Origin of the sequence: Bacillus sp. DWP3-1, assembly GCF_049896565.1 — a bacterium.
Taxonomy (GTDB): domain Bacteria; phylum Bacillota; class Bacilli; order Bacillales; family Bacillaceae; genus Bacillus.
The window spans coordinates 1-113,647 of sequence record NZ_JAFCUN010000001.1 but is presented as its reverse complement, the minus strand read 5'-3'; the positions used below and the strand labels follow the sequence as shown (position 1 = coordinate 113,647).

The following is a 113,647-nucleotide window of genomic DNA, read 5'->3' as shown; positions in this document are numbered from 1 at the left end:
CTTATGAAGGCAAAAAAAATAAGCTGGGCTTCAGCTCATTTTTTCGCGGCATGAATCACTTCATTTAAGCGCTTTAATACAACACGTCGTGTAAATATTCCTTCAAAGACTTGCTCCTCATTTTCTACACAAACAAATCCATTATTCGTCACAGCGTGAACGCCTTTTAGCACAGGGTCCGTTGTTTTAAGTCTTGGAATATCAGTCAGCATGACCTCTTCTACCTTCAGTTGGTCCAGCTTTTCGAATTCAATTCGTTCTAAACCAAAGATCTTATCCATGATCATATTCGTTCCAATTAACCCATGCAGATGATAAGAAGGATCTAAAACCGGGATGGCTGTATATCCTGTTTTTGTTAGTACCAATAAGGCATGCTCAAGGTTATTTCCAATTTGAACATGTGCCACTTTATCTGCATCAATCATATGCTCGGCTATTGTTGACTCAAGCAATTGAGTTGGTTCTATCTCTATCATGTTTCTTCGACCCCTTTTCTCTCGATCATCAATCATACATTCCCCTTTACCATTAAGCATAAACTAAAACGAAATTTGTCGAAAGATTTTTTCTGCATAAAAAAGATACTCAGCTCCCGAGTATCTAATAGAATGTTAAATCAATATTAATTCTCAAACCTTACTCTGTCATACAATGTGATCAATTGCTTATACGTATTGTCATCGACATTTTTTGTTCCACATTCTATATCATTGATCTCACTGCTTAGTAATTCGACAGCATATTCCTGATTCAGCAATACGTTTAATAATAGCTTTTTCTCTTCTTCATTAAAACGATTTTCGATGACGCTCATCCAACATCAGGCCCCCTGTTTCATATATGCTTTTATATTGATTAGCAGGCTTTTGAATGTCTGCTTCCTCTCTATACAGCTAGAATAAGGAACTAGAATCGAATCGTCAACCGCACGTTTCGACAAGGTTTGGAGAAAAATGACGGAATTTATTTTGTGTATCGATTGGCATAGCAAAATGCTGCGTATGAGTCGGGTTTTATTTTAGCTTCAATTCCCATAGCTGTGATCATTCCGGTCATTTCCTGGATCAGCTCTTTCGTACTTCCTTTTTTTCCAATATCTAGATGGGCTTCAAACCGGAGGTCTGCCCCTTCCTCAGCAAACGGAAGAAGCAAATCCATCAGTTCTGTTAAAGGTCCCTCAAGGATGTCTGCACATACCTTTTGGCTAAACGCTGTCTCTAATGAAATTTTTTCTCTAAGACTTTGCACAGGCCTGCTGATCACTTGTTGTGTGAGGCAGCCCCAAGCCCCTTTGCCAATCCGGTGGAGATGAACTGCAGTCATAAATCTTGTGACATTTTGATTGACCTGAGAGTCCGTACCAATTGATAACACATAGGCGGATCTAGGGTCTTTTCGAATAAAGTCTTTCATTCTCATGACGACATCAGAAAACGCTAAATAATCTTCAGAAAGATTGTAGTAAAAAGAATCACTCACAGAAAGGAACTCCTTTTTAATGGTCTCTTATCCGAAATATGCGCTGATTGATCATCTTCCATTTGTACACAGCCAATAATGACACATGTATATTGCCGCAAATAAACGAAGGAATCCTTAGAAAAAACATTTCATACGATTCAGCTTAGGATTGTAGAAGCTCAAAAATCTCAATCGAAATCATATCAATGTTGTCAAATGGGAAAGTATTTGGCTTATCCCCTTGTTGAAAAACAGTCAATTCAAACGTTTGATTCTTTTCGAAATACTTAACACTACAGATTTTCTCACCGTTCACTTCGAAATAACGCTGTGCCGGTTCGTTTGCAGCTTCTGCTGTCTCTTGAAGACTTTGCAGCCTTGTAATGATACCCATTAATTGTGACATTCTAAAAAAAGACTCCTTTCAAAAAAACAACTCAAGATGAACCCGTATTGATTATACACAAGTCCTACAAAGCATCATACCATAAAGTGTTCTCAGATGATATTTTTCCTCTTGAATTCAAAAAAAGAAAATGAATCTGTTTTTTTAGTTTGAGTCTTTTTTCTGATCTCATGCGCCATGTTTTTTATAAACCCGCAGATCTCATCAGCCGTTTGGCAATTTCGTCAAAATCCTCTTTGGAAATGCCTGGGGCAAACTCTTCCGGTAATTCTCTATAATCTGGCACAGGTGCTCCTTGAGGCGTACCCTCAATCACTGTGAGCGGCTTTCCATCAATCGGATGGTTGCCTTTCCAAATCTTATTAATGTCCTTGTAATCCGTATCACTAAATGTGTACAGCTTTGTATGGACATTTTGGTCTTCAAATTTCCTCGCTGAATCAAAGTATTTGTTGTCGAGGTTTGGGATCGGCAACATCTTTCCTAGATCTACACCCGTGGCTACCTCAAGCGCCTTTGCATATGCCACAACATGCACTCCGCCCCTGACGAGTAAATAACCGATCATCTCTCTTGCTGTAGGATGATCTGTCATTTCATATACGCGCATTTTGTGTGTACGAGCTCCGCATTCAAGGAAGAAGTTATGAAGGAGGTCAAGAATCAGGTTGCCGCTTGAGAACACATTCTCCCCGGTCCAAGGTTTTGCCATGGAATCAAACGGATAGCCTGTTTGAGCCGTTTGAATAAAATGCTGTGTATTTCGTTTATCGACAGCCGCTTTCATCGGTGTCGTATCTGGATCTCCGCCATGGGTGGTCCCTGTAATCATAAGATTCACAGCTGTGGTCACAAGTTCTACATGACCGAATTCTTCAGCCGTAATACTGGATACGAGGTCATAAAACGGTTTGAGTTTTCGTTTTCCTCTAAAGTTAAAGGATTGAAACATGTAATTATTTAATGTGGACATTTCACCGAATTTTCCGCCGAGTAATTCTTGCACAGCAGCAGCACCATTTGCATCTGGGTGATCTGGTCTTGGCAAATCAATCAGCAGCCGCTTGTCGCGTTTGATCATGACGTTCCCTCCTACCGTCTAACTATCATCACTTAAGATGTATGGAGGGATTGGGATGTCCTATGCATGAGGGGAAGATGAAAAGCACAAAAAAAACTTGGCGGGGGTAGCGCCAAGTTTTTTGGATCTTGATCTGATAGAGGGGTTGGGGAACAGAGAGTAGCTTCTCTCTATAACTAAATGATAATGATTATCAGTTTCATTGTCAACCATTTTTTATTTCTTTTTTCTATTTAAAAAAACAGCCTAAACGGCTGCTTTTAAATTAATCCATCTTGCTCATATAAATAGGCATACGGAAGGTCTATAAACAAATACATGTCTCCCTCTAACGGATAAGAAAACGTACGTATCCTCTCACCGGTTTCTAAATCGCTGTAAATATCACTGAAAAATCCTTTCCCGCTCATTCTCATTTGGAGAATATTCGCTAGGAAATAAGGGCGCCAGCTCCAGTTTTTCTCGATATATTCAGGCTGAAACAGCCATTCTTTTTCTTTTTTAAACACATTACCAGTGATTTGAAAGCCTTCTTCATTACACATATAAATCCGAAAGCTGCAATCCGTTAATTCTAATGCCAGCTTTTGTATGAGTTCATCATTTGTGCTGCATGATTTTTTTAATGTCGTGACCGCTTGATGAATTCGCTTATAAAATGTTTCAGAATGTTCGTAGACAGTTTGAAGTTTCTTTTTCTCATGGGCAATAAATTGCTGGAATTCTTCTCTCAGCTGATCTTTTCGTTTATTGCGGTCGATTAATTCCGCCACCGGCTCGTGAAGATAGAACCCTTGAAAGTATCTGCCGCCATTTCTCCAAGCATATTGCAGCTGAAAATTTGCTTCAATGTCTTCATAAATTAAAGCCGCCCCTATTTTTCTCGCAAGCAATGAAATGCTGTACAAGACATATTCATAGGAAGGAGAAGGAGCCGATGCCCTTAATGCGTGTAAATCTATTTTTAATAGATCGGGTGAGAGCAAGGCAATCCGGTCAAGATTGCTGCTTTCTTTTCCAATATTTGAGATGGCGATTTTAATACCATATGTACGAAAATACGTTATCGTATGGTAAAGCTGTTCAATATCGCCGCTAAACGTATGCTCTGTAAATTCGATAACAAACCGATTAAGCTGAATGCCCCTTGCTTCATATTCCTTCAAAAGTTCTAAAAAGCTTTCACCATGATCAAGCATCAGGATATTGGCATCATGATTAATAAAAATGAGCAAATCATCATCTGCTGTTGTGAAAAGATCGAGTGCTTGCGTCAGTACTTTATGATCTACTTCCACTTTATATTCGTCAGGAATAGATGAATCCGTAAAGAAGGAGCCTAGGCTAACTGTTTCAGACTCAAGCTTCATTCTTCCTAAAATCTCATAGCCTATCACTTTTTGCTCTTCCGCACTGAATATGGCTTGATAGTGCGGGAAAACATCTTCAATATTCGCTAAAATATCCAATGGATCGACCATTTTCATCACCTGCTTCTCTCTTTGTGTGATTATAACACATCAAAAGCAGGTCTTACATCGTCATTCAAAATGGGGATTGGTTGAGCCATTGACCCCCATCCATCGTGATACAATCTCCATTTATATATGAGGCTTGCTCAGATAATAAAAAGCTCGCAAGCTCTGCAATTTCCTCTGGTGTGCCCAGTCTGCAAAGAGGAACACTATCTAATGTTCTTTGCGCTGCCTCTTCCGATTCCCACAGTTTATCCGCACCGCCTGTTCTCTCGATTGGTCCTGGTGCGATGGCATTGACGCGAATTCGATATTGCTTTCCCCATTCCACTGCAAGCGTTCGAGTGAGAGATAAAACACCTGCCTTTGCTGCCGCTGAATGCGCCACACCTACACCAGCACCCCATGCATAGGTAGCCACCATATTGATCATACTTCCCCTTTTCTTTTGACGAATCCAGTAATTGCCCACTGCATGACTGCAAAAAAATGTTCCATTTAATACAATATCTATGACAGCCTTCCAGCCGTTAGGAGACAGTTTTTCTGCTGGAACCAAAAAGTTTCCTGCAGCATTGTTAATCAGAGCGTCCACATCACCAAATGTATCTACCGCAAACTTGACCATTTGATCGGCATCCTCTGGATTTCGCACATCCATTTGGAAGTAAGCGATCGAGCCGCCATTCTGCTTTATTTCATTTGCCGCCTTTTCTAACGTTTCTTCCGTTCTTCCAGTAATCACGACATTCCAGCCTCCGTGTGCCAAATGGGCAGCCATCGCCTTCCCCATTCCGCTTGATCCCCCTGTGACAATCACTGTTTGTTTCGTCATTTGTTCTCCCCCTCTGTGGTTTTGAATGACTATTCATTCATTATTTTCTATCATATCATGATTGACCCTAGATGCACCATATGGGAGATTCATCAAATATGATGCTATACTTAATTTTATTTATAAAGGAGTCTTATATGAAGCAACTTTCTCGGAGACAGTTTTTAAAAGGAGCAGCTGGCGCGAGCATTCTCGGTTTTTTAGCTACAACATGTGGATACGGATATGCCAGATACATCGAACCACGCATGATCGATACCGTGTCACTGACCATTCAGGATGCTCAACTTCCAGCTTCATTTGACCAGTTTAAAATCGCTCAATTTAGTGATGTTCATTTAAGTGATACATTTCCTGCGAAAGAATTAGAATCCGTCGTCCAGCAAATCAACGCTGAGTCTCCAGACCTCATTGTGTTCACAGGTGACCTCGTTGATTTTCAAGCATCGATTGAAGAGCATGAAAAAGCGAAAGCATATTTGACCAAGCTCCATGCCCCGTTTGGTAAGCTCGCAATATGCGGAAATCATGACTACGGACCATTTGGCGTTGATCTTTATGAGAAAACGATGAAAGCTTGCGGTTTTACAATATGTAAAAATGATGTGTTTCAATTAGAAAAAGAAGGGGCGCATATTCAGATTGCTACATTGGATGACCTGATGATGAGTGTGCCGGATTATGACCTGATTAAGCGGGAAGTATCCTCTGATTTATTTACGTTACTGCTCGTACATGAGCCTGATGCAGCATTGGAGTTAAATACAACTCCCATTAACTTGCAGCTTTCTGGACATACCCATGGCGGACAGGTGCAGCTTCCTTTCTATGGCCCCATTCTCACAGCACCTTACGGCCATACATATGTGGAAGGTTTATACGGAAGTTATCAGCACCGAATCTATGTCAACCGCGGACTTGGGACAACAAGACTGCCACTTCGATTTTTAGCCAAACCTGAATTAACCTTTTTCACCCTCTCCTCTCGCATTTAGACAGAAGCCAAATTGCTCCTTTTTGCATATGTATAATCAAAGATCTTTCTCATGACAAATGTTAGGAGAAACCTTCCTTCGCCTGATTCCGTCCATATATATATCTAGTGACGGACATCATGGCTTCTTTTATTTGAGTGAAAGGAGTGTCCTTTGGTGCTGCGATATACGGTGAAAAATGGAGAAACCCTTGCTTCTATAGCACTTGATTTCCGAACAACAACAGATGCTTTAAAGGCTGCAAATCCGTCACTTCAAGGTCAAGAGCCTGTACAAAATGAGGTCATCATCATTCCTGGTCTGCCCGATCCTAGTTCGATCCCTTACCGCATCTCTGTTTCGATTTCAAGGAAACGTCTCGTATTGTTTTCTGGATCACAGCTTATTCGGTCGTATCCGATCGCAACAGGAAGAATTTTAAATATGACACCGACAGGTTCTTATTATATTGTCAACAGACAGCCAAACCCAGGAGGTCCCTTTGGCGCCTATTGGCTGAGCCTATCGAAAATTCATTACGGCATCCACGGTACGAATAACCCGTCTTCAATTGGTAAAGCTGTGTCTAGAGGGTGCATTCGTATGTATAATCAGAATGTCATCGAACTTGCTTCAATCGTTCCAAACGGAACACCTGTGACCATTAGCCAGTAGGAGAAATTAATTGTATGAATGCTTAAAATTTTATATGATATAAAGTGGGATCTTCAGGTTAAGGAGCGTATTTATGGATATTTTTAAAAACAGAAATTTTGTTCGTCTCTTTTTTGCAGCACTTGCTTCGCAAATGGGGACAACAGTAGGCAATATGGCGTTTGCCTTTTATTTGCTCGATCATTTTAGTCATCAGCCCGCCTATGCCACATTAGCAGAGCTCATGTATTCACTTCCAACGATCTTTGTCTTTTTTATGGTCGGTGTAGTAGCAGATCGTTTTGATCGTAAAAAAGTCGCAGAGAATTGCGATTGGATACGAGCTGGGCTGACGATTGTTTTATTCATTGTGATTTATTTCAATTCACTTCCACTTATTTTCTTGATCTTGTTTATACGAAGTGCCATTACGAAGTTCTTCTATCCAGCTGAAGCCTCTCTCGTTCAGGCGATTTTAAATAAAGATCAATATGCCAAAGCCGCTGGCTTAAATCAAATGCTGTTTAGTTTATTCATGGTATTTGGTGTTGGAATCGGTGCTATTATGTATAAGACAATTGGACTTCACGGTGCCATTACCATTGATTTGATCAGTTTTATTGTTTCAGGCATCCTGATTCGTTCATGTAACATTCCAATTGAAGCACGTCAGCCAAATGGACAAGCAGGCTGGAGAGGCATGACCATTAAAACGTCTCTAAAAGATTTTAAAGAAGGCATTCTTTACATTATAAAAAATAAATTATTGGCTTCTTTAATTTTTGGCTTTTTTGTTTTTGGTCTAGTCAATGGCGCATTTGCTGTACTTCCAATGTTTACAATGAAATATGGCCTTTCACCGGACCATTTTGAACTGCATACATCCTTCTTTACAATCGCGATCGGTGCCGGTCTACTTGTTGGCAGCTTAATGGGCTCTGTTCTCGCTAAAAAAGTAAAGATGCAATATCTCATGTCGCTTCCGATTTTGGTTGCAGGCATTCTGATTTTTGTACTTGGTTCCACCCATACACTATGGTTGTTTTATGTCACATCATTTGTCATTGGTACATGTATTGGACCGGTCAACATTGTCATTGGCGGCTGGCTGCCGAGAATCGTCCATCCTCGTCTGATGGGACGTGTGTCAGGATGGGTTGATCCACTTACCATGTTTGCTCAATCCATGACATTAGGTCTGATTGCGGTACTATTTCCAAAACTCATTACAAACGTTTCTTATATTTATTACGGAATGGGCGTTATTATTTTACTCGTTTTCCTTTTTTACTTCATTACACTGCCGAAGTTCAGCAGAGAAGCTGCCGACTTAGACGTGCAGCGAGAACTAAAAGGCCAGGGAGCGCAATAATTGAACAGGAAAAAGGGCTTTCTTTAAAAGGAAGTCCTTTTTTTCATAGCTGAAACGCCCTACGACGTTATTTACTCTGTTGATTGAAGCTATTTGAAGCAACATCAACCAATAGAGGAGTCAACATACCCTTCAATCGATCCATTCTTCTTTTTTAACTTTTACCTCTTACATCCATTCTATCAATCCCTTTCATTATTTAGCCTTTATTTCTTTTTTTCAAAAAACAGGAACGTGTATAAAATTGCAAAAATTTTTATAAAATTTCTTTACATCTTTGGAAGTTTTATAGTAGGATAGTCAGGTTGGAGGTGAGGGGTATGCTAAAAAGTTATTATTTTATTCATACAAAAGATGATCAAGGACAGTATGTTGTACATACAGAAGATTGTGCATTTTTAGGTGATGCTGCAAGCCGTAAATTGATTGGTCTGCACATGAGTGGCGAGAGCGCCATTGATGAAGCTAAACAAATGACGAATGAAACTGATTTTAATGGTTGCTTCTATTGCGCTTATTCAAGTCATAAGAAATAGACCATGTTGTTAAACCATAAGTTCGACATGTTGTCAGGCATATGGTAAAGTTTCAGACGCAATATGTAAAAATGAATCCAAATTGAGAAACTACCCATTTATTTAAATAGGTAGTTATCATGAACTAATAGTTCACTTCATATATATTTCATTCAGTCAATTCTTCTGCCCTTCTTGCAATGAACGTCTCTTCTCCTTTGCCCACCAATGACACCGTCAGCAATGGATTTGCCAACATTATCGAAAAGATGCTACTTCAAGATATCCCTCATGCTGGTCAGCTAAACCGCTCTGAATGCTGCAGATCCTTCAATTAAAGAAGTTTATAGAAGTTACCTCCTCATTATGTGAAAGTTCAACAAAGCCTCATCCTGCTTCAAAAAACGGACTTCAATACAGAAATTGCTTACCAAAGCAGCTTCAACTATGCTTAAAAGAATGAATATACAACACCTTTAGCATATAGAAAATGAAATGCGCCGCATTCTTTCCACCTGAAACAGATAGAAGAAAAATCATAGTGAATAGATGCTGTGTCTTTGCTGATCATTCTGCCATTTTTATATTCAACCACGTTTTAGAACCCTCCTGAATGGCTATTGTAGATAAGAGGGCTATGAATCCTATCGCTTTTACAATAACTCTATTTGCAATTTACTAATAAAAACGTATAATTTATACTAAGCACAGGAAGACGAAAGACAAAGGAGAGAAAAAATGGACGATTATGCTCATACTAAAGACATAGAACCTACAGCAGAAAACATCGCAAAAGCCATTTATACTGTTAACCGCCATGCTAAAACCGCACCAAACCCCAAGTTTCTTTATCTTTTGAAAAAACGTGCGCTGCAAAAACTATTGCAAGAAGGTAAAGGAAGAAAAGTGGGCCTACATTTCTCTAACAATCCCAAATATAGTCAACAACAGTCCGACGTGCTGATTGAAATTGGAGATTATTATTTTCACCTGCCACCAACCAAAGAAGACTTCGAATTTTTGCCACACTTAGGAAATTTAAATCAATCATATCGCAATCCGAAAGCGAATATGTCATTAAACCGAGCAAAGCAACTACTTCAAACGTATGTCGGTTTAAAAGAAAAACCTACCGCCACAAAACAAAAATCACATTACACAAAGCCCGTCTTCAAACGACTCGGGGAAAGTTATTTTTAAACAAAAAAACCACTCATGCCGAGTGGTTTTTTGTTTAGATAATAAAGTGATCGACTTTTTCAATCAGCTGATGAATTTCTGGTTTACTAATTTGATCATCTGCACCGATTGTTTCCCCTTTATGGCGCAAATCTTCAGTGATTAACGAAGAGAAGATGAGAATCGGTATGGAACTCGTTAAAGGATTTTCCTTCAACAGTTTCGTTAATCGGTGACCATCCATTTTTGGCATTTCAATATCCGTAATAATCATATCAATTTCTTCTGTCACACTGATTCCTTTACTGACAAGGTCCATGACGTGGTCATATGCCTGTTTGCCATCTTCAAAGGTCACAATGTTTTTATAGCCTGCTTCGGTTAATTCATTTGTTAATAAACGCATGAGAAGCGGAGAGTCTTCAACGACATAAAGCTTCTTCCCTGTTCTTCTCTCGTCTTTCTCACCGTCAAACATATGATACGTTTCTACTCCAGAAGCGGATTCAATATCATAAATGATTTTCTCGTAATCTGGAAGGAAAATCATTTTTTCATCAAGCTTAATGATGCCCGTTAAATGACGGTCCATCCCTTGATTGAGTGCAGTTGGCTTTTCAATTTCTTCCCAGCTGACGCGGTGAATTTGTGATACCGTTCCTGTATGGAACACAAATTTCCGTTGGTTGAATTCAGTCACAATATATTTCTCTTGTTCTGACTGATCTGACTCGACATTAAAAAAGGAAAATAGATTGATGACTGGTAAAATCTCGCCTCGTAAACTAATCATCCCTTCTACATCTTGATGAGAGTGCGGTACAACCGTCACCTCAACCGGCTGAATGATTTCTCTTACTTTCATGACGTTAATGCCGAATTGATTTGAACCAATTTCAAACTTCACAATTTCCAATTCATTGGTACCAGAGTCAAGTAAAATTTCTTGTTTGTTTAAAGCCACGGAAATCCCTCTATTCTTCAATATAAGATTGTACTTTTTATATCGGCAGCATAGGTAAAAAGTTGACGTTTCTTTACGCTTTCTCTCGTACGAATTGATGAATCACAAGTCCTATCGCTGCAAGAATGAGTAAAGACCCTAGTGCAAGGCGGCTTGCGAGATTTCCGTGCTCTGCAAACAGCAGAGTGACTGAGCCATAAATGATGGGTCCAATAATTGAAGACACCTTCCCTGAGAATGCAAAGAGACCAAAGAACTGTCCTCTCTTTTCCTTAGGTGTCAGCTCAATTATCAATATTCGTGATGCCCCCCAGCTTGCGCCGAGTGAAATTCCGAATAAACTGCCGGCCACCCAGAAAACCCATTCCGTTGTGGCTGTCACAGCCAAAATCAGGGCCACGATCAAAATCACATACACGACTGTAATCGAGCGCTTTGCCCCAATCGCCTTTGTGATATATCCAAATAGAAAGGAGCCAATGATACTTGAAATGGTCGACACCAGATAAAGCAGAATAAATTGCCCAGCGGTAAAGCCAATGATGATTTTGGCATAAACAGCCATCATCGCAATCGCTGTCTGTAAGGCATCATTCATAAAAAAGAAAGCAATCATAAAGATAAAAGCCGGTTTGAATTGCTTCATCTCTTTAAACGTGCGAATAATTTCTTTATACCCGCTGAAAAATGACGCCTTTTTCTCTTGCTGCGGCAGCGGATGAGGGTCTTTTACAAAAAAGAGAAAGGGCAGGAAAAAGAGAAAGAATAAAAGCGCTGTCGGAATAAATGCTTCATGAAATTGGTCATTGCCAACAAGTAAATAAACTGAGAGACCGACAAGTGTCCCTAAATAACCAACGGCAATGCCAAACCCAGAAATAAGCGGTATTTCATCCTTTGTCCCAAGATCGGGCAGAATGGTGTCATAAAACACTAGGCTCGAGTGATAGAAAAATTTTGCGATCACAAACAAGGTGACCACTACTAATAAGGAGACAGGCAGCCCAAACCATTCGCTTGAGAAATCAATTCCAGCAAAGATCCCCATCAAAAACGTACAAGATATACATATTAAAGTAAACACTGTGATGTAGCGCTTCTTTTTTCCTGTACGATCGATCAGAACCCCGTATAATGGTGTAAAAATGACGAGAAAAATGCTGGCTAGTGCGTTTGCATAAGAAATAAACGTACTGGCGATCTGATCCATTCTCGCACTGTCTCCAATCGTTTCCTGCAAGTAGAACGGGAAGAAAATGGTGATCATATTGGATGAAAATATCGTATTTGCAAAGTCATACAATGCCCAGGCCAAAACGGGTGCTGTCAAAAACAACCCGAAGCCTGCCCCTTTTTTCTGCATGGTCTTTTTTCCTGTTCTCAATCGTTTGTCTCCCTTCCCTGCCTGATTTTTCACTATCATTCTATTTTATGTCATGCTTCCCTCTTCCATACAAGCAATCTATACAAAAAGCACCCCTTACTATTTAGCAGAGGTGCTTTTTTTCTTTATTTCTTCACAACAATCGTACTTGCAATTAAATCGTGAAGCGCTTGTTTTTTCTCTGTGAAAAAGGCAATGATGTACCCAATACATAAGATTGGAGACAAAAAGACTTTTGCAAAAAAGCGGCCAGTTGCTCGTCCGAATGTTATTTTTTCGCCCGTTACTTTTGTCACTTTGATCCCAAGAGCCATCTTACCAAGAGTTCCTTGCAGTTTTGATGCTTCCATAATAGCGTAATAAAGCCATGTCAACACGATACCGATTAAGATCGATGCTACGTAGAAAAAGATAAGTCCCATAATGACAGCCCATTCTTCATCCGTCATGACGGTTGTGGAATAGTAATAGCTGTCATCCTCTAGCATAAATGCTGCCTCTGGGCTTGAGACAAAAAAGAGTGTGAACAAAATAAACATGATGAAGGCATAAGGAACACTGATAATGACGCCGTCCAAAAGGTGGGCAAGAAAGCGGTAGCCCACGCCTGCTAGCTCAGGATACTTCTTTTCTTGAATGTGTGGTTCTGTTATGTTTGTTTCCATCCTATTTCTCCTTTATTATGTATGTTTTCTATAAATTTCTTATAATCATTCGTTATTATATCTTATGAATATAGTAAGATCAATGGAGCTGTACACTTTTACATATATTTTAGATCAGTTTGTTCTTAATGTTTTATGTGAATAAATACTGAAAATTTGTGAAAATCATGGCACTTCTAGTTCTTTTACCTCCTGATTTTTTAACATTTTGTGATATTTTCGTCTTGTTTCCATTCTGCTGTTGACAACCGCTCTTCACATGGTACAATAGTCAAGGATTTTTTAAAGAAAGGTGTTCATGATGGGAACTGTCGTACTATTAAAGAACAACGAAATGACTGTAATTGAAGATATTTGCGAAGCTGATTTTTTGGACATGAAGCATGATTTGTCAAATGATGACGCAGCTTATATCTCTTGGTATGAAGATTACGATACTGCTTATGGATATTGATTTCATTTCATAGATGAAGCGTAAAAAAAGGCGATACAACCTAAGTTGGTTGATCGCCTTTTTTACGTTTGTGATGTTCTTTCACTTTCAGGCTCTACATGAATAAAGATTTGTGCATGCGGAAATTCTTGCTGAATCTTCTCTTCAATTCGATCACATAATTGATGAACATCTTCAATGGTTGTCTTGCCATCTACAATTAAATGGAAATCAATATATTCCTCTGCTCCGGATCGTCTTGTTCGAAAGTCATGATATTCGATGAACTCTTGACTGAATCCTTGAATGATTGCTTCTATCGATTGTTCTTCCTCGGGTGTTAGCCGGGCGTCTACAAGCGGCGGGAAGGCTTCTTTCATGAGTTTAAATGCTTCACGCATAATAAAGAGAGCGAGTATCATTCCAATGATCGGATCTAAGAAATACCAATCGGTTAATGCTACAAGCAATAAACTGAATGCCACCCCTAGTGACGTATACACATCTGTTAACAGGTGCAATGCATTCGATTTCATGGCAACAGAATGCACTCGCTCCGCCTCTTTGTTCACAACCTTCGATACGATAAAATTGATGAGCGCGCCTGTCAGCATCACCACAATGCCAAGCACAGGCAGCTTGACTGGCTCTGGGTGCATTAATTTGTGAACACATTCGTATATGATCCAAATGCCGGCAACGAAAATCAGCAAGGTCTCAATCGTTCCTGAAATATTTTCGACTTTTCCATGTCCATAAGGATGTTTAGAATCTGCTGGCTTTCTTGAAATACGAACAGAAATAAATGCAATAAAAGATGCCATTAAATCGAGAAAAGAATGAATGGCTTCTGATAAAACCGCAACAGATCCAGTCAACAGCCCCACAATGATTTTTAAGATGACAACAAATGTGTTACTCATCACGGATAGAAACGCGATTTTCGATGTCTTCGCTGATTGTTCCATCTATCGTCCTCCTTTAGGAGATCGTATGTCTATGAAAGCAATTCCCATGACCTGATTCTCACGTTCTTTCAGTTTACACAGTTGTGACGTTTTCTAATCCTGTTCACCGCAGCCTGTATTTTCTCGTGAGGTTACGCTATAATAAATGTTGCTCTTTCTTCAATATATCACTCATGCTGTGATGAATAGGAGAATAGACTACAGATAATGATATCCAGTGCCTTTCGCGGGTGACATTTATGCAGTGAATGGTAAAATAGGATAAAAACATAAATTTTTAAGGTGATGAGAAATGGAGCATTTGCTGAATCCAAGAGTAAAGGATATTGAAATTTCAGGCATTCGAACATTTTCAAATCTCGTATCGTCATATGAGGATGTCGTTTCTTTGACGATAGGCCAGCCCGATTTTTATACGCCGCATCATGTCAAAACAGCTGCCAAAGCAGCCATTGACGAGAATTTCACCTCGTACACTCATAATGCTGGTTTCCTAGAGCTAAGACAAGCGATCCAGCACTACATCAAGAAGAAAGTCCATCTTGATTATGATGCAGAGTCAGAAATCATTGTGACGACAGGTGCAAGTCAAGCGATTGATGCTGCGTTTCGAACCATTTTGTCAGAGGGTGACGAGGTCATTTTACCTGGACCTGTCTACCCTGGCTATGAACCGATCATTCGAATGTGTGGCGGGAAGCCTGTACATATCGACACAACGAATGCTGGCTTTAAATTAAATGCCAAGCTGATTGAGGATGCATTAACGGAAAAGACAAAGTGTGTTGTGCTTCCTTATCCTTCGAACCCAACTGGTGTCACGCTTTCGGAAGAAGAATTGAAAGAGATTGCCCAGCTCCTTGAAGGAAAAGACCTCTTTATTTTATCCGATGAAATCTATAGCGAGCTGACCTTTGACCGGCCGCATCATTCAATTGCCTCTTTCTTAAAGGAACAGACCATTGTGATTAACGGACTGTCTAAATCTCATAGCATGACCGGTTGGAGAATTGGCTTTTTATTTGCTTCAGCTCCAATTGCTAAACATGTATTAAAAGTACATCAATATAACGTGTCTTGTGCCTCGGCTGTCTCACAAAAGGCGGCACTTGAAGCTGTGACAAATGGTGTGGATGATGCACTCATCATGAGAGAGCAATATAAGAAAAGACTCGATTATGTATATGATCGGCTCATTTCTATGGGGCTTCCGGTCATTAAGCCTTCTGGCGCTTTTTATATTTTTCCATCCATTGAATCGTTTGGGATGAGTTCCTTTGATTTTTGTATGGAGCTGTTAGAAAGTACAAGACTTGCTGTTGTACCAGGGTCTGCTTTCTCTCCGCTCGGCGAAGGGTATGTGCGTCTGTCCTATGCTTATTCACTTGAAACACTGAAAGAAGGACTTGACCGCCTAGAACAATTCGTCCTTGAAAAACGTTCCATTCATTTAACAGACTGAAACAACGGCTCTCTTGCCGTTGTTTTTATTTTGCAGGAAACATGATGTGAAATACGGTGCCCTTTTCGGGATGACTATCCACACGGATCGTCCCGTTGTGATTTTCTAAAATATTAAATGTCACCATGAGGCCAAGTCCAGTGCCTTTTTCCTTTGTCGTTAAAAAGGGCTCTCCTATTCGCTTCATGACCGATTCAGGAATGCCGACCCCTTCATCACGAATGGTGACGAGAATCCCATCTCTTTCTGCTTTGGCCGTGATGTCTACCTTTCCTCCGTCCGGCATGGATTCGACGGCATTTTTGATTAAATTGATAAACACCTGCTTGAGCTGATTTTGATCCCCGTTCATCAGGAGATCCTCTTCTATTTCACTTGTGTTCATTAAAATGCCATTTAAGTTCGCTTGTGTTTCTAATAAAGCCGTGACTTCACTGATGATTTTTTTCAAATCAAGTGTCTGCATCGAAGCCGTTTGCTGCGGTTTTGCCAGCATGAGCAGCTCGCTTAAAATAATTTCTATCCGGCTCAGCTCGGAAAAAACAATCTCGAAATATTGATCCCGATCTTTTGTTTTCGGTTTAATGAGCTGTAAAAAGCCTTTGATGGCGGTCAATGGGTTCCTGATTTCATGTGCGATGCCAGCAGCCAATTGACCTGCGATCGATAATTTTTCAGACCGGAGCATGAGCTCTTCTGTCTGCTTGCGTTCGGATATATCTCTTAAAATAATTTGAACGGCTGTTTCTCCAAAAAACGTAGTTGGGATACACACCATTTCTGTATAAATCAGCTTGTGTTTAAACGTATGACAGCTCATCGTGACAATCTCGGAATCTGATGCTCTTTCAATAATACGCGACAAGCTCTTTTTGACTTTTTGCTGGTCACAGGAATGGATCTGGTGGAAAATATCCTTTCCTATTAATTTATCGTAATGCTCGGCTTCAAATAATTTAATGCCTGATTCATTCATAAACACCCATTTGTGATCGTGAATGACCGCAATCGTATCAATGGAGTTTTGGATGAGCAGCTGATACCGCTCCCGGCTTTTTTGCAGAACGGTTTGGAATTTCTTACGGGATGAGATGTCTACTAACAGCAAAAGCTCTGCCCGCTGATTTTGATAGATCGTTGGTGATGACTTCACTTCGATATGAATGCTGCTTCCATCTTTCCGCTTCCAAATCTGTTCAATCATTCCGACTGGAAGACCTTGTTGCAGCCTTGTAATTCGGCTTCTCACAATGTCATGGTACTCCTCAGCAATAAAGTCAAATGCAGTTTTGCCGATCATGTCATCTCTTGTACATACCCCCATTAATTGAAGCATCGCATCATTCGCATAAACAATTTCCCCTAAAATCGTAATACATAACGGATTTGGCAGCATGGCAATCAATTGTTCAGCTTCACTGACATGTTGGAAAGCCGGCAGACTGCCTAACGACTGTTCTGACACTTCTGATGTTGTTTGAAATGCTGCTTTTTGCGGTTCAGCGTCCAGCACCCTCATTTTTAGGATCATTTCTCTACTTAATTCACTGTCTAACTCATCACAAGCGACAAAATCAATACTAGCTTCAATCCATACAGCTGTTAGGTCACTTCTAAGCAGTCTAAAGTGGCAAATCTCTAGCATGTGCTGATTGTAGAAATAACTTTCGACGAGAAATTGATCTTCGGTATGAACAAAGTCTTTCAAAAAACACCCTAGTAAATCCTTTTGTTCATAGAGCAAAAGCTGCTTACAGTTAGAAGAAATGTAGAGAAAGCGGCCATTAGAAGAAAGAACGGCATGTAAATCGATATTCGAATAAAGCTGATTCGAATCTTTCATTTTTTGTTCCATCGTCGTCCGACCCTCCTTTTCATTTTTTAGGGTTGTCCTTAGATTGATGTATAAAAAAGATTCGCTAGAAAACCCGTATTTTCCTTCCGTCATCGAGGGAAACGTCCATCTTTTCAGCAAAAAAGAGCACATTCACTTGCTGTGCTCTCTGATGTTTACTGCTTTTCGTATTTCTTTTGTAATTCAACGTACTTATCAATAATCTTACTTGGGATGGTTTTAATGACAGGGTCTTTATCTGAGACATAAGGTGTCACGACACTAAAAGCCACCTTCGGATTGGACGATGGATAATATCCCCCAAAGGTTAAATTGTACGTGGGATTTCCCCACCAGCTGCGGTTGGCACCATAGTAAAAGGTTTGGGCCGTCCCTGTTTTTCCTGCGACATCATGCTGACCAAAGCGGCCAGCGGCAGTACCGCCAGTCGATGTGACCATTTTCAGCCCCATTTTGACGCGGTCAATATCTGCTTTCGAGTTGTTAATCGTGTTCAGCACCTTCGGCTCATATTTTTTCACGACTGGGCCTACTTCATCCTTCTTCGTTGGAAGGTGAACGCTTTTCACCACTCTTGGCTGAACGCGATTTCCTCCATTAGCGATCGTTGACATATACTGGGCAACTTGAAGCGGTGTATACGTGTCATACTGCCCAATTGCTTCATCAAGCAAGAGTCCGCCGACCGTCTTAGGATGTGTCTGCATCCCGCTTGATTCCTGCGGCAAATCGATCCCTGTTTTCACGCCAAGACCGAATTGCGCATAGTAGTTTCTCATTTTTTGCAGGTGCTCAGGTCTTGCCGGTAACGGCCCATCCTTTTGATAGGTGATGCCCGCCATTCTCATCGCTACTTGGAACATGTAGACGTTGGAACTTTTTTGGAGAGCCTGAAGGTCATTGACCCATCCAAGAACTTTGTAAGACTGTTTCGCCTTTCCATTACTTCCTGCAAAATAAAGCGGTGTATCCATATAGGATTGGTTGTGTGACATCCCGTCCTGATAACCGCCAAGTACTGTGGCTCCTTTGACAACAGAGCCCATTTCGTACTGGGTCGTAAATGTTCCGATGGCATAATCTGTGACGTCTCTGCCATCCATTTTCTTGCCAGACATTGCGAGAACATCCCCAGTGTTAGGGTCCATCATCACGACAAATGCGCGGTCCATCATATAGTTTCTCGCACTAGCGGATCTAAGCTCTGATTCGACGATCTTGTCGACTTCCTTTTGCAGCTCCATATCAAATGTCAGTGCAAGATCAAGTCCTCTTCGCCCCTCTGTCCGTTTGATTTCATCGAGCAGCTTCCCGCCAACCTGTGTATATTGAACAGTCGCTTTCTCTGGATTCAGAAAATCTTCGTATTGATACTCTAAATAGCTCTTCCCTACCCGGTCATTTCGCGAGTAGCCTCTTGCCATATAGTAATCTTCACGCTCTTTTATAATGCCTTGCTCTGGTGTGGTCACACCGCCAAGTACATTATAAAGGGTCTTTTCATACGGATATTTTCTTGTCCAATCATTGATGACATTTACACCATGCAGTTCATCCAGATGCTCTGACACAAGTGAAATCTCTTCATAGGTCAAACTCACGGATGACGTCTGCTTGGATTCTTTTGTTTCATCAAGCAAAGCCACTTTTTCGTCCCCTTTTTTCTCTTCGTTCGGGTCCATTGCTTTCACAATTTGAGGCTCAAAGGCATATCCGCCTGTAAATCTACGATAGATCGCTGCAACTGCTTTTTCCTCTGCATTTTTTTCGATCGCCTTGACCTCTTCCTTAGGCACACGCTCTACTTGAAGCGGATAGACATCTTTTGCTTTAAGATTCTTTTGCTCTGCTTTTGAAATGAGCTTATCCGCTTCTTTCGGATGGCTTGCCAGCCAAAAATCTCGAATGTCACGCTCTCTCAAAAAATCAGTATCCATTTTTATATAAGTCGCAAGTTTTCTTGCTACTTTAATCTTATCCTTCGCCTTCACACCGCTTTCTGATGTATAAACGATGGCAGGTACACTTTCGTTATCAACGACGACTCTTCCTCTCGCGTCATACATTTTTCCTCTTGGGGACGGGTATGATGCTGTTTTGACCTCTGTTCGGTTTGCTTGCTTTTTATAATCCTCACCATTGACGATCTGCAGCACACCAAGCTTGATCACAAGTCCAGCAAATAAACTAAAGACAGCGAAGAAAAAGAGATTAATCCTCCAGGCGTTCCGGCGCTTGATTTTTTTCTGCTCGGCACCACCTTGATGCTGTTTCTCTCCCACTTATGTAGCTCCTCTCATCCTTTCAATCTTTTACAATTACCACTCATTATTGTAACACTTTTGTAATAGTTGTTACAGTGAAACAAGTGAAAAAAAGCTGTCAATCCCTATTATGCAAAAAAATATACTAACACTTTAAAATATTGGTATGTTTATGTCGTTTTCTTTAAATGGAAGAATTCCCTATCCTTTGATATGAGGCGGATTTTTTTATGACTTTAACAAAAATGACAAACAGGCATTGTCAATGGAGGATGCTGGTACGTTTATAACAAAAAGTCCATGTTATGATTTTCTGTGAGAAAACAAAACAAAGATTTTAGGAGGAGTTACAATATGAAGAAGAAATCATTCTTTTTTTCAGCGCTAACGGCTGCTGCACTCATCACGTTCACTGGAGGACATTCAGCTGATGCGAAGGAGCTTAACCTGAAACAAGTGATACATGTACAGCATCAAACCATTGATCTTCATACATTAGCTGCAAAATTACATATCTCTTCAGATGTAAACAAGCTAAGCAAGTCGAATCAAAAAGAGATCGAAGCTCTTTTAAACAAGCTGATCAAAAGCGGTCAACCTGTTACTGGCACAAAAGTGGTGAAAGAAGTAAACAAAGCAAAAAATGAACAAAAACAAGAATCAGTGAAAAAACCAACTGCTTCTAAACCAAGTACGCCAGCTAAACAAAACACAAACAACAATAACAACACAAAAGCTGACCAAAAAGACACAACGGCAGCAAAAGCAGACAGCAGCTTGAATGCATTTGAAAAAGAAGTCGTTGAGCTTACAAATAAAGAGCGTGCAAAACAAGGGTTAAAAGCACTTTCTGTTGATTCAAAACTAAGCAAATCTGCTCGCGCAAAATCTCAAGATATGAAAGATAAAAACTATTTCTCTCATACAAGCCCAACTTACGGATCTCCATTTGATCAAATGAAGCAATTCGGTATCACTTACAAAACAGCAGGTGAAAACATTGCCCAAGGTCAAAGATCTCCTCAAGAAGTTGTGACTGCATGGATGAACAGTGAAGGCCACAGAGCCAATATCTTAAACAAAAACTATACACATATCGGTGTTGGTTATGTGAAATCTGGCAACTACTGGACGCAGCAATTCATCGGAAAATAAGATATCTAAAAAACCTGTCCCTAAGTGGGACAGGCCAGATTGTTGACAAAGGGCTAAAATGATCTTCATTTTAGCCTTTTGTCTTCTTTTCAGCGTGATAGAAAACCTTTGCAGTCTAGGAAGGACGAGTACCGGAGCGGAGCGAATTTGACATTCGTGAGCACCGGCACGCAGGACTGACACCGAATGCGAGGGTTTGTCTACACGCTGACCTGTCTCTAAGTGGGACAGGTCTTTTTATTTTACCCATAATTTATATATACTCTGTGTGCCGCTGTTTTCTTCGCCCTGTTCGCTCAGCTTTTCATAAAGTGACTTTGCAAGCGCGAGTCCTGGCATTTCTTCTCCCATCAGTTCTGCTTCCTCAAGTGCAATGCCCATATCCTTGATAAAATGCTTCACGTAGAACCCTGGCTCGAAATCACCTTTCAGCATTCTTGGTGCAAGGTTTGACAAGGACCAGCTTCCTGCCGCGCCCGTTGTAATGCTTTTGAGCACATGCTCTGGATCAAGTCCTGATTTTTCGGCATAGGCCATGGCCTCTGCAACGCCTACCATACCTGCTGCGATCGCAATTTGGTTACACATTTTGGTATGCTGACCGCTTCCTGCAGGTCCTTGATATTGAATGTTTTCGCCCATTTGCTCAAATAAGGGCAGGCACGCTTCATAGGCTGATTTTTCTCCGCCAATCATAATCGCAAGCGTTCCATTTTTTGCCCCTACGTCTCCGCCAGAAACTGGTGCATCTAATGCAAACAACCCTTTTTCTTTTGCTTTCATTTCAATTTCTTTTGCCAGCTGAGGCTTCGATGTAGTCATATCAATCAGATAGGTACCAGGCGCAGCATGTGCCACAAGCCCTTCTTCACCTAAATAGATTTCTTCTACATCTGATGGATATCCTACCATTGTGATGACAGCATCTGCATGTTCTGCAATCTCCTTCACTGCCGGCTTCCATGATGCGCCTTTTTGAATGAGTGCATCTGCTTTCGCTTTTGTTCTTGTATAAACGAGAACTTCATATCCGGCATCCATTAAATGTCCTGCCATACTGCGTCCCATTACACCGATTCCAATAAAACCAACTGTTTGGATTTGTGTCATCACTTGTTCCTCCTTAAAGAGACTTTGTCAGTCCACCATCAATGATGAGTGTTTGACCTGTCATATATGTATTGGCTTCAGATAAAAGAAAAGCTGCATATGCTGCAAATTCCTCTGGCTGTCCGTAACGGCCAAGCGGAATCGCACGTTCGGCCTGTGCTTTGATTTCTTCAACCGTTAAGTGCTCTGCCTGTGCGCGGTGCTTGTCCAGCTGTTTGACGCGGTCTGTTTCAATTTTCCCTGGGGCTAACGTATTGATTAAAATGCCATCCTTTGCAAACTCCTGAGCGGCTGTTTTTGTCCAGCCGGCAATAGCCGGTCTAAAAGTATTTGACAGCATCAAGCCTGGGATCGGTTCTTTCACTGACATAGACGCAATGTTTAACACGCGTGCGCCGTGTTTTTTCAAATAAGGCAAGGCCTCTTTTAATAATCGAATATAACTGAGTAAATGAAGCTGAAATGATTCCATCCAGTCTTCATCTGTTAAGGTTTCAAGCGTCCCTGTTTTAGGCCCGCCTGTATTGTTCACAAGAATGTCTAGACACTTCTCATCTCCAGCTGCCGCTTGAACTAGCGCCTTGATTTGCTGCGCGTCAGACACATCACATACTTGATAAGTCAGCTTTCCTTTTACAAGCGGAGATAATTCTTTGACTGTTTCTTTCAGCGTGTGCTCATGCCTTCCTGAAAGCATCACATCTGCTCCCTCTTTTGCTAGAGCAAAGGCAATGGCTTTTCCAATACCTTGACTGCTTGCAGCGACCAAGGCTTTTTTTCCAGATAGATTGACATCCATGTCAACACCTCCTCTAGCTTTATTTTATCATACAAAAAGAACCTTGCTCACGTCGCAAGGTTCCTTTCCGCTTGATTACAGCTTAAACCGATCAACCGCCTGACGTAATGCCTGGCTTGATTCGTTCAGCATTTCAGTCGAAGTTTTCGTTCTTTCTAAAGCTTGGACTTGTTCATCTGTAGACGCATGCACTTCCTCAGCTGAAGCCGCAGATTCTTCTGAGATCGCAGCAATGCTTTGAATGGAGTCATTCATTTTCTGCTGTTCGTCTGTCATTTCATTGATCTGTGTATGAATGCTGTCAATTGAGCCGACAAGTGCCTGCATTTCCATTGTGATGCTGCTCAGTGCCTCGCCTGTTGCATTAATGGCTTCACCTTGTTCCTCATTCATCTTACTTGCTGCCGTCATCGCTTCAGCCGCCTTTTTCGATTCATCTTGAATGAGTTTGACGGTTTCACTAATGTGTTTGGTTGATTGCGCAGATTGTTCAGCAAGCTTTCTGACTTCTTCTGCAACAACAGCAAATCCTCGTCCGCTTTCTCCGGCTCTCGCTGCTTCAATGCTTGCATTCAGAGCAAGTAAATTCGTTTGATCAGAGATTTCAGAGATGGCGGTCACAACGTTTTCAATATTTTTCGTTTTATGTTCAAGGTCAAGCAGCATTTGCTCCACTTTCTTCGATTCCTCGTTCGCTTGTGTTGATTTTTGAACGAGCATACCTAGTGCATCGAGCCCTCTATAGCCTGCATCTTCAGATGATTTTGAGTTGGCTTGCATTTGCGTGGCAAGCTCACCCATATGACGTACTTTTTCATATAAATGCTCTGATTTCTCATTAATCGTTTCTGCTTCTGAAGCCTGCTTAGACGCACCTGTTGCCACCTCTTGAATGGCCGTTGCAATCTGTTCGCTCGACAGTAAGGTTTCATTTGAAATTTGCGTGACTTCATCCGTAGATGTCACTACTTGGTCTGAAGCCCCTTTTACTTTTTCAATTAACTCTCTGATCCCCTCGGTCATTTGATTAAAGCTCTTCGTGAGGAAACCAATCTCATCTTGAGATTTCGTTTCAAGTGAGCTGGTTAAATCACCTTCAGACACCTTACGCACATGCTCGATCAGACGCTTGATTGGCGTTGTGATGCTTCTTGCTAATAAGAAACTGAGAATGATCGCAAGAACAATGGCAATGACTGAAATCATGATGCTTGTCTGATTCATTTGTTCTGTGATCCAAAGCAGTTTCTTTTTCTCAAAGCTGACACCTATTGTCCAATCGGCCTCTTTGATTTTAGATATGACCGTCAGTTCTTTGTTATCATCAAGACCGGAATTGTCGATCGCTTTTTTTACAGAAGCGACTTTTGATATGTTTTTTCCTTGCTCAGTTGGATGTGCCAAAATCGTTCCTTTGCCATCTACTAAGAAAGCGTTTCCCATATAAGGAATCTTTTGTTCCTTTATATACGATTGAATGGAAGACAGCTTCAAATCAAGTCCTGCGACTCCAACAACCTTTCCATTTCGCACAATTGCCTTGGTGGCTGAGACAACCATTTCATTCGTTGCTTTATCAATATACGGATCTGTCCAGATGACTTCATCAGGCTTTTCAGCCGAATTGATAAACCAATCTCGCTTAGTTGGATCATATCCTTCACCAAAATCAGACTCTGGGAAGGCAAACATTTTACCGTCACTTGTTCCTATATAGGCAAGTGAGATGAGTTCATCCTGCTCCTGCAAGACTTTTAGTTCATCGTTTTCAAAGGCTAATGTTTGTTTTGTTTGCTTTTGTGCAAAATCTTCAGTCAGTGTACTTGTTGCCAGTTTGTTAATTGTACCCCCGTAATTATCAAGCTTTTGTGCAATAATATCTCTCATGCTTTCTGCTGTTGCCGCTGTGGTGGTTTTTGCATCCCGTTCAATGAGTGGTGTTAATACTATGTTGGAACCCACTTGAACGGCCACGACGGTTAAAATTAAAATAACTGAGATGAAAACAGCTATTCTCACTTGAAGTTTCTTAAACATCTCATCACCCCTACATCCTACTTTCGCATCTTATTTTGTATATCGGCAAAATTGGTACCGCATTCAATAGTTGTAAGAAAATTTAAATAGAAAAAACAAGCCATAAAGGCTTGCTTTAAGTAAAATATTCAATTTTTGCAGACGGAAAGTACTGATCGATATATGATTCTAACGTCTGTCTTAGTTCTTGTTCCTCATCTTTTTGGTAGATATATTTCCCAATTCCATATCTACCCCACTTGTATCTTCTTTTTTCTTCATCCAATTCTAATTTTGATTTCGGATAGTTTTTTTGGATCACACGCTTCGCTGGTTTTGTAAAACGATGCTGAATCATTTCAAAGGTGATATCGTGCCTGACATCTTCAGTTAGGGCTGCATCGAGCTTTTCAAAAAGAACTTTATATCCTTCCTGCCAGCCTTCGTGAATGTAAATTGGGGCAATAATAAAGCCAAGAGGATAGCCTGCTTTTGCGACCTTGACAGCTGCTTCAATCCGCTGATCTAACGGTGATGTTCCGGGTTCGAAATATTTAATGACATAATCCGCATTGATACTAAAGCGGAATCTTGTTCGGCCGTTGTGCTTTGCATCAAGTAAATGATCGACATGATGAAATTTGGTGACAAAGCGAAGCTTACCAAGATCAGTCTGGCCGAAGTATTCAATCGCTGCCTTTAGTGTATGTGTCAAATGGTCAATTCCTACAATATCTGAAGTACAAGAAGCTTCAAATCTCGTGATTTCAGGCGCACGCTCGTTCATGTACTGCTCCGCCTGATCTAATATTTCTTCAACATTCACATATGTTCGAATGTACGGCTTACTTCCCATTGTCGTTTGCAGATAGCAATAATGGCAATGCCCCATACATCCTGTCGCAAATGGGATCGCATACTCTGCAGATGGTTTAGACGTATCAAACTTCAACGTTTTCCTCACACCAATGACAAGCGTTGATTTCGCATTACGATACTTTTGCAAGTCATTTTTACCCGGAATATTTCTTACTTGGTTATGTGAAGTCGTTTCTCTTATTTCAATACCCATACCCTCGAACTTTTCCTTCAGCTCTCGTCCTAACGGGTACTCTAACGCCCTTGGTTCAATGTAAACAAGCTGGGGCACAAAAGGTTTGATCATATTTAGCACATCCTTACCTTATAGGTTTTCATACGGTTACTTTAACCGCGCAGGATGGCTTTTATCCTTTCTAAAATCTCCCTTATTCAAACAAATCTTGATAAAGAGCTTCTGCTTCTTCATATGTCGGAAAGACCGCATCATCTGGAGCTAAAGGATGATACGTTTCAAGTAAAAATAGGGCAAGCTCCTCTTCGTTATATGGATGTGAAACAATTTCTGCTTCTTTGATTTGTGCTACGTTTGCTGCATGTGGATTTCGATAAATCACATATACTTGATCACCCGGTTTATAGTCTGAGAAAGGCAATCTGGTCACCTCCATTTTTCTTATAGGATGCCCTTCTCTCTGCCGGATATGACCCAATATGATAAAATTCGACAAAAAAACCAGACAGGGTTACTGTCTGGTTTGAATTCACTTAGTGATGTTGAAACGTTTTCTTCACGAAATCAACCACTTCTTCTGTTGTGCTAAGTGATAAAATATGCTCTTTAAATGATGCAGCTTCTTCCTTAGAAAGCTTGCTTAGCTGTGTTCTTGCTGGAAGAATAGATGTTGCACTCATTGAGAATTCATCTAATCCTAATCCAAGTAGAAGTGGGATTGCGATTTCATCTCCTGCCATCTCACCGCACATGCCAACCCATTTACCTTCTTTATGCGCTGCTTCAATAACAAGCGTAATCAAACGTAAAATCGCTGGATTGTAAGGCTGGTAAAGATAAGACACTCGTTCGTTCATTCGATCAGCAGCCATTGTGTATTGAATCAAATCATTTGTTCCAATACTGAAGAAATCAACTTCTTTTGCGAATTGGTCTGCGATGACAGCGGTTGATGGAATTTCTACCATTATACCGATTTCAATGGAATCGGATACGTCTGTACCAGCGGCAACCAATGCTTCTTTTTCTTCAAGTAAAATGGCTTTTGCTTCTCTAAACTCTGATAATGTCGCGATCATAGGGAACATGATTTTCAAGTTTCCATATGTACTTGCACGAAGTAAGGCGCGTAGTTGTGTTCTGAAAATCTCCTGTTCTTCGAGGCAAAGGCGGATCGCTCTAAAGCCAAGGAACGGGTTCATTTCTTTTGGAAGCTGCAAGTAAGGGAGTTCTTTATCGCCACCAATATCAAGTGTGCGGACAACAACCGCTTTACCTTCCATCTTCTCTAACACTGTTTTATAAGCATTGAACTGTTCTTCTTCTGTTGGAAGCTGATCTCTGCCCATGTATAAAAATTCTGTACGGTACAATCCGACTGCTTCGCCGCCATTTTCAAGTACACCTTTTACATCCTCAGGTGTTCCGATATTTGCAGCTAGCTCTACGTGAACGCCGTCTTTTGTGACCGTTGGCTGATCAACAAGTTTCGCCCATTCCGCTTTTTGAGCTAAGTAGTCTTCATGCTTTTTTTGATACGCTTTCACTTCATCTTCAGAAGGCTGAATGATGACGTCTCCGCTAATACCATCGACAATGATCAGATCATTGTTTTTCACCGTTTTTGTTGCTTCTTTTGTTCCAACAACTGCTGGAATCTCCATAGATCTTGCCATGATCGCTGAGTGAGAAGTACGGCCGCCGATATCTGTCGCAAAACCTTTGACGAATTGTCTGTTCAGCTGAGCAGTATCAGAAGGTGTTAAATCTTCAGCGATGATGATGACTTCTTCAGAAATCATGCTTGGATTTGGAATGTCAACGCCTAGCAAATGTCCAGTTACACGTTTTGTTACGTCGCGAATATCCGCTGCACGTTCCTTCATGTATTCATTGTCCATTGCTTCGAACATGGTGACAAACATTGTCGCTGTTTCTTTTAAAGCAAATTCAGCATTTACTTTATCAGAGTTGATTTTATCCTTTACTGGGTTTAGCAGCTCTGGATCACTTAACACAAGAAGGTGTGCAGAAAAGATATCTGCTTTGTCTTGGCCAAGCTCTTTTAGCGCATGTTCTTTAATTGCTTCAAGTTCTTGTTTAGAAACATGAATTGCTTCTTCAAAACGCTTCACTTCTGTCTCTGGATCGTTGATGTCTTTTTGGTGAACTGTTAAATCTGGTTCTTCCAGACGGTATGCTTTTGCAATCGCAACGCCTGCTGAAGCACCGATTCCTTTCAGTTGTTGCATTACTCGCCTAGGCCTTCACTTTTCATTGTGTCTTTAAGCGCAGCAAGTGCATCATTTTCATCAGAACCAGAAGCAGAGATTGTGATTGTAGCACCTTTCGCAATTCCTAGAGACATTACACCCATAATAGATTTCAGGTTCACTGTTTTACCATTATATTCTAAGTTGATATCAGCATCATATTTACTAGCAGTTTGTACAAGAACTGTTGCAGGACGTGCGTGAATTCCAGAATCTGCAGTTACTTTGAATGTTTGTTGAGCCATTTTTATCAATCTCCTTTTTATACAATTAATACATCCACAATATTATATCATACTGCCGAGCTTGTCATCTAACAAGAACGGCAGTTATGAAAATTATTTTGAAATTTTCATGATGTTTTCTTGACCAGCTTTGATTATACCGGATTCTTGAAGGTCAATAAATTGTCCTTCACCTAAGTTGGTAAATACAATTGGTGTCATCAAAGATGGTACTTCAGACTTAATTTTATCAATATCAACCTCTAAGAGTTTTTGACCGATTTCTACTTGATCTCCCTCTTGTACAAATGCTTCAAATCCTTCTCCTTTAAGGCTGACCGTATCAATACCGAAGTGGATTAAAATTTCAAGTCCACCGTCAGATTGCAGGCCAATTGCGTGTTTCGTTGGGAATACATTTAAGATCTTCCCTTTCACCGGTGAAACCACCGTTCCATCTGTTGGCAAGATGGCGAAACCGTCACCCATCATTTTCCCTGAGAATACTTGATCTGGTACATCTGTAATCGGATGAAGCTCCCCTGTAATTGGTGAAGCAAAGATTTCTTCACCTTGCTCGTTTTGAAGCGGTTTTGCAATGACTTCTTCGACCTGCTGGCTGACTTCTTCTTTTGCAGAAGGGTCTTTAGCTGGACGAGGCGTGCGGCCTGCAATGATGTCCTGCATTTGTGTTTTTAAATTATCAGAGCGTGGTCCAAAGATGGCCTGGATGTTGTTTCCTACTTCGAGAACTCCTGAAGCACCAAGCTTTTTCAAGCGGTCCTTGTCCACTTTCTTCTGATCATTGACAGTGACACGTAAACGCGTAATACAAGCATCAAGGTGTTTAATGTTTTCTTGGTCACCCATCGCTTCAAGAATTTCATAAGGTAAGTCATTACCCTTTTCAGACTTAGCACTATCTGCACCGTCAGCTGCTTCATCCTCGCGGCCTGGCGTTTTCAGATTAAATTTGCGAATGGCGAATCTAAATCCGAAGTAATAAATAGCAGCAAGTACGAGACCAACTGGAATCACAAGCCACCAAGCGGTTCTGTTTGGCAAGATACCGAATAAGAAGAAGTCGATTAATCCCCCTGAGAAGGTCATACCGATTTTCACGTTTAGAATATCCATAATCATAAAGGATAATCCAGCAAATACACAGTGGATTGCAAATAACACTGGTGCAACAAACAAGAATGAGAATTCAAGCGGTTCAGTAATCCCTGTTAGGAAAGAAGTCAGGGCTGCTGATCCCATAATTCCAGCGACAAGCTTTTTATTCTTTGGTTTTGCTTCATGGTAAATCGCAAGTGCTGCTGCTGGCAGACCAAACATCATGAACGGATATTTCCCTGTCATGAATGTACCAGCTGTCAGCTGAACACCATCTTTGATCTGTGCCATGAAGATACGCTGATCACCACGGACAAGCTCACCTGATAAGCTCTTATAACTAAAGAACTCATACCAGAATGGCGAGTAGAAAATGTGGTGCAGACCAAACGGAATTAATGAGCGTTCAATCACACCGAATACAAAGGCAGCAAGCGGCTCATTCGCTGCGAGCAGTCCTGTTGAAAACGAGTTCAGTGCACCTTGAATTGGCGGCCAAATGACTAGCATCAAAAGCCCTAAAATAAGTGCTGAAATAGATGTAACGATTGGAACAAAACGTTTACCAGCAAAGAAGCCGAGATATTGCGGGAGCTCAATTTTGTAAAATTTATTATACATATAAGCTGCTAATACCCCGACAATAATCCCGCCGAAGACGCCGGTAGACAAGGTCGGAATGCCGAGCATATTAATATACGCTGGATGGCTTTCCTTAAAGAACTTAGCCAATTTGATGGAATCGGATGGAATCGATCCATTGGCCATTAATACGGCACTCATTGTCACGTTCATGACAAGATAACCGATAATTGCGGCAATCCCTGCCACACCGTCTCCATTAGCAAGACCGATGGCAACCCCTACAGCAAATAAGAGCGGAAGATTCGAGAAGACAATGTTCCCCGCATTTTCCATGACACTTGCAACAAGCTGAATTGTATCATTGCTTAAAAATTGAGCTACATCAATCAGCTGCGGATTTTGCATCGCATTCCCAAGTGCTAGTAAAATACCAGCAGCAGGAAGGATCGCAACTGGAAGCATAAGTGCTCGTCCAATTTTTTGCAACACACCAAAAAGTGATTTAAACACTGGTTGAACCTCCTTTTGTTTTCGCTTACAACATACATGTGGGACGCTCCCTGACGTACATTTCATAATTAACCGTTTACATTTCACCTTCAAACACAAAAAAAGGCATGGTGATATAAGGTTGCGCAAATAACAGGATCTTATCCTGTATTTACCTTAAGTCACTCATGCCTGATCGAATCAGTTACACGTTTCAAGGAAACTATGAAATTTTATTTGTCAATCTGTACAGATGAAGTGTCAGGTAGACAGCCTCCGCATCCTGTACAGGCTTTTTCAATGCATGTTGTAATATTTTGATCATTTTCCAAGCAGTATTGTAGCATAAAGGATATTCATTTTTCAATAGATGAAGCAATTTTTCTGGCTCCTCTAATGATTCTTCCCGTTTAATGCGCTCAATCGAAAATGTAATATGGCGCAATAAGCGTAAATAATGAATACTTTCACGGTCTACTTTCATATGAAATGAATCTTCTATGACTTGGACCATCTGCGTAATAAGCTGCGAATGACGGTTCACCTCAGATAAGGGCCGATTCGTCAAAGCTGAGTGAATATGGAGCGCAATAAAACCAATCTCTCCTTCTGGCAGCTTTGTTTCGACATCTGAACGCTCGTTAATCAGCTCAACGACTTCCTTTGCGACCTCGTATTCTTTCGGATACAGCGATTTAGTCTCAAGCATAAAGGGATTGGTGATATCATATCCTTGCTGCACCCGCTTAAAACTAAAGGCAATATGGTCAGTCAGGGCAATATGAATATGCTCATTCAAACGGTGCCCCATTTTTTCTCGTATATGATAAATGACGTCATTGGCAAGCTCGATCATGTTCTCATCAATGTGGTGAAGCAGCTGTTTATATTCTGTTTGTTCTTTTGTATTTTTAAGTACAAACATTTTTTCAAATGTGTCTTGATCGAGAACATCACCCGATTTTTTCCCGAAGCCGATTCCTTTCCCAATTAGAACCACTTCGCCCCAAGAAGGGTGTCTTGCGATGATGACATTATTATTTAACGCTTTATCAACGGTGAAGGATTCCATGAACATCCCCACCTCCTTCTTATTCAATCCCTCTTATCGTACAAAACAGATGAAACGTGCGTCAACGATTGTTTTTGAAAACGGTGGTTGATCGCTCGATCAGGCGAAATGGCAGCATTCTTTTTTCTGGTGTCTCTCCCTTTACGGCCCGGTCGAACAAGTCAAACGCTTCCTGACCCATACGTTTAAGCGGAATATCAATGCTGGAAATCCCCAAAGCCTCACTCAATTGATCATTTTGAAAGCCGAGTATGGCTGGAGATTCTCCTACTTTTATATCATGACGCTGCGCCTCTAATAAAAAGCCTGCTGATACGTCGTCATTTGTGATGAATAATGCTGTGGGGCGATTCTTCATCTCCTGCCACTCTGTGAATAATTGTTTTCCATCAAAAAGTGTGAGCTTCCCTTCGATGATCCATTCTTCATCAATCTCCTGCCCGAGCGATTTCATCATATCTTGATAAGCTTGAAGTCGTGACTGGCTGTTTGCGCCTTCTATTCTGGCTAGAACAATCGCGATTCGCTGATGTCCGCATGCTGCTAAATGATGCAGCCCTTCTTTAAATGCTTGATCATGTGCAATCGACACCGTTGAGCAGTCTTCAAAAGGCGCCGGATGGCAAAAAATAATAGGCCCGGATTCCTGCCACCTTAAAATGTCTCGATCACTTAACGCATTTGAGCAAAAGATTAACCCATCCACGCGGCGCTCTTTTAAACTCATCAATGCTTCTTTTTCTTTTAAAGGATCATACCCTGTTTGAAATAAAGCAAAATGCATACCGCGCGCCTGTGCTTTCTCGGCAATCCCTGTGACAAGTCTGCTGAAATAAGAATGATCAATCGTTGGAAGAACAATGCCAAGCATATTTGAATAGCCCTTTGCTAAATGTACAGCCTGAATGTTTCTCGTATATTTGAGCTTTTTCATCGCATGTAGCACTCGTTCTCGTTTTTCTTCTTTGACATAAGGATGATCATTCAACACACGTGATACAGTTGTCACAGATACGCCCGCTCTTTTCGCAATCTCCCTTATGTTTGGCATTTTTTCTCCTACTTTCTCTTGATATGGTAAGCGTTTCATACTTTAAGATGTATGTGAGCTGAACAAATCACTGGATGGAAAGGGGAATTCAAGATGGGTATCATCATATGGATTATATTATGTATGACTGTTTTGTTTTCTGCTCGTTTTGCACTACATCCTTTAGGAAAAGAACATAAAATCAAACCGTTTGAATCAATTGATGATTTTTTTGTTGATAAGGATCGAAAAGAGTGACAAAAAATCACGATGACACTTCCAAGACATGGACGTTCATCGTGATTTTTTTATTACTTGATGATCGTCAGCTCTTTCGGATAATTGGTTAAAGTGACTGGACCATCTGCTGTGATCAGTACATCATCTTCAATTCTGACGCCGCCGACTCCTGGGACGTAGATCCCCGGTTCGATCGTATACACCATGCCTTCTTGGAGAAGATCATCATTTGCCTGGCTCATAGAAGGAAACTCATGAACAGACACCCCTAGACCATGCCCAAGGCGGTGAGGGAAATAGGCCCCATATCCAGCTTCTGTGATCAGCCCGCGTGCTTTTAAGTCCAGGTCTCCAATTCGCACGCCCGGCTTACTCATTTCAAGTGCCGCCATTTCTGCGTTCAGGACGGTTTGATAGATGTCCTTTTGCTTGTCAGAAGCTTCCTGATAGATGAATGTTCTTGTAATGTCTGAGCAATAGCCATCAACAATGACACCAAGGTCAAATAACACAAAATCGCCTTTTTTTAAGGCTGTCTGCCCTGGATTTCCGTGAGGCTCTCCTGATTTTTCGCCAAAGAGAACCATCGTCGAAAAGGACATGCCTTGAATGCCTTTTTTCTTTAGCTCATATTCAATGACAGCGAGCACTTCTGTTTCGGTGATTCCTTCTTTTAAGGCGTCCACCCCAATTTTCACACCTTCATCTGCCAATTGAGCGGCTTTTTTCAGTGTAGCAATTTCAGATTCATCTTTAATCAGTCTTAGCTGATTGAGCTCTTCTTCTGCCCGGACAAAAGTTTCTGCCCCAGTGGCAGCTTGAAGCTGCTCTGCTCTTTGAAGCGGAATCGACTCTTTTTCAATTGCAAGTTGAGTTGCTCTTACACCGCGTTTTTCTACTGCTGACTGAATGAAATCAAATGGATTCTCATGGTCTTCATAACCAATGATATCGCCTGACCATCCAGCATTTTTCGCCTGCTCGACTTCCATTTTAGGCAAAACAAAAAATGGATCTGCCTCTTGAAACACAAACAGCCCCATTACTCTTTCATGCGGCTCTGTGAAGTATCCAGATAGATAAAACACATTTTCCTTTGTATGTATAAATGCACCTTGAATGTCTTTTTCCTTTAGCCAAGAAGACAAGCTCTTCATTCGGTTCATCGTGATCCTCCTCACACGTTTTTCTACTGATCTATTGTATCAGTTTTTGCTATATTTCGCACAAAAGCGCACTGGCAGAAGCCAAGTGCGCTATGATGATTCGCTTAAGATGCCCGAAGAAGACGCAGTCCATTTAAAATGACCAAAATCGTACTTCCTTCATGCCCGATGACGCCAAAAGGCAAATCAAGCACTTGTAAGAAATTCGCACAAATTAACAAACAAATCACCGTTAATGAGAAAATGATATTTTGCTTAATGATTCGATTCATCTTTCTTGAAAGACGGATCATCTTTGTTAAGTTATTTAAATTGTTCTTCATTAAGATCAGATCTGCTGTTTCTAAGGCCACGTCTGTGCCTCCGCCCATCGCAACCCCCACATCTGCTGTGGCGAGTGCCGGTGCATCATTGATTCCGTCTCCTACCATGATGATGGAATTACCTTGTTTTTTAAGTTGATTGACCTCATGTACCTTTTCATCTGGAAGGCACTCAGCGACAACCGTTTGGATGCCGGCTTCCTGCGCAATGGCTTCAGCCGTTTTTTGCTGATCTCCTGTCAGCATGACGGTTTGTATGCCTAAATCATTCAGCTCTTGAATCATTTTTTTAGCTTCAGGTCTAATTTGATCCTTAAGGCCAAGGCAGCCAACGACTTCTTGATCCTTTTGAACATACACCACTGTGTATCCTTTTTCAGAAAGATAATCTTCCTTCTCTTCGATCTCGCGGCCCATTGAAGCCTTGCCGGCAAAGTCTTTCTTCCCAATCCGCCACGTTTCTCCATTCAATTGTGCCTTTACACCAAAACCAGAGGTTTCTTCAATGGTGACATGAGCTGATCTTTCTATGTGGTGCTCTTTTGCCATATCAGAGATCGCTTTCGCTAACGGGTGGTTTGATTGACTTTCAATTTGATAAAGCGCCTGATAAAAAGCAGCTTCCTCTTGTCCTTTAGCTATCACAACTTGATCTACAGCCGGCTTTCCGCTTGTAATCGTCCCAGTTTTATCAAAAGCAATCATGCTGCTTGTGCCTAGCTTTTCTAAAAAGACGCTTCCTTTGACAAGCATTCCGTTTCTTGCGCCGTTTGAGATCAGTGACAAAGCAGCTGGCATAATGGATGCAACAAGCGCACAAGGTGATGCAACAACCATAAATACCATGGCCCGGTAGAAGGTTTCACTCAAGCTCCAGCCTAGTACAAAATGAGGCAGAACCATTAAAATCGCGACGGTGATCAGTACACCTTTTACATACGCACCTTCGAATTTTTCAATAAATGCCTGGCTTGGTGACACACTTTCCTGAGCCGATTCGACAAGTTTAATAATTTTATGGAAAAGCGTTTCTTCATTATGTTTGGTGACTTCTACTGTTAAGGAACCATTTAAGTTCACTGTTCCTGCAAACACGTCTTCGCCCTGCCCTTTTTCTTGTGGTACAGACTCGCCCGTGAGCGCAGATTCATCTACACTTGTTCTCCCGCTTAAAATCACACCATCTGCTGCAATACGTTCCCCAGCTTTGATCATGATACGGTCACCTGGTGTTAAAGATGAAGCAGCGATTTGAATGGTCGTGCCATCTTCTTCAATTAAAGTCGCTTCATCTGGTGCGATGCTCATTAAAGCTGTTAAATCCTTCTTGCTTTTATTTGACGTATACGTTTCAAGCGCACCACTTAGTGAGAAAATAAAAATTAAGATAGCGCCCTCTGCCCAATATCCAATGATAGCTGAGCCTATGGCTGCGAAAATCATTAAAAGTTCAACATTCAAGCTTTTAGACGAAATGGTTTCTTCAATTCCTTCCTTCGCCTTTGCAAAACCTCCAATCATAAACGCAAGGATAAATAAAGGAATACTCCACATGCTCTCATCCTTTAGAATCCATCCAATCAAAATGAGAATCCCCGAGATACCTGCTGCTATTAATTCTCCGTGCTGTGCCCATTGATGAAGGGACCATTTTTCCTTTTGATTTGTTGTTTGATAAAGTGCTGTATTCTCATTCATGATTGTTTTCTCCTCTCTAATTGATAATGGTTTTCACATCATCAATCGTTGCCCGTTTCCTTTTTTCATCTATATTTTCTGCTATTTCAAGCTTTTTATAGGTCTGTCATTCATTATAACAGGTTCTGATCAATTTTCAATTAATAATTATTATAATTTCTTTTTGATAATAATTATCATTATTGATGTGGACCATTCCGTCTCTTCTGAGCACAGTTTATTCAGATGAAAAGCAATTGAACACAAAAAAGAACCAAAGGAATGAGCCTTGGTTCTTAACAATAAGGTTTCGTTCTAAAAATCCGTCCACTCTTTGATTTGTTTTTTCGTCAGTGGACCTACATGATTTTTCACTATTTCCCCTTTTTCATTTATCAAAAAGGTGGTTGGAATGGTGATGATTTGGTATTTCTTCATCATTTCTCCGTGCTCATCTAGAATGACCGGGAATGTAAACTTTCTGTCTTTCACAAATTGGGCAACCGCATGTTTACTTTGTTCAGCCCCTAGTAAATTCACGGTTAAGATATCAACATCACTCTGATTTTCTTTCACGATTTGGTCAAATACGGGCAGCTCCATTTTACAGGACGGGCACCATGTTGTCCAAAAATGCAGGATGGTCTTTTTTCCTTTCGGCGGAATCATCTGCGTATCACCAGTTAATGTAGAAGCCTCTATCCTTGGCGCCATAACGGATTCTTTTGCTTCAGCATCGTTGCCTATGAGTAATAGAAGCAGGGTCATCATGAGAAGCCTGGCGGGTAGACATTTACGATTCATCAGGATCTTCCTTCCCAGTTTTCTTATAGCTTGCCCTCTCGATCACAATGACATTCAAGCTTTTTTCATTCTAAGAAACATGGAAACGCCGAGCTCCTTACATATTGTCGCATAATGCAGTGCAGTCAGCAGCAGCATCCCCGTATTCATCCCTAATATAACCCCCATCATATTTAAGCTTTCAATTGAACCAAGAAAATAGACCATAGAAAACGAGACGACATGCACCCATATATTATGTAGGAACACATCTTTAATGAGCCCCATACCGATTAAACACGCTTGAAATGGCATCACAAACAGATGGCATAAAAAGTACGGCCAAAGCAGCTGTAAATAGACAGCAGCTTGCGGTGAATCAAAAAAGAGATGTGTGAGCGGATAAGCAAAATAATACATCACCATCACTGCCGGCACCCCGTACCCAAACGTAATGAGTATTGCCTGCCTGACACGTTTTTTCACAAGATCATACTGACCTAATGCATAGGCTTCAGATACATTGGGAATCATCACAATCATGATGGAATGGGCGATAAACGCTGGGAAAAAACCAATCGACATCGCGACACCAGCCAGCATGCCGTAATGATCAACAGCAAGTGTGCCAGAGATGCCTGCTGCAATAAGCGCTCCTTTGATTAAAAACGGTTCAACCGCATTGGCGATCGCATGAAAAATCCGCATGCCCGTTGTCGGAATGGAGACGGCTAAGAGGCGCTTTCTCACGTCAATCCCTCTTAATTCAACAGACCTGACATTGACAGCATTTTTCGCCATGACGTATTGGGAGTATAAATAAATAAAGACGACGAGATCACTCGCGACAATGACACCGATGGCAATGAGTACCGCTGTTTCAATATCAAACGAATACCAATGAAAAAACAAAAACAAGCAGATAAGCTGGATCGTTTTCTTCAGCATATTGGCGAGAGCGATCCTGCCCATTTGCTGCTTTCCCATAAAATAGCCGCGTGCGATAGAGGTAAACGCAATAATCGGAATAAGAGACAGCACCAGCCCTTTCATGAGCGGATGATATGACTGAAATACAGGAATGAACGGCAGTACAATCGCTGCGATCCCCGTTGTTGTACATGTCACCACAAGCGTCATTTTAAACGCATGGCGGAGCATACTTTTGTGGAGCCGCTCATGCGATTCTGCAATGAATTTAGAAATGGAGACTGGCAGCTCTAAGCTGGCGATCACAAGGACAAGCATGATGATTGGAAGGATACTCATATATAGACCCATTCCATGTTCTCCAAGCTCTCTCGCTAAAATCATATTGACTAAAAACTCTATACACTCCGCAATGAAAGCTGCGACAGATAGCAGAATGACCCCTTTTACAAATCGATTCATGTAGCCTCCCCTTTGTCTAAAAGCAAATTCTTTTCACATTCTATGAGACAAGTCCTGAAAATATTTTGATAATTGAAGACAAAAAAAAGAGCGATCTGATTGATCGCTTTAGAATATTGACAAAGGGCTAAAAATGATCTTTATTTTAGCCCTTTGTCTTCCTTTCAGCGTGATAGAAAACCTTTGAAGTCTAGGAAGGACGAGCACTGGCGCGGAGCGAATTTGACATTCGTGAGCACCGGAGCGCAGACCTGACAACGAATGCGAGGGTTTGTCTACACGCTGGAGCGATCTGATTGATCGCTTCTTTTCTTTATACGGCAAATACGTGACGACCGATACGTTCTACAATTTTGCGGGAACGAATCCAGTTATCTGTTGCCGTTTTGGGATTATAAAAATAGATGGCCTTTGTTGTTCTGTCATGTTCTTTCACTACCTGTTTCACAGCTTTAACAGAATCTTGATCTGCTTTATCATGAATACTTCCATTCGATACTGGCTGGAAAGCATTTCGCTGATAAATAACACCTTTGACACTGTCAGGAAACGAGCGATGCTCCACCCTGTTTAAGACGACGCTTGCCACAGCTTTTTTACCTGCGTAAGATTCACCTTTCGCTTCAGCGTGTACCAATCGTGAGAGTAGCTCCATTTCTTCATTAGAATAGCGTTTGGCGCTTTCCTCATTCGTCGTTTCTGATTTTACTCTTTTCTTTTGCTTCGTTTTTGAAGACTTTTCTTCTGTAGACGTACTAAGCATTTTGACTTTCGGCTGACGCTTCTCCTCTGAAAATGCTGGGATGACTTGATCGTGATCATCTTGATCTATATATGAAAGCTCATGCTTAACAGGTGCTTGTGAAAGTTCGTGACTTAATGTGCCTTGCTGCTCTTGTAGGTTGTCCATCTTCATGGCTGCGACCAGCATAAGGATGACAAAAAGAGCTGTATGAATTTTCATCATTCGCCTCATTCCTCCTTTAATCAAAATAGGCGGTAAGATACTTGTCCACTCTAACAAGAGCTCCTTCTATTTTCACGCACAAAGATTTGCATGCCTGTCCAAATTCCGTCATTAAATGGAATTTATTAGTTTGATTGCATATCAACTGGCATTGTTAGCGCTTAAAAAGGTCCTGTTTCCGCCTATAATCATCCTTATGCACCTGATTATGGGTTATTACATTTTCTTTTCAGATGTATCAAGCTCGTTTGAAGTGTGACAAAAGAACTAAAATAAAAAAGCTTTCTCTCATTCATGAGAAAAAGCTTTAGCTTCTTGCTTCTGTAAGATATTCAAAAATAACATCTCCACCATGTTTCGCAATCCCGCGAAAATGCTTAAAATCATCTTGATTCACCAAGACCGAACGAAACGTTAAAAAATCATCTTTTTGGATGGTCACTTGCTTTTCCGTCCCATTTCGTAACGATTCAAGGATTGTGAGGATTTGTTCTTCAGTCAAAAAAACCGCTCCTTTACAGCCATCATCAAATATTAAATATACCATCCGTTAGGAAAGCATACAACGAAAACGAAACAAAAACGTCTTTATCCTTTACATTGGTATGAAAATATTGCAAAATACTTTTTAATAGGGAATGAAATCTGTTTTTAAAGGAGAGGGATCGGTTGAAGATTGCAAAAATTGGAAATGTGATCGAATTTAGAAATGGTTTAACAGGTGTAGTTGAAAAAGTGAATGAAAACTCTGTCATTGTGGATGTCACCATTATGGACAACTATAGAGATTTAGAACTGGATTCACTAACAGTCGTTAATCATAAAAACTATAAAATCATCAAAGACTCCGTACATTAATTTGCAATCCTCAATTCAGACTATCGTTACATACGTATATACGAAGCAAAGCTGCTCTCGTTTGACAGTTTAGCTCTCTTTGACAATCACATATGAAAAAGACTGACACTATATGAAGCGGTGTCAGTCTTTTTGCGTATGAAAGGTTTGCATTTCCGCTTTCGTCTTGTACATGTCAACTTCCTCGGGGGTGATAACGCCTTTATCAATCAAAAGTGCAATCACTCCAAGCAATGTGGAGGCACTCCATTTATATCGTTCTTTGTTTTGATGTTCGAGCATTTGAAGCTCTTCTCTTAGCTCCATCAGCAGCTTCTCTGTCTTTTCTTCTTTGTTTGCCAACTCAAACGCCTCCGTTTTCCGTTCATTGCCCCCTATTTTATCTCAAAGCAAATAGGATAAGCAAAAAACACGATTTATCTTTACAAACATACGTTCTGTCATATATAATATGTTTACGAGCTGGTAGCCCCCAGCCGTCCTAGCAAGTTCTATTCCCATTTGTATGAGAAGAGCGACATGACTCTTCTCTTTTTTTATAAGTTCAGCCTGATTGATTCATTTTAACCCCGTAAAAAAAGACATGTCATCAGGCATGTCTTTTCCTATTGATTAGCGATTATCAATCGTTTCTGGATACATATCATGGTTCATCATACGATATGATGCCATTTCTTCATATTTGGTACCAGGTTTTCCGTAGTTCGTATACGGGTCAATTGAAATACCGCCTCTTGGTGTAAATTTGCCCCACACTTCAATGTATCTTGGGTCCATCAATTCAATGAGATCGTTCATAATAATGTTCATACAATCCTCATGAAAGTCACCATGGTTACGGAAGCTGAACAAATATAATTTTAGTGATTTACTTTCGACCATGATTTCATTTGGGATATAGCTGATATAGACTGTCGCAAAATCCGGCTGACCTGTTTGCGGACAAAGTGACGTAAATTCTGGGCAGTTGAATTTCACAAAATAATCTCTATTTGTATGTTTATTCGGAAACGTTTCAAGCACTTGTGGTGCATAATCAAACAAATAATTGGTCCCTTGATTTCCTAGTAAAGTGACACCTTCTAATTCTTCTGGTTTTCTTGTCGTCATGTCTTCTCTTCCTTTCTATACGCCTCGTTTATTTCCCCACAATAATGTGTGCAGCTGCGGCAGCACTCTTACGCGATTTAAGTCTGGATCTTGCGCTACTTGATCGACAAGCGCTTCATATCTCTTTAATAAATGCGTCAATAAGTACGCATCATCACCTGTTGTCGTGTCATCATTTCCTACCTGCAGATAAAAAGGAAGCTCTGGATATTTCGCATGAACATCCTTTGCATAGGCTAGATCATGATCGTCAAAGATCACGACCTTCAGGCTTGCATGCTGCAATCTATTTCCGCTTTTCAGCTCATCTATGATTCGTGTTAGTTTCGTAAAATCTGTTTTCATATTTGAGCTTGGCGGCTTCGGAGAAATGGTTAAATCATCGATTTTCAAAAACCAGTCCTGATACATCGTCCCTTGTGTTTCAAGCGCTGTATCAATTCCTTCTTCGTGCAGCAAATCAATAAGTGATTCCATTTGTTTTAAAAGCGCAGGGTTCCCCCCTGAAATGGTGACATGAGAAAAAGCCTGTCCGCCTATTCTTTTTAATTCTTTGACAATGTCTTCTGCGTGAAGCCACTGAATGTCATGCTTCGCTGAGCCATCCCATGTAAAGGCGGAATCACACCAGCTGCAAGAGTAGTCACAGCCAGCTGTTCTGACAAACATGGTTTTTTGTCCAATGACCATCCCTTCTCCTTGAATGGTCGGACCAAAGATTTCTAATACAGGAATCGCTTTAGCCATTGTTTTCAACTCGTTTCGGCCGGTAAATGCAGTAGCTTGTTGGAGTCTCCCTCACAAAGACCTGAACACATACCGGTTTGTTCGCTAAAGTCGATAAATACGCTGCTACTTTGTCATGGACTGTCTTTGCCACAACCTCTGTAGTAGGCATCGCGTATGGATCGGTTGACGAGAACTCTTCATGATCATTAAGCAGTGTGTGATCATACTGACCATGAATGAGCTTCTTCAATGTACTGAAATTGACAAGGAAACCCGATTCATCTAGCTCGTCTCCCGCAATGGTTATATTGATGGTGTACGTATGACCATGTACGCGGCTACAAGCACCTGCATCTTCTCTTGGGATGAAATGGGCAGCCGATACATGCATATCTTTGTTCAATTCAAATGAGTATGGATGATTCGTTTGTGGATAGATTTGAGAAAGCACTTATTTTGCCTCCTTCATTTCCATATAAGTGTCATAGCCATTTTTCCGAAGCTTACACGCAGGACATTCCCCGCAGCCATCAGAAATGATGCCATTATAGCAAGTGAGCGTTTCATTTTTTACAAAATCCAGCGCATTCAGCTCATCCGCAAGCTTCCATGTTTCTGCTTTATTGAGCCACATGAGTGGTGTATGGATCACAAATGGTTTTTCCATCGCCAAATTCACTGTGACATTACAAGACTTTACAAACTCGTCACGGCAATCTGGATAGCCGCTAAAGTCTGTTTCACATACACCGGTGATAATATGTCTTGCTCCGATTTGATACGCAAGAATAGAAGCGAAGGATAAGAACACTAAGTTTCGTCCTGGTACAAATGTGGAAGGCAGCTCTCCTTCTTTTTCCTCAATGTCAATGTCATCTCTTGTTAAAGCATTTGGTGCCAGCTGATTCAAAAGAGACATATCTAATAGATGATTCTTCACACCTAACTTGTCAGCAATTCTTTTGGCGACATCAATTTCTTCTTGATGACGCTGATTATAATGAAAGGTCACGGTTTCTACCTCTTCGAATTGTTGAAGTGCCCATAATAAACATGTCGTACTGTCTTGTCCCCCGCTAAAGACAACGACTGCTTTTTCATTTTTCATTTTCTGTTCTCCTCCTTTTGCAGATCTATACAATCGTACAAAGCTGCATCTGAAAGGCTCTTGAAAACCCCTATTTTCTCAAAAGAAAAGACACCTTTACAAGTGTATGAGGTGTCCCAGCCATAAAAAATAAAAAATGCCACATCCAAGGATACGGCAAGTCCTTAGTTTTTTATAGAGGGTTTTGCTAGAACCTCTCCCGTTTTACACGGATTTTTGTTCAATTTTCACAGAGGATAGTGTACCACATATTTTTCATGCAGGCTATCCCTTCTTTACTTATCAAGAGATGCAGGCACTTTTTTTAGACAAAGAAAGAGGATAAAAAAGATGCTCACATAGCCAAAAATAGGATAAACCGTTGATATCAATGTACCGTAACCGATTTTACTAATCACATAGCAGCATAAGAGAATAAGGGATATTGTCAAGACACTGTTCATCCGAATATACGCCCTCACTTGTCTCTCGAGTCCATATAAATTGCCTATGACGGATGTAAAGACTTCGCCGAAGATCACAAATAAATAAATGAGGTGAATGGAGTTTGCTACTTGATACACTACCTGAGCCATTGGAATATCAAACGCCTCCAGCATATTTAATGAAGAAAGAGATAAAAAGCATGCCAGTAAAATAAGGGTCAGCATGACGCCCCCAAGCACAGCTCCCTTTTTAATCACCGCTTCAGAGGTCATTTCATTTGCGACGGGCACTAACACTGCTTGAGAAAGTGCTAAATTAAAAGCTCCATATGAGATAGCTGATAAAATCCACTCTCCCTCACCCATTTGAAGCGCAAGAACATAACTTTCACTACTGCTAAAAACGAATGAATCAAGAAATACGATCAATGAAAAGAAAATAAGCATTGGGACGACGAGAACATTGACACCAAATAATCCTTTTGAACCTTTCAAAAGCACAATGACGCTCAGAATGATCGTCAAAAAGATTCCATATTCCTTTGATATGCCAAGCTGCTCTTCAAAAATAGCCCCTGCGCCAGAAATCATCACTGAAGTGACGCCTAGTAAAATAAAAAACATGACGACATTAATATACCTGCTTGCAGCTGTGCCAAATAGAAACCGGTTCATATCTTGATAAGACTCTGCTTCAATTCGTTTAGAAATGAGCATCATTTTTGCACCAAGTCCAGTAAAAATAGCGCCGCTAATCAAGATTCCGAATAGTCCAATCCAGCCAAAACGAACAAAAAATTCTACGATTTCTTTTCCTGTCGCAAACCCAGCTCCAACCACTGTTCCTACATATAAAAAGGCAAGCTGAAAAGCGGATTCATTTGAACGTTTCATGTGACCCCTCCGCACCCATCACTTTCGATTGTCTTTTTTTATCCTATGAGACGAGTTCCTTGAAAAGAAGGACAAACCATGATTAAATGCAAAAAAGGATTTTCAACTGCCTTTGAGCAAAACAGTTGAAAGTCAAAATAGGTCAGAGTATACTATAGTCAAAGATGGTCAAACAACAGACCATTTCCTTTAACATTCATTGGTCAAATAAAGTCAAACTTTATTTTAAGGAGGTTATGGCAAATGCGTTGTCAACATTGTCAAGTAAATGAAGCAACTATTCGCCTGAATATGCAAGTGAATTCGTCCCGGAGCCAAATGGTTTTATGTGAAGACTGCTACACCTCTTTGATGGAGCAATCAAAAATGAAAATGGGACCTCAATTGTTCGGGGGAAGCTCATTCTTCTCTGAGCAAGCAGGACATGCACAAAGCGTAGAGCAGCCAAAGCAAAAAGGCTTACTCGATGAACTTGGCCGGAATTTAACAGATGGCGCAAATGCTGGTTTAATTGATCCAGTCATCGGCCGTGATGAAGAAGTCGCAAGAGTCATTGAAATTTTAAATAGAAGAAATAAAAATAACCCTGTTCTGATTGGTGAACCAGGTGTTGGGAAAACAGCGATCGCTGAAGGACTCGCACTGAAAATTGCAAGTGGCGATGTACCAAATAAATTAAAGAACAAACAAATCTATTTATTAGATGTCTCCTCCCTTGTAGCGAATACAGGGATACGTGGTCAATTTGAGGAAAGAATGAAGCAGTTAATTAAAGAGCTGCAAAGCCGTAAAAATATTATCCTATTTGTAGATGAAATCCATCTTCTTGTAGGCGCAGGATCTGCCGAAGGGTCAATGGATGCTGGAAACATCTTAAAACCAGCCCTTGCACGAGGCGAGCTTCAGCTAGTAGGTGCGACGACATTAAAAGAATATCGTCAAATTGAAAAAGATGCCGCCCTTGAACGACGCTTCCAGCCCGTCATTGTGGATGAGCCAACACAAGATGAAGCGATCGAGATTTTAAAAGGCATTCAAGATAAGTACGAAAGTTATCATGGCGTCACTTATTCAGACGAAGCTATTCAAGCGTGTGTTCAATTATCTTCCCGGTATATTCAAGACCGTCATTTGCCGGATAAAGCCATTGATTTAATGGATGAAGCAGGTTCAAAAGCGAACCTCTCCATTGATGCAGCAAGTGAAGATGAACTAACGAATCGTCTGACAGAAATTGCTGCTGAAAAACAAGCTGCTTTAAAAGAAGAACAATACGAAAAAGCAGCGAAGCTTCGAGATGAAGAAGAAGCCATTGAAGCAAGACTTCAAAACAAAACAAATGACAAAGAACATGTCGTCACAGCAGAAGCCATTCAAGCCATTGTGGAACAAAAAACAGGCATCCCTGTCGGCAAACTGCAAGCAGACGAACAAACCAAAATGAAAGAAATTGACGTCCGCTTAAAAGCACGGGTGATTGGTCAGGAACATGCGGTTGAAAAAGTGGCGAAAGCTGTGAAAAGAAGCAGAGCCGGCTTAAAATCGAAACATAGACCAACAGGCTCCTTCCTATTCGTTGGACCAACAGGTGTCGGGAAAACCGAATTGTCAAAAACGCTAGCTGAAGAATTATTCGGTTCAAGAGATGCGATCATCCGTTTAGATATGAGTGAGTACATGGAGAAACACTCAGTATCCAAGCTCATTGGTTCTCCTCCTGGTTATGTTGGACATGATGAAGCGGGTCAGCTGACGGAAAAAGTGCGCAGAAAACCATACAGCATCATTTTGCTGGATGAAATCGAAAAAGCACATCCTAATGTGCAGCATATGTTCCTTCAAATCATGGAAGATGGCCGGTTAACAGACAGCCAAGGCAGAACCGTCAGCTTTAAAGATACAGTCATCATCATGACAAGTAACGCAGGCAGCACAGATAAAACGGTCAAAGTCGGCTTCCAGTCTGATCAGGAAGAAGCGATTGAGGAACAATCACTCATTGATTCACTCAGCGCCTATTTCAAGCCAGAATTCTTGAACCGTTTTGACAGCATCATTCAGTTTGACTCATTAGATAGAGATGATTTAGTGAAGATTGTGGATCTTCTGCTCAATGAGCTGTCAGAGCAATTAAAAGAGCAACATTTAACAGTCCATGTGACAAAAGAAGCGAAAGAAAAAATTGCAGAACTTGGATATCACCCTGCATTTGGTGCTCGTCCACTGCGAAGAACCATTCAAGAGCATGTTGAAGATCAAATGACGGAAATATTGCTTGAAGAAGAAAAGCTTTCAGGATTTACTGTAGATGTTGAAGATGACGAAATTGTAGTAAAAAAAGGATAAGTACATCCTAAGAAGGATCTACAGCTCCATCATGTTGCGGTGTCTAAGTTCCATCCGCACGCCGACGCCCCCTCCGCCTCTTTTCCTTTACGATAAAAGAAAAAGAGGTGGATCACATGATGAATTGGAGCTATGATCTTGTCAAAATTATGTATGAAGAAAAATTAAAAGAGCTGCTTTTAAATGAAACTGCTCAAAGAAATTAAAAAGAAACTCCCTTTATATCAGAGGGAGCTTCTTTTTTAAGGTATTAGAAAGCGCTTTCGTCAAAATTTCTTCACAGAAACTGCCTTAATTTTATATTCTGACTAAAACCCTTCTAGAAGACACCGATATTAACTATAGAAAAAGATAGTTAAAGGATTTGGTGAGATAATGGACAAAACATCGTTAATTGGTATTATTTTAGCATTTATTGCACTGAGTGTCGGTATGGTTTTGAAAGGTGTGAGTCTAACCGCTCTTATCAACCCAGCGGCTATATTGATCATTGTTGTTGGGACGATTGCAGCTGTTGTCATCGCATTCCCATCTAGTGAAATTAAGAAAACACCAAAATTGTTCGGCAAAATTTTCAAAGACAACCAGCTTCCAACGATTCAAGAAATGATCCCTCTTTTTTCAAACTGGGCACAAATTGCGCGTCGTGAAGGTCTTTTGGCGTTAGAAGCTAGCATTGAGGAAGTAGATGACGATTTCCTTAAGAACGGCTTAAGCATGGCGGTTGACGGTCAGAGTGCAGAATTTATTCGCGACGTCTTAACAGAAGAGGTTGACGCCATGTCTGAAAGACATCAGTCAGGCGCATTAATCTTTACGCAAGCAGGTACATACGCTCCGACGCTTGGTGTACTTGGCGCCGTTGTCGGACTTATTGCCGCACTTGCAAACATGGGAGATATTGAAGCACTTGGACATGCAATCAGTGCAGCCTTCGTTGCCACACTGCTTGGGATTTTTACCGGGTATGTGTTATGGCATCCATTTGCCAACAAGCTGAAGCGTAAATCAAAGGAAGAAGTAAAACTTCGTCTGATTATGATCGAAGGGATCCTTTCTGTTCTTGAAGGTCAATCTCCAAAAGTGATTGAACAAAAACTTCTCATGTACTTACCAGCGAAAGAACGTGCAAATCTTGTCATTGAAGAAGGAGAAAAACAAAATGGCTAGGAAACGTAAAAAACATGATCACGATGACCATGTAGATGAATCTTGGCTGATCCCTTATGCCGATCTTCTGACGCTTCTACTCGCTCTCTTCATTGTGCTATTTGCATCTAGTTCGATTGATGCGGCAAAATACGAACAGATGGCAAAGTCTTTTAATGTCGTCTTTACGGGTGGTACTGGTGTCATGGATCAAACCAGCATGCAAAGCACTGAAGAAACTGAAAATAGCAACCAGACCAAGAAAGCAGCCGAAGAAGATGAAGAAGCCAAAGCGAAAGCTCGAGACCATGCCGTTCTCACAAAGGTCAAAAAGCAAGTGGACTCCTTCATTGCCAATAAGAAACTTGGAGCTAAGCTCGAAACAAAGCTCACGGACGAAGGTTTGCTCATTACGATAGAAGACAGTATCTTCTTTGATTCTGGCCGGGCGGTTATTCGCCCTCAAGATGTCCCGTTAGCAAAGGAAATCTCAAAACTACTTGTCATAAACCCCGCTCGTGACATCGTCATTAGCGGACATACTGATAATGTACCGATCAGAAATTCAGAATTTGAATCCAACTGGTATTTAAGTGCCATTCGTGCTGTAAACTTTTTGAGTATTCTTCTTGAGAACAGCAATTTAGACCAAGAGAACTTTAGTACAAAAGGTTTCGGTGAATTCAAGCCGGTTGCTTCAAACGATACAGCAGAAGGCAGAAGTAAAAACCGACGCGTAGAAGTACTCATTTTACCGATTGAGAAAAAAGCGAAATAAAAAAGGAAGCCCTCGGCTTCCTTTTCTATTTATTCTGTATGATCATATAAATGCTTTGCACGCAGTCCCACATGTTTGAGCATATCAATGCAGGCATCCTTCTCTTCTTCGCTAAGGACACTAATCATCTCATGAATTTCTTTCGCATGATCTGGGAAGATATCATCAAGCAAAGCTCGTCCCTGCTTGGTAATATGCGCAAATGTCACCCTGCGGTCTTCTGCACAGGCCCTACGACTGAGGAGTTCTTTCTTCTCCAATTTATCGACCACATACGTGATGCTGCCGCTTGCAAGTAAAATCTTATCACCGATTTGCTGAAGAGGCTGATCCCCTTTATGATACAGTAATTCTAATACTGCAAATTCAGTCGGATTCAGCCCGTGCTTCACAATATGTTTGTTCATGTGATGATTAATTGAGCGATAGGCACGTGATAATACAATAAATAATTTCAAAGATTTCTCAACATTATGATTTTCCATTTTTTTATCATCCTTTATGAAATGCAACCCACTAATGTGACATTAATAAACAATAAGTAAAATGTCAACATCTTGATCCATCTTTAGCATGAAAATGAGACCAGAACGAATCACCTAATTTTTTAAAAATCACACAAGCCATCGTAATAAAGATAGGTTCAATGCTATAATAAGTCTATTAGGTAATACGTTGGAGCGATGAATGATGAGTATACTGAAAGGGTTTTGGAAGAAGATCAGGCTGTACCTTATTTTGGTCATGATTCCAACCCTAATCATTAGTTATTTTATCTACGAAAAAGAAACGGAAAAAATCGACTTAAAAAACAAACAAACTGCTACACTTATGTTAAATATTCACAAAAACCAAATGAATTATTTAATTAGTGAAACAGAAGCGAGATTAACTTCACTTGCCATGGGATTTGACCAGCCTCTTGAGACGAAAAAAGTACAAAACATCCTAGAGAAAATCTATAAACAAGAACCTCGTTTTTCAGGTCTGTATCTCCTAGACAAAAAAGGAAATGTATCAGTAAGCACCACACCGTTAAAGGAAAAAATCAACCTGTCATTTAGAGATTACTTTAAGCGCATTCAAGTGACCAAGCAGACGGTGATCACAGATAACTATGTGAGCCGAATTACAAAACAGCGGATTCTCTCCATTTGCGTGCCTGTGCTAGATGAAAATGAAGAAGTCACCAATGTGCTAGTCGCCGCCATTCAAATTGATTATTTAAGAAATATTATGAATGTATTGAACCCTGATCTTCATTTTAAGATGCTGAATCAAAATGGACATGTGGTGTTTACAAGTGGTCCGCAGCCAGCATCAGAAAATGGCAGCACCGTGTCTACATATTTAGATGAAAACAGCTGGAAGCTGGAGGTCTTTCCGCAGCGCGCGTCTACAGGTGAAGTGCTGTCTGTTATGCTGATCCCTTTATCCAGTGCTTTTATTTTATTAAATATTTTATTCACACTTGTTCAATATATCATTTTAAGGCGTCAAACCCAGCAGGAGCGTCACCAAAATGAAGCGCAAAAGCTTGAATTAATCGGAACCCTCGCAGCAAGTACGGCACACGAAATTCGCAACCCATTAACAGGGATCAGCGGATTTATACAGCTTTTGCAAAAGAAGTATCATTCAGAAGAAGATCAGCTCTATTTTTCTGTCATTGAAGAAGAAATTAAACGAATCAACCAAATCGTCAGTGAGTTTCTTGTATTAGGGAAACCAACAGCAGAAAAATGGCAGAATAACTCTGTAAAAGAAATTGTAAGTGAGATCATGCCGATCGTTTTCTCTGAGGCGAACCTTTATAATGTTGAGGTTGATTTGCAAATTAATACGATTCAAGATGTTGGGGTATATTGCACAAAGGATCACATTAAACAAGTCGTATTAAATGTAGCGAAGAACTCGTTAGAAGCGATGCCAAATGGCGGTCATTTGAAGATTTTGATTGAGGCTGAAACAGAACATGTCATCATTAAAGTGAAAGATACGGGTGAAGGCATACCAGAAGAAATGTTAAAGCATATCTTCCTTCCTTTTATTACGTCGAAGGAAAAAGGTACAGGTCTTGGGCTTGTCGTGTGTAAACGAATTATTTCGATGTATGGCGGGACAATTGATATTCAAAGCGAAGTGAATAAAGGAACAACCGTCATGATCATGCTTCCTTCTGCTCACTCAGCATAGTTGAAACATTCAGCCGGTTTTGCTTAGGCAAGACCGGTTTTTCATGTCAATAAGAAGGGCGGTTCACAGATAGAAGACTCATTTGAGATACAAGATCATGAAAGGAGGGGGCAGATTGTTTCTCATGAAAAAGGAGATACTGATACTCATTCATCAGGTTGTCTAGTTCTTGACTATATTTAATTGTCGTCTCACCAGTGTAGCCTTCCGCTTGAGCAGCTTCTACCATCTGTTTTCTCTTCTCATCAATGGACATCAGCAATTGTTCTTTCCTTACATAAATATTCATGATCTCAGCTCCCGCAATGAATTCGACTGTCTATGCTCAAAATGATCCGACACCAAAATTATACTTTATTTGTAAATTAAATTAAATATGCTTATTTTATTTAATTTTTTACAGCCTAAAGACCTCTTACCCAATCTAATTTGGGGGTAAACTTCAAATTTGGACAGGACTGACACATGGATTAAACAGAATTTTATCCTATGCAGAAGATCAAAATCAACTATTTTCTTTCTCATTTTATGCCTATTTTCCTAAAAAAAAGCTGATCATCCGCCTCATGCGGAATGATCAGCTCCTGTCATTAAACCGTTTCTTCCTCGTAAATTGGCACCCAGCCCTCAGTTGTGACAAATATGCGAACTGCGACCACTTTGCGATCCTCTTGAAGTGTAAAGTAGTGACGAATATGTGGCGGGACAGAAATTAAATCGCCTGGATTCAGTCTCACATCAAAAAAGACGCCATCCTTACCCTGAATGGCAAAGATTCCATGCCCGCTTACAATAAAACGTACTTCGTCATCTGTATGATGATGCTCACGCTTAAAATTTTGGAGCAGCTCATCTAGATTTGGTGTGGCGTCAGATAATGAAATCACATCCTGCGCTTTGTACCCTCGTTTTTCAGATATACGCTGGATTTCCTTTTGAAAAACAGTCAAAATCTCTTCCTTTTCCTCATCTGTTAAATCATACTTTTCTGATAACCGGTTTGGCAGCTTTGCAATATCCCAATGTTCATAAATGACCCCCTGCTTTTCTAAATATGCTGCTACCTCTTGCTCGTTTTCAAGTAATGTGTTCTCTTCGTTATGAATCAAAATCGTCGCCATGTGCTTTTCCTCCTTTTTATCTGACAAGCTGCTTTTGATAAAGCGTTAATTTTAAGTGGTAGCTAAATAAAAATTCATACGCCTCTAATACTCGTTTTGCTTCAAAGGCTGTTTTTCCCCAGACAGTGATGCCGTGATTTCGAATGAGCACCGCACCTGATTCTGACTCTTCAGTGAGATGCTTTGCAAATTGTGCTGCAAGATGCGGAATATGGGCTGGATTTTCAATAATCGGTATCGACACTTCTGCATCCTCTTCCCAGTAACCAAGCGCCTTGATGATTTCGTTTCCTTTCAAACGAACCTCGCCCTTACCCCCATACAACTCAGACATCACATTATTATCGATTGTATGGACATGGAGGCAGCAACCTGCTTTCGTCCGCTCATACACGTATGTGTGAAGCAGTGTTTCGGCTGATGGTCTAAGCTGTTCGTTCGGATCATCAGGCTTGCCTGCTGCGTTCACTAAAACAAAATCTTCATCCGTTTCTTTTCGTTTATCTTTACCGCTTGCCGTCACCAAAAACGTGATTGGATCATCCGACACCTTGATCGATAAATTGCCGCTTGTTCCGTAAAACCAGTCTCTTTGTGCCAGTTCACGTTTGACGTCTGCTAGCTCCTGCCAGCGCTTGCTCTTTGCGTCTGCCATTCCTTCACTTCCTTTATTTGTTCAAATTGCGCTTTAAGATCAATAAATGTTTCATACTCTTTATATACAAGCCCAAGCTCCTTACATTCATTCAGCAAGTAGTCGCGCGCAAATGTGAGATCCGCATGCTTTGCTGCCTCCACATCGGTGACTGAATCTCCGATCATGATGATGAAGTCCTTCTCATGGGTCAGCTCTCGAATGATTGACGGCTTGCAGCATCCGCAGCCATTTTGACATTGCGAATCGCAGACATGCGGCCATTCAATCTGAATATGATCTTCCCCAAATGAGGCATGATTGCAATAAATATTGTCTCTGCCCACAATGCCCTCGAGTATGGGATAGACAAAAAAGTCCATCCCGCCGCTTAGCACATAGAAAGGAATATCAGCCTTTTTCACATAATCAACAAATTGCTTGAATCCTTCTCGAATCTCTGTATCTTCTAAAATAAACGACTGAATAGCTTCTTTTTGATCACTCGTCAGTAATTGAAACATCTGCCCGACGCCTTCTTGAATGGTGATCTCCTTTGTGAGAACATCATCCTTCAGCTTCGTCCATTCACTTGGTGCAAAGTGTTTCATGATGCGAATGATATTATCATTTTTTGTAATTGTTCCATCAAAATCACAACATACAATTGGTTTTTTCATTTATTCTGCTACCCTTCCCCATAGTTCAAGTGCTGCTTTTAAGTCTTGGCAAGAAGCTGCCTTCTCTTGGATCGACTCTCCATGTATCACCGCATCAATGATCGATCGAAATGCTTTCCCTCCACCGATGGCTCCACGCGGATGTCCGTGAATTCCTCCACCAGCATTAATCACATGATCGAGTCCAAAATCTTTAATCAATACTGGAACCATTCCAGGATGAATGCCTGCTGACGGGACTGGGAACGTTTTTTGAACCAAATCCTCTTTTACACAAGCTTCATAGATTCCAAAGGCATCTTTTTTCGGAAGTGCGACCGACCCATAAGGTGAGGGAAAAAGACTCAAATCAGCGCCAGCATATCGATTTAATTTACCTAAAAGAAGAGAATGCGAAAATCCATATTCATGCGATGATGTCAAAGCGCCGCTTACTGCGGGATGGGCCATAATAGGCAATGGAATATCTGGATCCTCAGCTAAGCTTTGCATGACATCTAGTCCGTAGGCAAAGACATTGAATAAGAGTGCATCCGCTCCGAGTTCAGCTGCCTTTCTTGCTCGATCCTTCAGTTCAAAGGTTCTGCCTGTTAAATTAACGGCATATAACGTTCGGTGCCCTGTCTCTTCATATGTTTCTTTTAATATCTTTTTTCCTTCTTTGATTCGTTCTTCAAAAGGGGCTAGCGGGCTCTCAAATAAAATTTCATCGTCTTTGATAAAGTCAACGCCGCCTAATGCTTGTAAACGGAGCTGCTCTTTTAAATCCGCCATATCACGGCCAATGACACCTTTAAAAATACTCATCAACAACGGACGATCAAACACGCCTGCTTTTTTGCGTATGCCATCAATTCCAAATACCGGTCCTGGCAGGCTTCTTTTAAATCTATCCGAGAATTGTATGTCGACTAGCTTCACTTTTCCATCAAGTGAAAGCTTTCCAAAGATCGTCGTCAAAACGGCCGGTATATCAGCTGAAAAGTTAGCCTCAGGATAAGCAATGGTCACCTCAGATTGATATACGCCATTTTCGGCTGAAGCAACCTTTTCTGATACTTTTTCTACCCGCCCTTTATGTTTTTGAAGCTGCTCCTTTTTGAGCTGCGGCAAATCTGTCCATGATCCCACTGTTAAACCAAGTGCGATCTGCTCCGCTTTTCGGTTCACTTGTTCATCCTCTCGATGTGTTAATACGTATGTTGCCAGTAATTCACTCACTAGGAATCCCCTTTCAATTTCGTCATGCATATGGTCAATAAAAAACCTCTTCAAGTGCTTTGTCAGCGCCTTAAAGAGGTTGTTTCGTGTCATTCATCCGAATCTTATCTCTCAGCGCTTGCTGCAAGAATTAGCACCGTGCTTCATGGAAGTCGGTTGCCGGGCTTCATTGGGCTAGTCCCTCTGCCTACTCTTGATAAGAATATTCAATTTTCTTAAATATTGTCTGAATTATCGCACCATTTTTTTATGTTGTCAATGGCTTATTTTCAAACAGATTCAAGGCAGCGATACGCCGAGCGGCTTCTTGTAACCGCTCCTCACTTGTTAAAAGCCCAACTCTCACGTACCCTTCACCGTGAGTACCAAACCCATTCCCCGGAGCCACAACAACATGTGCTTTCTCTAATAATACGTCAGAAAAAGATTCAGATGTATATCCTTCTGGCACCTTTAGCCAAGCAAAAAATGACCCCTTTGGTGCTGTGACCTCCCAGCCAATCTCCTTGCAGGCAGCGATCCACACATTTCGCCTTTTCTCATATCGATCATTTTGCACCTGTACGCACGTTTGGTCGCTTAATAGGGCTTCCGCTGCTGCATCTTGAGTTGCTTTAAACAGTGAAACAAACAGGTGATCCTGATAAAGCTCAATCGCTTCAATAACAGACGGATTTCCTGCTGCAAAACCTACTCTCCAGCCGGCCATATTATACGTTTTAGACAATGTATAAATTTCAATCCCCGTCTCTTTCGCTCCATCTGTTTGCAAAAAGCTGATCGGCTTTTTCCCATCAAACCCAATGCCGCCATAGGCAAAATCATGGACAACACAGAGTTTGTGATCTTTCGCAAACGTAACGGTTTCTTCAAAAAATGCACGACTTGCCGTGGCACCTGTCGGATTGTTAGGGTAATTTAAATACATCAACTTTGCTTTTTTCTTATCATTCTCAGGCAATCGATCATAGTCAGGTAAAAAATCATTTTGTTCAAGAAGCGGCATCGTCACCATCTGAGCTCCAGCAAGCACGGCACCTGACCAATAATCAGGGTAACCAGGGTCTGGGACAAGGAGTGTATCTCCAGGATTCAGCAGGCATTGCGGCAGCTCAACAAGTCCCGCTTTTCCGCCAAATAAAATCGCAATCTCCTTCATCGGATCAAGCGTGACACCATATTCTCTTTCATAAAAGGCGGCGGCAGCCTTTTTTAATTTCGCTGTTCCGCGGAATGACGAGTATTGATGATTTTCAGGTTTTAATACCGCTTCCTGCATGGCTTTTACAATATGCGAAGGGGTTGGCTGATCAGGATTTCCCTGCCCTAAATTAATGATATCTGCCCCTTCCTGCACCTTTTTCTGCACCTTTAGGACAAGAGACGCAAAAAATTGTTTCGGTAATTGTTTCAATACATCTGATTGCTGGAATTCCATTTCTTCACCTTCTATTCAAGTTACGTAACAATACAAACACTGTAATGGATTGTTTTATGAATTGTAAAGCAATTTTGAAAAAAGATTGACATGTGAAGCGCAGCTCTGATAATATCTTGAATTAAGAAATGCAAACAGACACGAAATAATTACATATTGATTTCTCTTATCGAGAGTTGGGCGAGGGATTTGGCCTTTTGACCCCAACAGCAACCGACCGTTAATACCACTGTGAAGTGGGGCGCAGCAAGTAAGCGCCAAGACAATTGTCTTATAGGGCACGGTGCTAATTCCATCAGACGTATGTGCTGAGAGATAAGAGAGGCTTTGAGCATACACGCCATCAAGCCTCTTTCTCTCAGGAGAAAGAGGCTTTTTTATATGATTTGGAGGGATAGCAATTGGTTACACTTACGGCATCATATGAAGAATTAACAGAAAGCTCGGCAGTTGCACTCGCAATTAGACTTGGCTTGATCCAAGAAAGTAGTCATTTGACATGTACGGAAATCGGTGACGGGAATTTAAATTACGTCTTTCATATTTTTGATCACAAACAAGAAAAAGGATTGATCATCAAACAGGCCCTGCCCTATGCCAAGGTGGTCGGAGAGAGCTGGCCGCTTACATTAGACCGTGCGAGAATTGAAAGTGCTGCCCTGATCAAGCAGTCAGAATATACGCCGCACCTTGTACCTGCAGTCTATTATTCAGATACAGCTCTTGCTGTGACGGCAATGGAGGATCTATCACACCTGGAAATCGTCAGAAAAGGGCTAATTGCCGGAAAACAATATCCGCATTTATCCGATCATGTAGGAGAATTTTTAGGAAAAACACTTTTTTACACTTCTGACTTTGCCACAAATCCTAAAATCAAAAAACAATTTGTGAAGCAATTTACGAATCCGGACCTTTGTGACATTACTGAAAAACTCGTCTTCACAGATCCTTTCTTTGATAGCGGCACAAATGATTTCGAAGAAGAATTAAGAGAAGCTGCCGAAGCGCTTTGGGCAGATCTTGAAGTGCAGGCCAAAGCAGCCGAACTGAAGCGTATTTTCCTGACATCTGCTGAAACACTCGTTCATGGAGATCTTCATACAGGCAGTATTTTTGCAAATGAGACGGAAACAAAAATCATTGATCCAGAATTCGCCTTTTACGGTCCCTTTGGATTCGATATTGGCCACTTTATCGCTAACCTGTTCCTGAATGCTTTGTCTCGTGAGAATGAACACGATCAGCAGCACCTTTTTGACCATGTCATCAATGTATGGGCGACATTCAAAGAAGTGTTCGCAAAAGCTTGGAAAGAAGACAGCATTGAAGCATTTAGTGTATCTGACAGTTTTTTAGCAACAACCTTTGACCGTATTTTAAAAGAAGCGGCAGGCTTTGCGGGCTGTGAGCTTGTCCGCCGAACAATCGGCCTTGCTCATGCCGCTGATCTCGATGCGATTCCATCACCATCTAGAAGGGTTCAGCAGAAAAAAGCAGCACTAACGCTCGGAAAAACAATGATCAAACAATATCATGCAGTGGAAGCAGCGTCTGACCTCGTCGCATTATTCCATCAATCTGTAAAGGAGTGACGGGTTTTGTCTAAAGAATTTGAAGTCCCCCGTTCTGTCGAATGGGAAGAAAACCATATTAACATTTTGAATCAGCAAAAATTACCGGCCGAAACTGAGTTTGAGCATTTATATACAAAAGAAGACGTGTATGATGCCATTGTCACGTTAAAAGTGCGGGGAGCACCTGCCATTGGCATTACAGCAGCTTTTGGACTGGCGCTCAGTGCCCAAGACATTGAGACAGAAGAAATTGATGTTTTTAAACAAGAAGTCATTCAGATAAAAGAATATTTAAACAGTGCTCGTCCAACCGCTGTGAATTTAGCCTGGGCTTTAGAGCGATTATTGCAGCGCATTGAGCGTGCAGCTTCGGTCAATGCAGCCAAAACAGACCTTGTCCATGAAGCCATTCAAATTCAAATTGAAGATGAAGAAACATGCAGACAAATCGGTCAAAATGCACTCCAGCTCTTTAAATCGGGTGATCGTATTATGACCATTTGCAATGCAGGCTCCATCGCCACAAGCCGGTACGGAACAGCCCTTGCTCCATTTTATTTAGCCAAAAAGAAAAATCTCGATCTTCACATTTATGCCTGTGAAACACGCCCTGTTCTTCAAGGGGCTAGGCTGACAACATGGGAACTCATGCAAGGCGGCGTAGATGTGACGCTCATCACAGATAACATGGCAGCCCATACGATGAAAGAAAAGAAAATTTCTGCTGTCATTGTCGGAGCTGATCGTATTGCCCGTAATGGAGATACGGCGAATAAGATTGGAACGTTAAGTCTCGCCATTTTAGCTAAGCATTTTCAAATTCCGTTTTTTATAGCTGCACCGCTTTCCACCTTTGATGTATCAACCCAAGACGGGGCAGATATTCCAATTGAAGAGCGCGATCCGCTGGAAGTAAAGGAATTAAACGGCGTCCAAATTGCACCGCCTGATGTTCAGGTATTCAATCCCGCCTTTGATGTCACTCCTCACCATCTCATTTCAGGTATCATTACAGAGAAAGGGATTATCACATCGAACTATACAGAAGAGATTGATACTCTGTTCGCTGAAAACATCTCACTCTGATCATAAAAAAAGCGCCGTGTACTTATTATTTAAGAGCACCGCGCTTTTTTATTTCATTCGTTTTTGCTAAGATTTCTTTTTTCTGTTCTTCTGTCAAAACGTTCATTTTGACACATAGTGATGTGACGGCATACATTTTATTTTTTTTGCCCCAAAACATTCCCTAGCGCCCTCCTTTTTCCCTCAACCAACTTTTTTAGCTTAATAAAAGGATATGTCGCTTGACAAACATTTGGAACAGGTCAATCGATTTATTTTTGAACAAATGGGATACCTTCTAATTCTAGCAGAACCGCTTTCATGTCTGTTTTTGTTCCTGCATAGCCCGTCAGAGAGCGGTCTTTTCCAATCACTCTGTGACAGGGAATAAAAATAGGTAATGCATTGCGTCTGTTCGCTTGTCCAATCGCTCTTACAGCTTTTGGATTACCAATCGCTTCTGCAATGTCTGCATAGCTTTTTGATTCACCATATGGAATAGTCGAAAGTGCTTCCCACACCTGCTCTTGAAACGGAGACCCCTTTTGCTTGAGCGGGAGATCGAATACTTGGCGCTCTCCCTTGAAATATTCATCTAACTGCTTTTTCGCTTCTTGTAATACAGGCGTTTCTTCTTCTTTTAGATCGGCTTTCTGCTTTTTTACTAAAAATGGCTCATCATCAAACATCACCTCGATGATGGCATCGTCTTTTTCTAGTATGTATAATGCCCCAATTGGTGCGTGATAGACGGTATAATACACGTTAGTGCTCTCCTTCTTGTTTCTTCTGCCTCAGTGGAAGCGTGAGATGGAAGACGGTTCCTACCCCTTCCTCACTTTCTACCTCAATCGTTCCTTGATGCTCTTCAATAATTTTATAACTAACCATTAAGCCAAGTCCAGTTCCTCTTTCTTTTGTCGTATAAAATGGTTCCCCTAGACGCTTGAGCTTGTCCTCTGCCATTCCGCAGCCTTCATCCCGCAGTGAAATGACAATATGCTCTTCGCCCTTCCGCTGAATGCTCACATAGACATTTCCTTTTCTCGGCATGACTTCAATTGCATTTTTTAAAATGTTAATAAAGACTTGTTTTAATTGGTTTTGTTCACAATAAATGAGCGGAATCTCATCCAACACATTGAGATGCATTTGAACGTTGCCGAGGTTCGCCTGTGCGTGCAAAAGATCCATCGTGTCTTTCATAATTTGCACCACATTTTTTTCTTCATATACGATGGCTTGCGGTTTCGCTAAAATCAAAAATTCGGTGATGATGGATTCAATTCTTTTCAGCTCAGATGTGATGACATTGAAATAGAGCGAATACTCCCCTTCTATATTCCCTTTTAACAGCTGAATGAAGCCTTTTAATGCTGTCATCGGGTTTCTAATTTCATGCGCAATTCCAGCGGCAAGCTCTCCCACCACATGAAGGGTATCTGATTTTCTCACCCGCTCTTCTAATTCCTTCCGCTCTGTCACATCTCTAAAGATCGCCAAATTCATATTATGAATAATGTTGCGTTTAAAAGAGAATTCCAATATACGCTGATCTGGATGGTTCAGCACAAACGGAACTTCATTGTCCATTTCATCTAACGACATCGCCTGAGCAGGCTGTGCCAAATGTTCAATTTGATAAGGCGCAAGGATATGGAAAAGGTTCATTTCCGTTAAATGATCGTCTTTCAATCCGAGCAGCTCGCTTGCGGATGGATTGACTTCGATAATGCGGTACTGGTTATCAAAAAGAACAATGCCGTCCATTGATCCATTAAATACTTTACGGAATTTGAGCTCACTTTCGCGCAGCTCCTCTTCCATTCTTTTTCGATCACTCACATTACGTAAAATGGTTAAGTGCTGTCCTTCTAATACCGCATGCTTTGATGTAAACTCGAGCTCTTTAAACTGACCATTTGCCATCCTGAACAACAGCTCTTCCCTTATTTCATGATTCCGAATATAACGTCTTCTAGTCGGCCTATATCTCTGATCAGATTTCACGAGAAAGTCTGTGAGTTTCTTGCCAATCAGTGAGTGCATAGGCAATTCAAAAATTCGGCAGGCTGATTCATTGGCTCTCACAATCTCTCCATCATCTGCCCATATGATGATCGCATCCATTGCATTTTCGAAAATTTCTCTAAAGCGTTCCTCACTTTTTAACAGCTTTTCTTCCATTAACCTTTTTTCTGTAATATCCCGCATGATGGACATATAAAAACCGCTCATGACATTTGATGTAATGGTGAGCTCGAATAATTTTTGCTGGCCAGATTGAAGGGTAACGGGAAGCTCTCCCTTGGCTTTCCCTGTTTCTTTAAGTGACGTTAAAAGGTGCTGCAAGGCTGGAAGATTTTCATCTTCGACAAATTCATTTAAATAACGATCGGTTAAATCGGTCTTTTGCAGCTCAAAGCTCTGACAAAAAGAGTGATTGGCGTCGATCATGCAGCCATCCTGATCAAAAATGACCATCCCGTCAATGGCTCGGTCAAACAAATCTTTGAACAGCTGCTCATTCATGGAGCGTTCTCGTTCTAGTATTTTCTTTGAGGAAATATCTCGCATGACCACGATATATTGCTGATTCACGACGTCATGCTCTGCGACAAATTCAATGTATTTTGTTTCCCCGTTTTCAAGCTGAATGGAGATTTCTCTTCTTAACTTTCCTTTTCGAAAAAATAAATCAAGGGAGCATTCAATTTTGTCTTTCGGGATGCCGTATAGGAAATCTAGAACGGATTTATTGAGGAGGTCTTCTTTCGATGTCTGTACAAGCCTGCATGTCGCTTCGTTGGCTTGGATAATATTGAGGTGCTGATCAAATATGAAAATGGCATCTAACGTCTTATTTAACAGCCTCTTTTGCTGCATCAACTCTGTTCGCAAATATTCGTTCTCTGTTTCTAATTTTCTGATATCTTCTGCGCCATCGAGCGTTTCAGTCATTCTCTTACACTCCTTTTCCAGCCTCATTCCTCTACAATATTTCTACAATATTTTCATTGTTCCTTCATTCGACTCATAAAAAAAAATAACTTTTTACACGAAGACTGTCTCATTTATTTCATTTGGATGACAGGATCGAACTGCGATTCTCTTTTCTTACGCTTCTTTTACAACCGTTCTACAATTTCACATCAAATAGCGAAATGAGCCAAAATGTATTTTAAAATGGGGCAAATACGGGAACAGTGCACATAGAACATTTATGTTTGAAATCAAGCAGGAAAGGTGATGTTATGGCATCTTCACGAGATAGTTATTTTGATAATGCGAAATTTCTTCTGATTTTTCTAGTTGTTTTTGGTCATTTGTTACGATCATTCATTCATGATAATGATTGGATGCTCTATTTATACAAGTTTATTTATACTTTTCATATGCCCGCCTTTATCTTGGTTTCCGGCTTCTTTGCAAAAGGCTTTAGAAAGCCAGGTTTTATGAAAAAAGTCGCCGTTAAGCTGATCATCCCATATTTAATTTTTCAGGTGATCTATTCAGTTTACTATTATCTCTTGCAGGATCAAAGCATGGCCAATTTAAATCCAATTGATCCGCAATGGTCTTTATGGTTTTTAATTAGTTTATTTTTTTGGAATTTGCTGCTCATTCCTTTTTCTAAACTTCCGTTTCACTGGGCGATGATCGTCAGTTTGTCGATTGCGTTACTTGTCGGTTACGTGGACAGCATCAGCAATACGCTCAGCTTATCGCGTACGTTTGTGTTTTTGCCGATGTTTTTAGCTGGCTTCTATTTAAAAAAGCAGCATTTTGAATTCATCCGTACAAGCAAAGGAAAGCTGGCAGCACTTCTTGTATTAATGGCTGTATTCTTATTTTGCTATTTCTATGAATTTGATTATTCCTTCTTATTTGGATCACAGTCATATGCTTCTCTTGGAGATGAGGGATTGATTGCGGCAATGAAACGAATGGCATGGTACATGCTTGCATTTGGCGCTACATTCAGCTTCTTTGCATTAGTGCCAACACGCCGTTTCTTCTTTACAAAATGGGGCACAAGAACGTTATATGTGTATTTACTACATGGCTTTGTGATCAAGCTGCTTAGAACGACTTGGTTTGACGACTGGGCCCTGAATGCAGCAAGTGTACTGATGTTATTGCTGCTGACCATTCTGTTAACCTTTACCCTGTCTAGCACCTTTGTTAAAAACGTTGCACAGCCAGTGATTGAGCTCAAAATGAACAATCTTTTGCGTACAATCACCGGCAGGCAAGGCAGTTATATCAAATAAAAAACGATCCCGCGAGGATCGTTTTTTCTATTTTTCATCCATGTGTCCATTGTGACATTCAGCATCTTTCTTAGGTTTTACAAGAGTATCAATCCATTTGCTGCTGTTGATATCTCCAAGCTCACTGCCAAATTCCTCTTCTAAGATATCTGGGTCCATTGGCCTCTTATGGTCTTTCATGTCCTTGCTCTTCACATGCTTTTTAGTCACGAGATCCTCCCCCTTGTTTCCCTTTGTGAGAATTTCGGTTTGCCTGACGATCTCTTGATTGTTCATCAAATTGGGTTTGTCCTTGATCATGTGCCATGCTTTCTGTCGGTGTCATATTATTTGTCAGTGCTTCATTTTTCGCTGCTTTTCTTTTCATCTGAAATCAGTCCTTTTTTAACATATTTAGTTCTTCTCTTAATTGGTCTAGGAGTTCCTTCATTTGTTTGACCGTCACGGGCTTTTCTTCTGGCTTTAACTCATAGCCAATTTGTCCATTGGCTTCTAGGGTGGCTTTTTTGAGACAGCTGATGTCTGTGATGCCTTGCTGCTTTAAGCGCATTTTGAATTCATCCCTTGTGAGCCTCGTTTTCTTCAGCTTGTGATCAAGCATTTCTCCATCCTGCAAAATGACCACAGATTTCCCTGAAACCAATTTTTCAAAGAAATCAGATTGGATAGACAATTTTTCCATGATGACGAGTGCAATGATAAATGTAGCAGCGGCATAAATCGTTTCAAGTAAATTGTGCTCAATAAAGGGTTGGATAATAATCGATCCGATTGAAATCATGATCACTGTTTGTTGAACAGTTAATTGACTAATGGATTTAGGCCCTGCTATTCTCAGCAGCAAGGTACCAACTAGCAGCATGACAATTGCTTTCCATATTACATCCAGCACGTCTCGTTCACCTCTTACCTATAGATTGCGAACATCTCGCGTGATTTAGCCAGTTAGATAATGGAAATAAAAAAACAGCATTCGCTCGGAATGCTGTTTAGCCGATGATGACACGCTCTTTCGGATAATGGTAATTCGCTTCGCTTTCTCTTCGGCCAATTAAGTACAAGAAGCTTGGAATGCCGATCCGTCCAATAAACATGACCATCATAATGATACACTTACCGAAAACAGAGAGCTCAGAGGTAATCCCTAGTGATAGCCCTGTTGTTCCGAATGCCGAACAGACTTCAAATAAATTTTGAAGAAGCGTATTTTGCTCGGATAAGGTTAATAAGAATGTAGCGCCAAACACCAATATAAAGGCCATCATCGTCACCATTAGAGATTTGTTTATATCCGCTTGATGCAGCTCTCTTTTGAAGATTTTAATGGACTTATTTCCCCGAGCAAAATGAAACAGTGCGAGTAAATTAAGGGCAAAGGTGGTTGTCCGAATTCCGCCCCCAACCGAGCTTGGAGATGCCCCGATAAACATGAGCAGACATAAAAATAACAGCGTCGGTTCTGTCAATTGAGTAATATCTAATGTGGAAAGTCCACCACTTCTTGTGGCGGTCGATTGGAACAATGAATAAAACAAAACTTCGTGCCAGCTCTTCCCTAAAAACGTAAACCGGGCTTCAAGGGCATAAATCCCAATAGCGCCAACAATGACTAAGCTGCCAAACGTAATCGTTGTGATTTTTGTAAACAATGAGAACGATGCGTGCTTTCGGTCCTGATTAAATAAGTAATCCTTTACTTCTACGAGGACAGGAAAGCCAATGGCTCCAAAGATGATCAGCAGCATCGTAATAAATTGGACAAAATAATCATCTTTGTAAGGGATGAGCGAGTTCCCTGTAATATCAAAGCCCCCATTGGTGGTCGCACTAATACTTGAGAAGAAGCCATGTAAGAATGCTGCCTGCACATCGTAATATTTGAGAAAATACATGCTTAAAATCAGACCGCCTACAAACTCAATGAGCAAAATTAAATATAAGACCTGCTTCATTAATTTCACAATTCCTGATAAATTGCTCTGGTTTTGATCTGCCATGATGAGCTTTCTTTCTTTAATCCCGATCCTTTTTCGCATGACAATCCACACAAAGGTACCGAGCGTCATAATGCCGATACCTCCGATTTGCAGGACAAACGCAAGGATCCACATACCTGCCACACTAAATGTTTGGGAGGTATCAACAACGGTGAGTCCTGTGACACTTACCGCACTCACTGCCGTAAATAATGCATCGATAAATGTCCACTTCACCACCCCATCTTGATGAGCGACTGGCAAACTTAGAAGAATAAATGAGACGGTCACAGCAAGAAAATAATAAAGGGCAATCAGCTGGAAAGCCGATAGCCGGTCAATTAGCTTTTTAATTGGGTTCATTGTCATTCCTTCTTTTAACTTTCAATTTTCAATACTTATCATTTTAATGAAAAGAGACATGATTTTAAAGGTATTTTATGCTTTATTTACTTTTTCATCAAAAAAGAAAAGACATCCTGTAACAGAATGTCTTTTCGTCTCTCTTATTTTGCTTCTAGTCTTCTGATTCTTTCGTTTAAATCAGGGTGTGTTGAGAAAAGAGAAGCTTTTCGTTTACCACTGATTTTAAGCGTAGCAACTGCTGTTTGATCATCATCTTTGATTCTTGACGTATACGCCTCAAGTGAGCGAAGCGCATGAATCATTTTATCTTTACCGGCAAGGTCAGCTCCGCCGCGGTCTGCATGGAATTCACGGTGTCTAGAATATGCAAACACGACAAGGCTTCCTAAGATAGAGAAAATGATTTGGAAAACAATCACTGCGATAAAATGAACAATCGGCACAAGCTCTTCACGCGGAACAAAGCGGCTTGCGATCCATGCCGCAATTCTTGAAAGGAAGACAACGAACGTGTTGACGATCCCTTGAAGCAGCGTCATTGTCACCATATCACCGTTCGCAACGTGAGCAACTTCGTGAGCGATTACACCTTCAACTGCTGCATCATCCATTTCATGAAGCAATCCAGTGGAAACCGCAACAAGTGATCTTCTCTTAGAAGGACCTGTCGCAAAAGCATTTACTTCAGATGATTGATAAATACCAACCTCAGGCATTTTAGAAAGGCCTGCTGCTCTTGATAATCTGTGCACGCGGTCAACAAGCTGCTGCTCATCATATGTTAATGAATCCTTTTCAGGGTTTAACACACGCACACCCATCATCATTTTTGCCATCCAGCGAGACATTGCAAGTGACATGAACGAGCCAACAAAACCAACAACTGCACTGAATACTAGCAATGCCACAAAATTAATTCCACCATCTGCTCCTATATAAGAACCAACACCAGTTGCTGCACTAATAACCGATAGTACAATACCAATCGTAGTGATAACAAGAATGTTCGTTAATATAAACAGAAATATTCTTTTACCCATACATAACCTCCGCTGTCATATTAAGTTCATTTGAACTTATTAATAAAATTATAAAAATAAACGTCTCAAATTGCAAGGAAAAAGGAATCATTTCCTATGTTTATCATAACGGCTTAAGCCCCGTCACTTCAATATTTACGACATTTGCTACAGCTGAAAAGTGAACAAATTGTGACGCCGCTTTCTGGATTTTAGTTTATTTTGCATTTTCATCAAAAAGAGATTATGATGTTGAATTAGATCAATTATGACGTTTTTGACGTACAAACGAGGTGGAATAATGGGTGCTTTTAAATTAACGAGAATTGACATGACAAGTCTTCTCTATTCTCTAAAAGGAGGGGGAGATCTGACTCCGCTTCAGCTATTAAATTTATCTGTAAAAAAAGACAAACATCACGAACATGACGAGCTAAAAATCCCTTCTTTTTTTGAGAGGCTTGAACGGCGGAAACACAAATCAGAGCATGGACTCTCCACAAATGAAATTGTAGAATTAGGGAACCTATGCGAACTGACTTCTCTTAAATCGACAGCGATTCAAAACTGGATCAAACGTGATATTAAAGATATGATTGGCCACCCTGAGCTTGGAAAGAAGTACTCAATTGATCAGGTCGTTATTTTATTAATTGTTAGAGATTTAAAATCAGTTTTTGACTTTGATGCCATCCGTACCATCTTATCTGCCTTATTTAACACAATTACGGATCGAACTGATGATATTATTAGTCCACTGCGCTTTTATGAAGCATATGCGCATGTCCTTGATTTTATTTATCATCATACTCTTTTTCCGTTAAAAGAAACAAACTTACGGGAAATCACAGAGGAACAGACAGATAAGCTCCGTGAAGAATTTTCTGAATTGACACAGCACCAATGGCATTTGATCAAAGGCATTATCAGTTCAACCGTTTTTTCTGTCTTTACTTCACACTTGCAAAGTACGGCACAAGAAATGATGTTTCATACACTGCAGCATCAGGATACAGAAGAACCGAGGTGAATCATCACCTCGGTTTTTTGTGCAGCAATTGCCAGCATAATTGTACGCTGTTTTCTTCAAAATAAGAAGGCACAACAAACATGAGGTGAAAGGAGGAATATGGACATGGCAAACCGAAATCAACTTCTTGTTCCTGGAGTAGAACAAGCATTAGATCAATTTAAATACGAGATCGCTCAAGAATTTGGCGTGACTCTCGGTTCAGATACAGTCGCACGTGCAAACGGTTCTGTTGGCGGTGAAATTACAAAAAGACTCGTTCAACAGGCTCAATCACAAATGGGCAATCAATCTAAATAAAAACATGGTGAAATACGCCGGAGCTATTCTGGCGTTTTTTTATTGTTCATATGTGTGCTCATCCCGGTTCTCACGATAAGGGGACGGTACACCTTTTCCTTGCTTCATATGTTCTCTTTTTCGTTCAGCGGACGGCCGTTTCTGATCCCTGTCGTTTTTTTTTGTGTGCTTTTCAGCGCCACCACGTGATGTGCCGTTTGGATTTCTTTTGTCATCAGGTTCCGTTGAGTGATTTTTTTTTTGTTCTTTATCGAAAGAGCGATCCTTTTCTTCCTTTATTTGATTGTCTTTGCTTTCATCATCAGGTTTTGTTTGGTGAGGCTTTTGAACAGATCCTTGCTCTTCCCTCTCTAGTTCCTTCTGCTCTTTGTCTTCAGCTTCAGGAGCCTCTTGATCTGGCTTCACCTCTTCGCTATCGTCTGTCTTGACGTCATCTTGTTTGTCTTTGTCTGTTTGATCTTCATCATCTTTGTTAGGCTCTTCTTTGACAGCATCACTCTCTGCTGCGTCTTCATCCTTTTGAATGTCTTCTTGATCTTTGTCTTGCATTTCTTGATTTCTGATATATGTGCCTGTTGAAATGCCTGCCTTTTGAGCTTTTTCTCTTGTTTCCAGGTCACTTTCTACAGTTTCTAGCTTGTAATCGCGCTTTTGATATTCACCAGAGATGGTGTTAATTTTACTTTTGACGTTGGTTTTATATGTATGGTCCTGCTTGTTTTCATAAACCGTTGAAATATAAATGCTCTTAGAGTGGTTCACGTAACCTTTTTTGTCACAGTCGTCTATGATTTCCTGCACGACTTTGGTCATGTCATTTTTTTCTAAATCCTTCATACTGGCCAGTACTTGTTTCGCATCTTTATTCAGTGGTGTGACACCGATCACTTGATAATCGTGATCAAGCTTCAGTTCAAAGCTTGGGTTAATGTCAATTGTCATATATGCATATGCTTTTTGACTTGAGAAAGATGGCATCATAGTAAAAATCACGACAATAATCGCTGCGATTGATAGGATTCCTGCATTTAACGGACGTAAACGAAGCAGGTCAAAAAAACCGGCTCTTTTTCTTTCGAGACGTGATTCATTCGGAAATGTCACTTCTTGACCGATTTCATAGTCTTGCTGTTCATATTTTGTCCGCAGAAATTGTCCATCAGGGGTCAGCAGCGTGACATATTTTTTGTTTTTCTCTACTATAATGCCTCTTCTCATGAATTAAGCACCCCTTTAAGGTAATCTTTCAAATACACATAATCACCCGTCATAATAATCGCCATCGCAATGATGTATTTTCTATTTCTCTCAATCGTTTTGCGGCTGACTTCCACTAGCTTTTCAAGCTGTTTGACCGGCAATTGTTTTTTCTGAAATAAAATGGTTCTGAGCTCATCGTGTTCAACGAGTGTGTGAGCTACTTTAATAGCATTTTGCCTGGCATCTGCATGCTTTGGTGAATGTTCAAGCAGCTCTTGAAACGTGAGACCGTATACTTTTAATCGTTCTTTAAAATGTTCTATTTCTTCTCTTCTATGTTCTTGTTCAATCAAACGTCTATATTCATTTGTAGACAGCTCTGCTTCAATCATGCTTTGAGAGTACTCGCCATTTTCACTTTCTTGCAGGTCCATTTGAACCGTTGGCGCATTTCTCGCTTCTTTTCGAATATAGTCGATCACTTTTCTTTTAATAATTAATTCTGCGAAAGCAAGGAGTGAGTTTCCTTTTTCGGCAGAGTATTTTTCTATCGCTTCATTAAAGGCAATTAAGCCTATGCTGAATTCATCATCTTTTTCATCTATATATCGTTTACAAACGGATGAAACCGTCTTAGCGACAAATGGTTTGTATTGCTCTATTAATGCATTTTGCAGCTCGATATCACCTTGTTGAATACTGATAGCCGACTGCTCTAATGTTTGCTTTTTCTTTCCTTTTTTAAACAAAAGGCTAAGCAATGGTTTCACCTCAGTTCTCCCTATATTACTCATTTATGATAGCTAATTTATGAGGGAAGCGCAAAGGAAGAAATGAGGAATTCATTTCCTGTTACTCAATTATGACATGTATATCATCATCTACTTTACAATGTTTCGTCTAAAAGCAAAGAAATAAGGGGGTATCTCCCCCTTATTTGTAATATACGTGTTATGAAAATGAAATGATATTTCTTTCAAAAAACCTACTCTTCTAGGCGTCCCTCTTGTTTTCCATCGTTTTCTTGGCCGCCTTTTCTTGATGGACTTGATAAAAACCAGCCAAATGCTGCAATTGCGAGAAGCACCGTCCAGAAAATCACTTTCCATAATGTTGAATGAATAAAATGAGACGATACGACGCCAATGGCTGGATGTGATAGTGTATAAAGCGTGAGCTTCACACCAACCCATCCGACAATGACAAAGGCTGCTGTTTCTAGGCTCGGTCTTGTTTTGAGCAGTTTCACAAAGACAGTAGCTGCAAATCGCATGATGATAAGACCGATGATACCACCTAAAAGAATGACAATAAATTGACCGCCATCGAGTCCGCCGATTTGCGGAAGACTCGTTTTCGGCAATGTCACGGCTAATGCGACGGCCGCTAAGATGGAATCTACAGCAAAAGCGATGTCGGCAAGCTCGACTTTTACGACTGTTGCCCAGAAGCCGCTTTGCTTCATGTTTGTGTCTGATTCCTTTTTCTTAAATACGTGCGATTTTAAAATATGGTGAATGGAAATATAAAGAAGATAAATTGCACCAATGGCTTGAACTTGCCACACATCCACTAAAAACGAAATAAGAAACAGGGAACCAAATCGCATGACAAACGCACCCGCAAGTCCGTAAAACAATGCCTTTTTTCTTTGCTTTTCAGGAAGGTGTTTAACCATCACAGCCATGACCAGCGCGTTATCAGCTGCTAAAATCCCTTCTAATCCAATCAGTACGAGAAGAACCCACCCGTACTCTAAAATAATTGCTGCATCCATCATCATTCCTCCTTGTTTTTATCTATTGTCCCACAACAGACAAAGGCTTATGAATACAAAAAAGACCTTTGCCTGTAATGGCAAAGGTCTTGCTAGACATGTGATATGTAGAATCATGCCAACAAAGCCGATGGAACGTAAGTCCATGTAATGACGACTTTGTTTCCGGTAAAACCGGACGCTACTCCCCTTTGGTGGGATTTAAGAATATTTAGATTACTTATATCATAATCAATACACACTGTATTGTCAACAGGTGACTTTCAGTGATTAGGCCGTTGGTGTTTCTGTTTTTCTTTTTCTACGTTTCAGCCATATATACATCACGAACAACAACACAACCCCGATCCCAATCGGTAAAAGATATGGATCTAACATAGCGCCAACCTCTTTCCAGTTCTCCCCGAGCACAAACCCAAGATACACATACACAAATGTAATGGGCGTAATCGCCAAAAACGTATACAAGCAAAAGACCCACACATTCATCTTGGCAATACCGCACGGGATGGAAATAAGCGTTCTGACCCCTGGAATAAACCGGCCGCTAAAGGCGACGAAACCACCATGCTTTTCAAAGAAAGCATCCGATTTATCAAGCGACTCAGGTTTGACAAAAAAGTACTTCCCATATTTATTTAAAAAGGGTCTGCCGCCATAACGTCCTAACCAGTATAAGGTCAAAGGGCCAGCCACGCCGCCAATGGAGCCGGCAGCCACAACACCGATGAAGGCCATGTCCCCTTCTGAGACCCAGTAACCCGCAAGAGGCAGAACCACTTCAGCAGGAACAAATTCAATGCATAATGCGAGGAAGATGCCAAAGTACGACAAGTTCTTAAAAGCATCAGCTAAAGAAATAATAAAATCTTCGATGTTTATCAATCCCTTTCACACATAATCGTTTGACGATTCTATCTCTTTTAGAATCACACCATATATTAAACGAATAAAACCGAAGAAACGATTCACTTTTCGTCGTTTTTTTACATTAAATTTGATTTTACTATAAAAGACACGTGAAAAAAACGTTGATTGTGGTATTTAAGTGAAGGAAAAGTGAACACAGAAGCCATTCGATCCGATATATTAAGTATATGTCTGTTTTAAGATACTGGAGGTTTTCTCACATGACCCAATTAACAGGAAGCTACAACGGATGGCTTGTCTTTCTGTCAGTCGCTGTCGCCGCTGTGGCCTCCTACTCAGCTCTTCAGTTAGCCAGCCGAGTGATACAGTCAAGCGGTGCAAAGAAAAAGGTATGGCTGGTCATTGGTGCAATGATCATGGGGATGGGCATATGGTCGATGCATTTTATTGGCATGATGGCATTTCACATGCAAACCGGCATCACATATGAAACTCCCTTACTGATTTTATCGATTTTGGCGTCTTTTGTCGGTTCATTGATCGCATTCTCGATATGCATTCAAGAGCAGCTCTCCATAAGACGGCTGCTCATTAGTTCAATCACCATGGGCTCAGCTATTTGCAGCATGCATTATCTTGGAATGGAATCAATGGCCAATGTCTCAATCAGCTATGATCCAGTCCTCTTTTTTCTTTCGTTTTTCATTGCTGCGCTGGCATCTTTCTTTTCACTGCATCTCTTTTTTCGGCTCCATCGATCCGAGAAAAAAAAGGAGGATCATCTGTTAAAAATAGCTGGTGCACTCGTGATGGGTGGGGCTATTTCTGGCATGCATTATACTGGTATGGCTGCTTCTACTATGTTTTTTCATTCAGATGGACAGTCCGCTGCAGGCGGCTCTCTTGAAATGTCGCCATTCAGTCTGTCGATTTTCATCGGCTTGATGACACTGATTGTCCAAACACTGATGATCTTTGGTGCCTATATAGATCACCGAATCATGAAGCAGTCAGATCAGTTAAAGGAAAATGAACAGCGGTTTCAATCGCTCATTAAACATAATATCGATGGCATTATCGTGTTATCTGTCGATCGAAAGGTGCTTTCTGCGAACGACTCAGGTAAACAAATCTTAAAAATGTGCAATTCTTGGATTGGTGATGATGTCAGTCAATACGTGATGCCGACTGAGATGTGGGAAGAATTTATTTCCCGGTCAAAAAAAGCCATCACACGTGAAGCAGAACTGAAAGCAGCAGATCGTTTTTATTATTATCATGTCACTTACATACCTGTTCATGTCAACAATACACTTGACAGTATTTATCTTGTCTTAAAAGATTTAACGCAGCAGCGGATTGCAGAAAAAGAAATTCATGTCATGGCACATTATGATGCGTTAACTGAGCTTCCTAATCGGCGCCACGCCATCAACCATTTAAATGATGTTCTCTCCGCTCAAGAAGAGACAGGAACATCAACGGCTGTTCTGTTTCTTGACTTGAATCGTTTTAAAATTATTAATGATGCACTTGGTCATAACATAGGAGACTTACTACTTAAAGCAGCTGCAAACAGACTGACGCAATGTTTACCGGACAATGGCTTTATTGCAAGACTAGGCGGGGATGAATTTTTAATGATCTTCCCTCACATGGGACATGACACACAAAAAATTGAGCAGCTTTCTCAAAATATCATTCGTCAATTTGAACGTCCTTTTTTCATCCAGAATCATCAGCTCATTACATCTATCAGCATTGGGATCGCCATCTCACCTCAAAATGGCAAAGATGGGATGGAATTGATGAGGAAAGCCGATATGGCGATGTATTTATCCAAAAAACATAAGCAAAGCCGGTATGAGTTCTTTACCGAATCAATGGAAAGATCAAGTGAAGACAGGTTAAATCGAGAGCTTGAGTTGCGGGATGCCATTCAGAGAGAACAGTTTGTGCTTCATTACCAGCCGCAAGTCAGTGCGAAAACAAGAAAGATGACTGGCGTAGAAGCTCTTCTAAGAATGAAGGCACCAGATGGTTCCTTAAAATCACCTGAGGCTTTTATTGAGCTGGCAGAGGAATCAGGGCTGATCATTGATATTGGCAGATGGGTCATTGATACCGCATGCAGGCAGGCTAAAACGTGGTATGACAACGGGCTGAAAATTCCTGTGGCTGTCAATTTATCTGCGAAACAATTCAATTCTGAAGACTTAATTGATTTGATTAAGCTGACACTGAAAAAATACAACCTGACATCGTCACTGCTCGAGCTTGAAGTGACAGAAAGTATGACAATGGACAATATCAAGCAATCAAAACAGGTGCTGACGTCGCTGAAACATCTGGGCGTTCGCATTAGTATTGATGACTTTGGTACAGGTCATAGCTCCTTAAGCTATTTAAAGGATTTGCCCATTCATCGACTGAAAATCGACAAATCCTTCATTGAAGATATTTTAAATGATTCGAAGTCTGAACAGATTACAGGTGCCATTATCGCGATGGGACATCAATTATCTCTCGAAGTCATAGCAGAAGGTGTTGAAACCTTTGCGCAGGCGCAGCTTTTATCTGCGCAAGGATGTGACGACCTGCAAGGTTTTTATTATGCAAAGCCCCTTCCAGCAACCGATATCGAAAAATTCATTGCCTATCCGGCGCATCAGCTGGACACATAAAAAAGGTGCCAATCATGGCACCTTTTCGTTCTATCTAAATAATAAATGTTGACTGTGAATGCCTGCTTTTTTCAATAGACTAATCAATTGTTCTTGTTCTTCACGCGAGAGACCAGAGAACGCACGCGCAATCCGGAGAGAATGAATCGGGTAAATCTTATCAAGATAACTGCGCCCTTTATCCGTTAAATGGGCATAAACCGACCGTTTATCCTTTGGGTCCTGCTCTCTTTCAATGAAACCATTTCGTTCTAATTTGTCAATTACGTACGTCACATTCCCGCTGACAAGCAGGAGTCTTGAGCCGATTTGCTGAAGTTTTTGAGCACCTCTTGTGTACAGCAATTCAAGAACGGCAAATTCAGTTGGATTAAATCCATGCTCTTTGCTGTCTCTAATGCTGTGTTCTGAAACGCTTTTAAATGCTCTTGCAAATACCTTGTAAAGTGTCATTGAACGTTCTACTTCTTCTTCATTAAACGATAGTCTCATCACATATCTACCTCTTATAATATTTTTTTAACTTCAAGGCTTTCTTGCGGTGCAGTTGGAGCCTTTCGTAAAAAATAGAAGTACGTTTTTGAAAACCCTTTCAACCACATAAGTGACTCCATTCGTGTTATGTATAAGATTTCGATATAAACTTATAAAATCCTTCTTATTTTTCACAATCATCTCGAAAAAAAGCTTTTTTAGCAAACCATCAAGATGCGACATAGTTTAACATAATCTGTAAAGAAACTGCGTTTCCTTACACTGTATTCGTCAAATTTCTACAAAATTCAATATTGCTATAATATTAAGCACGCAAAAAAAGAACCCTTTATGTGACATACGCACATTTCAAGGGATTTTCACAAATTACGCTCTGTTTTGTTGAAAAAGAAGTGATACTCTTTTTTTAAGTCACTAATTGTCATGTTCTTGGCCGCATCAGGGCTGTAAACTCCTAATGAACAGAGCTGCTTCGTATAATAATGTCTTTCCTTTGCTAAAGCTTCTGTTAAGATACGCCGCACCGATTATCCCCTCCTATCAAGTGATCTGGACCAGGTGCTTATGAAGATCTTTTATACAAATCATTTTGTACGGCTCTTAGAAGAGCATGTGCATTCTGACCTGCCGCCTGCATGAATCGCTCCAGTAATTCATCCCTCTTCATATCTAATGCGATGATTTCTTTTGCCATACAGATGATCTGTGTTTGCTCCATCATTTGCTCCTCCTCCTATTTCAACTCATCATCATTATATGCACGCACAACACTCATTTCACATTTGTTGTTATCTTTCCTTCCATGGTTTTTTCGTTTTTTCGTTTTTGTGTTATATTTTCTGACAAATGATAGGTTTTTTTCCTTCTCGTTCTGTATAATATGAAGAAAAGACTTGCAGGGGTGAGTATATGACGCAGGAAGATGTATCTTATAAAGATAAAAAAGTCATTTCAATCGGGATTGTCAGTGAATTAACAGGGCTATCCGTCAGGCAAATCCGATATTATGAGGAACGCAGACTCATCTACCCCCAGCGCTCAACAAGAGGCACGCGTAAATATTCTTTTTCTGATGTAGAACGTTTAATGGACATCGCCAACAAACGAGAAGACGGTGTGCAAACAGCCGAGATTTTGAAAGACATGAAGAAAAAAGAACAGGCATTAAAAAGCGGACAATATAAGAAAAAAATGCTGGAAGGCCAGATTAACGCACACTTCCGGTACAAAAATCGATAAACAAATAAAGATTCGCTTACTCTTTAAAATTAAAGACAAGTGAATGTATGATAACGTAGTAAAAAGAGACAGCGATTGCTGCCTCTTTTTCAACTAAAGCACCTGTTAAGTGCAACGATCTAGTGTTCATCCATTCGTTCAGGAATCGAAACAGTTCGTTCATTGACCACATTCCCCGTGTTTAGCGTCGTTTTGGGCTCAATTAAGAGCAAATGAACTTCTTCTTCAGCAATTGGCTGATGTTCAATTCCTTTAGGAATCACAAGAAACTCCCCTTCATTAAGAGCTATTTCTCTATCCCTAAAACGGATGACTAGATTCCCTTTACATACAAAGAACATTTCATCCTCGTCATCATGGTGATGCCAAATGAATTCACCCTTAATTTTTACCATTTTAATGTATGAGTCGTTCAACTCTCCACTTATTCTAGGATTCCAATAATCATTTATTTGCAAAAATTTCTCTTGGATATTAATCTTTGAAATCAATTAATTCCCTCCTCATTTAATTGGAAACGTCTGTTTTATCTTTTCCTAGTTAAAACTCTCTACCTTTCAATTCTCCTCCTCATGATAAATCTCTTATATCATTAAGTTTACTTATTCTATTGGATCACGTAAAATCAAAAAATAGTGTATAGTTCATCACAATTTGCGATGCAAAAAGGAGCGTTATTTTGGATATTAAATCTTTGGAAATATTTAAAGCAGTAGCTATTGAACAAAGCATTACAAAAGCTGCCGAGAAATTAAATTATGTGCAGTCGAATGTCACTGCACGAATCCAACGTCTTGAACAAGAATTAGGTGTTCCTCTTCTCTATCGATATCACAAGAAGATATCCTTAACGCCTGCAGGACGTGAACTGTTGCCATATGTAAACAAATTACTCTACGATTTTGAAGAAGCAATAGAGGCAGTAAAGCTTTCCTCTACTCCGCGGGGAACTTTACACATTGGATCTATAGAATCAACCGCTTCTACAAGATTGCCAATCATTTTTACAGAATATCATAAGACATTTCCACAAGTAGAATTGAGCATGTATATGGCACCTACTGTAGATCAGGTTAGTGCTATTCTTAACTACAAGGTAGACGGTGCATTGGTTGATGGGCCAATTCTTCATCCGGACATTATTGAGTACCCTGTATTGGAAGAATCACTTGTTCTGATTACAAGCTACTCCCGGGAGGAATTCCAGGTAGAATCAATCTTACATGAACCATTGCTTTCGTCATTTGCGCATTGCATCTATTTGGGGCGTTGGCAGCGATGGTTAGAGAGCAATGGCTACCCTCCTATGAAGGTAATGGAATATGGCACTTTAGAGGGCGTGCTTAAATGCGTTGAAAACGGGCTTGGAGTCACCGTATTACCAAAATCTATGGTTGAATCTCGGATGCAAGGCAGATTTACCTGTCATCCATTACCGGAACCACATAGAATCGTGCCCACTGTGTTTATAAGGCGCCGCGATTCGTACATGACCAGTGCCCTCTCACGATTTATGGAGTTAATGGGCATAACTCATATGTGATCAGGTCATTTGTGGTAAAAAAGAGGATAGATAGAGCGAAGTTCTTTCAGCTCTTCTATCCTTTTAAATAAAATCATTTTAGATTATACCTTGTCTTCTAATAAAATTTTTCATTGAGAGGAAGCGTCAGTTCCTTCAACGACCCCTACAAAGTCAATCCGTACACCGCCTTTTTCAGGATCTTCTATTACCCGCAGGGCAAGTGCCTTTTTCTCCCCTGTTTTTTCATCTTCGTAATTCGCATGAAAGACGTGAATGCTGGCTTCTTCCAATTGAAAATCTTCATAAGAAAGCGTCTCTATGCCCCATTCCTTTTTCAGCTTTAGAATGTCATTTGGGCTTGGGACAGCACCTTCAACATAGATGTTTTCTATTTTTCGTTTATCTCCTTCGGTAATCGCTTCAATCATATGCTCTGCTGCCACAAGTCTTCTGTCTTTCCCCTCGTCTTCCCTTGAACATGCACCTAGCAATACCATGCACATTAAAATGAATAAAAACTTCTTCATTTTTCTCTCCCACCTTCTCCTTAAAATGTAAAGGATGGAAGCGCTATATGCAATCTTTATTCAAAAAAGACTGTAAAACGTAACGTTTTACAGTCTTCTTGCTACATCAGTGTATGAAGGAATGCTGTTGCAATTCCAAAATAGATCAGTAAGGATAGAATATCATTCAATGTTGTGATCAGCGGGCCAGATGCAATGGCTGGGTCCACGTTTAATCTGTGTAAAATAATCGGCACGACCGTACCTGCCATTGTCCCAATAATCAGTGTTGCAAGCAGTGAGGAGCCGACAACAAAACCTAAAATCATATTGCCCTGCCACACCATTGCGACGACTGTAATAATAATGGAACAGACGATCCCAATGTAAATACTTGTTCTCAGCTCTCTAAAAATAAGACGCATAATGGTTTTTTTCGTTAATTCTTCTTTTGAAAGCCCTCTAATCACGACGGCAAGAGACTGTGTCCCTGTATTCCCTGTCATCCCGGCAATCATCGGCATGAAGAACGCTAAAGCAACGACTTGCTGAAGGGTATCTTCAAAATAATTTAAAATACTGCCTGAAATCAGCCCAATGAACAAGAGCAGAATGAGCCATGGAAGACGGCGGTATGCCGCCACAAATGCCGGCGTGTCGAACGTAATATCTTTACCAGAGGCAGCAAACTTCTCATAGTCTTCGCCTGCCTCTTGAATGACAACATCAATGATATCATCGACTGTAACGATTCCGACTAGGACATTGTTCTCTTCCACAACAGGAATGGCAAGAAAATCATACCGTTCAATCAGCTTTGCGATTTCCTCCTGATCTTGAAAGGCTCCAACGGCAATGACTCTTGTAAACATGAGATCCTGCACCTTTTCATCCGGTTCACCTAAAATGAGATCACGGTATGAGAGAACGCCTACAAGCTGTTTTTGATCATTAATCACATATAAATAGTTGATTGATTCCGCAATTTCTGCAAAGCTTTTCAGCTTCACAACGGCATCCTGCACCGTATAATGCTGAGGAATCCAAACGTACCGGTTGGTCATGATCCGTCCCGCTGTCTCAGCAGGGTAATTCATAAGAAGCTGGACGGCCTTTGATTCCTCTGCTTCCATGTTAGATAAAAGCTGATCCTTTAGCTCATCCTCCATCTCATCAAACAAGTTGGCTAGATCATCGTTATCCATTTTGTTTGTGACGAAGGTAGCTTTGTCTTTCCCTACTTTTTCAAGAACGATTTCTTGGTATTCCCGCTCCAGCTCACCCATCATTTCTGTCACGTCATCGACTGGTAAAAAGCTGAGGAAGCGGCCGCGGTGTTTTTCTGGAAGCTCTTTAAATAAGTAGGCCATATCATATGGCTGAAGTTCTTCCATGATGTTTTTAAATTCTTTGCGTTTTCCATCTCTTAGTAAAATAATGATGCGTAAAATGAGTTCATCGTACGTAATATTTTGTATCATCGCTGTTACCTCCCCAAAGTCAGGAGATACCCGAATCCCTTAGAATGTGCGGGGGTCAGGATCTCCTCTATCTGATGTCTCAATCTGATCTTTTGACATATTCTCTATGTGTCTCGAATCGGGATGATCCATCCCCACACCTCCTTTTCCCATAAAAAAGCACCTTCAACCGAATGAAGGCGCTTTGTAAGCATAACAAAATAAACACTTGCTCCTTCAATCGTAGAGCTTTAGCACTGTATGGCATAGGAAAAATCCAGCTGCATTAAAAATCACCTTATGTCGATGATTTCTGTTGACCCATTGGCGTCTTTGGACATTTTTGGGCAGCAGCGTATCTCCATACAGGAGCCTCACCTAACGAAGTCTCATATTGTTGACACACTGAGATTACAGAAAAAGCGCAGTGATGTCAATAAGCAAGATGCCAAGTTTCCTCATGTATTCGCTTACTTTTGAAAAAAAGAGCGATAGACAAAGTTGACCATCGCCCTTTCATGTCTTTTATTCCTCTTCTGGCTGATTCATATCCTCTTGGGAGAGGAGATGAAAGGAATCATGCAAAAACAAAGCATATCCTTCTCCATCAGGATGCGGAACATATTCCGCATGGTCCATTGTCTGCTCTTCTTCTTTTTTCTTCATATTCTCTCGCCTCCTTTCCCGTAGTTTGTCCCAATGAAAAAACCTTACACATGAAAGTGTAAGGTTTGGTGATGGCTTAATCATCCCATTCTTGCTTCAGGATTTTGCCTGTTTTAGCGGAAATCTCAAAATCAACTTCCTCGCCGTTTGGTGTGGTGATTTCGACTTCATACAAGTACACACCATTTTCTTTATCTAAATCAGAATCTGTGACTGTTCCTTTTACTTTTGCAAGGGCAATTTTTTCAGCCTGCTTTTTAGTGATTTTCACATTCTGTTTCTTTTCTTTGACTGGATCGTTCAGCGCTTTTCCTGTTTTCGCATCGACATATACTTTATATTCAAAGCCGCCTTTTTTAATCTCGACCTCATACACCCATTTTCCTTTTTTACGCTCAAGATCCACATCGTCCACATACCCTTTCACCACTTTTAGGGCTGCTTTTTCTGCTTGTTTCTTAGAGACAAACGAAGATTTCTTTTGCACCACTTGTTCCGCGTGTGCTGTTTGATTTGTATTTTGCGCTTGAAGTGTGAAACCACCTGCGACAAGAGTTCCTGTTAATGCTGTAGCTACTAGTACTTTTTTCATCATGTTCATGTCCTCCTCTATTTGATTTCTCCTTTATCTTAAAGAAACAAGATGATAAAGAAAGGAAAGAAACATGAGAAAATCATGAGAAAAGGATTAGTTTTCGTACGTAATACCTTCAATGTCTCCTGTATATGCGTTCACAAGCACCTCTGCCTCTCGCCCGTCAGGCAAATCCAGCTCCACCTCAAAGACGAGCATACCGCTAAATGTTTCAAGATCTGCATCATCCACTGTCCCTCCGACTTCTTTTACCGCAATTCGGATGGCTTCTTCAACCGTGATTTTCGTCAGTTTCTTTTCTTTAGAGGTTGGTTTTTTCTTTTCTGCTTCAAGCACCTTAAACGTTTGCTTGTCGACATCGACTTGATATAAATCTTTTTTTGATTGGATCGTAAAGATAAAACGATCTGACTTTTCTTTCTTTTGGATGACAGTACCGCTTACTTTTTTAACAGCCGCTTCCTCTGCCTGGAGCTCAGCATTTTTTTCATTTGGCTTTTGATAGCTTTTGGTCTGTCTGATTTCTTTCATTTGACCGCTTGCAGAAGATGCAATGATTTGATAGATGCCATTTGCATTTTCCAGCGTCAATGTATAGTCCTGTTTATGATTGATTAAATCAATATTTGTAATGTTTCCATTGTAGTCTTTTGCGATGATTTTTTTGATTTCTGCTTCACTTAATATTTTATGATCAATGGTTTGAATCATGAGCATTGCAAAGGCAGCAAGAACGACGAGACATCCTGCGAGCGCAAGCACCATTTTTGTTTTTCTAGACATGCAGCGCCTCCTTCCTATTTCCTATTTTATAAGGAGGAAATGAGAAATTGATGAGAAAAGACCTATTTTATTTCCGGAAAAGAATGGTCATGGTTGTCCCTTCGCCGATTCGGCTGTCTACCTTCAGCTCAGCTCCATGCTCTTCTGCAATTTGCTTCGCAATTGAAAGACCAAGACCCGTTCCGCCGGTCTCACTGTTTCTTGCTTCATCCACACGGAAAAAGCGGTCAAAGATTTTCGGCAAATCCTCTTCTTTTATGCCAATCCCATGGTCAACGACTGAAATAAACGGCTTCTCTCCCGCCCATCCGCATGTCACATCAACTGGCTCTGTACTATATTTGACCGCATTATCAATCAAGATGGTCAAAAGCTGTTTGATTTTCTCTTCGTCTCCTTCCGCAATAAGCGGCTGATCTGTTTGCACATGAGTTTGAATGGTTCGATTGGTGGCTACTTCAAGTGTATTGCATATCTGCTTGCACAAATGACCAAGATCGACTGGCTTCATATCCACATATAGAGGCTGACCATTTTTCGCCAGTGTCAGCAATTGATCTGTCAGCCTTTTCATTTTTTTCGCTTCATCATGAATCGCTTGGGAGGATTCTTCTATAACTTCTGGACGTGTCTGTCCCCAGCGTTTTAGTAAATTACTGTAGCTCATAATGACGGTAATCGGTGTCTTCAATTCATGAGAGGCATCATGCAAGAATTGCTGCTCTTTCTCATAATGCTTCTCGAGGATTTCTGACATTTCATTAAAGGTTTGTCCCATTTGATACAATTCATCCTTTGAATCGCCTGCTAGTTTGATTCGTTTAAACGCCTTCTCCTTCATACTTGCCTTCATGGTGCTCGTCAATCGACTAATCGGCCGGACGATTTGTTTTGTTAAAATGTGGCCTGCAAAATAAGAAAGCACTATAATTAAAACGCCAGCAGCGATTAAAATCATTCTTAATAACGCCAAATTCTCTTCCGTATTTTCGATTTCTTCATATACTTGAAGCGACACAATCTCTCCATTTGTCCAAATGACCGGAATCGCAGCGAACGCAGTCATATGCTTGTTGTATTCTTTGATTTCTGCTGTCTGCCCAGATTCATATGTGAAAGGCAGTGAACTAAACGTTGACTCCTTTGTGACAGTCAGCTTTGATTCACCCGTTTCTGTCACGACACGGATCATGCCATTTTGGGGCAAGTACGCTTTCAGAAGCTCCGAAGATGGAAGACCTTCTTCTTCTGATTTTTTTAAAGCAATGGCGATATTTTCAGCCACCTCAGACAGCCGGGACATATCTTTTTGCGTCAAGGTTATCGAAAAAATAAAATAAATGGCTGTATGAAATAAGAGCACCATTAAAAACAAAGACAACGACGTATAAAGCTGGATCTTATTTTTTAATCTCATTCTTTATCCTTTCATCACATAACCCACACCTCTCACTGTGTGAATCAGCTGTTTTTCGAATGGGTAATCGACTTTTTTTCTTAAATAACGGATATAGACATCCACCACGTTCGTATCACCAAAATAATCAAAACCCCAAACGGCTGTTAAAAGTTGATCTCTTGTGAGCACTTGCTGCTGATGCTTCAGCAAGTGGACAAGCAGATCATATTCTCTCGGTGTCAGTTCAAGCATTTGGCCTGCCCTTTGTATGTCTCTTGTTTTCTCGTTGACAGTCAAATCTGCTATGCTCAGCTCTGTCTCCATCTCTTCTTGCGCATGAATATTCAACCTTAGCTGCGCGCGAATTCGCGCTAATAATTCTTCTATGTCAAAGGGCTTTGTAATATAATCATTCGCCCCAAGATCGAGCCCGCTTACCTTATCAGGAACACTTCCTCTTGCTGTAATCAACATAATAGGTGTCGCTGTATTTGTCTTTCGAACCCTTCTCAGCACTTCAAGACCGCTTAATTCTGGAAGCATGACGTCAAGCAGCACCAAATCGAAGCTTTCTTCTTCAAGAGCCTGAAGTCCATCCATTCCAGTCTCTTTGACTGTCACCTCATATCCTTCATATTCAAGCTCTAGTGACAGCACTCTTGCAATTTTCTTTTCATCTTCGACTACGAGTATCTTCCCTTTATTCATCTCTATCTCTCCTATCTGAAAGGCAAGCTTGTCTTTTCATTATTATATGTTGCCTTTCGCATTTGGAACAGTCACAATCTTCATGTCTATTTTTTATGAAAGAAACATTTATTTTTGAACAAAAACATTATACATACTTTTTATATCGCATTTATTGCATGATTTCCTTGTTTTTTAGTCTGCCTCTTTTAGTCCTTTTCACCCATTTTCATCTGGACAGGTGCAAGCTCACTATGCAGCATATCCTCCTTTTTCATATGATATCAAGAGTTTTCCTCAAAAGCTGAGTTCTTTCGTCAAGAAGTGAGGAGAACTGCACTTTTGATAATAGATTGATTATTTGAAAAATTATTACAATTGACCCTTTCCGATCAAAAGTTTCTTTTATACAATAACATTACGCAGCCTGAATCTACTTTGAAAACAAAATAAGGAGGGCTTTCTTATGAAAGGTGAAATTCGCTTAATTCCGTATGAAGTAAAAGCCAATGTGATGGAAGCGAAAGAGACGCCGGAAAGTATTCAGGAGATTAAAGCACCCGAACTTTGGTCAAGTGGCTTCAAAGGAAAAGGCATAACCATTGCTGTCCTTGATACAGGTTGCGACACGGAGCATCCCGACTTAAAAGATCAGATTATCGGAGGCAAGAACTTTACCGATGATGACAACGGAGATGCTGAAAATGTGAAAGACTACAACGGACATGGCACCCATGTAGCAGGGACGATTGCAGCAACAGATCAAAATGGCGGAATTCTAGGGGTTGCCCCTGAAGCCAAGCTGCTGATCGTGAAAGTTCTTGGCGGTGAAAATGGCAGCGGGAAATACGAATGGATCATTAATGGCATCAACTATGCCGCTGAGCAGAAGGTGGATATTATCTCCATGTCTCTCGGTGGTCCAAGCAATGAGCCCGCCTTGCAGGAAGCCATTCAAAACGCGGTGAAAAGCGGTGTACTTGTTGTGTGCGCAGCAGGAAATGAAGGGGATGGTGACGAGCGTACAGAAGAGTTCTCCTACCCAGCAGCATACAATGAAGTCATTGCCGTCGGCTCTGTCTCCCTTGCAAGAGAATCCTCTGAATTCTCCAATGCCAATAAAGAAATCGACCTCGTCGCTCCAGGAGAAGACATTTTATCCACTCTCCCTAACCATAAATATGGCAGACTCACAGGCACCTCAATGGCCGCCCCTCACGTAAGCGGTGCACTAGCCATTATTAAAAATGCCGAGGAAGAAGCGTTCCAGCGCAAGCTGACAGAGCCTGAGGTCTATGCTCAGCTTGTCAGAAGAACCCTTCCACTGAAGCAGTCGAAAGCCCTCGTCGGAAATGGATTTTTATATTTAACTGCGCCTGATGTCCTTTTAGAAAAAACATTGGAAGCAGATCTTTTATCTCTATAGCTTGAATAAAGGTCCTGAGAATAGATTGAATTTTCTCAGGATTTTTTTAATTAAAATTATTCAAAATTTACTTTGACGAAATGAAGTGGACGTTATATAATCGAACACAATAAATTCATAGTTTGAGAGTCGGTAATTCGATCACACGTCGAATTTTAATTGGGAAGACCGGTGAAAATCCGGCGCGGTCCCGCCACTGTGAGTGAGGAGAGCTTTTCTCATGAATCCACTGTCATAAGGATGAGAAGGATGAAAAGCTTGCAGATTCACCAGCCAGGATACCAGCCGCTCTATCACATCAAACCCCCTACGGTTGATAGGAGATGTCGGAAAAAGCGTCAGTTATGCTCACGCCTTATTTCGCACACACATTTTGTCTTTTTAAACCAGACATTTGCCCTCATCAATCTTCGCCATGAGTGTAAATGTCTTTTTATATTTAGAGGAGGAATTGGAATTGACAATTGTTAAAACAAGTAATCTAGGTTTTCCGCGAATTGGTTTAAGCAGAGAATGGAAAAAAGCACTTGAGTCTTATTGGAAAGGTCAAACAGACCGCGAAACCCTCTTAAGCACACTGGATGAACAATTTTTAACGGCCATTAAAACGCAAATTGATCAACAAATTGATGTTGTTCCTTCTGGAGATTTTACCTTCTACGATCACGTGCTCGATACTGCTGTCATGTTCAATTGGATTCCAGAGCGCTTCCGCAGCTTAAAAGACCCGCTAGATACATACTTTGCGATGGCAAGAGGAACAAAAGATGCTGTCTCAAGTGAAATGACAAAATGGTTTAATACAAACTATCACTACATCGTTCCAGAATACGAAAAAAGCACCGAATTCAAACTCACACATAACAAACCGCTTGAAGCTTACGAAAAGGTGAAAACGGCGTTTGGTGTTGAAACAAAACCTGTTGTACTTGGTCTTTATACATTTGTCTCACTTTCTAAAGGCTATGAACCAAATGAAGTAAAAGAGATTCAGCAGCGTCTCGTGCCGCTTTATACTCAGGTTTTAAAAGAACTTGAAGAAGCTGGCGTCAAATGGGTTCAAATTGATGAGCCAGCACTTGTCACTGCTTCATATGAAGACGTGAAAGCCGTAAAAGAAATCTATCAAACGATTAAAGAAGCCGTACCTGCCTTAAACATTCTTCTTCAAACATACTTTGATTCAGTAGATGCCTATGAAGAGCTTGTCACATATCCTGTTGAAGCCATTGGTCTTGATTTTGTCCATGATCAAGGGCGCAATCTTGATCAAGTGAAAAAGCATGGCTTCCCGAAAGATAAAATTTTAGCAGCAGGCGTCATTGATGGAAGAAATATTTGGAGATCAGATCTTGGAGAAAGATTGTCATTCATTTCTGAGGTCATTGCTGACGCTCAGCCGAAGGAAGTATGGCTGCAGCCATCAAGCAGTTTGCTGCATGTACCAGTTGCAAAACACCCAAGCGAACAGCTTGAAGAGAAACTATTAAACGGACTGTCTTATGCCACTGAAAAGCTGGATGAATTAACAACATTAAAAGAAGGCTTAACAAAAGGAGCCGCAGCGATTAAAGCCGCCATCAATGAAGCCACGCAAGCACTTCTTACTTTAAAAGAATTTGCAAAAGGAACCAATGCGGATTTCACAGCAGAACGCAACAATCTTTCATCGAAAGACTTTAAACGTCCAGCTGCCTTTGAAGAGCGCCTTCGTATCCAAAACGAATCTCTTGAACTGCCGCTTTTGCCAACAACAACCATTGGCAGCTTCCCGCAGTCTGCTGAAGTGCGCAGTGCTCGTCAAAAATGGCGTAAAAATGAGTGGACAGATGCAGAATATGATGAATTTATTAAGAAAGAAACAAAAAGATGGATTGATATTCAGGAGGAAATCGGTCTGGACGTTCTCGTACATGGAGAATTCGAACGGACAGATATGGTTGAATACTTCGGTGAGAAGCTAGCCGGATTTGCCTTTACGAAATTTGCTTGGGTACAATCCTACGGATCACGCTGCGTGAAGCCGCCAATCATTTATGGAGATGTCGAGTTTACAGCGCCAATGACCGTGAAAGAGACGGTTTACGCACAAAGCTTAACGGAGAAAAAGGTCAAAGGAATGCTGACAGGACCTGTCACCATTTTAAACTGGTCTTTCCCAAGAACAGATATTTCCCGGAAAGACATTGCCTTCCAAATCGCTTTCGCATTACGTAAAGAGGTAGAAGCGTTAGAAGAAGCAGGGATTCAAGTTATTCAAGTGGATGAACCTGCGCTAAGAGAAGGTCTTCCACTCAAAGAAAGTGATTGGGCAGAATATTTAAACTGGGCAGCAGAGTCGTTCCGACTATCAACATCATCTGTTCAAAATGAAACGCAAATTCATACACATATGTGCTACAGTAACTTCGAGGATATTGTCGATACGATCGAAGACCTTGATGCCGACGTAATTACGATTGAACATTCACGCAGTCATGGCGGATTCCTCGATTACTTAGAAAAGCATCCGTATTTGAAAGGACTTGGACTTGGTGTATATGACATTCATAGCCCGCGCGTTCCATCTGTCGAAGAAATGAGTCAAATCATTGATGATGCGCTGAACGTATGTCCGACAGATCGCTTCTGGGTGAATCCTGACTGTGGTCTAAAAACGAGACAAGAGCCTGAAACCATTGATGCTTTGAAAAACATGGTGACGGCTGCTGAAGTCGCTCGTAAAAAGCTGGCGCAGCATGCATAATTGATTCCCTCTCCCCTGCCGAACATGGCGGGGGTTTTTATGCGCAGATTGTCCTGTTTGACCATCTACTAGGATGTTTCCTTTTCTAGCATGATTCGTTTATACTAGAGAAGTCAGTCGAACAAAGGGAGGAAGACAATGAATCACGAAGATTTTTTACAACGCGCAATTGATCTTGCAGTAGAAGGAGTCAATAGTGGTACTGGCGGCCCTTTTGGAGCAGTCATTGTCAAGGATGGACAGATTATTGCAGAAGGAAGCAACAATGTGACAACAACGAATGATCCAACTGCACATGCAGAAGTCACAGCTATTCGAAAGGCGTGCCAGACGCTACATACATACCAATTAGAAGATTGTATTTTATATACAAGCTGTGAGCCTTGCCCGATGTGCCTTGGCGCTATTTACTGGGCTAGACCAAAAGCCGTGTATTTTGCTGCTGGACATCAGGATGCAGCGACTTCTGGTTTTGATGACTCGTTTATTTATGAAGAAATCAACAAGGATTACGAATCAAGAAATATTCCATTTTACCAGCTGACACTTCAAAAAACCCTTGCACCGTTTGAAGCTTGGGAAACATACGAACAAAAGAAAGAATATTAAAAAAAGACACCTGCTTACCAGCAGGTGTTTCTTTTTTTCAGCGTGATAGAAAACCTTTTTTATTCAGCCACTTCAAGCTCTACTTCGATGTTCCCTCTTGTTGCTTTTGAATATGGACAGAATTCATGCGCAGCCTCGACAAGCTCTCTCGCTTTGTCATGGTCAAGGCCTTTTGCAGACACAATCAGCTTGACACCAAGCTTAAAGCCGCCATCACTTTCATCTTTTAAAAGACTGACATGTCCTTCTACTTCCGATTCAATGTCTATCCCTTGCTTCTTCGCTACTTGTTCAAGCGCCCCTCCGAAACAAGCTGCATAGCCGGCTGCAAATAATTGCTCTGGATTCGTACCAGTTTCTCCGTCTTTCTTTGCATTAGGCATGACAATGTTATGATCGAGTACACCATCTTCTGAACGAACATGTCCAGCTCTTCCATGCTGCGCCTTTACTTTTGCTGTGAATAATGGTTTCATCTTCATCTCCTCCTTTATCTATTTATTCTTTTCACGTTCTATCCATTTCTCAAACATTTATCGCACATTAAAGAATTTTTCATTTTTGGGCTGTATTTATTTTAAAAAGGAAGAAAATCTTATACAATAATAAGTATGACAAAAAATAGTTGGTGACTGACATGACAAATGAATTCGAGCATATGAAGCTGGAAAATCAGCTTTGTTTCTTGTTATATGCAAGTTCAAGAGAGATGACGAAGCAATATAAACCGTTATTAGAAGAGTTAGACATTACGTATCCGCAATATTTGGCACTGCTTTTATTGTGGGAGCATGGGACATTAAATGTGAAAACGATGGGAGAGCTTTTATATTTAGACTCCGGTACACTCACACCTATGCTGAAACGGATGGAGCAAAACGGACTCATCATCCGCGAGCGCTCGAAAGAGGATGAACGTTCTGTGCAAATTCGTTTAACGGAATATGGCGAACAACTAAAAGAGAAGGCTACTGCGATTCCATTTCATATGCTGTCTGGGACAGGCAGATCGGAAGAAGAGTTAAAAACGCTGCGCGCCTCTTTGCATGAGCTTTTGCAAAAATTAACACAACCAAAAGGCTGAGGGAACATTCCCTCAGCCTTTTATGATGTCAATTATTGTGCGACAGCTACTAGTTCTACTTCGATATTTCCTTGAGTTGCTTTTGAATATGGGCATACGCCATGTGCTTTATGAACAAGCTCATCTAATGCTGATTGCTCGATTCCAGTTCCTTTTACTTCTAGCTTAACGCCTAGTTTGAAGCCGCCATCTGAACTATCTTTCACTAAGCTCACATGTGCTGTTACTTCACTTTCAAAACGGATACGCTCTTGTCTCGCGACCATTTGAAGGGCTGAATCAAAACATGCAGAGTAGCCTGCTGCGAATAATTGCTCTGGATTTGTTGCTTTTTCAAGTTTTTTCGCTCTTGGTGTTCCAGGCATTGCTACATCATGCTCAAGCACACCATCGGTTGAAACAACCTTTCCTTCTCTTCCTCCGACAGCTGATACCGTTGCAGTAAATAAAACATCTGACATGAATATAACCCTCTTTCTCTCTAATAATATTTTCTACAATTGAATTGTACACAATTTAAATTCAAGAGTCAATGAATAAACACTCTTTTTCTAAGATTTCCTTCTCACTTCTATTTTATGAGCATGTCACGCAGATTCATTTTTAGACAGTAAAAAAAGCCCTTGAATAAGGGCTTTCAGATTGTTGACAAGAGCTTTTAGATGATGTCATGCTGCGCATTTGGTTGTTCTAGCGTATGGTTTCTGTTATCCGGGTCGGCATTTGCTGCTGCCAGCCATAACGCCAGGATGGTGATGCTTGTACAGACGACTGCCCATTTTTTAAAATTCATATAAACAATCCCCTCTCTGAATATAGATTCGAGCATGTTCCGCTTCTCCGTAGAACATGGAAGATTTTTCATAATCTCCCATTTCATTATAATACTTTGCGGTGTCTAATGCCAGCTCCTCTATATCTGGATATGCATAGGCAGACTCTAAAAAATGAAAAATTCGTTTAATATGCTCCGCATCTTGCTTTAAATACAATGCTTCTAAAAATATCGTCTTCTGAATATGAATATCATCCTGAAGTGCTTCTGCTCGCTTCATACATTCTTCTCTGTAGTGTAAGGCTTCTTCGTGTTTACCTTGTTTGTATAATATCTGAGCGGCGGTATAAAGAGGGTCTATAGATCGACGAAGGTGATCGGATTGATTTTGGTCAAATAACGAGATGGATTCTTTCATTAGTTCGAGTGCGCGGTCAAGATCTCCCATTCGGTAATAACTGTTGCCCATATTAAACAAAGAGGAAGCAATAAAACGCACATTCTGAAAGTCTCTTGATCTCGCAAGCGCTCTCTCGAGATGTGGTAATGCCTTTTCATGCCTTCTCATATCATCATAGTTACCGGCCACAATAAATTCGCATTGGATCGTGCGAAGCGCATATAGCTCATGTTGAATATAGACATCCAGCGCCAGTTTGGCATGGTGCATCGAGATATGTGTTTGTTTCATGTGATAATATATTTCTGACATTTTAAAATGAAATTCCGCACGTTCAATATCATCTGACACAAAAGAAAGCTTGTGCTCTGCCTTTTGATAAGACGAGATGGCAGCAATATACTGCCTACGGCCAAATTCATACATGCCTCTGAAAAAATGATAGTAGTATTCAAGCATGCCTGTGACATGTGTTTGATGCTCATCTATTTCTTTCGAAAGCTCGGAAAAGTTGGCGCGAAGCTTTCCTTCCTTTAATGGCTTTAAGTAATCGAGCATGACCTCATGCCTGAATTCCATTAAAGAAAAATAGAGAAGCAAATTCTGATCTTCTTCCATTGAATCAAGAGAGGTGCGAATTTCCTGCTTTAATTGTTCTGCTTGTTCTGAATCAAATCTGCGGATTAATTCATACCACTTGTTGATTTTCACTCCAATATCCGAAGAGGGAATGATTTTCGCCATACGTTGCCTTCTCCAATCTTCTCAAAATATAAAACATTACCATATTTTATCATACTTGACCGAAGAAATACAAAAATGAAATGAAAGGAAAAAGAGAGCCTGCTGTCACAAGACTCTCTTTTGAATTCGTTATTCTCTTATTTGTCCTTGACCACGAATGACAAATTTTTCAGAGGTTAAAGCCGGCAGACCCATCGGCCCTCTTGCATGCAGTTTTTGTGTGCTAATCCCTATTTCTGCTCCGTAGCCAAATTCAAAGCCATCTGTGAACCGAGTAGAAGCATTATGATAGACAGCGGCAGCGTCGACAGCTGTTAAGAAAAGTGAAGCATGCTGATCATTTTCTGTAATGATCGCTTCAGAGTGCTTGGAGCTATACGTTTGAATATGCTGAATCGCTTCTTCTATGCTCTCTACGATTTTAATACTGACAATCGGCGCTAAAAACTCTGTTTCATAGTCCTCTTTTGTCGCTAATGAAGCACTAGGCGCAAGGGCACATACGGCTTCATCGCCCCGTATCTCTACCCCATTTGCATGCAGGGCTTCAAATAACGAAGCGCCATATGTTTTTGCCCATGTTTCATGAATGACAATGCTCTCAATCGCATTGCAAACAGATGGCCTTTGGGTTTTAGCATTCAGCACAATCTGCTCAGCCATTTCGTTTTTCGCTGTTTCATCAATATAGATATGACAGTTCCCTGCACCTGTCTCAAGCACTGGCACGGTAGACTCTCTCACGACAAGATCAATTAAATTTTTCCCGCCGCGCGGAATAAGGACATCCAGATATTCATTTAAAGTGAACAGCGTTTTCGCCGTTTCACGGCCTGTATCTTCAATCAATTGCACACTGTCTACTGGAATATCCGTTGTCTGAAGCGCTTCATGGATCACCTTGACAATCGCTTTATTACTATGAATGGCAGAGGAGCTCCCGCGAAGAATAACAGCATTCCCAGTTTTGAGGCAAAGGGTGGCAGCATCTACTGTCACGTTTGGTCTTGCTTCATAAATCATTCCAACCGTTCCGAGAGGCACACGCACCTTTTCGATGAACAGACCGTTTTCTTTTTGAATGGTTTCTAATGTTTCACCAATTGGGTCTTTTAGGTGAATGAGTTGAAGGGTTGCGTCTGCGATGGCTTCAATTCTCTCTTCTGTGAGTGTAATCCGGTCAATAACAGAAGGCGTGAACTGCTTTTCTTCGGCAGCCTGAACATCCTTTTTATTCTCCTTCAATAAATAAGCGGAAGATGCTTTAAGTGCATTTGCGATGGCATGTAAAGCTGCATTTTTTTGCTCCGTCGTTTTTAGCAGCAGCTGATCTTTGGCTGTACTTGCTTTTTTTGCTTTTTCAAGAACTTCATTCATCGTATTCCCTCCTCAGTTTTGTACATGCTGTACCCAGTGATCTCTGTGTATAACCTCAGGCTTCTCATTTGAAAGCTCATCACTTCGCATCCCTTTAATGCCGAGAAGCTCATCGGATGCGTACAAGGTTTGTCCCTTACCCACTAATCCGTTCGGACCGACCACTTCAACGACCTCTCCTTTAGAAAAGTCACCAGCGACATCAATGACGCCAGCTGGAAGAAGACTTCTGCCATGATGCAAAATCGCCGCTTCTGCTCCTGCATCTATCATGATTTTGCCAGAAACGGGTGAATGGAATTGAATCCATTGACGGCGGTTGTTGATCGCTGATAAGTCCTGTTCTCCGATATACGTTCCGTCTCCTTGACCCGCAAGAATGTGAAGCAGCTTGTCTTCTCCAGTACCTGTGCCAATGAAGACTTTAACGCCTAGTGAAAGTGCCGTTTGTGCAGCAGACAGCTTTGATTTCATCCCGCCTGTTCCCACTTTTGAGCCTGTGCTCTTCGCATATGAAAACAATTCTTCTGAAATGTGTGTCAGTACATCAAAACGCTTCGCCTCAGGATGCTCATTTGGATTTGCATCATATATTCCGTTAATGTCCGTTAAGATGATCAATTGGTCTGCATGGATTAATCCACTGACAAGAGCTGACAGCATGTCATTATCCCCAAAGGTAAGCTCCTCAATGGAAACAGAATCATTTTCATTAATGATCGGTAAAATTTTTCTTTCCAGCAGCTCCATCATCGTAGCGTAAGCATTTCGATATCTTGTTCGATCTGAAAAGTCATTACGGGTTAAAAGCATTTGTGCAGGTGTCATGTGAAACTGTGAAAATAGCTCTGTATATTTCTGCATTAACAAGCCCTGTCCAACCGCTGCTGCTGCCTGTTTCCCCTTTAAAGTCACAGGTCTTGATGGATACCCTAAGCTGCCAAACCCTGCTGCAACGGCTCCTGACGAAATTAAAATGATTTCATGCCCAGCCTCTTTCAGCTTTGCTATCGCTTTCACATGATCCTGCATTTTTTGTTCATCAATGGCTCCTTTTTGCTCTGTTAATGAACTGCTGCCAATTTTGATGACGATCCTTTGCTTTTTCATTATTGATTCCCTCCGCTATACCTTTAGGCACAAAAAAATCCCTTTTTCTCCTTATGTAAAGGACGAAAAGGGATTTTCCGTGGTACCACCTTCATTGAATAAGCATACATCTAGCTTATTCCACTCAACTCCTGTAACGCCAGGCACGCGCTTAGATTTTTCCTCTAAGGCTCAAAGGGCAGGTTCAGCAGCTGTCTGCGGCAAATGTTTCAGCATATCATTTGCTCTCTTTACGCATCAGTTCCTGCTTACTATTCCTTTTCAACGCTCGTTAATTTTTTTATATTATCACCAATTGCTCAGGAAAAGTCAAGCCGTCAATTAAATACAATCGTTTTATTCTCATGCACAATTATTCGATCTTCTAGATGCCATTTGACGGCACGTGCAAGCACACTCCGCTCAATTGTTCGGCCAATATTTTTTAATGCTTCTGCATCATCCCGGTGATCTACACGCTCAATATCCTGTTCAATGATCGGTCCTTCGTCTAAATCATTGGTCACATAATGAGAAGTCGCGCCAATTAATTTGACTCCCCGCTCATATGCCCGCTTATATGGATTTGCACCAATAAACGCTGGCAGAAAAGAATGATGAATATTAATGATTTTGTTCGGGTGCTGTTCAATAAATTCAGGCGTTAAAATTTGCATGTATCTAGCAAGCACAATGGCATCAATATCATACTCTTCTAATAATGCGAGCTGCTGTTTTTCCGCTTCTTTGCGAATGTCTTTGTTCGCCTTCACAAAATGGAACGGGATTCCAAGCGATTCTACTGTATCTTTTGCCGTTTCATGATTGCTGATCACGACCGCAATTTCAGCCATGACATTTCCGCTTTGCCATTCCCATAGCAGCTCATGTAAACAATGAAGCTCTTTTGACACAAAGATCGCCAGCTTTTTAAGCTCACTTGCACGCGACATGCTCCACGTCATTTGAAATGATGCTGCAATTGGCTCAAACTGATGTTTCAGCTGATCCATATTTGCCGAGATGTCTTTCCAATCAAATTCAATTCTTAAAAAGAACCGGCCGCTTTCATGATCTGTTGTGTATTGGCTGGATTCAATGATATTCGCTCCGTGCTCAAATAAAAAGGAAGAAACAGCTGATACAATTCCAGGCTGATCCGGACAGCTGACAAGCAACCTTCCTTTTTGCTCATGCTTTTGTCTGTGTAATTCAAGTTTCTCTGTTATCAAAGTTCTCATGTATCATGACCTCATTTACGTTTTCATTCTAATGAAATATTATACTGGACTGGAAAGAGAAAAAGCAATGTAGAGTCCTGTTTTTTATTGAATATTCATTCAATTCTGCACCTGGCATGATATAATGTGAATAGACCTTTTATCATAAAAGGAGTGATGGAGATGAAAAGTATGACTTTGTTTGGTAAAGTGAGCTTTTGGCTCGGCATCGTTTGTCTGATCACAGGTATTTCCCTTTTTATAGCCGGTGAAAGACTCATTCCTTTTCTCACATTTGGTGTGTGTTTTCTGCTTGCGAGCCAGCTTTACCGCAAAAATGAAAACGATTCCAATCATCATTCAATGTAACAAAAGGCTGGCATCTATCTGCCAGCCTTTTCTTATTCAATGATTTTCAATCCTACTGCCGCAGATAAAATCAGGGCGATGAAGAAAATACGTTTTGCGTCTTTCGACTCTCCGTAAAACAGCATACCGACCATGGCGCCTCCAGCAGCTCCGATTCCAGTCCAAATAGCGTACGCCGTTCCCATCGGAATCGTATTCATCGCAAGAGACAGCATCAGAAAGGACATCGAAAAACCTGCTGCAATGAATAAAATCCATTTGACATGCCGTTCTTTTTGGAATTGATTCATCATGGTCACACAAAGCATTTCTAAGATGCCTGCTCCAATGAGTAAAAGCCAGCTCATGATTCAGCCTCTCCCTTCTTTTCACCTGTTGTCAGCTTCAGCCCTAATACACCGCACAAAAGCATCACAATCAAAAGCAGTTTGACAAGCTGAACCGGCTCACCAAGCACCATGCCTATGAGGACGGTACCTGCTGTTCCAAGCCCGGTAAAAACGGCATAAAGTGTGCCAACTGGCAGTACACTTGTTGCTTTCATGAGTAAATAAAAGCTCACGATAATACAAACGATGGTTGCGCCCCATTCTATGAGCGAGTGGGCATATTTCAGCCCCATCACCCAGCCGACTTCAAAGATGGCCGCAATAAAGACATTTCCCCATTTCATCTGATCTTCTCCTTTCTGAACGATTCCAACCAACAAAAAAAGCCTGGAAATCGATCGCTTGATCAAATCTCCCGGGCTTTTATCCCTCCGTGTCCATATGGCCTCTTCTAAGACCCTATGTGTTTTCTCTCGGACCAGACTGCACCAGCGCACGGAACCCTAGAAAACCAATTCATGATATACAGACCTGACTTAGAGCAGATTCTGTATTAAAAATCTTATCACACCCCGATATGCCGGTCTACCAGTTTGCTCTCCCTCTTCAAATATACTTGTTCATTTTTCGAAAGAAATGATATGAGACCGGCGTATACTAAATGATAGACAGAGAAATGATCACATCGCTGATATAATGAAATAAGATTGATGTGATGAACGATCCAAGATGACGCTTTGTTTACCAGCCCAAAGTACGCTGAATCACATTTTATAGGAAACCAAGAGGTGGATCGTATGATGATAACCGACGAACAGAAACATGAATTTTATCAAGCACTGGTTGACAAGAACCCGCAATATGACGGCACATTCTTTGCCGGCATTAAGACCACTGGTATCTTCTGCCATGCCACATGTACCGCTAGAAAACCAAAATATGAGAACTGTGAGTTTTTCTTTACAGCAGAAGAAGCACTGCTAGCAGGATATCGTCCGTGCAAGCGCTGCACACCATTAACATACCCTAACAGCATTCCGGAAGAAGTCAAAACACTCGTTTCTGCAGTTGAAACACATCCTGAAAAACGCTGGAAAGAAGAAGACTTTCATCAATTAGGGATTCACTCTGCAACGGCACGGCGGAAATTCAAAGAAATCTATGGTATGACCTTTGTTCAATATGCGAGATCACGCCGAATGGGACTTGCCTTTAAAGAAATTCTGAATGGAAAAAAAGTGATTGATCAGCAGGTCGCCTTGGGCTATGAATCTTCGAGTGCCTTCAATGATGCATTTACGAAAATTATGGGAAATCCCCCTAAAAAGACGCAAACCAAGATTCTCCACGCTAATTTTATTTCTACACCGATCGGGCGGATGATCAGCGTGACAGATGCGACGCATGTGTATTTACTGGAATTTGTGGACAGGCGGGGACTCGAAAAGGAAATTGAAAACATGAGAAAAAAGCATCAAGCCCGTATTTTAGTCGGGGAAACAAACGTCCATCAGCAATTAGCAAAGGAATTGACCTTATATTTTGAGAAAAAACTCACGCAGTTCTCGGTACCACTTTCCTTACATGGCACCCCTTTTCAAATGAAGGTGTGGGACCTGCTCACACGCATTCCATCAGGCGAAACAAGTTCTTACCGCGAGCTTGCTGTGATGCTGGGCGATCCGCATTTGGTCCGGGCGGTAGGGAATGCAAATGGTGCCAATCAATTGGCGATCATCATTCCATGCCACCGCGTCATTCAAACAAGTGGTGAGCTCGGCGGCTACGGCGGCGGGATAGAACGGAAGAAATATTTACTTCAGCTAGAACAGCGGATATAAAATAAAAACGGCTCTGCTTATTTTGTAAGCGAGCCGTTTTCTTCGTTGCGGGTGATGCTGTAGACATCAATGATTTGGTCCCATTTCGAAATGGTTTTTTCTTTTTTCATGCCCATTTTTAAAGCGACCTTTACCGATGCTTCATTGTCTGGGCGGATTAAGCTCACCATTCGTCTGACTTTCATTTCATCAAAGCCATAGGTGAGACAGCCTTTTGCGGCTTCAGCAGCATAGCCATTTCCCCACGCTTCTTTCTTTAGCATGTAGCCGATTTCAAGTTCGGTTTGTCCTTCAATGTTTTGCAGAACAATGCCGCTTTGTCCAAGTGGTTCATTCGTTTCTTTGTCTTCAATGATCCAGAGGGAAGTATGATACATACGGTCATTCTTTTGATTCCATGCAATCCACTCTTTCGTCTGCTGCTCATCCTTCAAAGAAGGATAATACTTCATCACTTCTTCATCTTGGAACAACATATCATATAAAAATGGCGCATCATGTTCATTCATCGTTCTTAGCCTGAGCCGATCTGTTTCAAGCACTGTCCGTGTTTGAAGTTTCATTTATGATCCTCCCCTCACTTACTTACTAAAAATATCTCCGAACAATCCATTTGAATCTGGGGCAAAGTAATGGATTCCCGCACCGGTTAAACTAGCTGCCAGCGCTGTCCACATCATTAAACTGACTGTCATCCACACTGCGACTTGCTTTCTTTTCGTCCCGAAGCTCATGCACATAAATGCCGCTAGATGACTGCCGATGATAAAAGGTCCGACGAGCGCTAATCCCGGGAGACCATATCGTTCCCAAATTCTTCTGGCCCGCAGCTGCTTTTTCTCTCCTTTTTCATCACTTTTGTCCTCTTTTCTCTTCAACCGCCATGCTTTGAAGCGGTCTACGAAAACAATGAGAAGGAAAACGGTAAAAAAATTGCCGATGAATCCAATGACCGCAGTCGGTACAGGATGCATGCCACTTAAAATGGCCAACGGAACGACACCTACCACTTCAAAAAAAGGCAAAGCAGCCAATACAAACACAAGTACATATCCCCATAAAATATCCAAGCACAGAACCCCTTTTCATTTTTGTCCTCTTCCCATTGTAATGAAAAACACGATACCATTTCTACATTTTTTTAGAAAAAGAAAAGCACATCTTATAGGATTATAGATGTGCTCTGTTTTTTACAATGTATTTTCATTTTTCTTATTCGTCCGGCGTAAAACAATGAGCATAAGCCCTATTAAGATCACAACCGATAGTAGACTTTGCAAGAGAAGCACGCTTGGTGATGTCCAGCCAATCCATTCAAATAGGAGCTGCGGTCCGAAAAAGATGATCGGAATCAATGAAACGACATTCGCCTTTAAGATCGCATTAAAGACAATGATACATAGCAGCATGAGCAGGATGACGCCCCATCTTTGACCTGAGGTCAGGACAAGTAATGGTGTGCCGAGTTTTTGATCCAATAGTTTGATTGTGACCATCGCGGTCAGCTGAAAGATTCCTAAGATCCAAAAGTAAAGAAATGCCCGGCGGCTTGTCTGAAAGGCAGACGCTCTAAACATCACAATGATCATGATGACATTGGCCACTAAAACGAGCGGATAGCCAATCAATGCATACCAAGAATAGGATAAGCTTTGACTGATCGCATCTGATAAAATCATATAGAAGAGAGACCCGATTAAGAAGGCACTGATGAATGGAACCCAGTCTTTATGGTGTCCTGACAGCTCTTTTGCGAGTTCATCAGCATAGCTCCGCGGATCTCCGCCAAACACAGCCTCCCCTGTTTTACCATCTTTTTCAGCCTCAACCGCGTGTGTCGTCAATTCATCCATCAGCTCATCAATTTCGTCCACATTTTTTCCCTTTGATATGAGATATAATTTCAGCTCTAGTAGGATGTGTCTTGTTTCTTTTGATACCATAATCTCACTTCCCTTTTTGTAATAAGCAGTTTACATTTTTTGAAAGCTCACTCCAGCGGGTCATAAACTCTGTGAGCGCTTGTTCTCCAGCTTGTGTGAGCGTATAGTATTTCCTTTTCGGTCCGCTCGCTGATGTTTTTGTGACAGTAGTCACCAGCTGTTCCTTTTGCATACGCAGCAAAATCGGGTAGATACTTCCTTCACTAATTTGATCAAACCCGTAATGCGCGAGCTTCTTTGTCATTTCATATCCATAAATCTCACCCTCAGAAATAATCGACAGCAGGCAGCCTTCCAAAATTCCTTTTAACATTTGTGTGGATGTTGTCATCTTTGTTCCTCCGATTCCAGTACCTTGCATCACAAGATAGCATCATCTTACCACACACTATCTTGTCATGCAAGATACTATCCTAGAAAAAAATCACCGCTGAAAGGGTGATTTTTACGCCCATGGTTTATCTGTTCCAAGTGCGTCAGCCAGTGCCTTGCTATGCTTTCGGCGGCTTTTTCTTTCCTCTGCCCGCTGCTTCGCTGTTTGATGCAGCATGATTTCTTCCTCTGTTTCCGGTACGACTTGTGGAACTCGTTTTGGCTTTCCGTTTTCATCTAGCGAGACAAAAGTCAGAAATGAAGTCGCTGCAAGTCTGCGCTCTCCAGACATCAAGTTTTCTTTCATGACTTTGACGAACACTTCCATGGAAGACGTGCCGACCCACGTCACATAGGATTCCAAGCATACTGACTCTTTTTGTCCAATCGGCTCTAAAAAGTCAACAGAATCCATCGACGCCGTGACCGTTTCACTGCGGCTGTGTCTTGCTGCCGAGATGGATGCAATGTCATCTATATAACTCATTAATTTCCCGCCAAATAAGGTTTGGTGGTTATTCGTATCGAGAGGGAATACCCTGCTGGTTTTGACAACTTTCGATTCCTTGCAGTATTTGAAATTTTCTTCACTCATCATCATAGCTCCTTCATGCTGTTTTCGTGAATGCGGAACGACTTTTATTAAACACTATTCTTTTAGGTTTGTCTAAACTTTTTGCTTTAGTCTCTTGTGAGAGATTTTCTTTCGGAAATGTTTCAACTATGACTAGAACGAGGAATAATAGAACTATGAACAAACAAGGAGGCCATTTGATGGATTCTATGAGAGCAGAACAAATACACAAAATGCCGCAATGCATGAGTGAATATGACGATTTACAAGAAGTCCTTTTATGCAGTCCCATCTATATGGAAATCAAACAGATCATCAACGAAACCCAAAAACATTTTGCAAGAGAAAATATTTCTCAAATGAAAGCCATTGCTCAGCATAAGCAATTGATCCAAACACTAAAAGACCATCAAGTACGCCCCATTATGCTTCCTGCAAATGACCGCTTTCCTGAGCAAGTCTTTACTCGGGATATTGGGTTTACGATTGGACATACACTCTTTGTTTCAAGCATGGCCGCTCCAGTTCGGCAAGGAGAAGAACAATTGTTAAAAGAGTGGGCACAGGGAAATGGATTGAAAACTGTTACCCTGACAAATGGAACGATTGAAGGCGGCGATGTACTTGTGGATCAAACACGCGTATTTGTCGGAACGAGCAAGAGAACAAACCCAGCCGCTATCCATGAGCTCAAAAAAGGACTGCCTGATCATGACATCATTCCCATTCATCTTCCTCCTCACATTTTGCATCTCGATTGTGTGATGAATATTCTCTCTCATGATGAGATATTGATTTATCCTGAAGCGTTCAAAAAAGAGGATCTTCACCTGCTTCAAATGCATTATCATCTAATTGAAATAAGCGAACAAGAGCAATTCACACTCGGACCAAACGTTTTATCCCTTGGACAGAAAAAAGTGATCAGTTTGCCCATCAATCAACAAACAAATGCTGCATTAACCGCTCACGGGTACACTGTCATTGAAGTGGATTTTTCAGAAATCATTAAATCTGGCGGCTCTTTTAGATGCTGCACATTGCCGATTCGGCGTTCATCCACTAAAAAAGCCAGCGTGTAGAACAGCTTGTCTACTTGCTGGCTTTTTTTCTGTCTATTTTTATGTTCGATCGTATAAATGACAGGCGACATCATGTCCTTCTTCTACTGCTTGTAATGTTGGCTTTTTTTCAGCACACACATCCATCGCTGCAGGACACCTTGTTCGAAATACACAGCCGCTTGGCGGGTTCACTGGACTTGGAATTTCTCCTTTTAAAATGAACCTTTTGCGCTTGTCCTCCACGTCAGGATCTGGAATGGGGATCGCTGACAGCAAGGCTTGTGTATATGGGTGCAGCGGTGTTTGATATAACATATCACTGCTGGTCAATTCGACGAGATGACCTAAATACATGACACCGATTCGGTCGCTGATATATTTGACCATCGACAAGTCATGCGCAATAAAGAGAAATGTCAGCCCTTCCTCCTTTTGCAGTTTCTTCAGTAAATTCACAACCTGCGCTTGAACGGAGACATCTAGTGCAGAAATTGGCTCATCTGCCACAATAAATTTCGGCGCTAAGGCGAGGGCTCTTGCAATACCGATTCTCTGCCTCTGCCCTCCGCTGAATTCATGAGGATAGCGAGTCGCAAAGTCATAGCTAAGTCCAACAGCTTCAAGTAGTTCTTTCACCCGGGCAACTCTTTTCTTTTGACTCCCGTAAAGGTTGTGAATCTCCATTGGCTCCAGCATAATATCTTTTACAGACAGCCGCGGATTTAAGGAGGAATACGGATCTTGAAACACCATTTGAATTTGCCGATTAAAATCAAATGATTCTTTTTTAGAAAGGTGATGAAGACTTTTCCCTTCATATAAGGCTTCCCCATCTGTCGGTTCATAAAGACGCATAAGCACTTTTCCAAGTGTGGATTTTCCGCAGCCAGACTCGCCAACAAGGCCAAACGTTTCGCCTTGTTTCAGCTGAAAGGAGACACCGTCTAGCGCTTTAAGCGTTCTTCCTTTCGATAGATGAAAATGTTTTTTGAGATTGTTTACTTGTAAAAGTGGTTCAACTGCCATGACCATTCCTCCTCTCGCTTGGCAAATACCGTCTTGCACCTGCCCATTCTTTTTCATATGAAGTGCCAGAAAGGGAAAGAAGTTCAATTTCTCTGCCGGTTTTAGGCGAATGAAGCATCATACCGTCACCTGCGTAGATCCCAACATGGCGGACAGCTCCCTTTCCGTTGTCATTGGCAAAAAACAATAAGTCGCCTTGTTCTAAATGGCTTGATGCGACCGGTGTTCCTTGCACTGCTTGGTCACTTGCGTCCCTCGGCAAAAGATATCCGCACGCTTTATACATGCTGTAAGCAAAGCCTGAACAGTCATAGCCAAAGCTGCTCATGCCGCCCCATAAATACGAAAGACCAATAAATTGTTTTCCCTTCTCTACAACATCTTTGCCGGTCATAGAAGAAATGGATGAAACTGACTGCACATCTACTTTATTGATTTCTCTCGTCCCTGCTGGTGTGACAACGCGAAAGCAATCACTCGTTTCTTCTACAGCTGCGAGCTCTGTTAAAAAACTAATTTTCATGTCCGCTTGCCCATTTCGATAGAGCATGGCTTTTTTCTGACAAACGATATGAGATATAGCTGGCGCACTTCCTTCTGTCACTTGCTTTAGATGGTTCGTAGGTATATAGCCAGGATAGCCTTGCGGATGTTTCCGGCTGGCCTGCTGCGGAATGACGACTTTCATCCAGCCGTCTGTCTCTTCTAATCCAATGACTCGTTCGCCGAGCAGTACTTGCGATTGGATCAGATTTTCTTCACATAAAGCCAGTTTTTCTTCATATGTTTGCTTGTCAATCCACTCTTTGATTTTGAAGGAGCCCTGAAGTACCTTTTGATCGATTTCTCTCGGTGACTGCGGCGCTGTCCATACGTTCGCAACTGCAACCTTTGATTCAAATATCATCATGAGACTCCTTTCACCCCTTGAATGCCTAACCCATGATGCGGCGGGAAAAAGATATCTTTTCCTTTGTACACGATTCCTCCGTCTACCATGTCCTCTTTTAGCATCAGCGGGGCATCAAAATCATAGCGGGTGATATTCGGCTGGCTGGCGGCGAGATGAGCGGCTGCTGTAATGCCAAGTTTTGACTCAATCATACTGCCAACCATGCACTTTACGCCGTATGCTTCTGCTAGAGCATTGATTTTTAGGGCTTCTTTTATGCCGCCTGATTTCATTAATTTTAAATTGATCAGATCACAGCTTCTCGTTTCAAGCACCTTGATCGCATCATGAAAACTGAAAATGCTTTCGTCTGCCATAATCAATGTATCTGTTGCTTCTGTCACACGGCGCAGGCCTTCGATATCTTCTTTCGGAACCGGCTGCTCTACTAGTTCGATATTCAGCGCCTCCATTTTCCGAATGGCTATGATCGCTTCCTTCCACGTCCATCCTTGGTTCGCATCGAGTCTGATCTGAATATCCGGCCCGACCTTTTCTCGAATTCGCTTGATACGCTGAATATCCGTATCTATGTCATCTTTTCCTACCTTGATCTTTAACGTCTGAAAGCCTTCAGCTGCGTATTGCTTCGCATCTTCCGCCATCTCAAGCGGACGGTTTACACTGACCGTATAATCGGTTTCAAGCTGACTGCGATATCCGCCAAGGTATTGATAAAGCGGAAGTCCTGCCTGCTTCGCTAAGCCATCATAAATGGCCATGTCAACCGCTGCCTTTGCGCTTGTGTTGCAAGCGAGCACTCGGTTCATATGAGAAAAAATTTGTTCATATTCTGACAAGGAAGCTCCAAGCAAAATCGGTCTGATCACTTCGCATATGGCATAGTCGATGCTTTCCAGCGTTTCACCTGTAATCACCGTTGTCGGGACTGCTTCTCCGTAGCTGACGTCACCTTGATCATATGTGATGATAACGATCAGAGATGCTGCGTCATACACCGTTCGTAAAGCGGTTTTGAAAGGCTTTTTTAGCGGTACACTCATTCTGCATGTACGAACATCGACGATTTTCATTTGATCGCCTCTTTCGCTGCAACGCCTGGAGAAATGTGCAGTTTTTTTCCTGTCGCATCTAATGCAGCCTGCGTGCCCATTGGAATAGCAAAGTTCGGCGAAGAATGACCGATCCGGAAGCCCCCAAGTGCAGGTTTCTTTTGCGGGACAATATAGGTGCCCCATACTTGATTCAATGTAAGGGACTGATCTTTCTTTTTTGGCTCACATTGATGAAAATCTCCAATGATGAATCCAGCCGCATCATCCAATTTCCCAGCAGATGTGAGGTGCTGCATCATTCGATCAATTTTATAGGGCTCTTCGTCAATATCTTCAATGAACAAAAGCTTTCCCTTCGTATCGATTTCAAAAGGTGTACCAAGTGTTGTCACGATGAGGGCAAGATTTCCTCCTACAATCTCACCTGAAGCGGTGCCCGGATAGAAAGTATGAAGGGGTGACAAGTGGTGCGCATACGTAAAGGCTTTCGGTGCAAACAGCTGTAAAAAGGTATCTTTCGTATAAGGATGAACCTCCTCAAGTCCCACATCAGAGGAAAGCATTGGACCATGAAAGGTCACAAGACCAGTCTGCTGCTGGATGGCCGTATGTAAAAACGTAATATCACTATAGCCCCAAAAGATTTTTGGATTCCGGCGAATCAGGTCATAGTCAATGACTTCCGCAAGTCTTCCAGTCCCGTATCCTCCGCAAGCACAAATAACCGCCTTCACTTCTGGATCTTGAAACATGCGATGAAGATCCTCCACTCTTTCATGATCATAGCCTGCTAAATACCCATACCGGCAGTCGATATACTTTCCTTTTTTCACCTTTAGCCCGAGGCTTTCTAAAAAGGCAATCCCTTTTGCTAATTTCAGCTCATCAGGCGGGCTTGCTGGTGCAATAATCCCCACCGTATCCCCTGTTTGAAGTGCCACTGGCAGCTGGCTCATGCCATATCCCCTCTTTCTCTTTGTTTCTTTCAATCTATGGGCTTCTGCTTCATAACATGAACGAATAAAGGAACAGACGCTTTTATCTAAAAGCGTCTTTTGATCCTAATATCACTCTCCATCTACCTGCGCCCATTTCAAATCGATATACCCAACGGGGTGGCGGACAATTCCCTTCACACCTTCTTTTTGTAAATGGACTTGGTTATAAAAATGAATCGGAATGATCGGTGCTTCTTCAATGAGAAGTGCCTCTGCATCATGAAGGAAGCTGTTTCTCTTTTGTTCGTCTGCTTCCTGGCTCGCTTTTTTGATCAGCTGATCATAGGTATCATTAGACCATCCTGTCCGGTTCATGGCATTCCCTGTTTGGAAGCTCTCTAGGAAGTTGATCGGATCTGCATAGTCTGCTAAAAATGAACTTTGTGAGAATTGGAATTTCAGCGCCTTTTGATCTTCTGCAAATACATTGGCTTCCATGTTTGCAAGCTTCACATCTACACCTAACGCTTCTTTCAGCTGCTGCTGGATGGCTTCCGCTTTTTTCTTGTTCTCAGGCTTTGTACTATATGTTAATGTGACGGCTGGCAGTTTCGAATAGTTCTCTTCTTTCAGCCCTTTTTCTAATAGCTTTGCAGCTTCACTCTTATCATTCTTCACAAGATCACCGCCAGCTTCTCTGAAATCCTCACCCTTTGGATCTAGGATGCCTGGCGAGACGAAAGCGCGTGCTGGCTTCTCTTCATTTTTCGTCACATAATCCACAATATCTTGCGGGTTGATCGCCATTTGAAAAGCTTTGCGAATGTTCTTATTTTGAAATGGTTCTATGTTCACATTCAGACGATAAAAGAACAATCCAGCCTGGTCTTCAATTTGTACATCTTTATTTTTCAGCAGATTTTCACTTTGCTCTGCTGGAACAAAGGCAGTATCTAAATCTCCTGATTGATACATTTGATAGTCTGTGTTTCGATCACTGATCATCAGCCACTTCACTTGATCCAGCTTGACTGTTTTTTTGTCCCAATACGTCTCACTTTTTTCCATTGTGAAGCTCTCATCATGCTTCCACTCTGTCAGCTTGAACGGTCCATTTCCGACAAAGGTTTTGGCGTCTTTTGCCCAATTTGGGTCCTTCTTAGCTACCTGTTCATTGACTGGGAAAAAGGCAGGGTTTGCGGTCATATTTAAGAACGATTTCTGCGGATAAGCCAGTGTGACCTTAAGCGTTTTGTCATTTACAGCGCTGACTTTCACGTCTTCTTTCTTGCCTTTTCCACTGTTAAATGCCTCTCCGCCTTCAATCATGTACGCTAAGAACGATGCAGAAGAGCCTGTTTTCGGATCAAGCAGCCGCTTCCACGCATATTCAAAATCACTCGCTTTCACTGGATCACCATTTGACCACTTGATGCCATCTCTTAAATGAAACGTGTACGTTTTTCCATCCTCTGATATCTCCCATTTTTCCGCCATTGCAGGAGATGGTTCGTGTTTTTCATTCAGTCTTGTTAATCCCTCCATTAAGTTATTGAGTCCTTGCCACGATACATTATTAAAACCAATCGGCGGATCAAACGACGTCGGTTCATTTTCGTTATTTAAGGTTAACACTTTCTTTTCACCTTTATTGCTTGATGATCCTTTCCCTGCTTGCTCATTGGCTGTACATCCTGCGAGCAGCATGATCGTGAACAAACATACACTGATGATCCACCCTTTTTTTCTCATCAAAAACTCCCCCTTTGTGTTGAAGATAAAACCGTTTGATTCGCTCGCTCATCTTGGAGCCAGCAATGCACTGTATGGGTAGGTGACCGCTGCGTTTCATGCGGCATGATATGATCACACACCTTCATGGCGGCCGGACAGCGATCTGTATACGGACAGCCCTTTGGTGGAGCAAATAAATCAGGCGGGCTTCCTTCAATTGGAATGAGTACATCTTTCATATCAAGTCTTGGAACGGATTGTAGAAGTCCTTTTGTATAAGGATGCTGCGGACTGTAAAAAATATCTCGCCTCGTTCCGACCTCCACCATTTTCCCCCCGTACATGACCGCCACTCGGTCTGCGACTTGGGCTACGACCCCTAAATCATGTGTGATTAAAATAATGGTGACACCTGTTTTTCTCTGAATCTCTTTAAACAGCTCTAATATTTGTGCCTGTATGGTCACATCCAGCGCGGTCGTCGGTTCATCTGCAATCAGCACTTTGGGCTCGCAAATCAGTGCCATGGCAATCATGAGCCGCTGCCTCATTCCCCCGCTGAACTGGTGAGGGTATTGCTTTAACCTTTCCTTCGGCTGCGGAATGCCGACCAAATCAAGCATCCGAATGGCGGCTTCTTTCACTTCTTTTTTCGTCAGCTTTTGATGCTCCTTTGCCGCCTCCATGAGCTGGTCCCCTATTGTCAAGGTTGGGTTCAGTGCGGTCATTGGATCTTGAAAGATCATCGAGATATCGACACCTCGTATGGCGCGCATTTCTTTTTCAGATAATGACAGCAAATTGCGGTCTTCAAACCAGATTTCTCCCTGATCGACATGAGCGCTGTAAGCTGGCAGCAGCCTCATAATGCTTTGTGAAGTCACACTTTTCCCGCAGCCTGATTCTCCCACAATGGCAAGGGTTTCTTTTTCATATACATCCACATTCACTCCGCGTACCGCTCGAACTGAGCCGCCATATGTCCGAAAGCTGACGTGCAGATCGATGATTTGTAGAACTTTTTTCAAAGCGCCATCACCTCTTCATCTTTGGATCAAGCGCATCTTGCAAGCCATCACCTAAATTGTTAAAGCAAAACATCGTGAGTGAAATAAAAAACGCAGGGAAAAATAAACGCCACCAATGTCCGTTATCTGACAGTACTGTCGGCAGCGCATCATTGGCCATCACGCCCCAGCTTGCAAACGGTGCTTGAATGCCTAAACCAAGAAAGCTTAAGAACGCTTCAGCAAATATCGCGGTCGGCACAGTCAAGGTCATCTGAACGATAATCGGCCCCATCGTATTCGGCAGCAGGTTGCGGCGAATGATACGCAGGCTCTTTGCACCAAAGGTTTTTGAGGCAAGGACATATTCCTGGCTTTTCAGCTGAAGAACTTGACCTCTTACGATTCTTGCCATTCCAATCCATCCGGTGACAGTGAGCGCTACAATAATGGTGACAAGCCCTGGCCCCATCAGGACCATTAATAAAATGACAACGAGTAAATAAGGAAGACCGTAGAGCACCTCGACAATTCGCATCATGACATGGTCATATCTCCCGCCCTTATAACCGGCAATCCCTCCATAAATCACGCCGATGGCAAAATCAATAAGGGCTGCCATGACGCCTACGAATAACGAAATACGCGCCCCGTACCATGTACGCGTAAACACATCTCGTCCAAGCTCATCCGTTCCGAACCAGTGAGCAGCTGATGGAGGCAGATTTTGCATCGAAAGACGTTGCTCTGTCACACTATTAGGCGCAAGCAATGGGCCTAATAGCGCCATGATAAAAAGAAAAATCAGTACCGATAGACTAAACATCGCAAGCTTATTTTGCTTCAGCCGTCTCCACGTGTCTGCCCAATACGAAAGAGAGGGTCTTTTAATGGCATGGGCCTCCGTTTTCTTTTGCTCTCTCGGAGAAAACCATTCGTCTGGCACTTCATGATGCGGATTCGGTTGATCCTGCTGTAGGTGTATACTCATGCCTTTCCTCCTTTCTGATGCAGCTGAATCCTTGGATCAAGCAGGCGATACGCCACATCGACAATGAAAAGAAGTGTGATTAAAATAATGCTGTAAAAAACAGTGGTCCCCATGATGACAGGATAATCACGGTTGTTAATACTCTCGACAAAGTATTTTCCCATTCCAGGAATCGCAAATATTTTTTCAATGACAAAACTTCCTGTTAAAATGCTTGCGACAAGTGTCCCAAGAATGGTCACAACGGGCAAAAGCGCATTTCGAAGCGCATGTTTAAATACAATTTTAAAGGGAGAAAGTCCTTTTGCCTTGGCAGTGCGAATATAGTCCTGCGACAGCACTTCAATCATGCTCGATCTTGTTAACCGGGCAATAATGGCCATTGGACCGACAGCAAGAGCGATGGTTGGCAGCACCATGTGCATCGGACTTGTCCACATCGCTGTAGGAAAGAGTTTCAAATTCACAGCAAGCTGCTGAATTAATAAGGTAGCAAAGATAAAGTTTGGAATGGATATACCGAAAACAGCAATGGTCATGGCGATATAATCAATCAAGCCATTATGCCGGAGGGCAGCCATGACCCCGAGCAGGATGCCGGAGATGACAGCAATCAATATTGAGATAAGACCAAGTTCTAATGAGACTGGGAAGCCTCTTGCCAATAGATCATTGACACTTTCTGAAGGCTTTTTAATGGAAGGACCAAAATCAAAGGTAACGATGGATTTTAAATAGATGACATATTGAACATACAGTGGTTCATCTAAGTGATAGTAGCTTTCGAGGTTTCGCTGGACGGTTTCGTTTGTATTTCGTTCTTCATTGAAGGGCGATCCTGGGATGACCTTCATTAAAATAAACGTTAAAGTCGTAATCGTTAAGATCGTGGCAATCATCGCAATAAAACGCTTGAGCAAAAAGCTGGTCATCTGCCGTCTCCCCCTCGCTTAACAAAATGTTGTACGTGCGGCAAGCTCTGTCATGACAAGCATCGCTTGGTAGGCTTCTAATATATTCTCTGCTTGATACGTCACCGTTGTTGTTCCTTCTATGATGGCAGTACCCGGCATTAAATTCGCCCATTCAGCTTGTCCATAATTGGCAAACTCAATCTTCAGCAGCGGCTGATCAGGAGGCGTCAGCGGCTTGATGTGATGAATCTGTTTCATTGCGGCTTCCACTTGCTGCGAGATTTGTTGATTGACTTTGGCAGGCGTGAAACATTTCACAGCAGACCTTGATATGGTCTCTTTCACTGCTACTGTTTTCACACCAGGCATCAGCTTTTCCGCTTCAAGTGCCGCTTGATCATCTCCGCAAACAAGAATCATCGGCACACCATAGTAGCCTGCAACATACGCATTAAAGCCCATTTCACCAATTGGGTGATCATTTATGTAAAAATGTCTGACACCAAAAATCATACTGTGAGACATCACGCCTTTCATAGATGCCCTCGCATGATAGCCTAAAAAAACAGCAGCGTCATAGGTTTGATCTAATCCTTGCACCATGGAATAAGGCTTGACGTCACCAGATATAAGAGCAGCCTCTTCATGCAGCTCTTCGATCAACAGATTATTCATTTTAGAATGACTGTCATTGACCAAAATATCGGTTGCGCCATGCTGAAGAAGTGCCTCTACACAGGCATTCACTTCACCTGTCATGATCTTTCTGCCCCGTTCATAATTGTGCTGACGGGCATCGACAAATGTATGATCAGCTAGACCAGTAATCCCCTCCATATCAACAGATACATAGAGTTTCATCCCCATCCCCCTTTAATTAAACTTAAAATTTGTGTATATTTTTCTAAATTTTCTAAAAAATTATATGATTACTTGATTGATTTTTCAATACAATGTCTGAAAATAAGGAAATTAGACTCAGTTAATACAGGTCAAAAGACTGTATGACAAAGGATTTTTTTAACAAATAAAACACCACTAACTATGTCTTTAGTGGTGTTTGTCAGCTTCGTTAATCTGTGATTTCAGCTGTTCATATTTCTTCATGGTTTGTGTAAATAGATCATCAAACATCTGAGGTGCCTGCTTTTGAATGACCTCAGCGCCTTCACCTGTAATGCCCCCTTTTGTCGCCACTCTATTGACGGTTTCAGCAAAGGTGAGGCCGCGTTCTACAAGGACTTGACCTGTGCCTAAGAGGGCATACGTTAAAAATTCATACGCTTCCTCTAAGGAAAGCTCACTATTTCTCACAGCCGCTCTCGCCATTTCTTCAAAAAGAGCAGCGATAAAACCAGGAGAAGAGCTCGTCAAATTACTCGCCGCATCAAACCGGTCTTCCTCTACTTCACGGACGATGCTAAAAGCTGAAAGGAGACGGTGCAAACGCGCCTTTTCTTCCTGACCTGCGGTTTCACCATGCGCAACGAGGGATACGCCCGTTCCAACAGCTGACGTGAGCGTTGGGATGTATCTGGAAACTGGTTGAGTCGTATGCTTTGATAACTTGTCTAACGTCACAGCCGCGGCTACTGACACAATATGTACCGATTTGGCTGCTGAAGGCAGTTGATCGAGCACATCAAGTACAACAAGCGGCGGCACGCAGACAAAAAGTACATCACATGAGGCAGAAAGTTCGTCTAATGAGCAGATATTTATTTCTTGATGCTTGTCTTTGAGCTGATGCAGGCGGTCCGTTTCACTTCTTGTATGGATCATGATTTGATGGGCATTGAGTACCTCTTTTTCCAGCCATTTTTGCACCATCATATCAGCCATGCTTCCATATCCAATCATTCCAATTGTCTCCACAGTTTAATCTCCTCTATTTTTGCTTAGATACACTACTTATTTTAACAATTTCCCACAATGTTTTCATTTTTATCCCACACTTTTTTCTTACGATATAGTCAGTATCCACCACATAAGGTAAAATCCCTCGAACCATACATGAAAAATTGAAGAAAGAGAGTGATTCGAATGACACATCACAAAAATGAAAAACACCCTTCTCATGAACTTCAAACAATTGAACAGCCACAAAAACAAAAGAAGAAGCCCAGTGGCTGGTTTAAGCCATTCGTCAGCGGCATTGTGGGTGGTACGCTAGCATTAGGTGTCTACGTCCTTACGCCATATGCCCAGCACGCATCAGACAACACAGCAAACGATTCAGCAGCAAAAACAGAAGCTGTATCGACAAATGATACGAGTGCCAATTCGTCAAAAACAACCGCCGTCCAAACATCACATTCATCGAGCAGTATCTCAAGCATGGTCGAAAATATATCACCAGCCATTGTCGGCATTACAAACTACCAAGCGCAAAGTCAAACAGACATGAGCTTTGGCGATTTCAATACGCCTTTTGATGAATCACAGCAAAACAAAAACAGTCAAGAGGAAAAAACAGGTACAGGCTCAGGGGTGATTTTCAAAAAATCCGGAAGTAAAGCCTATGTCTTAACAAACAACCACGTCATTGAAGGGGCAAATAAACTAATGGTTTCCTTGCACGATGGCAAAACTGTTGAAGGAAAACTGGTCGGAGCTGACCCCCTGACTGACCTAGCGGTTGTAGAAATTAGCAGCAGTCATGTGACAAAGGTCGCGGCATTAGGCGATTCCTCCTCGCTGCGTGCTGGGGAAACCGTCATCGCAATTGGAAACCCGCTTGGTGAAGATCTATCAAGAACGGTGACCCAAGGAATTGTCAGCGGTGTCGACCGAACAGTCTCTATGAACACATCAGCAGGCGAAAGCAGCATTAATGTCATTCAAACAGATGCAGCCATTAACCCAGGTAATAGCGGCGGCCCGCTTCTTACGACAGACGGAAAGGTTGTGGGGATCACGAGTATGAAAATCTCTGAAACAGGTGTTGAAGGCATTGGATTCGCACTTCCAATCAATGATGTCAAACCAATCGCCGATCAGCTTCTCGCAAAAGGAAAGATTGAGCGTCCATATATCGGCATCAGCATGCTGGATCTCGAACAAGTCCCGGACGTGTATCAGAAAGAAACACTCGGGCTCAAAAATAGTCAGCGGGATAAAGGTGTGTACGTCAAAGAAATCGCCGCAGGCTCACCTGCCGCCAAAGCTGGCTTTAAGTCAGAGGATGTCATTACCGCCATCGATGGGAAACAAATCAAAACCGGAAGTGAATTACGTCATGAGCTATACACGAATACAAAAGTAGGAGACACCGTGAGCATCACACTCATTCGAAACGGAAAAGAAGAAACAAAGAAGGTTACATTAATACAATCTGAATCTAAGCAGGTAAGTTCCTAAAGCAAAAAGCAGCTCATGAATGAGCTGCTCAGGCTGTCGAGAAAATCTCGACAGCTTTATTTTTTCCTTAAACTTTCCATCTCCTCATTTTATAATAGAGAAAAACCCACTTAAGGAAGGTGTTTTTCTCATGTTCCACACTA

Annotated in this window: 119 protein-coding genes, 7 riboswitches and 1 other annotated feature; of the genes, 30 read left to right on the top strand and 89 right to left on the bottom strand. The window is 41.3% G+C overall.

The features are described from left to right. Window positions 1-35: 35 nt before the first annotated feature. The 7 genes from cbpB to fadH form a co-directional block, all read right to left on the bottom strand. On the bottom strand, window positions 36-479 hold the full coding sequence (cbpB, locus tag ACP7A0_RS00595; protein ID WP_034663872.1) for a cyclic-di-AMP-binding protein CbpB: 444 nt from the start codon (window positions 477-479) through the stop codon (window positions 36-38). Between the two features lie 146 nt (window positions 480-625). Then, on the bottom strand, window positions 626-817 hold the full coding sequence (abbA, locus tag ACP7A0_RS00590) for an antirepressor AbbA (RefSeq protein ID WP_003210802.1): 192 nt from the start codon (window positions 815-817) through the stop codon (window positions 626-628). A 149-nt stretch (window positions 818-966) separates the two neighbouring features. Beyond that, window positions 967-1,482 carry a ribonuclease H-like YkuK family protein gene (locus ACP7A0_RS00585; RefSeq protein ID WP_066030967.1) on the bottom strand — a complete coding sequence of 172 codons (516 nt, stop codon included), beginning with the start codon at window positions 1,480-1,482 and terminating at the stop codon, window positions 967-969. A gap of 145 nt (window positions 1,483-1,627) precedes the next feature. Continuing rightward, complete coding sequence (locus ACP7A0_RS00580; protein WP_003212254.1) at window positions 1,628-1,870, bottom strand: YkuJ family protein; 243 nt, start codon at window positions 1,868-1,870, stop codon at window positions 1,628-1,630. Between the two features lie 184 nt (window positions 1,871-2,054). Then, window positions 2,055-2,951: a manganese catalase family protein gene (locus tag ACP7A0_RS00575; RefSeq protein ID WP_060596142.1), complete on the bottom strand. Its 897-nt coding sequence runs from the start codon at window positions 2,949-2,951 to the stop codon at window positions 2,055-2,057. A gap of 260 nt (window positions 2,952-3,211) precedes the next feature. Continuing rightward, window positions 3,212-4,432: an EAL domain-containing protein gene (locus tag ACP7A0_RS00570; RefSeq protein ID WP_426003939.1), complete on the bottom strand. Its 1,221-nt coding sequence runs from the start codon at window positions 4,430-4,432 to the stop codon at window positions 3,212-3,214. A gap of 64 nt (window positions 4,433-4,496) precedes the next feature. Next, the gene (gene fadH, locus ACP7A0_RS00565; RefSeq protein WP_426003937.1) at window positions 4,497-5,261 is read right to left on the bottom strand and encodes a 2,4-dienoyl-CoA reductase; all 765 of its coding nucleotides are present in this window, start codon (window positions 5,259-5,261) and stop codon (window positions 4,497-4,499) included. Between the two features lie 137 nt (window positions 5,262-5,398). On the opposite strand from fadH, the gene ACP7A0_RS00560 reads away from it, so the two are divergent. The 5 genes from ACP7A0_RS00560 to ACP7A0_RS00540 all read left to right on the top strand — a co-directional run bounded on the left by ACP7A0_RS00560 (window position 5,399) and on the right by ACP7A0_RS00540 (window position 9,976). Then, window positions 5,399-6,256 carry a metallophosphoesterase gene (locus tag ACP7A0_RS00560; protein WP_060596141.1) on the top strand — a complete coding sequence of 286 codons (858 nt, stop codon included), beginning with the start codon at window positions 5,399-5,401 and terminating at the stop codon, window positions 6,254-6,256. A 156-nt stretch (window positions 6,257-6,412) separates the two neighbouring features. Next, window positions 6,413-6,910 (top strand): L,D-transpeptidase family protein, encoded by a 498-nt coding sequence (locus ACP7A0_RS00555; protein WP_060596140.1) that lies wholly within the window; start codon window positions 6,413-6,415, stop codon window positions 6,908-6,910. A 73-nt stretch (window positions 6,911-6,983) separates the two neighbouring features. Beyond that, entirely contained in the window at window positions 6,984-8,261 is a 1,278-nt protein-coding gene (locus ACP7A0_RS00550; RefSeq protein ID WP_034662784.1) for an MFS transporter, read from the top strand. Window positions 8,262-8,581: 320 nt separating this feature from the next. After that, complete coding sequence (locus ACP7A0_RS00545) at window positions 8,582-8,797, top strand: hypothetical protein (RefSeq protein WP_003211341.1); 216 nt, start codon at window positions 8,582-8,584, stop codon at window positions 8,795-8,797. A 717-nt stretch (window positions 8,798-9,514) separates the two neighbouring features. After that, window positions 9,515-9,976 carry a YkyB family protein gene (locus ACP7A0_RS00540; protein ID WP_012009774.1) on the top strand — a complete coding sequence of 154 codons (462 nt, stop codon included), beginning with the start codon at window positions 9,515-9,517 and terminating at the stop codon, window positions 9,974-9,976. Window positions 9,977-10,010: 34 nt separating this feature from the next. Here ACP7A0_RS00540 and ACP7A0_RS00535 read toward each other — a convergent pair whose 3' ends face one another. The 3 genes from ACP7A0_RS00535 to ACP7A0_RS00525 form a co-directional block, all read right to left on the bottom strand. After that, on the bottom strand, window positions 10,011-10,919 hold the full coding sequence (locus ACP7A0_RS00535; protein ID WP_034662787.1) for a chemotaxis protein: 909 nt from the start codon (window positions 10,917-10,919) through the stop codon (window positions 10,011-10,013). Window positions 10,920-10,992: 73 nt separating this feature from the next. Then, complete coding sequence (locus tag ACP7A0_RS00530) at window positions 10,993-12,303, bottom strand: MFS transporter (protein WP_426003933.1); 1,311 nt, start codon at window positions 12,301-12,303, stop codon at window positions 10,993-10,995. A 125-nt stretch (window positions 12,304-12,428) separates the two neighbouring features. Beyond that, window positions 12,429-12,968, bottom strand: a complete 540-nt coding sequence (locus tag ACP7A0_RS00525) for an RDD family protein (protein WP_375567349.1) — start codon at window positions 12,966-12,968, stop codon at window positions 12,429-12,431. Between the two features lie 301 nt (window positions 12,969-13,269). Here ACP7A0_RS00525 and ACP7A0_RS00520 point away from each other — a divergent pair, with 301 nt between their 5' ends. Then, complete coding sequence (locus ACP7A0_RS00520) at window positions 13,270-13,422, top strand: hypothetical protein (protein WP_162839369.1); 153 nt, start codon at window positions 13,270-13,272, stop codon at window positions 13,420-13,422. A gap of 62 nt (window positions 13,423-13,484) precedes the next feature. Here ACP7A0_RS00520 and ACP7A0_RS00515 read toward each other — a convergent pair whose 3' ends face one another. Beyond that, window positions 13,485-14,369 carry a cation diffusion facilitator family transporter gene (locus tag ACP7A0_RS00515; RefSeq protein ID WP_106036745.1) on the bottom strand — a complete coding sequence of 295 codons (885 nt, stop codon included), beginning with the start codon at window positions 14,367-14,369 and terminating at the stop codon, window positions 13,485-13,487. A 292-nt stretch (window positions 14,370-14,661) separates the two neighbouring features. Between ACP7A0_RS00515 and ACP7A0_RS00510 the strand changes: the two genes are divergently transcribed. Next, window positions 14,662-15,831, top strand: coding sequence for an aminotransferase A (locus ACP7A0_RS00510; protein ID WP_375567346.1), 1,170 nt, complete (start codon window positions 14,662-14,664; stop codon window positions 15,829-15,831). A gap of 25 nt (window positions 15,832-15,856) precedes the next feature. On the opposite strand, the gene ACP7A0_RS00505 is transcribed toward ACP7A0_RS00510, so the two are convergent. Continuing rightward, window positions 15,857-17,686 carry a PAS domain-containing protein gene (locus ACP7A0_RS00505; RefSeq protein WP_340972562.1) on the bottom strand — a complete coding sequence of 610 codons (1,830 nt, stop codon included), beginning with the start codon at window positions 17,684-17,686 and terminating at the stop codon, window positions 15,857-15,859. Between the two features lie 155 nt (window positions 17,687-17,841). Further along, on the bottom strand, window positions 17,842-19,968 hold the full coding sequence (locus tag ACP7A0_RS00500) for a peptidoglycan D,D-transpeptidase FtsI family protein (RefSeq protein ID WP_334748849.1): 2,127 nt from the start codon (window positions 19,966-19,968) through the stop codon (window positions 17,842-17,844). A gap of 336 nt (window positions 19,969-20,304) precedes the next feature. On the opposite strand from ACP7A0_RS00500, the gene ACP7A0_RS00495 reads away from it, so the two are divergent. After that, window positions 20,305-21,105, top strand: coding sequence for a CAP domain-containing protein (locus ACP7A0_RS00495; RefSeq protein ID WP_034662807.1), 801 nt, complete (start codon window positions 20,305-20,307; stop codon window positions 21,103-21,105). 237 nt (window positions 21,106-21,342) lie between these two features. Here the strand turns inward: ACP7A0_RS00495 and ACP7A0_RS00490 are convergent, their stop codons facing one another. The 10 genes from ACP7A0_RS00490 to ACP7A0_RS00445 all read right to left on the bottom strand — a co-directional run bounded on the left by ACP7A0_RS00490 (window position 21,343) and on the right by ACP7A0_RS00445 (window position 32,897). After that, window positions 21,343-22,215, bottom strand: coding sequence for an NAD(P)-dependent oxidoreductase (locus ACP7A0_RS00490; protein WP_307499539.1), 873 nt, complete (start codon window positions 22,213-22,215; stop codon window positions 21,343-21,345). A gap of 13 nt (window positions 22,216-22,228) precedes the next feature. Continuing rightward, window positions 22,229-23,014, bottom strand: a complete 786-nt coding sequence (locus ACP7A0_RS00485) for an SDR family oxidoreductase (protein ID WP_307499538.1) — start codon at window positions 23,012-23,014, stop codon at window positions 22,229-22,231. Window positions 23,015-23,089: 75 nt separating this feature from the next. Beyond that, window positions 23,090-25,051 carry a methyl-accepting chemotaxis protein gene (locus tag ACP7A0_RS00480; protein ID WP_034662818.1) on the bottom strand — a complete coding sequence of 654 codons (1,962 nt, stop codon included), beginning with the start codon at window positions 25,049-25,051 and terminating at the stop codon, window positions 23,090-23,092. Window positions 25,052-25,166: 115 nt separating this feature from the next. Further along, the gene (splB, locus tag ACP7A0_RS00475; RefSeq protein WP_060596131.1) at window positions 25,167-26,195 is read right to left on the bottom strand and encodes a spore photoproduct lyase; all 1,029 of its coding nucleotides are present in this window, start codon (window positions 26,193-26,195) and stop codon (window positions 25,167-25,169) included. Between the two features lie 82 nt (window positions 26,196-26,277). Continuing rightward, window positions 26,278-26,520 carry a transcriptional regulator SplA domain-containing protein gene (locus tag ACP7A0_RS00470; RefSeq protein WP_044331928.1) on the bottom strand — a complete coding sequence of 81 codons (243 nt, stop codon included), beginning with the start codon at window positions 26,518-26,520 and terminating at the stop codon, window positions 26,278-26,280. Between the two features lie 97 nt (window positions 26,521-26,617). Continuing rightward, window positions 26,618-28,336, bottom strand: a complete 1,719-nt coding sequence (ptsP, locus tag ACP7A0_RS00465; protein ID WP_106038798.1) for a phosphoenolpyruvate--protein phosphotransferase — start codon at window positions 28,334-28,336, stop codon at window positions 26,618-26,620. After that, entirely contained in the window at window positions 28,336-28,602 is a 267-nt protein-coding gene (locus ACP7A0_RS00460; protein WP_003211078.1) for a phosphocarrier protein HPr, read from the bottom strand. The genes ptsP and ACP7A0_RS00460 overlap by 1 nt, the downstream gene beginning before the upstream one ends. A gap of 93 nt (window positions 28,603-28,695) precedes the next feature. Continuing rightward, complete coding sequence (ptsG, locus tag ACP7A0_RS00455) at window positions 28,696-30,795, bottom strand: glucose-specific PTS transporter subunit IIBC (RefSeq protein WP_375567341.1); 2,100 nt, start codon at window positions 30,793-30,795, stop codon at window positions 28,696-28,698. A gap of 202 nt (window positions 30,796-30,997) precedes the next feature. After that, window positions 30,998-31,852, bottom strand: coding sequence for a glucose PTS transporter transcription antiterminator GlcT (gene glcT, locus ACP7A0_RS00450; protein ID WP_034662832.1), 855 nt, complete (start codon window positions 31,850-31,852; stop codon window positions 30,998-31,000). Between the two features lie 55 nt (window positions 31,853-31,907). Continuing rightward, the gene (locus tag ACP7A0_RS00445) at window positions 31,908-32,897 is read right to left on the bottom strand and encodes a LacI family DNA-binding transcriptional regulator (RefSeq protein WP_375567339.1); all 990 of its coding nucleotides are present in this window, start codon (window positions 32,895-32,897) and stop codon (window positions 31,908-31,910) included. 93 nt (window positions 32,898-32,990) lie between these two features. Here ACP7A0_RS00445 and ACP7A0_RS00440 point away from each other — a divergent pair, with 93 nt between their 5' ends. Then, complete coding sequence (locus ACP7A0_RS00440) at window positions 32,991-33,134, top strand: hypothetical protein (RefSeq protein WP_162839370.1); 144 nt, start codon at window positions 32,991-32,993, stop codon at window positions 33,132-33,134. Window positions 33,135-33,187: 53 nt separating this feature from the next. On the opposite strand, the gene ACP7A0_RS00435 is transcribed toward ACP7A0_RS00440, so the two are convergent. The 6 genes from ACP7A0_RS00435 to ACP7A0_RS00410 form a co-directional block, all read right to left on the bottom strand. Further along, on the bottom strand, window positions 33,188-34,282 hold the full coding sequence (locus ACP7A0_RS00435) for a M24 family metallopeptidase (RefSeq protein WP_060596127.1): 1,095 nt from the start codon (window positions 34,280-34,282) through the stop codon (window positions 33,188-33,190). Between the two features lie 104 nt (window positions 34,283-34,386). After that, window positions 34,387-36,303: a heavy metal translocating P-type ATPase gene (locus ACP7A0_RS00430; RefSeq protein ID WP_375567337.1), complete on the bottom strand. Its 1,917-nt coding sequence runs from the start codon at window positions 36,301-36,303 to the stop codon at window positions 34,387-34,389. 294 nt (window positions 36,304-36,597) lie between these two features. Further along, window positions 36,598-37,086 carry an endospore biogenesis thiol-disulfide oxidoreductase StoA gene (gene stoA, locus ACP7A0_RS00425; protein WP_060596125.1) on the bottom strand — a complete coding sequence of 163 codons (489 nt, stop codon included), beginning with the start codon at window positions 37,084-37,086 and terminating at the stop codon, window positions 36,598-36,600. Between the two features lie 54 nt (window positions 37,087-37,140). Then, the gene (locus tag ACP7A0_RS00420) at window positions 37,141-38,457 is read right to left on the bottom strand and encodes a polysaccharide biosynthesis protein (protein ID WP_034662848.1); all 1,317 of its coding nucleotides are present in this window, start codon (window positions 38,455-38,457) and stop codon (window positions 37,141-37,143) included. Between the two features lie 313 nt (window positions 38,458-38,770). Beyond that, entirely contained in the window at window positions 38,771-39,424 is a 654-nt protein-coding gene (locus ACP7A0_RS00415; protein WP_095285075.1) for a cell wall hydrolase, read from the bottom strand. 307 nt (window positions 39,425-39,731) lie between these two features. Further along, window positions 39,732-39,926: a hypothetical protein gene (locus ACP7A0_RS00410; RefSeq protein WP_024424688.1), complete on the bottom strand. Its 195-nt coding sequence runs from the start codon at window positions 39,924-39,926 to the stop codon at window positions 39,732-39,734. A gap of 167 nt (window positions 39,927-40,093) precedes the next feature. On the opposite strand from ACP7A0_RS00410, the gene ACP7A0_RS00405 reads away from it, so the two are divergent. Then, a complete protein-coding gene (locus ACP7A0_RS00405) occupies window positions 40,094-40,282 on the top strand; it encodes a YkvS family protein (RefSeq protein WP_003211747.1) in 189 nt (62 codons plus the stop codon). Window positions 40,283-40,405: 123 nt separating this feature from the next. On the opposite strand, the gene ACP7A0_RS00400 is transcribed toward ACP7A0_RS00405, so the two are convergent. From ACP7A0_RS00400 to ACP7A0_RS00375, 6 genes are all read right to left on the bottom strand, one after another. Further along, window positions 40,406-40,624: a hypothetical protein gene (locus tag ACP7A0_RS00400; protein WP_034662856.1), complete on the bottom strand. Its 219-nt coding sequence runs from the start codon at window positions 40,622-40,624 to the stop codon at window positions 40,406-40,408. A gap of 270 nt (window positions 40,625-40,894) precedes the next feature. Then, a complete protein-coding gene (queF, locus tag ACP7A0_RS00395; RefSeq protein ID WP_003211403.1) occupies window positions 40,895-41,392 on the bottom strand; it encodes a preQ(1) synthase in 498 nt (165 codons plus the stop codon). A 15-nt stretch (window positions 41,393-41,407) separates the two neighbouring features. Next, window positions 41,408-42,139: a 7-carboxy-7-deazaguanine synthase QueE gene (gene queE, locus ACP7A0_RS00390; protein WP_034662862.1), complete on the bottom strand. Its 732-nt coding sequence runs from the start codon at window positions 42,137-42,139 to the stop codon at window positions 41,408-41,410. Then, on the bottom strand, window positions 42,132-42,572 hold the full coding sequence (gene queD, locus ACP7A0_RS00385; RefSeq protein WP_060596123.1) for a 6-carboxytetrahydropterin synthase QueD: 441 nt from the start codon (window positions 42,570-42,572) through the stop codon (window positions 42,132-42,134). The genes queE and queD overlap by 8 nt, the downstream gene beginning before the upstream one ends. Next, complete coding sequence (queC, locus tag ACP7A0_RS00380) at window positions 42,573-43,229, bottom strand: 7-cyano-7-deazaguanine synthase QueC (protein ID WP_024424683.1); 657 nt, start codon at window positions 43,227-43,229, stop codon at window positions 42,573-42,575. It abuts the gene before it with no gap. A gap of 158 nt (window positions 43,230-43,387) precedes the next feature. After that, a riboswitch (PreQ1 riboswitch) is annotated at window positions 43,388-43,432 on the bottom strand. Between the two features lie 72 nt (window positions 43,433-43,504). Further along, window positions 43,505-44,548: a YkvI family membrane protein gene (locus ACP7A0_RS00375; RefSeq protein WP_106036740.1), complete on the bottom strand. Its 1,044-nt coding sequence runs from the start codon at window positions 44,546-44,548 to the stop codon at window positions 43,505-43,507. A 243-nt stretch (window positions 44,549-44,791) separates the two neighbouring features. Here ACP7A0_RS00375 and ACP7A0_RS00370 point away from each other — a divergent pair, with 243 nt between their 5' ends. From ACP7A0_RS00370 to motB, 3 genes are all read left to right on the top strand, one after another. Then, entirely contained in the window at window positions 44,792-46,894 is a 2,103-nt protein-coding gene (locus ACP7A0_RS00370) for an ATP-dependent Clp protease ATP-binding subunit (RefSeq protein WP_106030763.1), read from the top strand. Window positions 46,895-47,269: 375 nt separating this feature from the next. Next, on the top strand, window positions 47,270-48,064 hold the full coding sequence (gene motA / locus ACP7A0_RS00365) for a flagellar motor stator protein MotA (protein ID WP_034662877.1): 795 nt from the start codon (window positions 47,270-47,272) through the stop codon (window positions 48,062-48,064). Continuing rightward, window positions 48,057-48,821: a flagellar motor protein MotB gene (gene motB / locus ACP7A0_RS00360; RefSeq protein WP_060596120.1), complete on the top strand. Its 765-nt coding sequence runs from the start codon at window positions 48,057-48,059 to the stop codon at window positions 48,819-48,821. The genes motA and motB overlap by 8 nt, the downstream gene beginning before the upstream one ends. 29 nt (window positions 48,822-48,850) lie before the next feature. Here motB and ACP7A0_RS00355 read toward each other — a convergent pair whose 3' ends face one another. Further along, the gene (locus ACP7A0_RS00355) at window positions 48,851-49,306 is read right to left on the bottom strand and encodes a MarR family winged helix-turn-helix transcriptional regulator (protein ID WP_034662884.1); all 456 of its coding nucleotides are present in this window, start codon (window positions 49,304-49,306) and stop codon (window positions 48,851-48,853) included. Window positions 49,307-49,511: 205 nt separating this feature from the next. Between ACP7A0_RS00355 and ACP7A0_RS00350 the strand changes: the two genes are divergently transcribed. Continuing rightward, a complete protein-coding gene (locus ACP7A0_RS00350; protein ID WP_066030978.1) occupies window positions 49,512-51,017 on the top strand; it encodes an ATP-binding protein in 1,506 nt (501 codons plus the stop codon). 46 nt (window positions 51,018-51,063) lie between these two features. Here the strand turns inward: ACP7A0_RS00350 and ACP7A0_RS00345 are convergent, their stop codons facing one another. From ACP7A0_RS00345 to ACP7A0_RS00320, 6 genes are all read right to left on the bottom strand, one after another. Continuing rightward, window positions 51,064-51,306, bottom strand: coding sequence for an aspartyl-phosphate phosphatase Spo0E family protein (locus ACP7A0_RS00345; RefSeq protein ID WP_034662891.1), 243 nt, complete (start codon window positions 51,304-51,306; stop codon window positions 51,064-51,066). A gap of 301 nt (window positions 51,307-51,607) precedes the next feature. Then, on the bottom strand, window positions 51,608-52,138 hold the full coding sequence (locus tag ACP7A0_RS00340) for a 1,2-dihydroxy-3-keto-5-methylthiopentene dioxygenase (RefSeq protein ID WP_060596118.1): 531 nt from the start codon (window positions 52,136-52,138) through the stop codon (window positions 51,608-51,610). A 16-nt stretch (window positions 52,139-52,154) separates the two neighbouring features. After that, a complete protein-coding gene (locus ACP7A0_RS00335) occupies window positions 52,155-52,793 on the bottom strand; it encodes a methylthioribulose 1-phosphate dehydratase (RefSeq protein ID WP_060596117.1) in 639 nt (212 codons plus the stop codon). Further along, window positions 52,757-53,452, bottom strand: coding sequence for a 2-hydroxy-3-keto-5-methylthiopentenyl-1-phosphate phosphatase (locus tag ACP7A0_RS00330; protein ID WP_106061545.1), 696 nt, complete (start codon window positions 53,450-53,452; stop codon window positions 52,757-52,759). The genes ACP7A0_RS00335 and ACP7A0_RS00330 overlap by 37 nt, the downstream gene beginning before the upstream one ends. Continuing rightward, window positions 53,453-54,703, bottom strand: a complete 1,251-nt coding sequence (gene mtnW / locus ACP7A0_RS00325) for a 2,3-diketo-5-methylthiopentyl-1-phosphate enolase (RefSeq protein WP_189318345.1) — start codon at window positions 54,701-54,703, stop codon at window positions 53,453-53,455. A 71-nt stretch (window positions 54,704-54,774) separates the two neighbouring features. Further along, a riboswitch (SAM riboswitch) is annotated at window positions 54,775-54,876 on the bottom strand. Window positions 54,877-54,920: 44 nt separating this feature from the next. Further along, complete coding sequence (locus ACP7A0_RS00320; RefSeq protein WP_212040958.1) at window positions 54,921-56,111, bottom strand: pyridoxal phosphate-dependent aminotransferase; 1,191 nt, start codon at window positions 56,109-56,111, stop codon at window positions 54,921-54,923. A gap of 163 nt (window positions 56,112-56,274) precedes the next feature. Beyond that, window positions 56,275-56,433: riboswitch (SAM riboswitch) on the top strand. A 79-nt stretch (window positions 56,434-56,512) separates the two neighbouring features. On the opposite strand from ACP7A0_RS00320, the gene mtnK reads away from it, so the two are divergent. Both mtnK and mtnA read left to right on the top strand, forming a co-directional pair. Then, window positions 56,513-57,706, top strand: coding sequence for an S-methyl-5-thioribose kinase (gene mtnK / locus ACP7A0_RS00315; protein WP_426003915.1), 1,194 nt, complete (start codon window positions 56,513-56,515; stop codon window positions 57,704-57,706). 6 nt (window positions 57,707-57,712) lie between these two features. Next, complete coding sequence (gene mtnA / locus ACP7A0_RS00310; RefSeq protein ID WP_060596112.1) at window positions 57,713-58,774, top strand: S-methyl-5-thioribose-1-phosphate isomerase; 1,062 nt, start codon at window positions 57,713-57,715, stop codon at window positions 58,772-58,774. 25 nt (window positions 58,775-58,799) lie between these two features. On the opposite strand, the gene ACP7A0_RS00305 is transcribed toward mtnA, so the two are convergent. The 3 genes from ACP7A0_RS00305 to ACP7A0_RS00295 all read right to left on the bottom strand — a co-directional run bounded on the left by ACP7A0_RS00305 (window position 58,800) and on the right by ACP7A0_RS00295 (window position 61,714). Beyond that, window positions 58,800-58,934, bottom strand: a complete 135-nt coding sequence (locus ACP7A0_RS00305) for a hypothetical protein (RefSeq protein WP_262417168.1) — start codon at window positions 58,932-58,934, stop codon at window positions 58,800-58,802. Window positions 58,935-59,025: 91 nt separating this feature from the next. Then, complete coding sequence (locus tag ACP7A0_RS00300) at window positions 59,026-59,517, bottom strand: methylated-DNA--[protein]-cysteine S-methyltransferase (protein ID WP_066030983.1); 492 nt, start codon at window positions 59,515-59,517, stop codon at window positions 59,026-59,028. Window position 59,518: 1 nt separating this feature from the next. Further along, window positions 59,519-61,714 carry a PAS domain S-box protein gene (locus ACP7A0_RS00295; RefSeq protein WP_426003912.1) on the bottom strand — a complete coding sequence of 732 codons (2,196 nt, stop codon included), beginning with the start codon at window positions 61,712-61,714 and terminating at the stop codon, window positions 59,519-59,521. Between the two features lie 293 nt (window positions 61,715-62,007). Between ACP7A0_RS00295 and ACP7A0_RS00290 the strand changes: the two genes are divergently transcribed. Next, window positions 62,008-63,027, top strand: coding sequence for an acyltransferase family protein (locus ACP7A0_RS00290; RefSeq protein ID WP_106036736.1), 1,020 nt, complete (start codon window positions 62,008-62,010; stop codon window positions 63,025-63,027). A gap of 27 nt (window positions 63,028-63,054) precedes the next feature. On the opposite strand, the gene ACP7A0_RS00285 is transcribed toward ACP7A0_RS00290, so the two are convergent. The 5 genes from ACP7A0_RS00285 to htpX form a co-directional block, all read right to left on the bottom strand. Then, window positions 63,055-63,237: a hypothetical protein gene (locus ACP7A0_RS00285; RefSeq protein ID WP_034662925.1), complete on the bottom strand. Its 183-nt coding sequence runs from the start codon at window positions 63,235-63,237 to the stop codon at window positions 63,055-63,057. Beyond that, window positions 63,230-63,394, bottom strand: coding sequence for a hypothetical protein (locus tag ACP7A0_RS00280; protein WP_012009727.1), 165 nt, complete (start codon window positions 63,392-63,394; stop codon window positions 63,230-63,232). The genes ACP7A0_RS00285 and ACP7A0_RS00280 overlap by 8 nt, the downstream gene beginning before the upstream one ends. 6 nt (window positions 63,395-63,400) lie before the next feature. Continuing rightward, a complete protein-coding gene (locus ACP7A0_RS00275) occupies window positions 63,401-63,919 on the bottom strand; it encodes a DUF421 domain-containing protein (RefSeq protein WP_034662926.1) in 519 nt (172 codons plus the stop codon). 97 nt (window positions 63,920-64,016) lie between these two features. Next, window positions 64,017-65,366 (bottom strand): TrkH family potassium uptake protein, encoded by a 1,350-nt coding sequence (locus ACP7A0_RS00270; RefSeq protein WP_080869518.1) that lies wholly within the window; start codon window positions 65,364-65,366, stop codon window positions 64,017-64,019. A 143-nt stretch (window positions 65,367-65,509) separates the two neighbouring features. Next, complete coding sequence (htpX, locus tag ACP7A0_RS00265) at window positions 65,510-66,409, bottom strand: protease HtpX (RefSeq protein WP_034662931.1); 900 nt, start codon at window positions 66,407-66,409, stop codon at window positions 65,510-65,512. Between the two features lie 280 nt (window positions 66,410-66,689). Between htpX and ACP7A0_RS00260 the strand changes: the two genes are divergently transcribed. Further along, entirely contained in the window at window positions 66,690-67,418 is a 729-nt protein-coding gene (locus tag ACP7A0_RS00260; protein WP_106030759.1) for a DUF1836 domain-containing protein, read from the top strand. Between the two features lie 105 nt (window positions 67,419-67,523). Beyond that, window positions 67,524-67,718 carry an alpha/beta-type small acid-soluble spore protein gene (locus tag ACP7A0_RS00255; RefSeq protein ID WP_003211343.1) on the top strand — a complete coding sequence of 65 codons (195 nt, stop codon included), beginning with the start codon at window positions 67,524-67,526 and terminating at the stop codon, window positions 67,716-67,718. 39 nt (window positions 67,719-67,757) lie between these two features. Here ACP7A0_RS00255 and ACP7A0_RS00250 read toward each other — a convergent pair whose 3' ends face one another. From ACP7A0_RS00250 to ACP7A0_RS00235, 4 genes are all read right to left on the bottom strand, one after another. Further along, a complete protein-coding gene (locus tag ACP7A0_RS00250) occupies window positions 67,758-68,936 on the bottom strand; it encodes an anti-sigma factor domain-containing protein (RefSeq protein WP_420086673.1) in 1,179 nt (392 codons plus the stop codon). Further along, complete coding sequence (gene sigI, locus ACP7A0_RS00245; RefSeq protein ID WP_034662939.1) at window positions 68,933-69,688, bottom strand: RNA polymerase sigma factor SigI; 756 nt, start codon at window positions 69,686-69,688, stop codon at window positions 68,933-68,935. Before sigI ends, ACP7A0_RS00250 begins: the two co-directional genes overlap by 4 nt. Window positions 69,689-69,903: 215 nt before the next feature. Beyond that, window positions 69,904-70,695 carry a TerC family protein gene (locus tag ACP7A0_RS00240; RefSeq protein WP_106030757.1) on the bottom strand — a complete coding sequence of 264 codons (792 nt, stop codon included), beginning with the start codon at window positions 70,693-70,695 and terminating at the stop codon, window positions 69,904-69,906. 31 nt (window positions 70,696-70,726) lie between these two features. Further along, window positions 70,727-70,897, bottom strand: a riboswitch (yybP-ykoY riboswitch). 68 nt (window positions 70,898-70,965) lie between these two features. Further along, complete coding sequence (locus ACP7A0_RS00235) at window positions 70,966-71,580, bottom strand: DedA family protein (protein WP_106030756.1); 615 nt, start codon at window positions 71,578-71,580, stop codon at window positions 70,966-70,968. Between the two features lie 245 nt (window positions 71,581-71,825). On the opposite strand from ACP7A0_RS00235, the gene ACP7A0_RS00230 reads away from it, so the two are divergent. After that, window positions 71,826-74,249 carry a bifunctional diguanylate cyclase/phosphodiesterase gene (locus tag ACP7A0_RS00230; RefSeq protein WP_106030755.1) on the top strand — a complete coding sequence of 808 codons (2,424 nt, stop codon included), beginning with the start codon at window positions 71,826-71,828 and terminating at the stop codon, window positions 74,247-74,249. 30 nt (window positions 74,250-74,279) lie between these two features. On the opposite strand, the gene ACP7A0_RS00225 is transcribed toward ACP7A0_RS00230, so the two are convergent. From ACP7A0_RS00225 to ACP7A0_RS00215, 3 genes are all read right to left on the bottom strand, one after another. Continuing rightward, window positions 74,280-74,744 (bottom strand): MarR family winged helix-turn-helix transcriptional regulator, encoded by a 465-nt coding sequence (locus ACP7A0_RS00225; protein ID WP_088004396.1) that lies wholly within the window; start codon window positions 74,742-74,744, stop codon window positions 74,280-74,282. Window positions 74,745-75,103: 359 nt separating this feature from the next. Further along, window positions 75,104-75,268, bottom strand: a complete 165-nt coding sequence (locus ACP7A0_RS00220; protein WP_034662950.1) for a hypothetical protein — start codon at window positions 75,266-75,268, stop codon at window positions 75,104-75,106. 38 nt (window positions 75,269-75,306) lie between these two features. Beyond that, complete coding sequence (locus ACP7A0_RS00215) at window positions 75,307-75,462, bottom strand: hypothetical protein (protein WP_164847173.1); 156 nt, start codon at window positions 75,460-75,462, stop codon at window positions 75,307-75,309. Window positions 75,463-75,653: 191 nt separating this feature from the next. Here ACP7A0_RS00215 and ACP7A0_RS00210 point away from each other — a divergent pair, with 191 nt between their 5' ends. Beyond that, a complete protein-coding gene (locus ACP7A0_RS00210; protein WP_012009715.1) occupies window positions 75,654-75,983 on the top strand; it encodes a MerR family transcriptional regulator in 330 nt (109 codons plus the stop codon). A 119-nt stretch (window positions 75,984-76,102) separates the two neighbouring features. Here ACP7A0_RS00210 and ACP7A0_RS00205 read toward each other — a convergent pair whose 3' ends face one another. Then, entirely contained in the window at window positions 76,103-76,474 is a 372-nt protein-coding gene (locus ACP7A0_RS00205) for a cupin domain-containing protein (protein ID WP_080869519.1), read from the bottom strand. Between the two features lie 188 nt (window positions 76,475-76,662). On the opposite strand from ACP7A0_RS00205, the gene ACP7A0_RS00200 reads away from it, so the two are divergent. After that, window positions 76,663-77,526 (top strand): LysR family transcriptional regulator, encoded by an 864-nt coding sequence (locus tag ACP7A0_RS00200; RefSeq protein ID WP_066030989.1) that lies wholly within the window; start codon window positions 76,663-76,665, stop codon window positions 77,524-77,526. Between the two features lie 110 nt (window positions 77,527-77,636). Here ACP7A0_RS00200 and ACP7A0_RS00195 read toward each other — a convergent pair whose 3' ends face one another. The 7 genes from ACP7A0_RS00195 to ACP7A0_RS00165 all read right to left on the bottom strand — a co-directional run bounded on the left by ACP7A0_RS00195 (window position 77,637) and on the right by ACP7A0_RS00165 (window position 83,625). Further along, entirely contained in the window at window positions 77,637-78,035 is a 399-nt protein-coding gene (locus tag ACP7A0_RS00195) for a hypothetical protein (protein WP_106030752.1), read from the bottom strand. A 101-nt stretch (window positions 78,036-78,136) separates the two neighbouring features. Next, entirely contained in the window at window positions 78,137-79,495 is a 1,359-nt protein-coding gene (gene mgtE / locus ACP7A0_RS00190; protein WP_034662959.1) for a magnesium transporter, read from the bottom strand. Window positions 79,496-79,703: 208 nt separating this feature from the next. Then, window positions 79,704-79,867: riboswitch (M-box (ykoK) riboswitch) on the bottom strand. A 132-nt stretch (window positions 79,868-79,999) separates the two neighbouring features. Beyond that, on the bottom strand, window positions 80,000-80,140 hold the full coding sequence (locus ACP7A0_RS00185) for a hypothetical protein (RefSeq protein WP_003212346.1): 141 nt from the start codon (window positions 80,138-80,140) through the stop codon (window positions 80,000-80,002). A 76-nt stretch (window positions 80,141-80,216) separates the two neighbouring features. After that, entirely contained in the window at window positions 80,217-80,735 is a 519-nt protein-coding gene (locus ACP7A0_RS00180; RefSeq protein WP_034662966.1) for a PepSY domain-containing protein, read from the bottom strand. A 93-nt stretch (window positions 80,736-80,828) separates the two neighbouring features. Then, window positions 80,829-81,518 carry a PepSY domain-containing protein gene (locus tag ACP7A0_RS00175; protein ID WP_426003900.1) on the bottom strand — a complete coding sequence of 230 codons (690 nt, stop codon included), beginning with the start codon at window positions 81,516-81,518 and terminating at the stop codon, window positions 80,829-80,831. A 67-nt stretch (window positions 81,519-81,585) separates the two neighbouring features. After that, window positions 81,586-82,935 carry a HAMP domain-containing sensor histidine kinase gene (locus tag ACP7A0_RS00170; RefSeq protein WP_426003898.1) on the bottom strand — a complete coding sequence of 450 codons (1,350 nt, stop codon included), beginning with the start codon at window positions 82,933-82,935 and terminating at the stop codon, window positions 81,586-81,588. Between the two features lie 3 nt (window positions 82,936-82,938). Beyond that, window positions 82,939-83,625 (bottom strand): response regulator transcription factor, encoded by a 687-nt coding sequence (locus tag ACP7A0_RS00165; RefSeq protein ID WP_060596098.1) that lies wholly within the window; start codon window positions 83,623-83,625, stop codon window positions 82,939-82,941. A gap of 445 nt (window positions 83,626-84,070) precedes the next feature. Here ACP7A0_RS00165 and ACP7A0_RS00160 point away from each other — a divergent pair, with 445 nt between their 5' ends. From ACP7A0_RS00160 to ACP7A0_RS00150, 3 genes are all read left to right on the top strand, one after another. Next, window positions 84,071-85,030 carry a S8 family peptidase gene (locus ACP7A0_RS00160; protein WP_003210884.1) on the top strand — a complete coding sequence of 320 codons (960 nt, stop codon included), beginning with the start codon at window positions 84,071-84,073 and terminating at the stop codon, window positions 85,028-85,030. 112 nt (window positions 85,031-85,142) lie between these two features. Continuing rightward, a riboswitch (cobalamin riboswitch) is annotated at window positions 85,143-85,334 on the top strand. A gap of 153 nt (window positions 85,335-85,487) precedes the next feature. Then, complete coding sequence (gene metE, locus ACP7A0_RS00155) at window positions 85,488-87,776, top strand: 5-methyltetrahydropteroyltriglutamate--homocysteine S-methyltransferase (protein WP_426003895.1); 2,289 nt, start codon at window positions 85,488-85,490, stop codon at window positions 87,774-87,776. Between the two features lie 138 nt (window positions 87,777-87,914). Beyond that, a complete protein-coding gene (locus tag ACP7A0_RS00150; RefSeq protein WP_034662982.1) occupies window positions 87,915-88,385 on the top strand; it encodes a nucleoside deaminase in 471 nt (156 codons plus the stop codon). Between the two features lie 59 nt (window positions 88,386-88,444). On the opposite strand, the gene ACP7A0_RS00145 is transcribed toward ACP7A0_RS00150, so the two are convergent. Beyond that, on the bottom strand, window positions 88,445-88,861 hold the full coding sequence (locus ACP7A0_RS00145) for an organic hydroperoxide resistance protein (protein ID WP_034662985.1): 417 nt from the start codon (window positions 88,859-88,861) through the stop codon (window positions 88,445-88,447). 161 nt (window positions 88,862-89,022) lie between these two features. Between ACP7A0_RS00145 and ACP7A0_RS00140 the strand changes: the two genes are divergently transcribed. Continuing rightward, a complete protein-coding gene (locus ACP7A0_RS00140) occupies window positions 89,023-89,469 on the top strand; it encodes a MarR family winged helix-turn-helix transcriptional regulator (protein WP_034662988.1) in 447 nt (148 codons plus the stop codon). A gap of 32 nt (window positions 89,470-89,501) precedes the next feature. Here ACP7A0_RS00140 and ACP7A0_RS00135 read toward each other — a convergent pair whose 3' ends face one another. The 6 genes from ACP7A0_RS00135 to purU form a co-directional block, all read right to left on the bottom strand. Continuing rightward, complete coding sequence (locus ACP7A0_RS00135) at window positions 89,502-89,930, bottom strand: organic hydroperoxide resistance protein (protein ID WP_060596095.1); 429 nt, start codon at window positions 89,928-89,930, stop codon at window positions 89,502-89,504. A gap of 197 nt (window positions 89,931-90,127) precedes the next feature. Continuing rightward, window positions 90,128-90,262, bottom strand: coding sequence for a hypothetical protein (locus ACP7A0_RS00130; RefSeq protein WP_034662996.1), 135 nt, complete (start codon window positions 90,260-90,262; stop codon window positions 90,128-90,130). Then, entirely contained in the window at window positions 90,252-91,388 is a 1,137-nt protein-coding gene (locus ACP7A0_RS00125; RefSeq protein WP_060596094.1) for a Rap family tetratricopeptide repeat protein, read from the bottom strand. Before ACP7A0_RS00125 ends, ACP7A0_RS00130 begins: the two co-directional genes overlap by 11 nt. A 129-nt stretch (window positions 91,389-91,517) precedes the next feature. Further along, window positions 91,518-92,765 carry a glutamate-5-semialdehyde dehydrogenase gene (locus ACP7A0_RS00120; protein WP_426003890.1) on the bottom strand — a complete coding sequence of 416 codons (1,248 nt, stop codon included), beginning with the start codon at window positions 92,763-92,765 and terminating at the stop codon, window positions 91,518-91,520. 12 nt (window positions 92,766-92,777) lie between these two features. Continuing rightward, window positions 92,778-93,875 (bottom strand): glutamate 5-kinase, encoded by a 1,098-nt coding sequence (gene proB / locus ACP7A0_RS00115; RefSeq protein ID WP_426003888.1) that lies wholly within the window; start codon window positions 93,873-93,875, stop codon window positions 92,778-92,780. Between the two features lie 55 nt (window positions 93,876-93,930). Further along, window positions 93,931-94,149 (bottom strand) — a binding site (T-box leader). 43 nt (window positions 94,150-94,192) lie between these two features. Next, window positions 94,193-95,095, bottom strand: a complete 903-nt coding sequence (gene purU / locus ACP7A0_RS00110; protein WP_034663009.1) for a formyltetrahydrofolate deformylase — start codon at window positions 95,093-95,095, stop codon at window positions 94,193-94,195. 162 nt (window positions 95,096-95,257) lie between these two features. Between purU and ACP7A0_RS00105 the strand changes: the two genes are divergently transcribed. Then, entirely contained in the window at window positions 95,258-95,443 is a 186-nt protein-coding gene (locus ACP7A0_RS00105; protein WP_060596091.1) for a hypothetical protein, read from the top strand. A 32-nt stretch (window positions 95,444-95,475) separates the two neighbouring features. On the opposite strand, the gene ACP7A0_RS00100 is transcribed toward ACP7A0_RS00105, so the two are convergent. Continuing rightward, a complete protein-coding gene (locus tag ACP7A0_RS00100; protein WP_060596090.1) occupies window positions 95,476-95,790 on the bottom strand; it encodes a DMT family transporter in 315 nt (104 codons plus the stop codon). Further along, window positions 95,787-96,116 (bottom strand): DMT family transporter, encoded by a 330-nt coding sequence (locus ACP7A0_RS00095; RefSeq protein ID WP_034663015.1) that lies wholly within the window; start codon window positions 96,114-96,116, stop codon window positions 95,787-95,789. The genes ACP7A0_RS00100 and ACP7A0_RS00095 overlap by 4 nt, the downstream gene beginning before the upstream one ends. Window positions 96,117-96,182: 66 nt before the next feature. Beyond that, window positions 96,183-96,290, bottom strand: a riboswitch (guanidine-I (ykkC/yxkD leader). Between the two features lie 279 nt (window positions 96,291-96,569). Between ACP7A0_RS00095 and ACP7A0_RS00090 the strand changes: the two genes are divergently transcribed. Next, complete coding sequence (locus ACP7A0_RS00090; RefSeq protein WP_060596089.1) at window positions 96,570-97,613, top strand: bifunctional transcriptional activator/DNA repair enzyme AdaA; 1,044 nt, start codon at window positions 96,570-96,572, stop codon at window positions 97,611-97,613. 17 nt (window positions 97,614-97,630) lie between these two features. Here the strand turns inward: ACP7A0_RS00090 and ACP7A0_RS00085 are convergent, their stop codons facing one another. From ACP7A0_RS00085 to ACP7A0_RS00065, 5 genes are all read right to left on the bottom strand, one after another. After that, window positions 97,631-98,176 carry a GNAT family N-acetyltransferase gene (locus ACP7A0_RS00085; RefSeq protein WP_106036730.1) on the bottom strand — a complete coding sequence of 182 codons (546 nt, stop codon included), beginning with the start codon at window positions 98,174-98,176 and terminating at the stop codon, window positions 97,631-97,633. 18 nt (window positions 98,177-98,194) lie between these two features. Then, window positions 98,195-98,683, bottom strand: a complete 489-nt coding sequence (locus tag ACP7A0_RS00080) for a small multi-drug export protein (protein ID WP_106036729.1) — start codon at window positions 98,681-98,683, stop codon at window positions 98,195-98,197. 120 nt (window positions 98,684-98,803) lie between these two features. After that, window positions 98,804-99,556, bottom strand: a complete 753-nt coding sequence (locus ACP7A0_RS00075) for an HAAS domain-containing protein (RefSeq protein ID WP_106030746.1) — start codon at window positions 99,554-99,556, stop codon at window positions 98,804-98,806. A 4-nt stretch (window positions 99,557-99,560) separates the two neighbouring features. After that, entirely contained in the window at window positions 99,561-99,887 is a 327-nt protein-coding gene (locus tag ACP7A0_RS00070) for a PadR family transcriptional regulator (RefSeq protein ID WP_106030745.1), read from the bottom strand. Window positions 99,888-100,001: 114 nt separating this feature from the next. After that, on the bottom strand, window positions 100,002-100,523 hold the full coding sequence (locus ACP7A0_RS00065) for an acyl-CoA thioesterase (RefSeq protein WP_060596084.1): 522 nt from the start codon (window positions 100,521-100,523) through the stop codon (window positions 100,002-100,004). Between the two features lie 179 nt (window positions 100,524-100,702). Between ACP7A0_RS00065 and ACP7A0_RS00060 the strand changes: the two genes are divergently transcribed. Further along, entirely contained in the window at window positions 100,703-101,584 is an 882-nt protein-coding gene (locus ACP7A0_RS00060) for a dimethylarginine dimethylaminohydrolase family protein (protein WP_375567299.1), read from the top strand. A 39-nt stretch (window positions 101,585-101,623) separates the two neighbouring features. Here the strand turns inward: ACP7A0_RS00060 and ACP7A0_RS00055 are convergent, their stop codons facing one another. The 10 genes from ACP7A0_RS00055 to proG all read right to left on the bottom strand — a co-directional run bounded on the left by ACP7A0_RS00055 (window position 101,624) and on the right by proG (window position 112,019). After that, window positions 101,624-102,592 (bottom strand): ABC transporter ATP-binding protein, encoded by a 969-nt coding sequence (locus ACP7A0_RS00055; RefSeq protein ID WP_060596082.1) that lies wholly within the window; start codon window positions 102,590-102,592, stop codon window positions 101,624-101,626. Then, a complete protein-coding gene (locus ACP7A0_RS00050; RefSeq protein ID WP_060596081.1) occupies window positions 102,582-103,499 on the bottom strand; it encodes an NlpC/P60 family protein in 918 nt (305 codons plus the stop codon). The genes ACP7A0_RS00055 and ACP7A0_RS00050 overlap by 11 nt, the downstream gene beginning before the upstream one ends. Then, on the bottom strand, window positions 103,499-104,578 hold the full coding sequence (locus tag ACP7A0_RS00045) for a mandelate racemase/muconate lactonizing enzyme family protein (protein ID WP_034663034.1): 1,080 nt from the start codon (window positions 104,576-104,578) through the stop codon (window positions 103,499-103,501). Before ACP7A0_RS00045 ends, ACP7A0_RS00050 begins: the two co-directional genes overlap by 1 nt. Further along, a complete protein-coding gene (locus ACP7A0_RS00040; protein WP_106030742.1) occupies window positions 104,575-105,516 on the bottom strand; it encodes a S66 peptidase family protein in 942 nt (313 codons plus the stop codon). Before ACP7A0_RS00040 ends, ACP7A0_RS00045 begins: the two co-directional genes overlap by 4 nt. A gap of 111 nt (window positions 105,517-105,627) precedes the next feature. Further along, window positions 105,628-107,250, bottom strand: coding sequence for a peptide ABC transporter substrate-binding protein (locus ACP7A0_RS00035; RefSeq protein WP_426003881.1), 1,623 nt, complete (start codon window positions 107,248-107,250; stop codon window positions 105,628-105,630). Continuing rightward, the gene (locus tag ACP7A0_RS00030; protein WP_426003879.1) at window positions 107,250-108,260 is read right to left on the bottom strand and encodes an ABC transporter ATP-binding protein; all 1,011 of its coding nucleotides are present in this window, start codon (window positions 108,258-108,260) and stop codon (window positions 107,250-107,252) included. The genes ACP7A0_RS00035 and ACP7A0_RS00030 overlap by 1 nt, the downstream gene beginning before the upstream one ends. Before the next feature lie 7 nt (window positions 108,261-108,267). Beyond that, the gene (locus ACP7A0_RS00025) at window positions 108,268-109,230 is read right to left on the bottom strand and encodes an ABC transporter permease (RefSeq protein WP_044138912.1); all 963 of its coding nucleotides are present in this window, start codon (window positions 109,228-109,230) and stop codon (window positions 108,268-108,270) included. Then, window positions 109,227-110,162: an ABC transporter permease gene (locus tag ACP7A0_RS00020; protein WP_034663045.1), complete on the bottom strand. Its 936-nt coding sequence runs from the start codon at window positions 110,160-110,162 to the stop codon at window positions 109,227-109,229. The genes ACP7A0_RS00025 and ACP7A0_RS00020 overlap by 4 nt, the downstream gene beginning before the upstream one ends. 18 nt (window positions 110,163-110,180) lie before the next feature. Then, the gene (locus ACP7A0_RS00015; protein ID WP_426003876.1) at window positions 110,181-111,005 is read right to left on the bottom strand and encodes a M55 family metallopeptidase; all 825 of its coding nucleotides are present in this window, start codon (window positions 111,003-111,005) and stop codon (window positions 110,181-110,183) included. Between the two features lie 189 nt (window positions 111,006-111,194). Continuing rightward, window positions 111,195-112,019, bottom strand: coding sequence for a pyrroline-5-carboxylate reductase ProG (gene proG / locus ACP7A0_RS00010; protein ID WP_060596078.1), 825 nt, complete (start codon window positions 112,017-112,019; stop codon window positions 111,195-111,197). Between the two features lie 168 nt (window positions 112,020-112,187). Between proG and ACP7A0_RS00005 the strand changes: the two genes are divergently transcribed. After that, window positions 112,188-113,504: a S1C family serine protease gene (locus tag ACP7A0_RS00005; RefSeq protein WP_060596077.1), complete on the top strand. Its 1,317-nt coding sequence runs from the start codon at window positions 112,188-112,190 to the stop codon at window positions 113,502-113,504. Window positions 113,505-113,647: the final 143 nt, after the last annotated feature.

What these genes read in the sequence shown, in the direction of transcription:
- cbpB (WP_034663872.1), bottom strand. Translation starts at nt 479, where the DNA reads ATGATAGAGATAGAACCAACTCAATTGCTTGAGTCAACAATAGCCGAG.
- abbA (WP_003210802.1), bottom strand. Translation starts at nt 817, where the DNA reads ATGAGCGTCATCGAAAATCGTTTTAATGAAGAAGAGAAAAAGCTATTA.
- ACP7A0_RS00580 (WP_003212254.1), bottom strand. Translation starts at nt 1,870, where the DNA reads ATGTCACAATTAATGGGTATCATTACAAGGCTGCAAAGTCTTCAAGAG.
- ACP7A0_RS00575 (WP_060596142.1), bottom strand. Translation starts at nt 2,951, where the DNA reads ATGATCAAACGCGACAAGCGGCTGCTGATTGATTTGCCAAGACCAGAT.
- ACP7A0_RS00570 (WP_426003939.1), bottom strand. Translation starts at nt 4,432, where the DNA reads ATGGTCGATCCATTGGATATTTTAGCGAATATTGAAGATGTTTTCCCG.
- fadH (WP_426003937.1), bottom strand. Translation starts at nt 5,261, where the DNA reads ATGACGAAACAAACAGTGATTGTCACAGGGGGATCAAGCGGAATGGGG.
- ACP7A0_RS00560 (WP_060596141.1), top strand. Translation starts at nt 5,399, where the DNA reads ATGAAGCAACTTTCTCGGAGACAGTTTTTAAAAGGAGCAGCTGGCGCG.
- ACP7A0_RS00550 (WP_034662784.1), top strand. Translation starts at nt 6,984, where the DNA reads ATGGATATTTTTAAAAACAGAAATTTTGTTCGTCTCTTTTTTGCAGCA.
- ACP7A0_RS00545 (WP_003211341.1), top strand. Translation starts at nt 8,582, where the DNA reads ATGCTAAAAAGTTATTATTTTATTCATACAAAAGATGATCAAGGACAG.
- ACP7A0_RS00540 (WP_012009774.1), top strand. Translation starts at nt 9,515, where the DNA reads ATGGACGATTATGCTCATACTAAAGACATAGAACCTACAGCAGAAAAC.
- ACP7A0_RS00525 (WP_375567349.1), bottom strand. Translation starts at nt 12,968, where the DNA reads ATGGAAACAAACATAACAGAACCACACATTCAAGAAAAGAAGTATCCT.
- ACP7A0_RS00520 (WP_162839369.1), top strand. Translation starts at nt 13,270, where the DNA reads ATGGGAACTGTCGTACTATTAAAGAACAACGAAATGACTGTAATTGAA.
- ACP7A0_RS00515 (WP_106036745.1), bottom strand. Translation starts at nt 14,369, where the DNA reads ATGGAACAATCAGCGAAGACATCGAAAATCGCGTTTCTATCCGTGATG.
- ACP7A0_RS00510 (WP_375567346.1), top strand. Translation starts at nt 14,662, where the DNA reads ATGGAGCATTTGCTGAATCCAAGAGTAAAGGATATTGAAATTTCAGGC.
- ACP7A0_RS00505 (WP_340972562.1), bottom strand. Translation starts at nt 17,686, where the DNA reads ATGGAACAAAAAATGAAAGATTCGAATCAGCTTTATTCGAATATCGAT.
- ACP7A0_RS00495 (WP_034662807.1), top strand. Translation starts at nt 20,305, where the DNA reads ATGAAGAAGAAATCATTCTTTTTTTCAGCGCTAACGGCTGCTGCACTC.
- ACP7A0_RS00490 (WP_307499539.1), bottom strand. Translation starts at nt 22,215, where the DNA reads ATGACACAAATCCAAACAGTTGGTTTTATTGGAATCGGTGTAATGGGA.
- ACP7A0_RS00485 (WP_307499538.1), bottom strand. Translation starts at nt 23,014, where the DNA reads ATGGATGTCAATCTATCTGGAAAAAAAGCCTTGGTCGCTGCAAGCAGT.
- ACP7A0_RS00480 (WP_034662818.1), bottom strand. Translation starts at nt 25,051, where the DNA reads ATGTTTAAGAAACTTCAAGTGAGAATAGCTGTTTTCATCTCAGTTATT.
- splB (WP_060596131.1), bottom strand. Translation starts at nt 26,195, where the DNA reads ATGATCAAACCTTTTGTGCCCCAGCTTGTTTACATTGAACCAAGGGCG.
- ACP7A0_RS00470 (WP_044331928.1), bottom strand. Translation starts at nt 26,520, where the DNA reads ATGGAGGTGACCAGATTGCCTTTCTCAGACTATAAACCGGGTGATCAA.
- ptsP (WP_106038798.1), bottom strand. Translation starts at nt 28,336, where the DNA reads ATGCAACAACTGAAAGGAATCGGTGCTTCAGCAGGCGTTGCGATTGCA.
- ACP7A0_RS00460 (WP_003211078.1), bottom strand. Translation starts at nt 28,602, where the DNA reads ATGGCTCAACAAACATTCAAAGTAACTGCAGATTCTGGAATTCACGCA.
- glcT (WP_034662832.1), bottom strand. Translation starts at nt 31,852, where the DNA reads ATGTTCATGGAATCCTTCACCGTTGATAAAGCGTTAAATAATAATGTC.
- ACP7A0_RS00445 (WP_375567339.1), bottom strand. Translation starts at nt 32,897, where the DNA reads ATGCCAAACATAAGGGAGATTGCGAAAAGAGCGGGCGTATCTGTGACA.
- ACP7A0_RS00440 (WP_162839370.1), top strand. Translation starts at nt 32,991, where the DNA reads ATGGGTATCATCATATGGATTATATTATGTATGACTGTTTTGTTTTCT.
- ACP7A0_RS00435 (WP_060596127.1), bottom strand. Translation starts at nt 34,282, where the DNA reads ATGAACCGAATGAAGAGCTTGTCTTCTTGGCTAAAGGAAAAAGACATT.
- ACP7A0_RS00430 (WP_375567337.1), bottom strand. Translation starts at nt 36,303, where the DNA reads ATGAATGAGAATACAGCACTTTATCAAACAACAAATCAAAAGGAAAAA.
- stoA (WP_060596125.1), bottom strand. Translation starts at nt 37,086, where the DNA reads ATGAATCGTAAATGTCTACCCGCCAGGCTTCTCATGATGACCCTGCTT.
- ACP7A0_RS00420 (WP_034662848.1), bottom strand. Translation starts at nt 38,457, where the DNA reads ATGAATCGATTTGTAAAAGGGGTCATTCTGCTATCTGTCGCAGCTTTC.
- ACP7A0_RS00415 (WP_095285075.1), bottom strand. Translation starts at nt 39,424, where the DNA reads ATGATGAAAATTCATACAGCTCTTTTTGTCATCCTTATGCTGGTCGCA.
- queF (WP_003211403.1), bottom strand. Translation starts at nt 41,392, where the DNA reads ATGACGACAAGAAAACCAGAAGAATTAGAAGGTGTCACTTTACTAGGA.
- queE (WP_034662862.1), bottom strand. Translation starts at nt 42,139, where the DNA reads ATGGCTAAAGCGATTCCTGTATTAGAAATCTTTGGTCCGACCATTCAA.
- queC (WP_024424683.1), bottom strand. Translation starts at nt 43,229, where the DNA reads ATGAAAAATGAAAAAGCAGTCGTTGTCTTTAGCGGGGGACAAGACAGT.
- ACP7A0_RS00375 (WP_106036740.1), bottom strand. Translation starts at nt 44,548, where the DNA reads ATGAAACGTTCAAATGAATCCGCTTTTCAGCTTGCCTTTTTATATGTA.
- ACP7A0_RS00370 (WP_106030763.1), top strand. Translation starts at nt 44,792, where the DNA reads ATGCGTTGTCAACATTGTCAAGTAAATGAAGCAACTATTCGCCTGAAT.
- motA (WP_034662877.1), top strand. Translation starts at nt 47,270, where the DNA reads ATGGACAAAACATCGTTAATTGGTATTATTTTAGCATTTATTGCACTG.
- motB (WP_060596120.1), top strand. Translation starts at nt 48,057, where the DNA reads ATGGCTAGGAAACGTAAAAAACATGATCACGATGACCATGTAGATGAA.
- ACP7A0_RS00355 (WP_034662884.1), bottom strand. Translation starts at nt 49,306, where the DNA reads ATGGAAAATCATAATGTTGAGAAATCTTTGAAATTATTTATTGTATTA.
- ACP7A0_RS00350 (WP_066030978.1), top strand. Translation starts at nt 49,512, where the DNA reads ATGAGTATACTGAAAGGGTTTTGGAAGAAGATCAGGCTGTACCTTATT.
- ACP7A0_RS00345 (WP_034662891.1), bottom strand. Translation starts at nt 51,306, where the DNA reads ATGAATATTTATGTAAGGAAAGAACAATTGCTGATGTCCATTGATGAG.
- ACP7A0_RS00340 (WP_060596118.1), bottom strand. Translation starts at nt 52,138, where the DNA reads ATGGCGACGATTTTGATTCATAACGAAGAGAACACATTACTTGAAAAC.
- ACP7A0_RS00335 (WP_060596117.1), bottom strand. Translation starts at nt 52,793, where the DNA reads ATGGCAGACGCAAAGAGCAAGCGCTGGCAGGAGCTAGCAGACGTCAAA.
- ACP7A0_RS00330 (WP_106061545.1), bottom strand. Translation starts at nt 53,452, where the DNA reads ATGAAAAAACCAATTGTATGTTGTGATTTTGATGGAACAATTACAAAA.
- mtnW (WP_189318345.1), bottom strand. Translation starts at nt 54,703, where the DNA reads ATGCATGACGAAATTGAAAGGGGATTCCTAGTGAGTGAATTACTGGCA.
- ACP7A0_RS00320 (WP_212040958.1), bottom strand. Translation starts at nt 56,111, where the DNA reads ATGGAATTCCAGCAATCAGATGTATTGAAACAATTACCGAAACAATTT.
- ACP7A0_RS00305 (WP_262417168.1), bottom strand. Translation starts at nt 58,934, where the DNA reads ATGTTTTGGGGCAAAAAAAATAAAATGTATGCCGTCACATCACTATGT.
- ACP7A0_RS00295 (WP_426003912.1), bottom strand. Translation starts at nt 61,714, where the DNA reads ATGACTGAAACGCTCGATGGCGCAGAAGATATCAGAAAATTAGAAACA.
- ACP7A0_RS00290 (WP_106036736.1), top strand. Translation starts at nt 62,008, where the DNA reads ATGGCATCTTCACGAGATAGTTATTTTGATAATGCGAAATTTCTTCTG.
- ACP7A0_RS00280 (WP_012009727.1), bottom strand. Translation starts at nt 63,394, where the DNA reads ATGAAAAGAAAAGCAGCGAAAAATGAAGCACTGACAAATAATATGACA.
- ACP7A0_RS00270 (WP_080869518.1), bottom strand. Translation starts at nt 65,366, where the DNA reads ATGAACCCAATTAAAAAGCTAATTGACCGGCTATCGGCTTTCCAGCTG.
- htpX (WP_034662931.1), bottom strand. Translation starts at nt 66,409, where the DNA reads ATGGGTAAAAGAATATTTCTGTTTATATTAACGAACATTCTTGTTATC.
- ACP7A0_RS00260 (WP_106030759.1), top strand. Translation starts at nt 66,690, where the DNA reads ATGGGTGCTTTTAAATTAACGAGAATTGACATGACAAGTCTTCTCTAT.
- ACP7A0_RS00255 (WP_003211343.1), top strand. Translation starts at nt 67,524, where the DNA reads ATGGCAAACCGAAATCAACTTCTTGTTCCTGGAGTAGAACAAGCATTA.
- ACP7A0_RS00250 (WP_420086673.1), bottom strand. Translation starts at nt 68,936, where the DNA reads ATGAGAAGAGGCATTATAGTAGAGAAAAACAAAAAATATGTCACGCTG.
- ACP7A0_RS00240 (WP_106030757.1), bottom strand. Translation starts at nt 70,695, where the DNA reads ATGGATGCAGCAATTATTTTAGAGTACGGGTGGGTTCTTCTCGTACTG.
- ACP7A0_RS00230 (WP_106030755.1), top strand. Translation starts at nt 71,826, where the DNA reads ATGACCCAATTAACAGGAAGCTACAACGGATGGCTTGTCTTTCTGTCA.
- ACP7A0_RS00215 (WP_164847173.1), bottom strand. Translation starts at nt 75,462, where the DNA reads ATGGAGCAAACACAGATCATCTGTATGGCAAAAGAAATCATCGCATTA.
- ACP7A0_RS00210 (WP_012009715.1), top strand. Translation starts at nt 75,654, where the DNA reads ATGACGCAGGAAGATGTATCTTATAAAGATAAAAAAGTCATTTCAATC.
- ACP7A0_RS00195 (WP_106030752.1), bottom strand. Translation starts at nt 78,035, where the DNA reads ATGAAGAAGTTTTTATTCATTTTAATGTGCATGGTATTGCTAGGTGCA.
- mgtE (WP_034662959.1), bottom strand. Translation starts at nt 79,495, where the DNA reads ATGATACAAAATATTACGTACGATGAACTCATTTTACGCATCATTATT.
- ACP7A0_RS00185 (WP_003212346.1), bottom strand. Translation starts at nt 80,140, where the DNA reads ATGAAGAAAAAAGAAGAAGAGCAGACAATGGACCATGCGGAATATGTT.
- ACP7A0_RS00180 (WP_034662966.1), bottom strand. Translation starts at nt 80,735, where the DNA reads ATGATGAAAAAAGTACTAGTAGCTACAGCATTAACAGGAACTCTTGTC.
- ACP7A0_RS00175 (WP_426003900.1), bottom strand. Translation starts at nt 81,518, where the DNA reads ATGTCTAGAAAAACAAAAATGGTGCTTGCGCTCGCAGGATGTCTCGTC.
- ACP7A0_RS00170 (WP_426003898.1), bottom strand. Translation starts at nt 82,935, where the DNA reads ATGAGATTAAAAAATAAGATCCAGCTTTATACGTCGTTGTCTTTGTTT.
- ACP7A0_RS00165 (WP_060596098.1), bottom strand. Translation starts at nt 83,625, where the DNA reads ATGAATAAAGGGAAGATACTCGTAGTCGAAGATGAAAAGAAAATTGCA.
- ACP7A0_RS00160 (WP_003210884.1), top strand. Translation starts at nt 84,071, where the DNA reads ATGAAAGGTGAAATTCGCTTAATTCCGTATGAAGTAAAAGCCAATGTG.
- ACP7A0_RS00150 (WP_034662982.1), top strand. Translation starts at nt 87,915, where the DNA reads ATGAATCACGAAGATTTTTTACAACGCGCAATTGATCTTGCAGTAGAA.
- ACP7A0_RS00145 (WP_034662985.1), bottom strand. Translation starts at nt 88,861, where the DNA reads ATGAAACCATTATTCACAGCAAAAGTAAAGGCGCAGCATGGAAGAGCT.
- ACP7A0_RS00140 (WP_034662988.1), top strand. Translation starts at nt 89,023, where the DNA reads ATGACAAATGAATTCGAGCATATGAAGCTGGAAAATCAGCTTTGTTTC.
- ACP7A0_RS00135 (WP_060596095.1), bottom strand. Translation starts at nt 89,930, where the DNA reads ATGTCAGATGTTTTATTTACTGCAACGGTATCAGCTGTCGGAGGAAGA.
- ACP7A0_RS00130 (WP_034662996.1), bottom strand. Translation starts at nt 90,262, where the DNA reads ATGAATTTTAAAAAATGGGCAGTCGTCTGTACAAGCATCACCATCCTG.
- ACP7A0_RS00125 (WP_060596094.1), bottom strand. Translation starts at nt 91,388, where the DNA reads ATGGCGAAAATCATTCCCTCTTCGGATATTGGAGTGAAAATCAACAAG.
- ACP7A0_RS00120 (WP_426003890.1), bottom strand. Translation starts at nt 92,765, where the DNA reads ATGAATGAAGTTCTTGAAAAAGCAAAAAAAGCAAGTACAGCCAAAGAT.
- proB (WP_426003888.1), bottom strand. Translation starts at nt 93,875, where the DNA reads ATGAAAAAGCAAAGGATCGTCATCAAAATTGGCAGCAGTTCATTAACA.
- purU (WP_034663009.1), bottom strand. Translation starts at nt 95,095, where the DNA reads ATGAGAACTTTGATAACAGAGAAACTTGAATTACACAGACAAAAGCAT.
- ACP7A0_RS00105 (WP_060596091.1), top strand. Translation starts at nt 95,258, where the DNA reads ATGAAAAGTATGACTTTGTTTGGTAAAGTGAGCTTTTGGCTCGGCATC.
- ACP7A0_RS00100 (WP_060596090.1), bottom strand. Translation starts at nt 95,790, where the DNA reads ATGAGCTGGCTTTTACTCATTGGAGCAGGCATCTTAGAAATGCTTTGT.
- ACP7A0_RS00095 (WP_034663015.1), bottom strand. Translation starts at nt 96,116, where the DNA reads ATGAAATGGGGAAATGTCTTTATTGCGGCCATCTTTGAAGTCGGCTGG.
- ACP7A0_RS00090 (WP_060596089.1), top strand. Translation starts at nt 96,570, where the DNA reads ATGATGATAACCGACGAACAGAAACATGAATTTTATCAAGCACTGGTT.
- ACP7A0_RS00085 (WP_106036730.1), bottom strand. Translation starts at nt 98,176, where the DNA reads ATGAAACTTCAAACACGGACAGTGCTTGAAACAGATCGGCTCAGGCTA.
- ACP7A0_RS00075 (WP_106030746.1), bottom strand. Translation starts at nt 99,556, where the DNA reads ATGGTATCAAAAGAAACAAGACACATCCTACTAGAGCTGAAATTATAT.
- ACP7A0_RS00070 (WP_106030745.1), bottom strand. Translation starts at nt 99,887, where the DNA reads ATGACAACATCCACACAAATGTTAAAAGGAATTTTGGAAGGCTGCCTG.
- ACP7A0_RS00065 (WP_060596084.1), bottom strand. Translation starts at nt 100,523, where the DNA reads ATGAGTGAAGAAAATTTCAAATACTGCAAGGAATCGAAAGTTGTCAAA.
- ACP7A0_RS00060 (WP_375567299.1), top strand. Translation starts at nt 100,703, where the DNA reads ATGGATTCTATGAGAGCAGAACAAATACACAAAATGCCGCAATGCATG.
- ACP7A0_RS00055 (WP_060596082.1), bottom strand. Translation starts at nt 102,592, where the DNA reads ATGGCAGTTGAACCACTTTTACAAGTAAACAATCTCAAAAAACATTTT.
- ACP7A0_RS00050 (WP_060596081.1), bottom strand. Translation starts at nt 103,499, where the DNA reads ATGATATTTGAATCAAAGGTTGCAGTTGCGAACGTATGGACAGCGCCG.
- ACP7A0_RS00045 (WP_034663034.1), bottom strand. Translation starts at nt 104,578, where the DNA reads ATGAAAATCGTCGATGTTCGTACATGCAGAATGAGTGTACCGCTAAAA.
- ACP7A0_RS00040 (WP_106030742.1), bottom strand. Translation starts at nt 105,516, where the DNA reads ATGAGCCAGCTGCCAGTGGCACTTCAAACAGGGGATACGGTGGGGATT.
- ACP7A0_RS00035 (WP_426003881.1), bottom strand. Translation starts at nt 107,250, where the DNA reads ATGAGAAAAAAAGGGTGGATCATCAGTGTATGTTTGTTCACGATCATG.
- ACP7A0_RS00025 (WP_044138912.1), bottom strand. Translation starts at nt 109,230, where the DNA reads ATGAGTATACACCTACAGCAGGATCAACCGAATCCGCATCATGAAGTG.
- ACP7A0_RS00020 (WP_034663045.1), bottom strand. Translation starts at nt 110,162, where the DNA reads ATGACCAGCTTTTTGCTCAAGCGTTTTATTGCGATGATTGCCACGATC.
- ACP7A0_RS00015 (WP_426003876.1), bottom strand. Translation starts at nt 111,005, where the DNA reads ATGAAACTCTATGTATCTGTTGATATGGAGGGGATTACTGGTCTAGCT.
- ACP7A0_RS00005 (WP_060596077.1), top strand. Translation starts at nt 112,188, where the DNA reads ATGACACATCACAAAAATGAAAAACACCCTTCTCATGAACTTCAAACA.